The sequence below is a fragment of the Nocardia altamirensis NBRC 108246 genome (assembly GCF_001612685.1).
GTDB lineage: Bacteria > Actinomycetota > Actinomycetes > Mycobacteriales > Mycobacteriaceae > Nocardia > Nocardia altamirensis.
Genome location: NZ_BDAY01000024.1, coordinates 1 through 97253, shown reverse-complemented (window position 1 = coordinate 97253; position 97253 = coordinate 1). Strand labels below are relative to the sequence as shown.

At 67.1% G+C, this 97253-nt stretch carries 82 protein-coding genes; 49 read left to right on the top strand and 33 right to left on the bottom strand.

Annotated features, from left to right (window positions below; translation table 11 throughout):
* Positions 1 to 440: 440 nt before the first annotated feature.
* The 4 genes from NA11_RS15775 to NA11_RS15760 all read right to left on the bottom strand — a co-directional run bounded on the left by NA11_RS15775 (position 441) and on the right by NA11_RS15760 (position 9442).
* Positions 441 to 4625 (bottom strand): TIGR02680 family protein, encoded by a 4185-nt coding sequence (locus NA11_RS15775; protein WP_069162633.1) that lies wholly within the window; start codon positions 4623 to 4625, stop codon positions 441 to 443.
* Between the two features lie 4 nt (positions 4626 to 4629).
* The gene (locus tag NA11_RS15770; protein WP_069162651.1) at positions 4630 to 6048 is read right to left on the bottom strand and encodes a TIGR02678 family protein; all 1419 of its coding nucleotides are present in this window, start codon (positions 6046 to 6048) and stop codon (positions 4630 to 4632) included.
* The gene (locus tag NA11_RS15765; protein ID WP_439957077.1) at positions 6048 to 7952 is read right to left on the bottom strand and encodes a TIGR02677 family protein; all 1905 of its coding nucleotides are present in this window, start codon (positions 7950 to 7952) and stop codon (positions 6048 to 6050) included. The genes NA11_RS15770 and NA11_RS15765 overlap by 1 nt, the downstream gene beginning before the upstream one ends.
* A gap of 350 nt (positions 7953 to 8302) precedes the next feature.
* Entirely contained in the window at positions 8303 to 9442 is a 1140-nt protein-coding gene (locus tag NA11_RS15760) for an NsdA family TPR-like regulatory protein (RefSeq protein WP_069162650.1), read from the bottom strand.
* A 408-nt stretch (positions 9443 to 9850) separates the two neighbouring features.
* Between NA11_RS15760 and NA11_RS15755 the strand changes: the two genes are divergently transcribed.
* Positions 9851 to 10156: a hypothetical protein gene (locus NA11_RS15755; RefSeq protein ID WP_069162632.1), complete on the top strand. Its 306-nt coding sequence runs from the start codon at positions 9851 to 9853 to the stop codon at positions 10154 to 10156.
* Between the two features lie 1711 nt (positions 10157 to 11867).
* Here NA11_RS15755 and NA11_RS15750 read toward each other — a convergent pair.
* Positions 11868 to 12752, bottom strand: coding sequence for a PAC2 family protein (locus NA11_RS15750; protein ID WP_069162631.1), 885 nt, complete (start codon positions 12750 to 12752; stop codon positions 11868 to 11870).
* 149 nt (positions 12753 to 12901) lie between these two features.
* On the opposite strand from NA11_RS15750, the gene metH reads away from it, so the two are divergent.
* From metH to NA11_RS15720, 6 genes are all read left to right on the top strand, one after another.
* Positions 12902 to 16498, top strand: coding sequence for a methionine synthase (gene metH, locus NA11_RS15745; protein ID WP_069162630.1), 3597 nt, complete (start codon positions 12902 to 12904; stop codon positions 16496 to 16498).
* Between the two features lie 403 nt (positions 16499 to 16901).
* A complete protein-coding gene (locus NA11_RS15740; RefSeq protein ID WP_069162629.1) occupies positions 16902 to 18650 on the top strand; it encodes a serine/threonine-protein kinase in 1749 nt (582 codons plus the stop codon).
* Between the two features lie 93 nt (positions 18651 to 18743).
* Positions 18744 to 19415, top strand: coding sequence for an HAD family hydrolase (locus NA11_RS15735; protein ID WP_245745898.1), 672 nt, complete (start codon positions 18744 to 18746; stop codon positions 19413 to 19415).
* 147 nt (positions 19416 to 19562) lie between these two features.
* Positions 19563 to 20426 carry a HalD/BesD family halogenase gene (locus NA11_RS15730; RefSeq protein WP_069162649.1) on the top strand — a complete coding sequence of 288 codons (864 nt, stop codon included), beginning with the start codon at positions 19563 to 19565 and terminating at the stop codon, positions 20424 to 20426.
* Positions 20427 to 20486: 60 nt separating this feature from the next.
* Entirely contained in the window at positions 20487 to 21323 is an 837-nt protein-coding gene (locus NA11_RS15725; protein ID WP_069162627.1) for a class I SAM-dependent methyltransferase, read from the top strand.
* Positions 21320 to 23128 carry a choline/carnitine O-acyltransferase gene (locus tag NA11_RS15720; protein ID WP_069162626.1) on the top strand — a complete coding sequence of 603 codons (1809 nt, stop codon included), beginning with the start codon at positions 21320 to 21322 and terminating at the stop codon, positions 23126 to 23128. The genes NA11_RS15725 and NA11_RS15720 overlap by 4 nt, the downstream gene beginning before the upstream one ends.
* A 5-nt stretch (positions 23129 to 23133) precedes the next feature.
* Here NA11_RS15720 and NA11_RS15715 read toward each other — a convergent pair whose 3' ends face one another.
* A complete protein-coding gene (locus tag NA11_RS15715; RefSeq protein ID WP_069162625.1) occupies positions 23134 to 24111 on the bottom strand; it encodes an NAD(P)H-dependent flavin oxidoreductase in 978 nt (325 codons plus the stop codon).
* 85 nt (positions 24112 to 24196) lie between these two features.
* On the opposite strand from NA11_RS15715, the gene NA11_RS15710 reads away from it, so the two are divergent.
* Complete coding sequence (locus NA11_RS15710) at positions 24197 to 24478, top strand: phosphoribosyl-ATP diphosphatase (protein ID WP_501193643.1); 282 nt, start codon at positions 24197 to 24199, stop codon at positions 24476 to 24478.
* Positions 24479 to 24523: 45 nt separating this feature from the next.
* Positions 24524 to 25375: an ATP phosphoribosyltransferase gene (hisG, locus tag NA11_RS15705; protein ID WP_069162623.1), complete on the top strand. Its 852-nt coding sequence runs from the start codon at positions 24524 to 24526 to the stop codon at positions 25373 to 25375.
* Between the two features lie 24 nt (positions 25376 to 25399).
* On the opposite strand, the gene NA11_RS15700 is transcribed toward hisG, so the two are convergent.
* Positions 25400 to 25831 (bottom strand): TetR family transcriptional regulator C-terminal domain-containing protein, encoded by a 432-nt coding sequence (locus tag NA11_RS15700; protein ID WP_069162622.1) that lies wholly within the window; start codon positions 25829 to 25831, stop codon positions 25400 to 25402.
* Positions 25832 to 25905: 74 nt separating this feature from the next.
* On the opposite strand from NA11_RS15700, the gene NA11_RS15695 reads away from it, so the two are divergent.
* The 4 genes from NA11_RS15695 (at position 25906) to NA11_RS15685 (ending at position 29936) form a co-directional block, all read left to right on the top strand.
* Positions 25906 to 27954, top strand: coding sequence for a CocE/NonD family hydrolase (locus NA11_RS15695; protein ID WP_084654648.1), 2049 nt, complete (start codon positions 25906 to 25908; stop codon positions 27952 to 27954).
* Positions 27955 to 28186: 232 nt separating this feature from the next.
* Entirely contained in the window at positions 28187 to 28321 is a 135-nt protein-coding gene (locus tag NA11_RS47050; protein WP_281196907.1) for a hypothetical protein, read from the top strand.
* The gene (locus NA11_RS15690) at positions 28321 to 29562 is read left to right on the top strand and encodes a YeiH family protein (protein ID WP_245745897.1); all 1242 of its coding nucleotides are present in this window, start codon (positions 28321 to 28323) and stop codon (positions 29560 to 29562) included. The genes NA11_RS47050 and NA11_RS15690 overlap by 1 nt, the downstream gene beginning before the upstream one ends.
* 137 nt (positions 29563 to 29699) lie before the next feature.
* A complete protein-coding gene (locus NA11_RS15685; protein ID WP_069162620.1) occupies positions 29700 to 29936 on the top strand; it encodes a hypothetical protein in 237 nt (78 codons plus the stop codon).
* A gap of 116 nt (positions 29937 to 30052) precedes the next feature.
* Here NA11_RS15685 and NA11_RS15680 read toward each other — a convergent pair whose 3' ends face one another.
* Positions 30053 to 30964: a RecB family exonuclease gene (locus NA11_RS15680; RefSeq protein WP_084654650.1), complete on the bottom strand. Its 912-nt coding sequence runs from the start codon at positions 30962 to 30964 to the stop codon at positions 30053 to 30055.
* A 113-nt stretch (positions 30965 to 31077) separates the two neighbouring features.
* Between NA11_RS15680 and NA11_RS15675 the strand changes: the two genes are divergently transcribed.
* A complete protein-coding gene (locus NA11_RS15675) occupies positions 31078 to 31911 on the top strand; it encodes a tRNA (adenine-N1)-methyltransferase (RefSeq protein WP_069162618.1) in 834 nt (277 codons plus the stop codon).
* Between the two features lie 57 nt (positions 31912 to 31968).
* Here the strand turns inward: NA11_RS15675 and NA11_RS15670 are convergent, their stop codons facing one another.
* Positions 31969 to 32490, bottom strand: coding sequence for a WKL family lipoprotein (locus NA11_RS15670; protein WP_069162617.1), 522 nt, complete (start codon positions 32488 to 32490; stop codon positions 31969 to 31971).
* 179 nt (positions 32491 to 32669) lie between these two features.
* Between NA11_RS15670 and arc the strand changes: the two genes are divergently transcribed.
* From arc to NA11_RS15650, 4 genes are all read left to right on the top strand, one after another.
* Positions 32670 to 34430 (top strand): proteasome ATPase, encoded by a 1761-nt coding sequence (gene arc, locus NA11_RS15665; RefSeq protein ID WP_069162647.1) that lies wholly within the window; start codon positions 32670 to 32672, stop codon positions 34428 to 34430.
* Between the two features lie 137 nt (positions 34431 to 34567).
* Positions 34568 to 35776 (top strand): Fic family protein, encoded by a 1209-nt coding sequence (locus NA11_RS15660; protein WP_069162616.1) that lies wholly within the window; start codon positions 34568 to 34570, stop codon positions 35774 to 35776.
* 116 nt (positions 35777 to 35892) lie between these two features.
* The gene (locus NA11_RS15655; protein ID WP_069162615.1) at positions 35893 to 36531 is read left to right on the top strand and encodes a TetR/AcrR family transcriptional regulator; all 639 of its coding nucleotides are present in this window, start codon (positions 35893 to 35895) and stop codon (positions 36529 to 36531) included.
* On the top strand, positions 36524 to 38041 hold the full coding sequence (locus NA11_RS15650) for a glycosyltransferase family 39 protein (RefSeq protein ID WP_218023309.1): 1518 nt from the start codon (positions 36524 to 36526) through the stop codon (positions 38039 to 38041). The genes NA11_RS15655 and NA11_RS15650 overlap by 8 nt, the downstream gene beginning before the upstream one ends.
* A 112-nt stretch (positions 38042 to 38153) precedes the next feature.
* Here the strand turns inward: NA11_RS15650 and arsM are convergent, their stop codons facing one another.
* Positions 38154 to 38966 carry an arsenite methyltransferase gene (gene arsM / locus NA11_RS15645; RefSeq protein WP_069162614.1) on the bottom strand — a complete coding sequence of 271 codons (813 nt, stop codon included), beginning with the start codon at positions 38964 to 38966 and terminating at the stop codon, positions 38154 to 38156.
* Positions 38967 to 39073: 107 nt separating this feature from the next.
* On the opposite strand from arsM, the gene NA11_RS15640 reads away from it, so the two are divergent.
* From NA11_RS15640 to NA11_RS15625, 4 genes are all read left to right on the top strand, one after another.
* Entirely contained in the window at positions 39074 to 39451 is a 378-nt protein-coding gene (locus tag NA11_RS15640; RefSeq protein WP_069162613.1) for a metalloregulator ArsR/SmtB family transcription factor, read from the top strand.
* A gap of 107 nt (positions 39452 to 39558) precedes the next feature.
* Entirely contained in the window at positions 39559 to 40293 is a 735-nt protein-coding gene (locus NA11_RS15635) for a class I SAM-dependent methyltransferase (RefSeq protein ID WP_069162645.1), read from the top strand.
* A gap of 67 nt (positions 40294 to 40360) precedes the next feature.
* Positions 40361 to 41470 (top strand): ThiF family adenylyltransferase, encoded by a 1110-nt coding sequence (locus NA11_RS15630; RefSeq protein ID WP_069162612.1) that lies wholly within the window; start codon positions 40361 to 40363, stop codon positions 41468 to 41470.
* A gap of 232 nt (positions 41471 to 41702) precedes the next feature.
* Positions 41703 to 43640, top strand: coding sequence for a CocE/NonD family hydrolase (locus NA11_RS15625; RefSeq protein ID WP_084654647.1), 1938 nt, complete (start codon positions 41703 to 41705; stop codon positions 43638 to 43640).
* Positions 43641 to 43760: 120 nt separating this feature from the next.
* On the opposite strand, the gene NA11_RS15620 is transcribed toward NA11_RS15625, so the two are convergent.
* Both NA11_RS15620 and NA11_RS15615 read right to left on the bottom strand, forming a co-directional pair.
* Positions 43761 to 44489 carry a peptidylprolyl isomerase gene (locus tag NA11_RS15620; protein ID WP_245745895.1) on the bottom strand — a complete coding sequence of 243 codons (729 nt, stop codon included), beginning with the start codon at positions 44487 to 44489 and terminating at the stop codon, positions 43761 to 43763.
* A 298-nt stretch (positions 44490 to 44787) separates the two neighbouring features.
* Entirely contained in the window at positions 44788 to 46185 is a 1398-nt protein-coding gene (locus NA11_RS15615; protein ID WP_069162611.1) for an aminotransferase-like domain-containing protein, read from the bottom strand.
* A 209-nt stretch (positions 46186 to 46394) separates the two neighbouring features.
* Here NA11_RS15615 and NA11_RS15610 point away from each other — a divergent pair, with 209 nt between their 5' ends.
* The 7 genes from NA11_RS15610 to NA11_RS15580 all read left to right on the top strand — a co-directional run bounded on the left by NA11_RS15610 (position 46395) and on the right by NA11_RS15580 (position 53769).
* Complete coding sequence (locus tag NA11_RS15610) at positions 46395 to 47231, top strand: nitrilase-related carbon-nitrogen hydrolase (protein ID WP_069162610.1); 837 nt, start codon at positions 46395 to 46397, stop codon at positions 47229 to 47231.
* A 17-nt stretch (positions 47232 to 47248) separates the two neighbouring features.
* Positions 47249 to 48670: a dihydropyrimidinase gene (hydA, locus tag NA11_RS15605; RefSeq protein ID WP_069162609.1), complete on the top strand. Its 1422-nt coding sequence runs from the start codon at positions 47249 to 47251 to the stop codon at positions 48668 to 48670.
* Positions 48671 to 48708: 38 nt separating this feature from the next.
* Positions 48709 to 49743, top strand: a complete 1035-nt coding sequence (locus tag NA11_RS15600) for a TIGR03842 family LLM class F420-dependent oxidoreductase (RefSeq protein ID WP_069162608.1) — start codon at positions 48709 to 48711, stop codon at positions 49741 to 49743.
* 247 nt (positions 49744 to 49990) lie between these two features.
* Positions 49991 to 50869: an ABC transporter permease gene (locus NA11_RS15595; protein ID WP_069162642.1), complete on the top strand. Its 879-nt coding sequence runs from the start codon at positions 49991 to 49993 to the stop codon at positions 50867 to 50869.
* Between the two features lie 85 nt (positions 50870 to 50954).
* Entirely contained in the window at positions 50955 to 51863 is a 909-nt protein-coding gene (locus tag NA11_RS15590; protein WP_245745894.1) for an ABC transporter ATP-binding protein, read from the top strand.
* Entirely contained in the window at positions 51860 to 52633 is a 774-nt protein-coding gene (locus tag NA11_RS15585) for an ABC transporter permease (RefSeq protein WP_069162607.1), read from the top strand. The genes NA11_RS15590 and NA11_RS15585 overlap by 4 nt, the downstream gene beginning before the upstream one ends.
* Positions 52630 to 53769 carry an ABC transporter substrate-binding protein gene (locus NA11_RS15580; protein ID WP_069162606.1) on the top strand — a complete coding sequence of 380 codons (1140 nt, stop codon included), beginning with the start codon at positions 52630 to 52632 and terminating at the stop codon, positions 53767 to 53769. The genes NA11_RS15585 and NA11_RS15580 overlap by 4 nt, the downstream gene beginning before the upstream one ends.
* An 18-nt stretch (positions 53770 to 53787) precedes the next feature.
* Here the strand turns inward: NA11_RS15580 and NA11_RS15575 are convergent, their stop codons facing one another.
* Positions 53788 to 54294 (bottom strand): nitroreductase/quinone reductase family protein, encoded by a 507-nt coding sequence (locus NA11_RS15575; protein WP_141717602.1) that lies wholly within the window; start codon positions 54292 to 54294, stop codon positions 53788 to 53790.
* Positions 54295 to 54428: 134 nt separating this feature from the next.
* Here NA11_RS15575 and NA11_RS15570 point away from each other — a divergent pair, with 134 nt between their 5' ends.
* Entirely contained in the window at positions 54429 to 55964 is a 1536-nt protein-coding gene (locus NA11_RS15570) for a glycosyltransferase family 39 protein (RefSeq protein ID WP_069162605.1), read from the top strand.
* Positions 55965 to 55980: 16 nt separating this feature from the next.
* Here NA11_RS15570 and NA11_RS15565 read toward each other — a convergent pair whose 3' ends face one another.
* Entirely contained in the window at positions 55981 to 57447 is a 1467-nt protein-coding gene (locus tag NA11_RS15565; protein WP_069162604.1) for a bifunctional phosphatase PAP2/diacylglycerol kinase family protein, read from the bottom strand.
* A gap of 110 nt (positions 57448 to 57557) precedes the next feature.
* Between NA11_RS15565 and NA11_RS15560 the strand changes: the two genes are divergently transcribed.
* Both NA11_RS15560 and NA11_RS15555 read left to right on the top strand, forming a co-directional pair.
* Positions 57558 to 57926 carry an arsenate reductase family protein gene (locus NA11_RS15560; protein ID WP_069162603.1) on the top strand — a complete coding sequence of 123 codons (369 nt, stop codon included), beginning with the start codon at positions 57558 to 57560 and terminating at the stop codon, positions 57924 to 57926.
* Between the two features lie 93 nt (positions 57927 to 58019).
* Positions 58020 to 58700 carry a TIGR00266 family protein gene (locus NA11_RS15555; protein ID WP_069162602.1) on the top strand — a complete coding sequence of 227 codons (681 nt, stop codon included), beginning with the start codon at positions 58020 to 58022 and terminating at the stop codon, positions 58698 to 58700.
* A 180-nt stretch (positions 58701 to 58880) separates the two neighbouring features.
* Here NA11_RS15555 and NA11_RS15550 read toward each other — a convergent pair whose 3' ends face one another.
* Positions 58881 to 59390: an NUDIX hydrolase gene (locus NA11_RS15550; protein ID WP_069162639.1), complete on the bottom strand. Its 510-nt coding sequence runs from the start codon at positions 59388 to 59390 to the stop codon at positions 58881 to 58883.
* A gap of 73 nt (positions 59391 to 59463) precedes the next feature.
* Between NA11_RS15550 and NA11_RS15545 the strand changes: the two genes are divergently transcribed.
* Complete coding sequence (locus tag NA11_RS15545) at positions 59464 to 59847, top strand: nitroreductase family deazaflavin-dependent oxidoreductase (protein ID WP_069162601.1); 384 nt, start codon at positions 59464 to 59466, stop codon at positions 59845 to 59847.
* 75 nt (positions 59848 to 59922) lie between these two features.
* On the top strand, positions 59923 to 60834 hold the full coding sequence (locus tag NA11_RS15540) for an RNA polymerase sigma-70 factor (protein ID WP_069162600.1): 912 nt from the start codon (positions 59923 to 59925) through the stop codon (positions 60832 to 60834).
* Between the two features lie 6 nt (positions 60835 to 60840).
* Here NA11_RS15540 and yidC read toward each other — a convergent pair whose 3' ends face one another.
* The 12 genes from yidC to NA11_RS15480 all read right to left on the bottom strand — a co-directional run bounded on the left by yidC (position 60841) and on the right by NA11_RS15480 (position 76885).
* Entirely contained in the window at positions 60841 to 61725 is an 885-nt protein-coding gene (yidC, locus tag NA11_RS15535; RefSeq protein WP_069162599.1) for a membrane protein insertase YidC, read from the bottom strand.
* 90 nt (positions 61726 to 61815) lie between these two features.
* Positions 61816 to 62115 (bottom strand): DUF6412 domain-containing protein, encoded by a 300-nt coding sequence (locus tag NA11_RS15530; protein ID WP_069162598.1) that lies wholly within the window; start codon positions 62113 to 62115, stop codon positions 61816 to 61818.
* 61 nt (positions 62116 to 62176) lie between these two features.
* Positions 62177 to 62959 carry an AraC family transcriptional regulator gene (locus NA11_RS15525; RefSeq protein ID WP_369691131.1) on the bottom strand — a complete coding sequence of 261 codons (783 nt, stop codon included), beginning with the start codon at positions 62957 to 62959 and terminating at the stop codon, positions 62177 to 62179.
* 118 nt (positions 62960 to 63077) lie between these two features.
* Positions 63078 to 64457 (bottom strand): condensation domain-containing protein, encoded by a 1380-nt coding sequence (locus NA11_RS15520; RefSeq protein WP_069162597.1) that lies wholly within the window; start codon positions 64455 to 64457, stop codon positions 63078 to 63080.
* Positions 64457 to 65911 carry a condensation domain-containing protein gene (locus NA11_RS15515; RefSeq protein WP_084654645.1) on the bottom strand — a complete coding sequence of 485 codons (1455 nt, stop codon included), beginning with the start codon at positions 65909 to 65911 and terminating at the stop codon, positions 64457 to 64459. Before NA11_RS15515 ends, NA11_RS15520 begins: the two co-directional genes overlap by 1 nt.
* Complete coding sequence (locus tag NA11_RS15510; protein WP_069162595.1) at positions 65905 to 67353, bottom strand: condensation domain-containing protein; 1449 nt, start codon at positions 67351 to 67353, stop codon at positions 65905 to 65907. The genes NA11_RS15515 and NA11_RS15510 overlap by 7 nt, the downstream gene beginning before the upstream one ends.
* Before the next feature lie 438 nt (positions 67354 to 67791).
* Positions 67792 to 69843: a CocE/NonD family hydrolase gene (locus NA11_RS15505; RefSeq protein WP_084654644.1), complete on the bottom strand. Its 2052-nt coding sequence runs from the start codon at positions 69841 to 69843 to the stop codon at positions 67792 to 67794.
* 250 nt (positions 69844 to 70093) lie between these two features.
* Entirely contained in the window at positions 70094 to 71266 is a 1173-nt protein-coding gene (locus tag NA11_RS15500) for a PucR family transcriptional regulator (RefSeq protein ID WP_069162593.1), read from the bottom strand.
* 19 nt (positions 71267 to 71285) lie between these two features.
* The gene (locus NA11_RS15495) at positions 71286 to 73091 is read right to left on the bottom strand and encodes an AMP-dependent synthetase/ligase (protein ID WP_069162592.1); all 1806 of its coding nucleotides are present in this window, start codon (positions 73089 to 73091) and stop codon (positions 71286 to 71288) included.
* A 164-nt stretch (positions 73092 to 73255) separates the two neighbouring features.
* The gene (locus tag NA11_RS15490) at positions 73256 to 74878 is read right to left on the bottom strand and encodes a hypothetical protein (protein WP_141717601.1); all 1623 of its coding nucleotides are present in this window, start codon (positions 74876 to 74878) and stop codon (positions 73256 to 73258) included.
* Between the two features lie 169 nt (positions 74879 to 75047).
* On the bottom strand, positions 75048 to 75989 hold the full coding sequence (locus tag NA11_RS43860) for a DUF4873 domain-containing protein (protein ID WP_084654643.1): 942 nt from the start codon (positions 75987 to 75989) through the stop codon (positions 75048 to 75050).
* Positions 75986 to 76885, bottom strand: coding sequence for an AurF N-oxygenase family protein (locus NA11_RS15480; RefSeq protein WP_069162590.1), 900 nt, complete (start codon positions 76883 to 76885; stop codon positions 75986 to 75988). Before NA11_RS15480 ends, NA11_RS43860 begins: the two co-directional genes overlap by 4 nt.
* Before the next feature lie 100 nt (positions 76886 to 76985).
* Between NA11_RS15480 and NA11_RS15475 the strand changes: the two genes are divergently transcribed.
* On the top strand, positions 76986 to 77696 hold the full coding sequence (locus NA11_RS15475; RefSeq protein WP_069162589.1) for a TetR/AcrR family transcriptional regulator: 711 nt from the start codon (positions 76986 to 76988) through the stop codon (positions 77694 to 77696).
* 15 nt (positions 77697 to 77711) lie between these two features.
* On the opposite strand, the gene NA11_RS15470 is transcribed toward NA11_RS15475, so the two are convergent.
* Complete coding sequence (locus tag NA11_RS15470; RefSeq protein WP_218023308.1) at positions 77712 to 78266, bottom strand: NUDIX hydrolase; 555 nt, start codon at positions 78264 to 78266, stop codon at positions 77712 to 77714.
* A gap of 64 nt (positions 78267 to 78330) precedes the next feature.
* Here NA11_RS15470 and NA11_RS15465 point away from each other — a divergent pair, with 64 nt between their 5' ends.
* Positions 78331 to 79110, top strand: coding sequence for a DUF6882 domain-containing protein (locus tag NA11_RS15465; RefSeq protein WP_069162588.1), 780 nt, complete (start codon positions 78331 to 78333; stop codon positions 79108 to 79110).
* A gap of 3 nt (positions 79111 to 79113) precedes the next feature.
* Here NA11_RS15465 and NA11_RS15460 read toward each other — a convergent pair whose 3' ends face one another.
* Positions 79114 to 80361, bottom strand: coding sequence for a DUF418 domain-containing protein (locus tag NA11_RS15460; RefSeq protein ID WP_084654642.1), 1248 nt, complete (start codon positions 80359 to 80361; stop codon positions 79114 to 79116).
* Between the two features lie 156 nt (positions 80362 to 80517).
* Between NA11_RS15460 and dop the strand changes: the two genes are divergently transcribed.
* From dop to pafA, 5 genes are all read left to right on the top strand, one after another.
* On the top strand, positions 80518 to 82017 hold the full coding sequence (dop, locus tag NA11_RS15455) for a depupylase/deamidase Dop (protein ID WP_069162587.1): 1500 nt from the start codon (positions 80518 to 80520) through the stop codon (positions 82015 to 82017).
* Between the two features lie 162 nt (positions 82018 to 82179).
* Entirely contained in the window at positions 82180 to 82374 is a 195-nt protein-coding gene (locus NA11_RS15450) for a ubiquitin-like protein Pup (RefSeq protein WP_014986166.1), read from the top strand.
* The gene (prcB, locus tag NA11_RS15445) at positions 82371 to 83231 is read left to right on the top strand and encodes a proteasome subunit beta (RefSeq protein WP_069162586.1); all 861 of its coding nucleotides are present in this window, start codon (positions 82371 to 82373) and stop codon (positions 83229 to 83231) included. Before NA11_RS15450 ends, prcB begins: the two co-directional genes overlap by 4 nt.
* Before the next feature lie 73 nt (positions 83232 to 83304).
* Positions 83305 to 84072: a proteasome subunit alpha gene (prcA, locus tag NA11_RS15440; RefSeq protein WP_069162585.1), complete on the top strand. Its 768-nt coding sequence runs from the start codon at positions 83305 to 83307 to the stop codon at positions 84070 to 84072.
* 199 nt (positions 84073 to 84271) lie between these two features.
* A complete protein-coding gene (gene pafA / locus NA11_RS15435; RefSeq protein ID WP_218023307.1) occupies positions 84272 to 85630 on the top strand; it encodes a Pup--protein ligase in 1359 nt (452 codons plus the stop codon).
* Positions 85631 to 85967: 337 nt separating this feature from the next.
* On the opposite strand, the gene NA11_RS15430 is transcribed toward pafA, so the two are convergent.
* Positions 85968 to 86261: an MTH1187 family thiamine-binding protein gene (locus NA11_RS15430; protein WP_069162583.1), complete on the bottom strand. Its 294-nt coding sequence runs from the start codon at positions 86259 to 86261 to the stop codon at positions 85968 to 85970.
* Positions 86262 to 86373: 112 nt separating this feature from the next.
* On the opposite strand from NA11_RS15430, the gene NA11_RS15425 reads away from it, so the two are divergent.
* The 7 genes from NA11_RS15425 (at position 86374) to NA11_RS15395 (ending at position 94653) form a co-directional block, all read left to right on the top strand.
* Entirely contained in the window at positions 86374 to 87369 is a 996-nt protein-coding gene (locus NA11_RS15425) for a helix-turn-helix transcriptional regulator (RefSeq protein ID WP_084654641.1), read from the top strand.
* A complete protein-coding gene (locus tag NA11_RS15420) occupies positions 87366 to 88340 on the top strand; it encodes a helix-turn-helix transcriptional regulator (RefSeq protein ID WP_069162582.1) in 975 nt (324 codons plus the stop codon). The genes NA11_RS15425 and NA11_RS15420 overlap by 4 nt, the downstream gene beginning before the upstream one ends.
* Before the next feature lie 31 nt (positions 88341 to 88371).
* A complete protein-coding gene (locus tag NA11_RS15415) occupies positions 88372 to 89397 on the top strand; it encodes a 2-dehydropantoate 2-reductase (protein ID WP_069162581.1) in 1026 nt (341 codons plus the stop codon).
* 111 nt (positions 89398 to 89508) lie between these two features.
* Positions 89509 to 89781, top strand: coding sequence for a Sec-independent protein translocase subunit TatA (tatA, locus tag NA11_RS15410; protein ID WP_069162580.1), 273 nt, complete (start codon positions 89509 to 89511; stop codon positions 89779 to 89781).
* A 131-nt stretch (positions 89782 to 89912) separates the two neighbouring features.
* Positions 89913 to 90866: a twin-arginine translocase subunit TatC gene (gene tatC, locus NA11_RS15405; protein WP_069162579.1), complete on the top strand. Its 954-nt coding sequence runs from the start codon at positions 89913 to 89915 to the stop codon at positions 90864 to 90866.
* 2 nt (positions 90867 to 90868) lie between these two features.
* Complete coding sequence (locus NA11_RS15400) at positions 90869 to 93571, top strand: DEAD/DEAH box helicase (protein WP_141717600.1); 2703 nt, start codon at positions 90869 to 90871, stop codon at positions 93569 to 93571.
* 425 nt (positions 93572 to 93996) lie between these two features.
* Positions 93997 to 94653, top strand: a complete 657-nt coding sequence (locus NA11_RS15395; protein ID WP_069162577.1) for a DUF4333 domain-containing protein — start codon at positions 93997 to 93999, stop codon at positions 94651 to 94653.
* 391 nt (positions 94654 to 95044) lie between these two features.
* Here the strand turns inward: NA11_RS15395 and NA11_RS15390 are convergent, their stop codons facing one another.
* Positions 95045 to 95704 carry a GNAT family N-acetyltransferase gene (locus tag NA11_RS15390; RefSeq protein WP_245745893.1) on the bottom strand — a complete coding sequence of 220 codons (660 nt, stop codon included), beginning with the start codon at positions 95702 to 95704 and terminating at the stop codon, positions 95045 to 95047.
* 147 nt (positions 95705 to 95851) lie between these two features.
* Between NA11_RS15390 and NA11_RS15385 the strand changes: the two genes are divergently transcribed.
* The gene (locus NA11_RS15385; protein ID WP_069162575.1) at positions 95852 to 96298 is read left to right on the top strand and encodes a hypothetical protein; all 447 of its coding nucleotides are present in this window, start codon (positions 95852 to 95854) and stop codon (positions 96296 to 96298) included.
* A 64-nt stretch (positions 96299 to 96362) separates the two neighbouring features.
* Here the strand turns inward: NA11_RS15385 and NA11_RS15380 are convergent, their stop codons facing one another.
* On the bottom strand, positions 96363 to 96692 hold the full coding sequence (locus NA11_RS15380; RefSeq protein WP_069162574.1) for a transposase: 330 nt from the start codon (positions 96690 to 96692) through the stop codon (positions 96363 to 96365).
* A 367-nt stretch (positions 96693 to 97059) separates the two neighbouring features.
* A partial coding sequence (locus tag NA11_RS46310; protein WP_218023306.1) for a hypothetical protein occupies positions 97060 to 97253 on the bottom strand: 194 nt, incomplete at its 5' end.

Sequence of the window (97253 nt, the reverse complement as noted above, 5' to 3'; positions counted from 1 at the left end):
CGCCGCTTCTCGCGGGCGCACCGGGATCCCGCAAACCTTCCATACGGTTCGCAGAGGCTCTGGGCTCTGGGCTCTGTGAACCGTATGGAACCTGTGTGGGATCCCCAGAAGGGGTGCGGATTTCGGGGTTTGGGCGGGCTGGCTGTGTTCGCTGGTCTCAGAAGTACCCGCGATCCCGGTATGTGGGATCCAGGGGGTGGTTTCGTGCCGAGGGGGTAATGGTGCAGGTGGCTTCTCGGGCGATGCCTACACCAGTACCTCGTGATCAATTGACCAACTCCGGGAGGACGTCCTCTGCGCGCGAGTACACCGTTATATGCACCCCCTCCGTGGATCCGCACCGGTTCTGGGGCCCCGAACGAGTGCGGATCGACTGAAGGGGTGCGGATCTACAGAACCGGTGCGGATTCGCAGGTCTGCTGCGGGGGCGAGGGGCGGGATCAGCCGACCCGGGTGAGTTCGATACCGCCTTCGATGGTGGTTGGGACGCGGCGGCGGTTGGGGGAGCCGAGGGCTGCGGTCAAGTCGGTGCCGTCGTGTTCGGCGAGCAGGTCGCCGCTGTCCCACACCAGCAGGGTTGCGCTGACGGTGTTTTCGGCGGCGGCGTGCGCGAGATCGTAGTGCGCGCAGCCTGGCACGTGCGCGTAGGTGATCCACAGGTCGTAGCCGGTCATGAACAGGTCGAGGTCGAATTGCACGCTGAGGCCGAGCAGTTCGCTGCGGCCGTTGTCGTCGACGCCTGCGAAAGCCTCGTCCAGGGCGAGCAGGCGTGGTGCCTGCGGGTCCGCCGAATCCAGCATCACGTGCGCGGCCGCGAAGAGCGGCAGGTGCAGCGACACCGACTGCTCGCCGCCGGAGAGCGCGCTGTGCCTGGCGACGGTGAGCTTGTCCTCGCTGCCGTCGGCGGAGATGAGGGTGAACGAGAACACCCGCCAGGTGCGGTAATCCAAGGTGGCCGCGAGGATCTCGGGATAGGAGCGTTCCGGGTGCGCGGCCCGCGCCGCCCTGATCTCGGCCGCGAAATGCGCGCGGATGGTGGCGAGTTCGTCCGCGCCGAGTGCCGACGCGTCCCGGTCGAGCAGTTTGCACATCGCGCGGGCCGCGTCGGAGAGCGTGTCCGCCAGCACCCAGTGCACGCCGATGGTGTTGCCGGAGGACATCCGCCGCTGCTTCATCTCCGCGCCCATCCTGGCGATGAGATCGCGGGCGTCGCTGGTGCGTTCGTAGATCTGCTGGGCGAGCCCGGTCAGCAGCGCGTCCTCCAGGATGCGGCGCTCCGCGTCGGTGAGCAGGAGTTCTTGATCCTTGCGCGCACCGTCGATGCGGGTGGCGAAGTCGGCGAGTGCCGACATCCCGTCGTCGTCCTGCACCTGCACCACGGTGAGTCCGTCGGCGGCGTCCCACTGCAGGCGGTAGTCGCGGCCGGAGCCGGCGAGCGCGGCATCGAACTCCTGTAGTGCCGCCGTCACCGCGCTGCGGGTCGACTTGCGGGTCGCCTCACTGGCGCGCACCGACGCCGTTGCGGTGCTGAGACTTTCGAAGAGCTCGGCGACCTCCTCGGGCAGCACCTGCGGCGCCACCTCCGGACCCGCGCTTGCGATCCGGTACAGCAGTTGTTCTGGCGTCGACCAGGCGGCGTCGCTGCTTGGCCAGCGGCCGTCAGCAGGCGCGCCGAGCAGCCGGAGCAGGTCCGGGCGGGCATACGGGGCAAGGGCTTTCACGTCGGCGAGCACCTCGGTGAGTGCGGTGCCCAAGGATTCGTGCGCGGTGCGGTAGGCGGCCTCCGCGTCGCCGATGGCCTCGATCGCCTCGTTGGCGGCCTTGCGTGCCGCCTTCTGCTCGGCCTTGGTCGCCTCGATCTTCGTGCGGGCCCGCTCGAGTTCCTGATCGATGTCGGCAGCGCCCGCTCCCAGTGCCTCGCGCAGGGTTTCGAGCTTGCGCAGCTGCTCCTGGTAGCCGGTGGCGGCGGCCTCGGCCTCCTCGGCGAACGCCTCGGCCAGATCCTTGGCCTCGGCGTACCGATCCTCGCCCTCCCTTTCCCGTTCGCGTTCCCGCTCGTGCTCGGTGCGCAGGCGGAGCAGTCCGGTGCCGGTGTTCTCGAAATGCCGGATGGCGGCGGCCAATGCGTCGAGCTCGCGGGGCTCGCGTGGGGTGCGGTGCTTCGTCGCGGCGGCCCTGAGCTTCTTCTCGACCGCGGTGACCTCGCCGACAGCCTGGTCGAGGTCGCGCTCGGCCTGGGTGGCGGCCTCGGAGCGCGACCGCATCATGCCCGCCGTCTCCGAGACGGCGCGCAATGCCGAGGTGACCGCGGTGGTCCGCGGCAATGCCTTGGCGGCGGCCGAGATTCGGGCCAGTTCCGCGGTGGCTTCGGCCTCTTGGTCCTGTGCGCCCCGCTGTGCTTCCGCGGCCGCCTCGAGGGCGGCGGCGAGTTCGGTGAGCCTGAGCTCGCGGCGGCGGGCCCGCGCGGTGGCGCCGATGAACTCGGCGTCGGCCTTCTGATGCTTGCCCACCTGGATGCCCTGCCGGAAGCCGCCCGCGGTGCCCACCGCGATCCCGGCGGGCAGCGCGCCCTTACCCTCGTGCAGGGCGATGGACGCGAGTACGTCGGCGACGGCCTGTTTCGGCACCGTAAGCGCGTCCGAATCCTCCTCGACGACAAGGACATCGGCGAGGGTCCTGCCCTTCGGGCGCTCCTTGGCGGGGAGCGGGACGAGGAACTGGTCGGAGTCGTACTTCGACGGCACCTCGGCGCAGATCCAGCCGTCGAGCAGATCGGCGGCCTGCAACGCCGCCTCGATGCCCGCCGCCGCTTGCGGTGTCACGTCGTCGGCGAAGCGGACCAGCCGCCACAGCGGCGCGCCGGGGCGCTCGTCTGTCGTCCTGGTTCGTGCGGCGAAAGCCGGTGGTGCGTCGTCGCTCTGGGCGGCCACGCGGTCGCGTTCGGCGGTCAGCTCGGCGATGTGCGCCGTTGCCGTCGCCGCCCGGCCGCGGGCTTCCTGGCGCTCGTTGCGGATATCGTCGAGCAGCGACTCGGTGCGCTCGGCGAGCACTTCCGCGATCGTCGCCTCCTCCGAACCCGCCTGGGCGAGTGCGGTATCCAGCGCTTCGAACAGGCCGTCCCGGATGGGGGAGTAGACGTCGCGGTGCTCGTCCCACCAACCACGCAGTGCGCCAGCGGCTTCGGTGCGGGCCAGCACGACAGCGGCCTCCGCGTGCGCCACCTCGGCGGCGGCCGCCTCACTCAGCTCGCGGGCGCGTTCGGCGAGCCGCTCGGCCCTGGTGCGTTCGGCGGCCGCGGTCTCCATGAGCCCGAGTGCCTTGCGGACCGCGCGCACGTCGGCATCGCGTTCCTCGGCGTGACTACGCACCGCGGTGGTGAGTTGCTCGGCGCGCGCGGCCTCGGCCAGCGGCGTCCAGGAAATCCCGGCTTCCTCGGCGGCGGAACGTAATTCGTCCTCGCCACGGGACAGCGCGGCTGAGGCTGTGCGGACCGCAGTGCGTGCCCGCTCGGCCTCCTGGGCCCGTTGATCGAGGGTCTGGCGGGCCTTGAGTGACTTGTCGCCGTGCACGCCCGCCGACGTCTCCAGCCTGCGGACCGCGTCGGCGAGGTCGTCGAGTTGCTGTTTGCCCTCGTAAGCGCTGGAGCGCTGGAGGTTCTCCCGGTCGCCGAGTGCCTGCTCATAGGCGCGGTCGGCGTCCTCGGCGCGGGCCTCGGCGGTGGCGCGCTCGGCCTCCCGACGCTCGCGCAGCGCGGTCGCGGCGAACAGTGCGGTGCTGGCATGGGTGACCGCGTCGAGTCGGGTCCGCAACTGGTCGACATCCGTTTTTGCCTGCACCGCAAGGTATTTGCGGTAGACGTCGACGAAGGCCCTGGTGGCGCTGTCCGCGTGCACCAGGCCCTCCAACGTGCGGCCGACCTCCTCCATATCGCTGAACGAGCGGGCCGCATCCAGAATCAGCTGCTCGTCGAGCGGGCGCAGACCGTCGGTGAGCGCCTGGGAAAGTCCGCGTGGGTCCAGGTTTTTCGCCAGCTGCGGGCGGCGCAGCGTGAGGATCAGGTTGATCAGCTGGTCGTAGCGTTGCGTGCCGAGCCCGAACATCCTGGCGTCGATGGCATTCCGGTATTCCACTGGCCGGTCCATGATGGCGTCGGTGCCGATCTGCTCGGCCAGCTGCTTGCGGGTGAACGGCCGGTCGTCCGGGCCGATCAGCGAGAAGTCGACGCCGACCCGGCCGTCGGCGACGAAGTACCAGCGGGTCACCTTGTCCGAGGAACGGGTGGCGCGCATGCCGATGCCGACGGTGACCGCCTCCGGATCGTCCCACCGGCCGCGCGCGAACTCCATCCAGACATAGGAGTAGGCCGATTCCTGCTTGCGGTACAACAGGTTCGACTTCATGGTGCGCTCTTCACCCGCGAACGGATTGAGCCTGCGCGGCTCGATCCGCCCGTCGAGCACGAACGGGAACAGCACCTCGAGCGCCTTGGTCTTGCCCGACCCGTTGGGGCCGCGCAGCACCAATCGGCCGTCGCCGAAGCAGAACTCCTGGTCGCGGTAGTCCCACAGGTTGACGATTCCGGCGCGGGTCGGGATGAACCGCACTCCGCCATGAATGAGCGACATCGACTCAGTTCCCTTCCGTGCCGGTGCGGTCGGACCCGTAGGTGTCGGCCGCGGTGACGAACAGTTCCTCGGTGCGCTTGGCCCGTACCGTGACGACAGCGCCGCGATACCGCGCAAGGGCTGGCAGCACAAGCAGACCGTCCTCGACCGTATGGACGAGGCGCAGGCGTTCCAGCAGCGCAACCACTTCGGTGGTCAGGCCAGGCACGTCCGCTTGCCACTGCGCGGCGAAGGTGGCGCCGTACCGATCGGCGAGCGCCTGCACGGTCTCGCGCACCCAAGTCGTTTCGATGAGCGGGTAGGTCACCTCGAGCGGTTCTTCCTCGTCCGCATCCGCATCGACCGGCGAATCATCCGATGTCAGTGCGTCATCGAGCAGGCGGAGATCCGCGAGCGGGGCGAAGACTGTCGATTCCGGGATCGCGCTGTCCAGGTGCGCCGCGAGCGCCTCACCCGAATCGGCCACGCTCGGCCGCTGTGCCAGCGGATTGTCGAGGTCGAGCACGCGGTCGGCGATCTCGCCCGCCAGCAGCAGCCCGACCTGCGCCAGGGTGCCGGTGCTCGGAAACCTGATGTCGGACAGCCGCCCCGACGTGTCGATCAGCGCGACCCCCTCGGCGCGGCGCTCGGCACGCAGGCCGGTGAACAGTTCGACGTCGGCGATGATCCGGTCCTGGCCGAGCAGCGGCCGTTCCGAGGGCGCGAGGTCCTCGAGGTAGACGACAGGCCGTTCGACCAGGTTCCGTCGGACCCGGCGGGCCAGATCGGCGGCGGTCGAGGTGGGAGTCGTTGCGGCCGAACCTTCTTCGGCGAGCAGCCCGCGCACGCTGTGCAGGTGCTGCAATGCCCGCGGCGGTCGGAACAGCGCGAACACCACCGGGCGGTCGATGTCGTAGAGCGCCTCGCCTGCCTCGGGATCGCTGGCCCAGCCGCCCGCGTCGCCGTCGGCGAGGGTGAGCGCGCCGCGATGGGTCAGCCAGCCGACCGCGTCGACGAACGCGTCCCGGTCCGCCGCGCGATCGGTGGACAGCTCCAATCCCTCCACCCGGCCCGCGTATGCGGCGACCTGATCGGCCAACTCCGACAGGGTGGTCTGATCGCCCGCCCGGCCGAGCGCGGCCAGAGACAGCGCGAGATAGGCGTAGCGCCGTCGATCGAAGAGGCGATCGGCGGGCGTCCGCGCCGGCTTGCCCGCATCCAGCCGATCGATGATCGGGAACACCCTGGCAGTGGTCTCGGTGACCTCCAGCCGATAGCCGAACAGCTCGGCGAGGTCCTCGCGCAACTCGGTGGCCCAGCGGCGGATCAGCGGCAGCGCGATCCGATCCGGATAGGTCCTGGTGACAAGGTGATTCGCGAGGATGACCCGCGCCGCACGCTGGTAGTTGTCCAGCGCGAGCGAATCAATCTTGCGCCCGTGCATCATTCGCGCTCCTCGCTATCGGCGAGGGCCGCTCCCTGTGGCGCGCTCTCCAGCCCAGCGGCAGGGTCGGCCTCAGATGCCTGCGCTGTTCGCAACGCCGTATCTGTCTTGGGCCGCTTCGCCGTTCGGCGGTCAGTGTCCGTGCGAGCGGCCGAATCTGGTCCGGACCCCTGAGCTGTTCGGGTGGCGCCCGAGTGTGGAGCGTCCTTCGGTCCGGATCCTCTTGCCGTCCGGGGCGCGTCTACGCGAGACGGTGTGCCACGCGGTCGGGTCCTGGTCGTCTCGCGCACTTCGAGCCTGCGGTTGTTCAGGTGTAGCAGCCCGTGGGCGGTGCGGACTACCGTCGAACCGTCGTGCTCGGAGACGGTGAGCGTGACACCGCTGTCGGAGCCCGTGGTGCCAGCGACCCTGCCGCTCACCGGAACCCACGCGGTGGATGCCGCGTCGAGCAGGCGCAGCAGCACCTCGGTCTCCCGATCGTCGAGCACGCGCTCATGCACGTCGGCGGCGGCCAGGGACTTGGCGGCGTCGGCGCGGGCGCGCTGCGCGTCCAGCTGGGCCTCGCGCAGTCGTCGAATTCCCGCGTCGTTGCGATGGATTCGGGCGGGCGCACCGGCCGATGGCGGCCTTCCGGTCTCGGCCAGCGTGCGGGAGATCTCCAAAGGTGGTGCCTCCCACCAGGATCGCAGCGCCGGGATGACGTCCGCGTCGGGGTGCTCCATCGCCAGGTGCCGCGGTCTGCCGAGGCCGAACACCACGTCGAACAGCGCGTGTGCGCTGTCCGCGGACGGCGCGGCGGTGAACCAGCCCGCCAGATGCCGCAGCGCCGACTCTCTGCTCACCCCGCCGCGGCGCGTCTCGGTGACCCGCCGCAGCAGCGAAAGCACCGCGGCGATCGCGCTCATGGTGGCCTCGCGCAGCCGCTCCGCCTCGGTGGTTCCGGCATGCTCACCGGTGCCGGTCGGGACGAACCAGGTGCGCAGCCCGTCCCAGCGGGCATGCCAATCTGCTTGGCGCTCAGCGAAACTCAGCAGCACTCGCTCGTCGCAGCCTGCGGCGCGCTCGATCAACTCCTGGACGCCGGTCTCCTCGATCTCGGCGATCGCGCCGGCCAGCCGCGGGGTGAATCGGGCCAGGTCGAGGCTGAACTCGCGCATGTGCGCGAGCAGCGCGTCCTTGTGCGCCAGAAACGATTCGGGGGTGATCTCGGTGGTCCGCACCAGATCGCCGAGCGAGAGATAGAAGTGTGCCGCCCGCGCCGCCATGTCGGTCAAGGCGGCGTCGAGGCGGCGCAGCGTGCGGTAGACGCGTTCGGCGTCGCCGTCGCGATTGGCCGCGGCCAGGGTGTGCAGATCGGCGAGCAGCTCCGGCAGCACCAGCCGCGACAGCGAGGCCTCGTCGAGCCTGGCGTTGAGCACGCCCGCCACCGCGCGGAAGGCCTGGAACCCGGCCTGCGAGAACTGGTAGACGAAGTGCCGGTTGCGGTATTCGGCCAGGGTGGCGGCGCGGGTGCCGTCGTAACTGCGCTCCAGGACACCCCATTGGTGCAGTTGATCGAGTAGCGGGCCGATCTCGGCGGCGGTGAGCCGCGGCGCGTTCGGGCGGGCGCCGCGTTCGGTCGACCAGGCGGCCGCGCTGGCCGGCCCCGCATCCTGCTGCGATTTTTCGGACGAGAAAGTGTCCGAGTTGTCCTCAATCGGTTGCTGGCTCTCGACGTCAGAGGCAGGTGCGGACACGTCGACCAGGTCTGGCGTCCGCAGGTTGTGTCCGTTGCGTTCGATCCACTCCGCCACATCGTCGGCGTGCAGCAGCACCACGTATGCCGCCCGCGCGCTGTCGAAGGCGCGCAGCACCCACAGATAGTCGGCGCGGCGTTCGGCGGTGGCGAAGGAGAACAGCCGCAGCCGGTCGTCCCACAGGACGGCGTCGGCGCTCGCGGGGTCGTCGGCGGAGTCGGTCACCGGGAACAGGGTAGTAGCGGGCTGGTCGCCGACAACGCGAACGGGGCGGTTCGGCGTGGCCGTGTCCTGTTTGCCGGATGTTCGCCGTTGAATCGGGCTGTGCCGCTGTTGAAAACAGGCCGTGTCAGACGTGGTGGCAGCCGACGAAGTCCGCCGTGGGTGAGCGCAGGGGATCGCAGCCGAGGAGTCAGCGAGACGTGGGTGAGGGCAGGCAGGCGGTCGGCCGTGGAGTCGGCGGGGTGAGTGGGGATAGCGTGCCAGCCGCCGAAGGTGTTGGCAGGGGTGGGTACTGGTCACTCGCTCGAGAGTGCGCGCAGCTGATCGAAATACACGCGCGTGCGCGGATCACCCGGGTAGCGGGCGATGATTTCGCGCGCGGCCTCGCCCGCGATCCACATCAACGAGGGCAGCGAACGGCGCTTGCCCGCGAACGCGCGCAGCCCTTCGTCGACCGCGAGTTCCAGATCGCGGTTGCGCACCGCGACCACCGCGAGGGTCAGGTGCGCCTCCGACACGCGCATCGGGTTGCGCACCGTGCCGTCTGCGCGTGTCGAGTTGCGGATGACCTCGTTGGCGTAGGTCTCGGCGAGCCGATCCTCGCCAGCGACCCGGCAGCAGTCCATCGCGTAGAAGTCGAATTTCTGTGGGTCGACGACGAAGTGGTTGTCCAGGTTGATCGGATGGTCGAGTCGCTCCAAAATTGCTCGACCCTCGCCGAGGGCCGCCTCGACCTCCTGGCGGTCGCCGAGCCTGGCCCATGCCTTGGCCCGCTGCGCTGCGAGTTGGACGCCGACTCCGAGGTGCTGGCTAGCTTCCAGCGCCTGATCGACCGCGTCGATCGCGCCGCGGTTGTTGCCCTGGGTCAGTGCGAACCAAGCGGCCATTTCCGCACTCCAGCCGGTGATTTCGGCGTTCTCGGCCTCCTGGCCCAGCGAATAGGCCGCGCGCCGGGTCGCCTCCGCGGCGGTGCGGCGGCCGAGATCGTAGTCAACGCAACCGACTAGCAACGCAACCCAGCCTGCGAGCACGAGAATGTCGCGATGCTGTGCCAGAGTAAGGCGGCCGTCCAGTAGCGAGGTGATCCGCCGCAACCAGCCAGTGCCCTCGGCGTGCAGCTCGTGCGGATCAGCATAGGAGTACTCGCAACACAGCCGTTCTGCGGTGATGCGGATGGCGTCGAGGGTGGCGGGGGAGACGTCCGACATGCGGAGCCTGCCGATGAATTCGAGTGTGTCCATGCCGGTTGCCGAGAGCACTTCGTCGTCCCGATTCGGCCTGGCTTTGGGGAAGAACGCCGCCGTCACGGTGTCGAAGGCGGCGGCGATGATAGGGGCGTAGAAATCATCCGGCCGCGACTCGCCCGATTCCCAGCGGCGCCAGTTACGCAGCAGTGTACTGTCTGTCGGCAGGTTGTGGGATGACTTGGCGCGCATCACGCGGACGGCGTCTGCTTGTGACCACCCCCGCGCATCGCGTTCGGAGCGCATCCTGACAGCCCAGACGGGTCGATCGTCTCCAGCGGCCACGTCGTTAGTATCGCACCAGTTAACGCCCGGTGGCCGAGATAGGGCATATGGATGTCAGTGGGTTGACATCTGCATTCGCAGTTTGGCGTTGTGCATGCTGGACATGGGAGCGGAAAGTTTGCCGGACCCATCGAGCTTCAGCCAGATGCAATTGCATCTGTTCTTGCAAGGTTGAGTGCCCCACAATGAGATGATCCTGAGGAGAACGACTCGCTCGAGCCAGATGCAATTGCATCTGTCCTTGCAAGGCGCAGTACCCCACAATGGGGTGATCCACAGAAGAGAACAGCGGTACCCAATCCAACGGAGGTTCGGGTGGAAGCGTTGATCTATGGATACTTGCGTGACGATTTGGCCGATGGCCATAGCGAAGAGCTAGAGGATGCGATGAGCACCCTCGCCCGCGAAGAGGGGCTCTGCTTCGCCGCAACGTTCCATGAATCGACTTCCGGTGACGGCACGGCATTCGTCGAGCTGACCCAGGAGCTCAAGCGAGCAGACGCGCACCACGTGGTGGTTCCGTCGCTCGATCACCTTGCCGGCCAGACCATCCCGCGCGACATCCTGCTCGCGAAGTTGGCGCACGAGGCCGCGGCACAGGTCTGGACCATCGAGAGCTGACTCTTCGACACTGATCGTTCGAAGACTTCGCGCAACGACGCAGGTTCACGCGCGCCGGGCACCACCCGGCCTCGGATCCGACCGCCGCCGCGCACCCGCCAGCCCCTCGACGCGGCCACACCGGCCAGCAGCGAGGCGAGCCCCACCGCAACATGGTGGTGCCCAACCGGCGGAAACACCTGCAACCGCAGGAGATAACCGAACAACGAGCTGCAGGCCGCCACCGCCGCAGCACCCACGACAGTCCCTCGCGCCGCCGGATCAGCAGGAGCAGCCGGGCAATCACCCAGGCGTTCCCGATCGGGCGAGCCGAAACAGCGAGGTACACAAGCGAACAAGGCAGGCGCCCACGAGCAGCCGTTGCCGGCGTGTCCTCGCCGCGGCAACGGCGTCCCGTCGGAACGCCGAAATTGCCGGGCACGCAAGCCAACTGGTCGGCATGGCCAGCGCTCCCTGTCGGCGTGTTCGCTGCGGCAATGCCATCGAGGCAGGTCTTCAGTACCACTGGACCGGCGCCGAAATGGCCGGGCACGCGAGCCAACTGGCCGGTATGGCTGACGGTAGCCGTGAGTCCGGCTGCGCTGCGGCAACAGTCATTACGGCCAGACGAAATAGCCGTATTCGCTTGCCAACTGGTCGGCACCGCCGACGGTCGTTGCTGGGTGTGCTCGCTGGGCAGGCAACCCGACTGGACAGCACGGCCGACGCTCACTGCAGCGCGTGGTCGCCGCGGCGATAGTCGTCATGCGCCGCTGGATCGCGTCTGCGCCGCGGCGACGGCTATCGTGGCGGTCCGAGGAACCACCATCGAACGGGGCATCACGTAGGCGTTCCCGATCGGGCGGGCTGAATTATCGCGGCACACCGCAACCGGGGTGGGCGCTCGCGAGGAGTTGCTGCGTACGATTCGCGGTGCCAACGGCTGCCGATGCGGACTCTATCCGCGGCGTGCTGAAATTGCTGGTCGCGCAAGCCAACTGGTCGGCACGGCGGACGGTCGTCGCCGGATTCCCTTTCGCTGCGCGGCAACAGGCATCACGGTGTACCGAAAGGCCTCGGTGCGCAAGCCAACTGGTCGGGTCTGATCGACCTGCGCTGTCACCACAGGCCGTCTCCTCGTCAAGAACTGCACTCGCAGCCGGGCCAGACCTTGTTGCGCAGCAATGTGTTTGCCAGCAGAGGCGGTCCAGTGAGCAGCAATGCCTCCGCAACCAATTCGACCGTTCAGGGTGCCGATCAAACGGGCCGTATACAGCATCCACCGCAACCATTCGGCACTCGACACCCCGTCTGGAGTTGGTCAATTGATCACGGGGTACTGGTGTAGGCATCGCCCGAGAAGTCACCTGCACCAGTACCCCCTCGGCACGAAACCGCCCCTTGGGTCCCACATGGCGGGATCGCCGACGGGGCTACGGCTCTCAATCGCTTGGTGGACAAAACCATTCGGCAGCTTTGATCTTGGAGGCTCTCGGAAGGTCGCCACAGTCAGATGGCCCCGCTGCCAGGTGTGCATTGTCGCGTTCCGGGCGGGTCGTCTGGCTGTGGTCTGGTTCAAAGATCCTGAAAGAAATCGACGGTAGTCAAATGGTGCGTGTCGCAGGGCGTGGTGCAACCATATGACTACCGTCGATGGTGGTCGGCGACCATTCGACTGTCGTCGATCGACTACCGCCCCTCCGGAACCGGATGGAACTGCGGGGCAACGAGTTCAGAGTCCGAAGCTGCCTGGGCCGCGCCTGCGCAGGTACTTTTCGAACTCTGCGGCGATCGCGTCGCCGTCGATCTTGGCCATGGCTTCGTTGACGTCGACTGCGGCGTCGCCGCGTTCTTCCAGCGAGCGCACGTACTCGCTGACTTCGTCGTCGCCCGCGGTCATTTCGTTGACCGCGGTCTCCCAGTCTTCGGCTTGTTTGGGTAGTTCGCCGAGGGGCACCTCGATGTCGAGCACGTCCTCGACTCGGTGCAGGAGTGCGATGGTGGCTTTCGGGTTCGGTGGTTGGGACACGTAATGCGGCACGGCGGCCCAGAACGACACTGCGGGCACACCCGCTTTCACGCACTGGTCCTGCAGCACACCGGTGATGCCGGTGGGTCCTTCGTATCGGGTCTGCTCGAGGTTGAAGCGTTCGGCCGCTTCCTTGCTATATGCGGAGCCGGTGACCGGAACGGGACGAGTGTGCGGGGTATCGGCGAGCAGGGCGCCGAGGATGACGACGGTCCGCACCCCGAGTTGTTCGATGAACTCCAGCAGGTCCTCGCAGAAGCTGCGCCAGCGCATGTTGGGTTCGATGCCGCGCAGCAGCACGATGTCGCGCTCACTTCCCGGCGGCGAGCACACCGAGAGCATGGTGGATGGCCACTGGATTTCCCTGGTCACGCCGTCAACCTGCCGGACCGTCGGCCGGTTGACCTGATAGTCGTAGTAGTCCTCGGAGTCGAGTTCGGCTAGCGGCTCGGCGTCCCAGATCAATTCCAGATGCTCTACGGCGCCACTTGCGGCGTCGCCTGCGTCGTTCCAGCCCTCGAAGGCCGCGACCAGCACCGGTTCCCGCAATGTCGGCAGTTCCGGATCGGGAGTTTCACTGGGGTTCACTCGGTCAGCCTAATGTGTGAGACGAACTGGCGTGTCGTATGCCGTGGCCGGGCCCGGCGTGTTCGACGACCGCGTTCCAGTAGGGGTGTGTCCGTGCACACGCGACGCGGCGAGCAGCAGTGTCCTACCCGACCATTACGCTTGATCTCATGTCTGCGTCCACCCCCGCCGAGTTCGACACCACGCTACTCGACACGTTGCGCCGTCGTGTCGTGATCGGCGACGGTGCGATGGGCACGATGTTGCAAGCGGCGGACCTGACGCTCGACGACTTCCGCGGTCTCGAGGGCTGCAACGAAATCCTCAACGACACCAGGCCGGATGTGCTGCGCCATATTCATCGCGCGTACTTCGAGGCCGGTGCGGACGCGGTGGAAACCAACACCTTCGGCTGCAACCTGCCGAACCTCGCCGATTACGACATTTCGGACCGCATTCGCGATTTGTCCGAGCGCGGCACCCGGCTGGCTCGCGAGGTAGCCGACGAGATGGGCCCGTCCGCGGACGGGACTCCGCGCTATGTGCTCGGCTCGATGGGCCCCGGCACCAAGCTGCCAACCCTCGGCCATGCTCCTTATACCTTGCTGCGCGATGCCTACACCGAGTCGGCGCTCGGCATGCTCGAGGGCGGCGCCGACGCCATCCTCATCGAAACCTGCCAGGACTTGCTGCAGGTCAAGGCGGCGGTGACCGGAAGCCAGGCCGCGATGCGGCTGATTGGCCGTCGCATTCCGATCATCACGCACGTCACCGTGGAGACCACCGGCACCATGCTGGTCGGCAGTGAGATCGGCGCCGCGCTCACCGCGCTGGAACCGCTCGGCATCGACATGATCGGGTTGAACTGCGCGACCGGTCCTGCCGAAATGAGCGAGCACCTGCGCCATCTGTCCAGGCACGCCCAGATTCCGGTGTCGGTGATGCCGAACGCGGGACTGCCGGTGCTCGGTGCGAACGGCGCCGAGTACCCGCTGACACCGGAGGAGCTGGCGATCGCGCTGCGCGGCTTCGTCACTGAGTTCGGGCTCGCACTGGTCGGTGGCTGCTGCGGCACGACGCCCGAGCACATCCGGCAGGTGACCGAGGCGGTGCGCGAGATCGAGCCGACGCTGCCGCCGATCGAGCAGCGCCGCACGCCGTCCCACGAGCCGAGCGTGTCCAGCATGTACACGGCGGTGCCGTTCGAGCAGGACGCCTCGATCATGATGATCGGCGAGCGCACGAATGCCAACGGCTCCAAGGCCTTCCGCGACGCGATGCTGGCCGAGGATTGGCAGAAGTGCCTCGACATCGCCAAGGACCAGACTCGCGACGGCGCGCACATGCTCGACCTGTGCGTCGACTACGTCGGCCGCGACGGCACCAAGGACATGGAGGCCCTCGCCTCGCGCCTGGCGACCTCCTCGACGCTGCCGATCATGCTCGACTCCACCGAAACCCCGGTGTTGCAGGCCGGTTTGGAGCACCTCGGCGGGCGCTGCGCGGTCAACTCGGTGAACTACGAGGACGGCGACGGCCCGGAATCCCGGTTCCAGCAGACGATGAAGCTGGTCGCCGAGCACGGCGCCGCGGTCGTTGCGCTGACGATCGATGAGGAGGGCCAGGCCCGCACGGCCCTCAAGAAGGTGGAGATCGCCGAGCGGCTCATCGCCGATATCACCGGCAACTGGGGTGTGCTCGAGAGCGACATCATCATCGACACCTTGACCTTCACCCTCGGCACGGGTCAGGAGGAGTCGCGCAAGGACGGCATCGAGACCATCGAGGCGATCCGGCTGCTCAAGCAGCGGCATCCCGAGGTGCAGACCACGCTCGGCCTGTCCAATATCTCCTTCGGTTTGAACCCGGCCGCGCGCCAGGTGCTGAACTCGGTGTTCATGCACGAATGTGTCCAGGCCGGACTGGATTCCGCGATCGTGCACGCGTCGAAGATCCTGCCGATGGCCCGCATCCCCGACGAACAGCGGGAGACGGCACTGGATCTGGTGTACGACCGCCGCGGCGAGGATTACGACCCGCTGCAGAAGCTGATGAGCCTGTTCGAGGGCGTCTCGACGTCCTCGTCGCGTGCCTCGCGTGCCGAGGAATTGGCGGCCTTGCCGCTGTTCGAGCGGCTGGCGCGGCGCATCGTCGACGGCGAGAAGGCGGGCATGGAGGCCGACCTCGACGAGGCGATGGGCCAGGTGCCGCCGCTGCAGATCATCAACGAGACGCTGCTGTCCGGCATGAAGACCGTCGGTGAGCTGTTCGGCTCCGGGCAGATGCAGCTGCCGTTCGTGTTGCAGTCGGCCGAGGTGATGAAGTCCGCCGTCGCCTACCTGGAACCGCATATGGAGGCCACCGACGACAGCGGCAAGGGCCGCATCGTGCTGGCCACCGTCAAGGGCGACGTGCACGACATCGGCAAGAACCTGGTCGACATCATCCTGTCCAACAACGGGTACGAGGTGGTGAACCTCGGCATCAAGCAGCCGATCGCGACCATTCTCGATGCGGCCGTTGACAAGAAGGCCGATGTCATCGGCATGTCCGGGTTGCTGGTGAAGTCGACCGTCGTCATGAAGGAGAACCTGCAGGAGCTCAACTCCAAGGGTGTCGCCGAACAGTTCCCGGTTCTGCTCGGCGGCGCGGCGCTGACCCGCGGGTATGTCGAGAACGATCTCACCGAGGTGTACGAGGGCGATGTGCATTACGCGCGCGACGCCTTCGAGGGCCTGCGGTTGATGGACGACATCATGACCCGCAAGCGGGGCGGCGGACCGGATCCGGACAGCCCGGAGGCCATCGCCGAGCGGGAGAAGGCGGCCGAACGCAAGGCGCGCCACGAGCGGTCCAAGCGGATCGCCGAGCAGCGCAAGGCGGTGGAGGTGCCGATCGAGGTGCCCGCGCGTTCCGATGTCGCCGCCGACGTTCCGGTGCCGGTGCCGCCGTTCTGGGGCACCAGGGTGGTGAAAGGCCTGGCACTGCACGAGTATTCGGGGCTGCTCGACGAGCGGGCGCTGTTCCTCGGGCAGTGGGGGCTGCGCGGCCAGCGCGGCGGTGAGGGCCCGAGCTACGAGGAGCTGGTGGAGACCGAGGGCAAGCCGCGGCTGCGCGCCTGGCTCGATCGGTTGAGCACCGAGAACGTGCTGCAGCACGCGGCGGTGGTCTACGGCTACTTCCCCGCGGTGTCCGAGGGCGACGACGTGATCGTGCTCAGCGAGCCCGATCCTGGTGCGGCCGAACGGTATCGGTTCACCTTCCCGCGCCAGCAGCGCGACCGTTTCCTCTGCATCGCCGACTTCATCCGTTCCCGCGAGCGGGCGCAGGAGACCGGCCAGGTGGACGTGCTGCCGTTCCAGCTGGTCACCATGGGTCAGCCGATCGCCGACTTCGCGAACGAGCTTTTCGCGGGCGACAACTATCGCGACTATCTCGAGGTACACGGCATCGGCGTGCAGCTCACCGAAGCGCTTGCCGAGTACTGGCATCGGCGTGTCCGCGAGGAACTGACCTTGGACGGTCACGCGGTCGCCGATTCCGACCCGACCGACGTGCTCGACTACTTCAAGCTCGGCTATCGGGGCGCCCGCTACTCCTTCGGTTACGGCGCCTGCCCGGATCTGGACGATCGTGCCAAACTGGTCGATCTGCTCGAGGCGGACCGGATCGGCGTCGTGCTGTCCGAGGAACTGCAGTTGCACCCGGAGCAGTCCACCGACGCGTTCGTCTTGCTGCATCCGGAGGCGAAGTACTTCAACGTCTGACAGTGGGCTACCCCGGACATTTCGGGGGGAGTTATGCGATCAGTCGTTCCGCTGTGACGGTGTTCACGTTGGCGCGGAACAATGTTCGCGTCGGGCCAGGGCCTTCCTTACCTGCTCATATGATGTGATTCGGGTAAATTGCGACGCGCCGAGCGGATTTCGCACTTCGGCGTGGCGGGTCGCTGACCTGGGCTATCGCGTAGGCGAAATTGGTGAGGTGGATGTGGGTCGGGTGGGTATGTCATTGTCGGAAGCGTTGCAACTGCATCCGGAGCAGTCGGCGGATGCGTCGCCATCGCTGCTTACGGTGCAAAGTACTTCGGCGCGTAGCGATTTCGGGACCTCCCGGTGTCGCGCGTCACTGCAAGACCAGCTCGGCGCGTAAGCAGGAAGGCACAACATCATGACCTCGGACCGATTGATCGCGGGACGCTATCGACTCACGGATCCGATCGGCACAGGTGCAATGGGCGTTGTGTGGCGCGGGACGGATGTCCGATTGCGGCGCACCGTCGCGGTGAAGCAACTGATCCTCGCGCCCGGATTGTCGCGGTCGGCGGCGTTGGAGGCGAAGCTGCGCGCCATGCGCGAGGGACGCATCGCGGCGCGACTGCATCACCCGAACGCGATCACGGTCTTCGATGTCGCCGAGGAAGACGGCCAGCCGTGGCTGGTCATGGAATACATGGACGCGCCGAGTCTCGCGGCCAAACTGTCCGGCAAGCGCACCCTCGCCCCGGCGGAGGTCGCCAAGATCGGTGCGCAGGCCGCGGGCGCGTTGGCCGCCGCGCACGACGCGGGCATCATGCACCGCGATGTGAAGCCGGCGAACCTGCTCGTCGGTGACGACGGGACCGTGAAGATCACCGACTTCGGCATCTCCCGCGCCGTCGGCGATGTCACCGTCACCGCAACCGGATTCCTCGCAGGCACGCCCGCCTATCTGGCGCCCGAGGTGGCGCGCGGTGAGAATCCGGAACCGGCCTCCGACGTATTCGCTTTGGGCTCAACGCTGTACGCCGCCGTCGAAGGGTTGCCGCCGTTCGGTGAGGGCGACAATCCGCTCGCCCTGCTGCATGCTGTCGCGCGAGGTGAGATACCGGAGCCGAAGGGCGCTGGTGCGCTCGCGCCGGTGCTGATGCGGCTGCTCGCGCCGACCATCGACGCCCGCCCGTCCATGCGGGAAGCGCAGAAGGCGCTGGAAGCTGTTGCGGAGGGCCGGAATCCGGCGATGGGCGCACCCTCGCTGACCAAGGCGTTGCCTGCGCCCGGCGCCGACAACGCGACGACCGTGCTCCCGCAACCCGGCGCCGACGCGACGAATGCAGGCGACGCGACAACGGTGGTGCCGACCTCGATCCTGTCGAAACCCGCTGCCACCAAAAGCATTTCCGCACAACCGTCGATCCCGGCGTTCTCCGCTGAGGCACCGACCATGGCCGGCGGCGGAACGCAGCGCGCCGGTGCGACCGGAACGCAGCGCACGCTCGGTGAGGACCGCAACCGGGCCATCGTCGTCGCGACGTCCGCGTTCGTCGCGGTGCTCGTGATGATCGGACTCGTCGCCGTGCTGGTCAACAACAACCGCAAGGGCGGTGACACCGCGCCGACGCCGCAGGCCTCGGTGCCTTCCTCGGTGGTGGGGCCGCCTGCCTCGGCCGATGCGGGCACCTCGGCCCCGCAGGAGCCTGCGGCACCCGCCGCGACCTCCGCGCCTGGCCAGCCGACACCGAGCCCGACGCCCGCGCCGTCATCCGCGCCGTCCACACCGCCCTCATCGGCACCGCCTTCGTCCGCGCCCCCGACGACTCCGCCGCCGACCGTCAGCGCGACCCCCTTCGGCCCGCCGACGCCGGAGAAGGTTTCCCAGTTCGTCTCGGGTTACTACGGCATGCTCCCCGGCAATCCGAGTGCCGCATGGTCCCAGCTTTCGCCTGCCTATCAGGGCCAGGCGGGCGGCTACAACGAGTACGTCCGCTGGTGGGGCACGATCAATTCGATCACCGTCCGCTCGGTGACCCCGAACGGGGACAATCGCGCGGTCGCGTCGCTCACCTATGTGAAGAAGTCCGGCGAGACGGTGAACGAGACCCGCTGGTTCCAGGTCGCCTCGGAGAACGGCCGGATGTTGATCACCGCATCGGGAACGTAAGCAGGGCCACATCTGCACAACTGGCCACGGTGGTGCACCTGGCTCGGCGGTTATCGTGGCTACGGCCTGATCGGTAATCGAACGAGGAGACGCGTGACCGCACGACCAGCTGCTGTTTTGTGGGATATGGACGGCACGCTCCTGGATTCGGAGAAGCTCTGGGATATCGCGATGCGCGAGCTCGCCGCCAGGCACGACCGTGTGCTGACCGCCGAGATCCGGCACACGTTCATCGGTGCGTCCGGGCCGGACTCGCTGCGGATGCTGTTCGCCGGGATCGGCGTCGAGCCGACGCCCGAGGCGCTGCGCGCCGCGGCGGAGTTCATCGAGTACCGGGTGACCGAGCTGATGGCCGGATCCATCCCGTGGCGGCCCGGCGCGAAGGATGCGCTGGGGTTGGTGCAGGCGGCGGGGCTGAAGTCGGCGCTCGTTACCAATACCAAGCGGTCGCTCGCCGAATTCGGACTCGACACGTTGGGCCGCGACTTCTTCGACGTGTCGGTGTGCGGTGACGAAGTGGCACAAGGCAAGCCGGCGCCGGATGTGTACCTGCGGGCCGCCGAGCTGCTCGGCGTCGATCCGCGGGCCTGTGTGGCCGTGGAGGATTCGCCGACCGGCACCCGTGCTGCGCACGCCGCAGGCTGCGCGGTGATCGTGATTCCGTGCGAGATGCCGGTGCCCGCCGGGCCAGGACGGACCTTCCGTGATTCGCTGATCGGGTTGACCGTTGCAGACCTGGAACATGCACTGACACAACGCGACTGAGCGACACCGGCCGACACTCCCGACCGCGTCTACTGAGAGTTACTGTGCCGCAATGGGAGTGCGTGCAGCTGGCGGGTGTGATCGTGATCACCGGCAATCTCGGCGAATCTCGGGCGTGTCGGCAACGTGCTCTACCAGAATGTCGCCATGGCAGCCTTGGGTGTCCTCGACGAGATCGTTGATACCGCACGGTATCCCCTCGCGGATCCGGACGACTCCGGCAGGCGCGCCGCGGTGGACCTGGCCGGCACGGAGTTGGCCGCGGTCGGCTGCACCGTGTTGCGTGGTTTCATCCGGCCGGAACTGACCGAAACGCTGCGGGCGCAGGGCGAAGCGATGGCGCCGCACGCCTACTACGAGGTCGAGCGGGTCAACGCCTACAACATCCCGCTGGATACCGAACTGCCCGAGGATCATCCCGGTCGGATCGTGCTGGAGCGCGGCAACGCGTTCGTGCCGCGCGACCGCATCCCCGGTGACGCGCTGATCCACCAGCTCTATGTCGACGAACGCTTCCAGCGCTTCGTCGCCGACTGCTTCGGACTGTCCGAACTGCACGAATTCGCCGACCCGCTGGCCGGGCTCTGCCTCAACGTCGTTGCGCCGGGCATGTCGCACCCGTGGCATTTCGACACCAACGAATTCACCGTCAGCATGCTCACCCAGCCCGCGGAGACGGGCGGAATCTTCGAGTACTGCCCCAACATTCGCACGCCGCACGCGGAGAACCTCGACGATGTCGGCGCGGTGCTCACCGGCAGCGGCGAACGCCTGATCCAGCGGCTCGACCTGCGCCCCGGTGACCTGCAACTGTTCCGCGGCCGCTACTCGCTGCACCGGGTGTCGCCCGTCGACGGTGCCACCCAACGGCATTCGGCGATCTTCGCCTACACCGACCGGCCCGGCGTCATCGGCACGGTCGAACGCACGAGGCAACTCTTCGGCCGCGTACTACCCGACCATCTGGCCGCCGCGGCCGACGTTGTCCGCGGCGACCGTTTGCTCGACTGAGCCGAACGGCCCGATCGGATCCTGCGATCGGGAACACCGCTCGACCCGAGAGGAACGACTGTGGCAGTGCCGTTACACACGACCGGGAAAGCCTCCTTCGACGACATCTACGACCGTCCCGATCCGCGCGACTACTACGCCAGAATGTCCGACCTCGACTACCGGATCCCGGAGCTGGCGAAACCGGTCTTCCAGCAACAGATTCGGGAATACCGCGCCTCGGCGCGGGTCGACACCCCGACGGTGCTCGACCTCGGCTGCTCCTACGGCGTCAACGCGGCGTTGCTGCGGTTGGACGCCACCATGTCCGAACTCGCCGAGCACTACAGCACGGCGAAGGACGACCGGACGGCGCTCGTCGCCGCCGACCGTGCGCTCCTCGGCACCAGGGACACGCTGCCCGACGTGCGCTTCCTCGGCATGGACGCCTCCGCGCCCGCGCTCGCCTACGCACGGGAAACCGGGCTGCTGCACGACACGGTGCACGCCGATCTCGAGTCCGGTGAACCGACCGACGAGCAGCGCGCTATCCTCGCCTCCGCCGACATCGTCATCTCCACCGGCTGCGTCGGCTATGTCACCGAGAAGACCCTGGCTCGGGTCGCCACCGCACACCCGCGGCGGCGGCCGTGGATGGCACACTTCGTGCTGCGCATGTTCGACTTCATGCCGATCGCCGCGGAACTCGCTGCGCTCGGCTACCGCACCGAACGGGCGCCAGGACTGTTCGAACAGCGCAGGTTCGCCTCCGCCGCCGAGCAGACCCAGGTGCTGAACACCCTGTCCGCCAATGGAATAGACACAACCGATCGGGAAACCGAAGGCTGGCTCTACGCTGGTCTCTATCTCTCCCGACCGTTGCCGAAGCCGCACGCCGACACCGAGGATCAGCATTGACCGAACGCACCTTCGCCGCTGAAGACCACCTGCCCCGGGTGCCGCTGCCGACGCTGGAGGCCAGCTGCGACCGGTTTCTAGAGTGGTGCGCGCCGCTGCTCAGCGCCGAACAACTCGCCGAGACCGAGGCGGCGGTCGCCGACCTGCTGCGCGCGGACGGGCCTGGCCGCACACTGCACGCGGCGCTGGCCGAATACGACGCAACCCCGGGGGTCGGCAGCTGGCTCGACCAGTTCTGGCCGTCGCGCTATCTGGGCAGGCGGGACCGGATCGCGTTGAACGCCAACTTCTTCTTCCTCTTCCGCGACGACACCCCGCTTGCCGCGTCCACGGGGGCGACGCAGGTGGATCGCGCGGCCGGAATCATCTCGGCGGCAGTGGATTACAAGCTGGCGCTGGACGTCGAGGCGATTCCGCCGGTGACCCAGCGTGGGCAGCAGCTCTCGATGTGGCAGAACAAGTACCTGTTCTCGGAGACCCGCATTCCCGGCGACCCGCAGGACGGGGTCCGGGTGCCTTACACCGACGAATGGCCGGGGCCGTCGCAAGCCCGGCACGTCGTGGTGTTCTTCCGCGGCAGCATCTTCCGGATGGATGTGCTCGGTCCCGATGGCGCGCCGTACTCCCTCGACGATCTCACCTGCGGGCTGCGCGAGGTGCTGAAGGCCGGTGCGCGCACGAACCGAACCGATTCCGCGGTGGGACATCTCACCACCAAGGCGCGCGCCGAATGGGCGGCCAACCGGCAGGAGCTGCTCGCCGATCCGGTCAACGCGGCCGCGCTCGACACGATCGAGACCGCGCTGTTCTGTGTCTGTCTGGAGGATTTCGCGCCGCGCGACGAACAGCACGCGTGTGATCAGCTGCTGCACGGCGACAGCGGCAACCGCTGGTTCGACAAGTCGGTGTCGTTCATCGTCTTCGAGGACGGTCAGGCCGGCATCAACGTCGAGCACTGCGGGCTGGACGGCACCACCATCCTGTCCTTCGTGGATACGCTGCTCGAGACGCCCGCGGCCGAGCACGCCGCACGCTCCGGAGCACAGGCCCAGGGGCTGCCTGCGGTCGAGCTGATCGACTTCTTCCTCGATGCCGCCCAGCGCGACGACATTGCCGCCGCCGGTGCGGATTTCGCCAGGTATGCCGCCGACAATGCCACGCAGACAGTGTCTTTCGCCGACTTCGGGACCGGCCGCGCCAAGCAGCTCGGCATCTCACCGGATGCGTTCGCGCAGTTGAGTTATCAGCTGGCCCACCGGCGCAGCAAGGGAATCACCGGCGCCACCTACGAATCCATCGCCACCCGTCAGTACCGCAACGGGCGCACCGAGGCGATGCGGGTGGTCACCCCGGAGATGGTGGCCTTCGTCGACGCGATGCAGGATCCGTCGGTCGATCAGGAGACCAAGCTCGCCGCCGCACGCGGCGCGGCCACCGCGCACGTCAGCCGGGCCAAGCAGTGCCAAGCGGGTGACGCACCCGAGCAGCACCTGTGGGAGCTGCAGTGGATCCAGCGCCGCCGGGGCGCGGAACTCGGTGTCACCGAACCGATTCCGCTGTACGATAGCCCAGGCTGGCTGATCATGCGCGACGACTACCTGAGCACCAGCTCGGCGCCGTCGGTCAACATCCGCTACTTCGGTTTCGGCTCGACCAGTCCGACCTGCATCGGCGTCGCCTACGTCCTGCTCCCGGACCGCTGGAACCTCTACCTCGCCACCCCGACCACGGTCGCCGACCAGATGCACGAGTTCGCGGTGCACCTCCGCACGGCAGTCGCCGACCTGGAGGCGCTGCTCTCCTAAACGGCTCAGCCTTCGATGTGGCGTTGCAGGCTGGCGCGGGCCAGGGCGCTGTCGGCCTCGGCGATGATGCGGGTGACGAGGTCGGCGGCGTTGTCGATCGTGGTGATGAAATCGACGCCCTCGCCTGCCCAGACCGGGAGCGCCGCCGGGTCGCCGTGTTCGACCTCGGCCATGAAGCGCTGTTGGGCCGCAGTGTCGGCGCGCAGATCGTCTTCGCGATCGTGCCAGCGATCGAAGAACGAATTGCGCAGCATGCGTGCGGTGTAGCGGGCCGGCCACGGGGAGTGCCGTGCGATGTCGTACACCCGGTTGCGGGTGGTGTCGTCGCCGCTGGCGGCGACGATCGCCTTCGCTTCCTCGGGCGCGACCAGCGCCTCGTGCGTCGCCTGGAATCGGGTGCCGATCAGCGCGCCCGCCGCACCGAGCGTGATCGCGGCCGCCAGCCCACGCCCGTCGGCGATGCCGCCCGCCGCAAGCACCGGCGTCGTCGGCGCGAGATCGGCCACCGCGGGCACCATCGTCATGGTCGACCGGCCGCCGCCGCCGTGACCGCCTGCCTCGCCGCCCTGCGCGACGATCACCTCCGCGCCGACGTCGACTGCCCTGCGCGCTTCCTCGAGGTCGGTGACCTGAACCATGAGGGTTGCTCCGGCGGTGCGGACCGCCTCGACGAAGGGGCTCGGGTCGCCGAACGACAGCAGAATCGCGCTCGGCCGGTACCTGTCGAGCACCCATTCGACCGTCTCGAGTTCCACCGCCCAGGACAGGAATCCGACGCCCCACGGGGCCCGCGCGGTCGCCGAGAGGATCGACAACTGCGGCGTCAGCCACTCGCGATCGCCGCCGCCTGCGCCGAGGAAACCGAGCCCACCGGCGTTCGACACGGCGGCGGCGAGCGCACCACCGGCCACACCACCCATGGGGGCCAACGCAATCGGATGACGCAATGAGAACAATTCGGTCAACGCTGTGCGGAAAGGCATGGCACCATCATGCTCCCGCCGCGGCGGGCGGCCGAGGGGCCGCCGCGCCCCCGATCGGGCCGGAGCAACGGTCCCGCACACCGGTCTGAAACAATGGTTCATCGTGAAGAACTTCGAAACCCTGTTCGCTGAGCTGCAGGATCGTGCGGTGACCCGCCCCGAGGGGTCAGGAACCGTGGCCGCGCTGGACGCCGGCGTGCATTTCCAGGGTAAGAAGGTGCTCGAGGAGGCCGGCGAGATTTGGCTGGCCGCCGAGCACGAGAGCGACGAGGCGCTCGCCGAGGAGATCTCGCAGCTGCTGTACTGGGTTCAGGTGCTGATGGTGGGTCGTGGGCTGAAGCTCGAAGACGTGTACCGGCATCTGTGACGGCCGTCTTACTCCGCAGTTTCTCCTCGTGAAAGGAACCACCCCATGCTGCGCGTCGCAGTTCCCAACAAAGGCGCCCTGTCCGAAGCCGCCACCTCCATCCTGGCCGAGGCGGGCTATCGCAAGCGCACCGACGCCCGCGATCTGACCGTCCTCGATCCGGCCAACCAGGTCGAGTTCTTCTTCCTGCGGCCCAAGGACATCGCCATCTACGTCGGGTCCGGTGAGCTCGACCTCGGCATCACCGGCCGCGATCTCGCGCTCGATTCCGGTGCGCCGGTGAGCGAGCGTCTCGGTCTCGGCTTCGGCCGCTCCACCTTCCGCTATGCCGCCCCGGCCGGGCAGGACTGGAAGGTCGACGACCTCTACGACAAGCGCATCGCCACCTCCTACCCGAACCTGGTGCTCAGCGATTTGCAGCGCCGCGGCATCGAGGCGGAGGTGATTCGCCTGGACGGTGCGGTCGAGATCTCCATTCAGCTCGGCGTCGCCGACGCGATCGCCGATGTGGTCGGCTCCGGGCGCACCCTGCGCCAGCACAATCTGGTGGCCTTCGGCGAATCGCTGTGTGATTCGGAGGGCGTGCTGATCGAACGCACCGGCTCCGATCAGCACGAGCGGACCCGCAACCAACTCATCGCGCGCATCCAGGGCGTCGTGTTCGGCCAGCAGTACATCATGCTGGACTACGACTGCCCGAAGGAGCTGCTGCAGCAGGCGGTGGCGATCACGCCGGGCCTGGAGTCGCCGACGATCTCCCCGCTGGCCGACGACAACTGGGTCGCGATCCGCGCGATGGTGCCGCGCAAGCAGGGCAACGAGGTGATGGACCAGCTCGCCGAGCTCGGCGCCAAGGCCATCCTGGCCTTCGACATTCGCTCCTGCCGCGCGTTCTGAGCCGGGCTGCCGCCACCGCGCCCGTCAGTCGCGGCGCGGTGGCGGATCAGCCGACTCGATCTCGGTCGAGAACGAAAGAACCACGCGCAGAAAGAGATCGGTGCGACGTTCCCGATTCGCCGGGTTGTCGGGTTCCATCACGCATTGGGTCATCGTGCCGTCGTGGATCGCGGCGATGGCCCGCCCGAGCGCGTCGCGATCGGTCACCTGCCGACCGGCACGCGCGAGCATGACCTCGATCATCGGCAGCAACGCGTCGGCGATGTCCTGCTCCCTGGCGACCATGATCTGGCGCAACTCCGGCTTGCGCACCGCGTACGCGGTGAACTCCAGGCTGATGCCGAACCACTTGTCGTCCAACGGAACCGCGCTCAGCAGGCGGTCGACCGCCTGGCGGATGTCGCTGATCTCCTCGACGAGTTCGTGTTCGAGGATCGAGGTCACCTCGGCGAGCATCTGGGCCGATCGTTCGCCGTCACGTTCTGGGACAGTCGTGACTGCGCTCACTACATCCAGGTGGAGGGGATTCTGTGGCGAGGAACGGATTACGCCGCTGGCTGCGCTGCGTGCAACTGGTGTTACATGTCGTGGTTGTCGCGGGACTGGTGACAGCGCCGGTCGCACCCGCGGCGCCCGATGGCGGCGCCCGCGGCGCGCAGTGGCTGGCCGACTACGAGTCGGCACCGAAATATCCTGCGGTACACATTGATTGGGATGTGCCCATCACGATGAGCGATGGCACCGTGCTGAAAGGCAACGTCTATCGCCCGGCCGACGGCAACGGCCCGATCACCGAACAGCTGCCGACCATCGTCAACATCACCCCGTACACCAAGCTGATGCAGAACTTGGTCGACTCCGCGATCGCCATGCCGGTGCTGTACGACGTGCTCACCCAGCTGGCGCGGATGATCGACCTGACGGCGTTCGGATTCGGCACACTGTCTGATGCGCTGCAGACCGTTCCCGCCGGGATGGGCCGCATCTTCGCAGGCGTCGATCGCAAACTCATTCAGAGCGGCTACACCATGGTGGTGGTCGACGCCAGGGGAACCGGCTTCTCCCAAGGCACTTGGGATGTGTTCGGCCCGCAGGAGCAGCAGGATGCCCGCGAGATCACCGAGTGGGCTGGCAGCCAGCCGTGGTCGACCGGCAAGGTCGGCATGACCGGTGTCTCGTACTCCGGGATCAACCAGTTGCATGCGGCGCAGCAGGGTTCGTCGAAGTTGGCGGCGATCGTGCCGGTCGATCCTGGCAACGACTTGGCCCGCGACATCATCGACACCGGTGGTGCCTTCGGTCTCGGCTTCCTCGCGCCGTGGCTCGTCGCGGTCAACGCCGCAAAGTTCGTTCCCGACCTGGTCTCGATCTTTTCCGGCAAGTTCGACTGGAAGTGGTTGCAGGACCGGGTGGACAGCCCGCTGGTCATGGCGGACGTGCTGTTCGGCTATCTGTTCAGCTTGAAGCCCGAGCTGATTCCGCCGGTCACCAAAGACATGCTCGACCCGGCCAAGGCGCGGTTCCAGGCGTGGTCGGGTGGCGTCGACAACATCAAGACGCCGACGCTCATGGTCGGCAGCTGGTACGACCTGTTCGCCAATTCGGAAGTCAAGGCGTTCAACAAGATTCCGCTGCCGCCCGAGCAGAAGAAGCTGATCATGGGCAACGGCTACCATGCCACGCCGCTCGGCCGCAACGGCGAGCCGGGCAAGCCGCCGCGGCTGGATGTGCTGCAGCGCGCCTGGTTCGACAAGTGGCTCAAGGGCATCGACAACGGCATCGACGAGTACGACCCGTACACGCTTTGGCAGCAGGGCGGCGGCTGGACCAGCACCGATCAGTTCCCGCGCCGGGAGGCCGAGTACCGGAGGATGTATCTGTCCGCGGCGCCGAGCGGGACCACCGCGCCGGTCCCGGTCGCGCACGATGGCAGCCTGACCTCGCAGGTGCCGGGGGACACCCAGCGGCTCACCGTCGCCCCCGGCCTCGCCACGCTGTGTTCCCGTGACGCGGCCCAGATCACCGCGGGTGCGGTGGCCATGCTCGAACTCTGTGGGAGTGACAGCCGGGTCGCCGAGATCAGCGCACTCACCTTCACGAGTACTCCGGTGACCGAACCGACGCTGATCTCGGGTCCGATCGCGATGCACCTGAACACGGTGCACGAGACCAGGGACGGGTACTGGAACGTGTCGGTGAACGACGTTGCGCCCGACGGTCGTTCGACGGCGATCAGTTCCGGGCAGCTGGTGTCGTCGTTCCGCACGGTCGACGAGTCGCGGGCGACGCGTTCGGCCAACGGCGACTACACCGATCCGTATCTGACGCTGTCCCTTGCGGATCGGCTGCCGACCGTGCCCGGGGAGCCGACCACGTTGGACATCAGCATGCTCGCCACCGACGCGGTACTGCAGCCGGGGCATCGGTTGCGGGTCGACATCTACGCGAGCAACTTCCCGCGTGGCATGCCGATGGGCATCAGCCTGGCCGACGGGCAGCTCGCACCCCAGCACCTGCAGCTCGATCCCAACGCGCCGAGCTGGGTGAACATCCCGGTGGGTGGAAACCCGCGCTGGTAGCCACCGGGCGAGGCTCGGCGTGCCAACGGCCGAAGGGGGTGGCACGCCGAGCCGTCCGGGTAATCGACGAAGGGCGTTCGTCATGACCTACGAAAGGCGTTGGTCGTGACCGATGATCGCCGTCTGGTTTGTCGTGTATGCGTGAATAATTCACGCTGAATACAACCGGTGTGCTGGTGACCGGGCGTTGCTACCGTGCGGCCTCTGGATGAGGAACGCAAGGAGCACGCCCGTGTCACAGACATCGCCCGACGAACGGTCGGGGAGCATATTCGCCTGGAACGAGGACTGGCTGGCGGCGATCGTCGGGCTCGCGCTGATCGCCTTGGTTCTGGTCGGCGCGATCCCGGATTGGCTGGTGCCGTGATGCCGGACACCGAAGATCGGAACGGCACCGCGCCAACGGAATCCGACGCGGACGGCGGGGTGGTCACCGCGGCGAAGGCTGAACCGGGCACCGATGCAGCCAGCGGAATCATTACGCCTGAAACCGCAGTCACCTCGGAAACGGCGGCGCTGCAAGCGGTCTCGCGTCCGACGGTGGGCGCGATCGTGGCCGGTATCGCGGTGGTCCTCGTGCTCGGCGCGTTGACCCGCTACTTCGATACCCATGTGCCGCAATGGGCGAAGGGCACCCCGTTCCAGCGGGTGGCCAAGTCGATCGAATTCCCGGTGTACGCCATCGCGATCGGCTTGATCGGCAACGTCGTCCTCGCCAAACTGTCGCTGCGCGACCGGCTCTCGGCCGGATTCCGCACCGAGTTCTTCATCAAGACCGGCGTGGTGCTGCTCGGCGCATCGATCAACCTGAAGATCCTGGTGACCGCGGCAGGTCCGTCGATCCTGCAGGCGCTGCTGCTGATCACCGCGGTGTTCGGCTTCACCTGGTGGCTCGGCGGGCGGCTCGGGCTCGACGACAAACTGCGGGCACTGCTGTCGTCTGCGGTGTCCATCTGCGGCGTCAGCGCGGCCATCGCGGCGGCAGGCGCGGTGCAGGCGCGGCGCGAGCAGATCGCCTACGCGGCCTCGCTGGTGATCATCTTCGCGCTGCCGTCGATCTTCGTCTTGCCTTGGCTCGCCGAGGCTTTCGGGCTGTCCGACGCGGTCGCGGGCGCCTGGATCGGCGGCAACATCGACACCACGGCGGCGGTCGCGGCGTCCGGTGCGATCGCGGGGGAGAAGGCACTGCAGATTGCGACCATCGTGAAGACCACGCAGAACGCGTTGATCGGCATCGTCGCGATCGCGCTCACCGCGTACTTCACCGTGAAGGTGGAACGCAGCAAGGGTGCGGCGCTGCCGTCGCTGCGACAGCTCTGGGAGCGGTTCCCGAAGTTCGTCCTCGGCTTCATCGCGGCCTCGGTGATCGGCACGCTGTATCTGCAGTCGGCCGACAAGAAGTCCGGCGCCGCGCACATCGCGATCGTCAACGACCTGCGTACCTGGTTCCTGATCCTCGCGTTCGTCTCGATCGGGCTGGAATTCTCGTTGCGCGGGCTGCGGGAGGCCGGGTGGCGGCCGATCGTGGTGTTCGGCTCGGCCGTGGTGGTGAACCTGGTTGTCGGGCTTGGCCTTTCGGTCCTGCTGTTCCGCAACTTCACCGTCTGACGGGGTGCGCACGGAATCGGCGACGATTCCGTGCGCACGTCCTGACCTGGGGTTTGTGTGATATGCCCACCGTCGGAAGCCGCCAATTCAGCGCGTCTTCATGAAAACTTCACGATGGATCCGCAACACTGTGCGGTGTGTCGGGCGAAGTACACAACGAGAACGTCGAGGCCGAGCTGTTGGCCTCGACACTGACGTACGGGAGGACGTCGATGCAGACGAAGGCCGAACGAGCAGACCTATGGCCCCGCTTCAGGAACGTGCTGCTGGTGGCGGGTGACGTACTCGGGGTCGTGGTGCTGATCGTGGTGGTCGCCCTCATCGGCACCCATGGCACGTCATTGGACTTCTTGACGGCGATGATCGGACGCTGAGCGGGTCGCCGACTGTCGGCATCCGTGCCGTCGCTCGAATCGGTGGCAGTGCCCGACGATCGGGCTCGACCTACTCCGCGCCTGCGTCGGGCCAGCGTCTCAACAATCGGGCTTGCCTACTCGGCGACCGCGTCGGCCAGCGTCTCGTCCGGCGATTCCCCGATGCCGCCGTCCGGCCAGCCGGGATACGGCGGTGGCGTGCCGCCGAATTCCGGGCACAGGTGCTGGTAGTCGCAGTACGCGCAGAGCCAGCTTCGGCTCGGCTGGAATTCACCGGTGCGGCCTGCCTCCATGATGGCCTGCCACAGCGCGGACAACGTGCGTTCGAAGCGGAGCAGTTCCTCCTCGTCCGGCGCGTAGGTGAGGATCTGCTCGTCGGCCAGATAGATCAGCCGCAGCTGGGCAGGGACGATGCCGCGGGTGCGCAGCACGACGAGCGCATAGAACTTGAGCTGGAACAGCGCCCTGGTCTCCTGGGTGGGTCCGGGAGCGCGGCCGGTCTTGTAGTCGACAACGCGCAACTGCCCGGTGGGCGCCACATCGATCCGATCGACGAAGCCGCGCAACAGAACTCCGCCGTCCAGCTCGACCTCCACCCGCGCCTCGCGCGACTCCGGTTCGAAGCGCGTCGGATCCTCCAGCCGGTAATACGCCTCGACCAGCGTGCGCACCTCGCCGAGGAAGCCGTCGAGCTCCGCGTCGGTGATCAGCTCGGTCACCTCGGGGCGCTCGCCCGACACCCTGGCCCAGGCGGGCAGCACCAGAGTCTGTGCCCGCTCCGGCTGCCGCTCGGCCGCAGGCAGTCCGTACAGGTCTTCCAGCACCGCGTGCACCACCGTGCCGCGCACCGCGATCCGGGTCGGCGCCTCCGGAATCCGATCGATCGCCCGATATCGGTACTTGAGTGGGCACTGCTTGAAATCCATTGCCCGCGAAGGGGACAACGCCGGCCTCGACCGGCTCGCCACCGCATCGGGATCGGGCGGCGGCGAGCCGTCGGCAGGGGGCGTGGACACGGGCGAGGACATACCTGGCAGGCTATCCGGCGGCACCGACACGCCGATGCGCAACCGACCCGCGGTATCGAGCAGGCGCGGCGCCCCTATCACTCGAGCATTGCTCTACCAGCGAACGGAGATTCATGACGGCCAGGCGGACCGGTCCATTCACCCTCGGTGACCGGGTACAGCTGACCGATGCCAAAGGGCGCCTGTACACGGTGGTCTTGGAGGAGGGCAAGGAGTTCCACACGCATCGCGGCGGGATCAAACACGACAGTTTGATCGGCGCCGACGAAGGCAGCGTGGTGCAGTCCACCAACGGCACGCCCTATTTGGCCTTGCGCCCGTTGCTGATCGACTATGTGCTGTCGATGCCGCGCGGCGCAGCGGTGATCTACCCGAAGGATGCCGCGCAGATCGTGCACGAGGGTGACATGTTCCCCGGCGCGCGGGTGCTGGAGGCAGGCGCGGGGTCCGGCGCGCTGACGTGTTCACTGTTGCGTGCCGTCGGGCCGCAAGGCGAGGTCGTTTCGTACGAAATTCGCGAGGATCATGCCGAACACGCGATTCGGAATGTCGAGACGTTCTATGGCGAACGGCCGGCAAACTGGTCGCTGACGGTCGGCGATGTGGCCGACTACGCAGGCGAGCCGGTCGACCGTGCGGTGCTGGACATGCTCGCGCCGTGGGATGCGCTCCCCGCGGTGGCGAAGGCGCTGGTCCCCGGCGGCGTGCTCATCGTGTATGTGGCGACGGTCACGCAGTTGTCGAAAGTCGTGGAGGCGCTGCGGGAACAGGAATGCTGGACCGAGCCGCGCTCCTGGGAGTCGATGGTGCGTGGGTGGCACGTGGTCGGTCTCGCGGTGCGTCCCGAGCACCGGATGCAAGGCCATACGGCCTTCCTGGTGAGCGCACGGCGGCTGGCCGAGGGCACGGTGACCCCCAAGCCGCAGCGGCGGCCGTCGAAGGGCTGACAGCCAGGCCGAGGGTGCCCGCAACCACCCTCGGCCACCGCCTGGATCAGCCTGGCATCAGGCGGGCAGGCAAGGCGCCTGCGCGAAGCCGAGCAGTGCGCAGCCGCTCAGGTCCGAGAGCTTCCAGGTGCCGCCGACGTTCTCCCAGGTGAGCGGGATGGCAGGGGAGGTGCCGTGCGGGGAGGTGATGGTCACCTGTGCGCTGGCCGATGTGCCCTGTGTTGTGATGTCGGCCACTCCGTAGGTCAGGGTGCCGTAGCCTGCCAATGCCTTGTTCATCTGATCGATGTTCGCGGTGCGCTTTTCACCGTCGACGATGAGCTTGGTCTTCTCCGCGGTGGGTACTGCGGGGTCGGACAATTTGACCAAGACGGACTGCAGTGCCTCGGCGGTCGGCGCGCCCGCTGTGGCGCTCGCGCTGGTGGTCGGTGCGGCACTCGAGGTCGTCACGCTGGAGGAAGAGACCTTGGCGTCGGATTTGTTGTCATCGGAGCTACAGCCGGCGAGGCCTACGGTAACGGTGAGGGCGGCGGCAGCGGTAGCCAGGGAAACGCGGAGAATTCTGGCGGGAAGGAGCATAGTCAGCAACCTTTCGGCTCGGTCGGCGAGCTGGCTCACCGAGTGCGGGTTAGGGCAGGCTAACATGGTCACCCGGCGGTCGATCGCAGCCCAGATGTGATCACGACGAAACCATGTCGGAAAGCGAGAACGGTTCGCGCCCGGTAGCGTTGATAGACCGGGACTGGGAGGAGCAGCACATGAGCCCCATCGAGAATTCGGATTCGGCGGCCTGGAGAGAGCTCGAGGCAGTACGCGCCGAGGCGGCTGCACTCCGAAGGCAACTCGCCGATTCGCCGGATCGCGCACGGGAATTGGAAGCCCGCATCGATTCGCTGACCATTCGCAACACGAAGCTGATGGACACACTCAAGGAAGCGCGGCAGCAGCTGGTCGCCTTGCGCGAGGAAGTCGATCGGCTCGGTCAGCCACCGAGCGGATACGGGATTCTGATCGGTGTCTACGACGATCAGACGGTCGACGTGTTCACATCGGGTCGCAAGATGCGGTTGACGTGTTCGCCGAACATCGAGACCTCGACCCTCGAATACGGCCAGACCGTCCGCCTCAACGAGGCGCTCACGGTGGTCGAGGCAGGCGTCTACGACGCCGTCGGTGAGATCGGCACGCTGCGCGAGATCCTCGACGACGGTCGCCGGGCGTTGGTCGTCGGTCACGCCGACGAGGAACGCGTCGTCTGGTTGGCAGGCCCGCTGGCCAAGGTCGCCGAATACGACGACATGGAGGACCCCGACTCCCCGATTCGCAAGCTGCGTCCCGGCGATTCGCTGCTGGTGGACACCAAGGCCGGTTTCGCGTTCGAGCGGATCCCCAAGGCCGAGGTCGAAGACCTTGTGCTGGAAGAGGTTCCGGACGTCGACTACACCGATATCGGTGGCCTCGGCAGGCAGATCGAGCAGATCAGGGACGCGGTGGAACTGCCGTTCCTGCACAAGGATCTGTTCCGCGAGTACGCGCTGCGCCCACCCAAGGGTGTGCTGCTGTACGGCCCGCCCGGCTGCGGTAAGACGCTCATCGCCAAGGCGGTGGCGAACTCGCTGGCCAAGAAGATCGCCGAAGCGCGTGGTGAGGATGCCAAGGAAGCCAAGTCGTTCTTCCTGAACATCAAAGGCCCCGAGCTGCTCAACAAGTTCGTCGGTGAGACCGAGCGCCACATTCGGATCATCTTCCAGCGGGCTCGGGAGAAGGCGTCCGAGGGCACCCCGGTGATCGTGTTCTTCGACGAGATGGATTCCATCTTCCGCACCCGTGGTTCGGGCGTGTCCTCCGACGTGGAGACCACGGTCGTGCCGCAGCTGCTTTCGGAGATCGACGGTGTCGAGGGACTCGAGAACGTCATCGTGATCGGTGCGTCCAACCGCGAGGACATGATCGACCCCGCGATCCTGCGGCCGGGCCGCCTGGACGTGAAGATCAAGATCGAGCGGCCCGACGCGGAATCGGCACAGGACATCTTCTCGAAGTACCTGGTCGACACCCTGCCGCTGCATGCCGACGACGTCGCCGAGTTCGGTGGCGACAAGGCGGCCTGCATCCGCGCGATGATCGAACGGGTCGTCGACCGGATGTACGCCGAGAGCGAGGACAACCGCTTCCTGGAGGTCACCTATGCCAACGGTGACAAGGAAGTCCTGTACTTCAAGGACTTCAACTCCGGCGCCATGATCCAGAACATCGTGGACCGCTCCAAGAAGTACGCCATCAAGGCCGTCCTCGACACCGGCAACCCCGGCCTGCGCATCCAGCATCTCTACGATTCGATCGTTGACGAGTTCTCCGAGAACGAGGACCTGCCCAACACCACGAATCCCGATGACTGGGCTCGCATCTCGGGCAAGAAGGGCGAACGGATCGTCTACATCCGCACCCTGGTCACCGGCAAGAACGCCAGCGCAAGCCGGGCGATCGACACCGAGTCGAACACGGGTCAGTACCTGTAAGTTCACCCGAAAAGGGCCGCGCTTTCTTCGAGAGCGCGGCCTTTCGCTATCCACACCGAGGGCGCCGACCGAAATAAGGTTAAGTAAGCCCGCCCCTTACTCAACTTTAAGGCCCTAAGGTTTGTTAGCCTCCGGGGATGGGCAACGATCAGGTGAGTTCCCGGTGGCCGGCCGTCGAGTACGAGGAGCGCCCGTGGTCCGTCCGCGAGGCTTACTCGTCGCGGACGCAGTTGCGCAAGCATTCCGGGCCCTACCGGGCCGCGGTGTTGCCGTCGATCGCCGAGATCTCGGTCCCGCTGCCGGTGGACCTGTTGACCGAGGTCGAGGAAGCCGGGCGTGGGCTTGCCCGTTTCGACGCTCACGTGTCGAGTGAACTGGGCTGCGAGCTAGGGCCAATGAGTGCCATATTGCTGCGCACGGAGAGTGCGGCGTCGTCCCAGATCGAGAATCTCACTGTTGGCGCCAAGCAGTTGGCACTTGCGGAACTCGGCGAACATGCGAACCGCAACGCCGTGATCGTCACTGGAAATGTGCGGTCCATGGAAGCCGCAGTCGACCTGAGCCGTGCCGTCGATGGGCAGACGCTGCTGGCCATGCATCGCGAGTTGCTCGCTGAATCGGATCCGGAGCACGCGGGTCGGTGGCGGGAGGAACAGGTGTGGATCGGGGGTCGCGACATCGGACCGCACCTCGCCGAGTTCGTTCCGCCGCACCATGCTCGGGTTCCGGCCGCGATCGATGACCTGATCGGATTCGTGCGCAGAGATGACATTCCGGCACTTGCACACATCGCGATCGCGCACGCCCAATTCGAGACCATCCACCCGTTCACCGATGGGAACGGCCGCACCGGACGCGCGCTCGTCCACGCGATGTTGAGCGGAAAGGGACTGACCCAGCACGTGACGGTTCCGATCTCGGCGGGCCTCCTGGTGCGCACGAACCGCTACTTCGACGCATTGACCAGGTACCGGGCGGGAGATGTGGAGGCGATCGTCCGGCAGTTCGTCGACGCGACGTTCTACGCCATCGACAGTGGGTCGAAGCTAGTTGCGCAACTGCGTGCCGTGCGCGAGTCGTATCGCGAAAAAACCAGTGCGCGTAGCGATTCTGTGGTCTGGCGGATCATCGATGCACTGGTCGCGCAGCCGGTCGTCAACACGGCCTTCGTGACCGGGAAGTTCGACATCAGTGGTGTAGCAGCGCAGCGGGCCATCGATCGCCTGGTGGATAGTGGCGTCCTGCGCGACGCGTCGAAGCGATCGCGCAACCGGGTGTGGCAGGCCGACGAGATTCTGGGCGTGCTCGATGATTTCGCGGGTGGGATTCGTCGAGTACGTGGGTGAGCAGGTATCAGCCGATTAGCGGCCGCGCTTCCGTTGGGAGCGCGGCCTTTTTGCTGTTCACGCACCTGGGACTGGGCGAACCGGGCTTGGTTGGCTGGGTGTGTTAATATTTGGCCGTGCGGTCAGGAAATGGTCTGGATGGTCAGCGGGGGTCGTTTATCGAGCAGGCGCGGCGGCGGCAGATCATCGGGGCTGCGGTGGAGGTGATCTCCGAGGTCGGGTATGGGAGTGCGTCGTTGGCGCGGATTGCCGAGCGGGCCGGGATCTCGAAGGGGGTGATCTCGTATCACTTTGCGGGCAAGGACGACCTGATGGAGCAGGTGGTGATCCAGCTGTATGTGATGGGGGCCGAGCAGATCGGGCCTGCGGTGGCGGCCGCTGACGGAGCGCGAGACATGTTGCTGGCCTACATCGGATCGAACCTGGACTTCATCGCGGCGAACACGAAGCACATCGCCGCGCTCACCGATGTGGTGCTGAATCTGCGGGGCGCGGACGGTAAGCATCGGTTCGCCACCGCGGAGGGCGAGCAGGAGATCATGGCGCCGCTGATCGAGATCATGTGCGCGGGACAGGATTCCGGCGAATTCGGCGACGAGTTCGATCCGGTGTCGATGGCGAAGACCATTCGCGACGTGATCGACGGCGCTGCCGGGCGGGCGACCCGGGAACGGGATTTCGATATGGATGGCTACTCGGCGCACGTGCGCCGAGTGATCGACGTGGCGACACGCAAGGTGGGGAACGATGACTGATCTGATGAAAACGCAAGTACCGCAAGAGGATATCTCGGAGCGACCGCCGTTCGCGGTCGTCGGAGTAGGCGTCGTCGCGGTTCTTTCGGCGATCGCGCTGTTGGCCTCGGTGGGGCGCTACGGATTCTTCGGCGATGAAATGTATTTCGTCGCCGCGGGACGCAGGCTCGCCGTCAGCTATGCCGATCAGGGGCCGGTGCTGCCTGCGATCGCCCGGCTGATGGATCTGCTTGCCCCGGGATCCATGGTCGCTCTGCGGATTCCGGCGGTGCTGGTCACGGTGGCCGCGGTGGTGATCAGCGCGCAGATCGCCAGGGAGTTCGGCGGGTCGCGCCGCGCGCAGGTGCTCACCGCCATCGCCTACGCGACGTCCCCGTTCCTGCTGGTGCAGGGAGTTCTGTTGGCCACCAACACGATCGACACCGCGCTGTGGGTGCTGATCAGCTGGTTGCTCATCCGCTGGGTGCGGACCCGCAACGATCTGCTGCTACTCGGCGCTGCGCTGGCTACGGCGGTGGACATGCAGGTCAAATGGCTGATCCCGTTCTTCTGGATCGCGGTCGCGATCGGCGTGCTGTGCTTCGGGCCGCGAGAGTTGTTGCGCCGCCCCGCATTGTGGGCCGGTGCCGCGCTGGTCTTCCTGGTGACCCTGCCGAGCCTGATCTGGCAGGCGAGCCACGACTGGCCGCAGCTGCGGCTCGGCGCGGTGGTCGCGGAGGAGCAGGCGCTCATCGGCGGTCGCTACACCTGGCTGCCCCTGGCCATCATCCTCGCCGGGCTGCTCGGCGGCGCACTGCTGATCTACGGAATCGTGACGCTGTTCCGCTGGGAACCTTTGCGCCCCTACCGGTTTCTCGCTCCGCTTCCGTTGTTGCTCGCCGTGGCCTTCCTCGTCACCGACGGCAGGCCGTACTACGCGGCGGGCTGCTACGCCGCGATCATGGCGGCGGGCGCCGTACGCTGGACCGACGCGTCGGTGCGCTGGCGCACCTATCTCACGATCCCGGTGATCGTGCTTTCGGTGGCGATCGTGCTGTTCTCGCTGCCGTGGCGCCCCGAATCCGACATCGCTCCCGCCAAGGACGAGAACGAGGTCGGCTTGGCCCTCGACGTCTACGGCAAGTTCGGCTGGCCTGAGCTCGCCGAATCCACCGCGACCGCCTACCGGGCGATTCCGGAATCCGAGCGGGCCGGCGTCGTCATCGTCGCCGACTCCTATTGGCAGGCAGGCGCACTCGACATGTTCCGCGAAAAGTACGGCCTGCCCGCCGTTTACAGCCCGAACCGCGGCTTCGGTTACTTCGGCGCCCCGCCCGACTCCGCAACCACTGTGCTGTGGGTAGGCGGCAAGGAGTCCGACGTCCGACCGCTCTTCGGTTCGATGACCCCCATCGGCCGAGCCGACGCCACCCTCGGCTTCCCCGGCGTCACCCGAGACGTCACCATCTGGCGTTGCGACCGACCCGTCAACCCCTGGTCGACAACCTGGTCGTCCTTGTTGCGCTTGTGAACTCGACCGAACTGGAGAAGCGACCGAGTGGGACGTGGCGATGAGTGGGGCCCGGCGTCGAGTGAGGCCCGGTGACGAGGGCGATTCGGCGCCGGGTGATCCGAGTCCGGTCCTACGCGCAGCAAGCCGGTCCGCTACGCGGAGTCGCGGTGTCCTCGGCGCTGCGCTGCTCGACCGGCTTGACGGCCTGCACGATCGCCGAGTGCATCCCGTCGGCCACCGAATGGGTCGGCGTGATCTCGATATCGGTGAATCCGGCTGCGGTCAGTCCCGCCCGATATTCGGCGAACGACAGTGCGCCCGCGATACACCCGACGTAGTCGCCGCGCTCGCCGCGCTGCTCAGCGGACAGGGTGTCCTCGGCGACGACGTCGGAGATCCCGATGCGCCCGCCGGGGACCAGTACGCGGGCCATCTCGGCGAACACGGCCGGCTTGTCGACCGACAGGTTGATCACGCAGTTCGAGATGACAACGTCGATGCTGTTGGCGGGCAACGGGATCGACTCGATCGTGCCCTTCAGGAATTCCACGTTCGTCGCTTCGGCTTTGGCGGCGTTCGCCTGTGCCAGTGCCAGCATTTCGTCGGTCATGTCGACCCCGAATGCCTTGCCGGTCGGCCCTACTCGGCGCGCGGACAGCAGCACGTCGATGCCGCCTCCTGAACCAAGGTCGAGCACTCGTTCACCTTCACGGAGTTCTGCGACAGCGGTCGGATTGCCGCAGCCGAGCGAAGCGGCAGTGGCCGCGATCGGGAGCTGGTCACGGTCGGCGGTGCGGTACAGGCTCGCACCGAAGTTCGCGTCGATCGCGACAGCCCCGCTGCCGCAGCAATCGTTCGCGACGCCACCGTCGGCGACGGCGGTCGCGGCCTGGGCATACCGGGCTCGCACGGTCTCCCTGAGTTCGCTCTGCTGATCTGTCATGACACACCCCTAGCTGAATATCCGGTCCGGCGATGCCCCGACCGGGTTGTATCGATGAATGTCGATACAGCTTGCGCCGTTGAATCGACATCTGTCAATATAGATAAGTGTCGAAACACGAACTGCCGGTGGTCGCGTCCACGAACGCCTGCTGCGCACCGACGCTGACCGCGCCGCTGAGCCACGATGCCGCGGTCGAGCTGGCCGCCGCGTTCAAGGCGCTGGCCGACCCGGTCCGGTTGCGGCTGCTGTCGCTGATCGCCTCCCGTCCGGGGGAGGAGGTCTGCGTGTGCGAACTGACCCCGCAGTTCGAGCAGTCCCAGCCCACCATCTCCCACCACCTCAAGGTGCTGCGCGAAGCGGGCCTCATCGACTGCGAACGCCGCGGCACCTGGGTCTACTACTGGGCGATACCGCAAGTCCTGCACCAACTTTCCGCAGCCATGGGCCCCGCGGGCGCCGAATCTGTCAGCGCGCAGGTATGAGCCGCCGCTGACGCGGCCGATGCATCCAGCGAATGCTTATCGCTACCAACACGATCGGGCTGGAAAATCGGTCGCGGTCGGACGATCGCCGCTGCCATGCTTCGATCATGGTCGACAAGCTGTTCACCGATTTCCGGCTCGCCGCGTGGTACGACCGCTTGCATCCGTGGGACGCGCGTAGCGATTTCGAGTTCTACCTGCCGATGGTGCTTGCCGCGGAATCGGTGCTCGACGTGGGGTGCGGGACGGGTGCGCTGCTGCACCGGGCCAGGGAGTCCGGCCACGTCGGCCGCCTATGCGGACTGGATCCGGCCCCGGGGATGCTCGAGGTGGCGCGGGCCCGTGACGACATCGAGTGGGTACTGGGCGACGCCAGTGCCGCGCGGGGGCAGTTCGATCTCGTGGTCATGACCGGACATGCGTTTCAGGTTCTGGTCGAGGACGACGAGCTGCGGGCCGCGTTGGCGGCGATCGCGGCGACGCTGACCGCGACCGGTCGCTTCGTCTTCGAGACCCGCAATCCGCTTGTGCGGGAATGGGAGACGTGGGATCGGCGGTACTCGGGGGAGGTGACGGATGAGACTGGCGCGGTGGTGCGCAGCGTCTGCGAGGTCGCAGAGCCGGTCCGCGGTGATCTGGTGTCGTTCACGCACACGTTCACCAGCGCTGGCTGGGAACCGGAGGTCAGTCATTCGACGCTGCGGTTCCTTGGGACGGGGGCATTGTCTGCCTTTCTGTCCGAGGCGGGATTGGTCGTCGCGGAACAGTTCGGGAACTGGGATCGCACGCCGTTAACGGATGCCAGTCCGGAGATCATCACCAGTGCGCGGCGCTCTGGATGAGATTCGCCCCCGCTTGCGGCAGGTTCGCCGTTATCATTGACTGAGTCAACGATTGGCGGGAGCTGGTATGGCCTCGTTTCAGAGTGGTCGGGTGGCGCGGCGAAACCCGGTGGACTTGGCGGGTTTTCGCGCAGCGTTGGACGCGCCGCCGGGGTGGGCGGCCGTGCTTGTCGCGGTAGCGGATGGTGCCGAGTTCGCCGAGATGTGCCGGGAGCACCGCGTCGAGGTGTTGGACACCGTGGCGGGGCAGGTCGCTGAGCTGGCGCGGATTCGGCTCCCAGGGGAGGGGCAGGAGCAGTTCATCGCCGAGACGCTGGCCGGCGCTGGGGATTTGGCGACCTATGGGTGTTGGGCGTACCTGCCGTGGGCGCGGCGGGTGGTGCACGTGTTGGGGGCGGACGACTTCTTCGACGTGCTCACAGATCGCAATCAAGACAAGATCACTCGGGCTGAGCAACAGGTCCTGCGCGGGAAATGCGTTGGGGTGCTCGGGCTGTCGGTGGGCGGGGAAGCCGCGGTGACGTTGGCGCAGGAACATTTGTGCGGGCACATCGTGCTGGCGGATTTCGATGAGCTGGATCTGTCGAATCTCAATCGGCTCAACGCGAGTGTGGCCGATCTCGGGGTGCCGAAGGTGTGGATCGTGGCGCGGCGGATCGCTGAGATCGATCCGTATCTGCGCGTGACCGTCTTCGATCACGGGGTGACGGCGGAGAATGCCGACGCGTTTCTCGAAGGGCTCGATCTGCTTGTCGAGGAGTGCGACGATCTGCCGACCAAGTACGACATGCGGACGCGGGCCAAGGCGCGCGGGCTCGATGTCGTGTACGCGGCTGACGAGCGCGGGTTTCTGAGCGTGGAACCGTATCGGACCGAGCCGGCGTTGCCGGTCTTTCACGGGCTGGTCGACGGGCGTCCGGCGCGGCGGGCCGAGTTCGCCTCGACGGCAGAGTTTTTGCGGTCGCTCACCGAATGGCTCGGCGGCTGGGGGAGCGTTTCGAGTCGTTCGCGGCAGTCTGTCGAGCGAGTCGGCCGGTCACTGTCCGGCTATCCGCAGCTGGCCAGCGAGGCACGGTTCGCGGCGGGGCAGGTGGGGCACGTGGCGCGGCGATTGCTGCTCGGCGAGCGGGTCGCGCCGTTCCACGATCATGTCGACTTGGCCGAGTTGGTCCCGTAGCGGATCTCGGCACCGCACGGCGCAGAGCCGCCCCTATTGTGTCGGAATCACGGGAACTGTTGCAGTGCAACGCTATTCGTGCCGGTAGAATTGCGGACCAACTCTGCGAAATTCATCGGATCTCTGATCTTGCACTGGTAAGATCAGCGCGACGGAGGCGTTCTCGAAGCTGTGCACTCCGAATCCCTGGTTGCGCCTCTGCGGGAGGTGGATCACCTTGTCCGGATATCGCATGGGTGTCGGGCGTTTGCTCACCGCGGCGTTGTGCGTCGGGATTCTGGTCGGGGGATGTACCTCCGGAACCGACACCGACAAGACCGCGAGCACGCAGACCGCCGCACCGACGGAGACGGGCCAATGGCCACCGACGTCCGGGCGGGGTAAGTGTGCCGTCGACAAGGAAACCGACGTCCCAGGGACGATGCGGGACGGGACGATCCTGCGCGCCGACGTCTATCGCCCGAAGACCAGTGATCCGGTGCCGGTGATCCTGATGCGCACGCAATACGGGAAATCCGCTGCGCAGGTACAACCCTCGCGCTACCAGACACCGGACTGGTTCGCCTCCCAGTGCTACCTGGTGGTGATCCAGGATATTCGCGGCGTCGGCCGGTCGGAGGGCACCTTCACCGAGTTCGACAACGACCTGAAGGACGGCTACGACTCGGTCGAGTGGGCGGCCCAATTGCCGGGCACCAACGGCAAAGTGGGCATGTACGGCTCGTCGTACATCGGCGCCACCCAGTGGCTCGCCGCCGTCGAGACCCCGCCGCACCTGACCACCATCGTGCCCGCCAACACCTCCTCGGACTACTACGACGGCTGGACCTATGAGGGCGGCGCGTTCCGGCTCGGTTTCGTCGAACCATGGGCGGTCAGCACCATCGCGCTCGAAGCGGCCAAGCAGCGCAACGACACCGCCACGGTCGACCAGATCAAGGCGGCGATGGCGAACTTCACCTCGTGGATGAATTTCCGTCCGTACAAAGACTTTCCGCCGCTGCAGCCAGGCAACCCTGCGGTCGCACCCTGGTACTTCGACTGGATCCGCAACTCCACCTACAACGACTACTGGAAGCGATGGAGCATCCGCGAGCGCTATCAGGACGTGAAGGTACCGGTGCTCGACATGCAGGGCTGGTACGACGCGTTCCTCGCGGGCGGCATCGAGAACTTCACCGGCATGGTCGACAAGGGCGGCACACCGGAGGCACGGCAGAACCAGCGGCTGGTGCTCGGCCCGTGGGACCACCTCGCCTGGGGTAGACCGACTTCGACGATCGCCCCGCTCCTCGACAAACTCGGGCCGGTCGGCGACAGCCCGATCAACGAGCTGATGCTGGCCTGGTATGACCACTTCCTCAAGGGCGTCGACAACGGCGTCGCGGGTGGCAAGCCGCGCGTCGACTACTACGTGATGGGCGCCAACCGGTGGAAGACCGCACCGAGTTGGCCGCTGCCGCAAACCCAGTGGAAGACATACTATTTCAACGGAAACGGGACCAATGGCGGGACCGGCCGCACCGGCAAGCTCGTCGAGCAGGCGCCGACCGGACCGGCCGATGTCGACCGCTACCTCTACGACCCCGAGGATCCGGCGCCGAGCGCGGGCGGCCACTCCTGCTGCGGCGTCGGCTCGACACCGCAGGGGCCGTTCGATCAGGCCGCGGTGGAACAAAGGTCGGACGTACTGACCTACGACACCGCACCTTTCACCACCGACACCGAACTCACCGGCCCGATCACGGTGCAGCTCTGGGCATCGTCGTCCGCCGTGGACACCGACTTCGTCGCGCGACTGGAAGTGCTCGGCCAGGACGGTTCGGCGATCAACCTCAACAACGGCATCATCCGGGCCGCCTTCCGTGATTCGCTCACCAACCCAACACATCTCGTGCCTGGTCAGCCCTACAAGTTCACCATCAAGATCTGGCCGACCAGCTACCTGTTCAAGGCAGGCGATCGCGTCCGCCTCGCCGTCTCCAGCAGCGACTACCCGCAGTACGCGCCGAACCCCAACACCGGAGAACCCTTCGGCGACAACGCCCGAACCCAACCCGCGACCCAAACCATCTACAAAGACGCGGAACACCCCTCCTCGGTGATCCTGCCCATCATCCCCTCCGGCGACACCGGCTCGACCACCTTCGACCTCACCCCGCACAAGTAGTGGTCGACGAGTGGCACACCACGGAGGGGCGCTCTCGGCGTTTGCCGCAGCCATGTGCCACTCGTGCGCCGGACACGACTGTGGCGGCGTCCACGGACGCCGCCACAGAGGGGATGAGTGTTAGTTGCGTGCGGTGGTGACTGCGTTGAGGACGACGTCGGCGGCGGGGGCGCCGTCGGAGCCACCGCCCTGCACGCCTGCGCTGCCGATCGAATCGAGGACGTCCTGGCCCGAGGTGACCTTGCCGAATGGTGTGTAGCTCGGCGGCAGCGGGCTGTCCTTGTAGACGAGGAAGAACTGGCTGCCGTTGGTGTTCGGGCCCGCGTTGGCCATCGCGACGGTGCCCGCAGGGTAGGTGGCGCCTGCGAGGTTCTCGTCGGGGATCTGGTAGCCGGGCCCGCCCGTGCCGGTCGCCGTTGGGTCACCGCACTGCAGGACGAAGATGCCCTGGGTGGTGACGCGGTGGCACTTGGTCAGGTCGAAGTAGTGCTTTTCGCTCAGGAAGACGAACGAGTTGACGGTTTCCGGCGCCCTGGAATCCAGGTTGATGGCGACCGCGCCGCAGTTGGTTTCGAGCGTCGCGGTGTATTGGGCGTTCGGGTCGGCGACGCGGTCCGGCGCAGGCCACGATTCGGTGGATGCCGTCTTCGCGGGCGCCTTCGGTGCGCCGCACTGTGCGGGCGCCTGCGTCCGCACGCTCCAGGTGTTCGCCGAGACGCCGCCGCTCGCGAACGCCGCCAGCGCCGCGGCAACCGCCGCCACGCCGACCACGCGTAGCACCCCACGCGGCACCCCGAGCCGCCAACCACGCCTGATGTCGAATTGCCGCCCTTGCACTTCGCTGCTCACCGCTAGGAATCTCCTTCACTCGGATTGCGCACCGGACGATGCCGTCGCGAATAATGCCATCTCGGCGGCCGAAGCGGGCCAGGACGGTGCGGATCGTACGAAAAACCAACGGGTGCGCCCGTTCGTCAGGACGCCAGCAGTCGCTCGCCGTACGCGCGTTGACATCCGCTCGCGGTGTGAGATGCGGTGAGTCGGTGTCTCGACTGACCGCACATCGCTGACACTCCGGCGACAGACCATCGTCGACGTTGATCAGCCGATCGGTGTGCGCGGACTCAGGCGGCAGTCGGTCGAACAGTCAGCCGCGTCGGATGCGGCGGTAGGTCGGAGCGGCGGTGGTCGCGGCGGCGAGTTCTGTGGTGAGCCAGTCGAGGTCCGCATCGGTCAGCGGGGAAATGGTGATCCGGAGATGGTCGGTCGGCGGATAGTCGCCGACCACGAACGGCCCGCCGGGCGCGGCCTTGATGCCTGCCGCCGCGAGGGAGATCATCGCGGCGTTCTCGTCGGCGACCGGCAGCCACAGATTGATGCCGTCGCCGCGCGCGACGGTGATGCCGCGCATCGCCAGTGCACGGCGGAGTTCGGCTGAGCGCCTGCGGTATTCGGCGCGAGCCGTGGTGACGGCGTGCACGGCGGTCTCGTCGTCGAGCATGCTCAGCAGGACGCGCTGGAGGAGTCTGCTGGTCCAGCCTGCGCCGAGCATGCGGCGTTCGATGACCGGATCGAGCAACTCGGCCGGGCCGCCGACGACGGCGAGCCGCAGATCGGCGCCGTGCGATTTGGAGTAGGAGCGGATGTGGACGGTGCGCCCGGGTAGTCGGCTGCCAAGGGAACGCAGTGGGGCGGCGGCGATTCCGGCGGAGTGGTCGTCCTCGATGATGAGCGTGTCGGCGCCGTGCAGCACATCGGACAGTTCCCGGATGCGCCGCGCAGTGAGCGAGACACCGGTGGGATTCTGGGCGCGTGGTTGCAGGATCAGGCAGCTGGCTTCGTGTTCGGTGACCGCGCGCGCGAGTTCCTCGGGCAGTAGCCCGGATTCGTCCATGCGCACCGGAACCGGGCGGGCGCCGAGCCGGGCCAGCAGGTCGAGAAACGGTGGGAAACACGGATCTTCGACGGCCACCGCATCGCCGAGCCGCACATGCGCGGACAGCATCCGGTCGACGGCGTCCAGCGCACCGTCGAGCACCGCGAGGCGTTCGGCACGAAACGGCCAGTCGACGCGCACTTTCGCGGCAAGCTCGGGCAGCACCGCCTCGCCGAGGTAGTCGGCGGCGAGGTCGTTCGCCTGGTTCCTGGTGAGGTCGCGCAGCGCGGCGCCGAGGTCGGGAAGCAGCTCAGGATCGGGCGTGCCGCGGGAGAGATCGATTCGAAAAGTGCTGCAGGACGGTGGATGCAGTCGCTGGTATCGACCGACGGCGGTAGTCGCCGGTGCGCCGACGAAGGTTCCCGCCCGCCCCCGCGCCACGATCGCACCGGCGGCGGCCAACGCCCGCCACGCCTGGTTCACCGTCGCAGGCGACACCTTCAATTCCCTGGCGACTTCGCGCACCGTTGGCAGCCGAGCCCCAGGCGCCAACGCCCCGGTACGAATCTGCCGACTGACCGCCGCGGCAATCCCCGCCGACGTCCGGTCCGCCAGGTCCGCGATGAACCACCCACCCGTAGCCTCTGCCCGCACCGGCTCGACGCTCACGCCCCCACCCCCAGCATCCGCACGTCTCCCCGGCCGGCGCACGGCTCCACTGTGTCCGTGGGGTCCACCGCGGTTCGCTCGCTCACAACTGTCATTCTGCGTCGGGCGGGACACCGGAACTACGGCGAATCCCAGGATTTACGGCTACGAAACTGTTTCCGCATTCTTGTAACACAACCGAATTGGTTCGGAGTGAAGTATAACAAAGCATGGGAATCGTTCGAGCGGCGCTCGTCCAGACGAACTGGACCGGCGACAAAGAGTCCATGATCAAAGCCCACGAGGATTACGCACGTCAGGCCGCCGCGCAGGGCGCGAAGGTGATCTGTTTCCAGGAGCTGTTCTACGGCCCGTACTTCTGCCAGTTGCAGGACACCAAGTTCTACGACTACGCCGAATCGGTGCCTGGCCCGACGACGGATCGATTCGCCGCGCTGGCAAAGGAATTAGGCATGGTGATGGTCCTGCCGGTGTACGAGCAGGAGCAGCCGGGCCTGCTGTACAACACCGCGGCCGTGATCGACGCCGACGGCAGTTACCTCGGCAAATATCGTAAGCACCATATTCCGCACGTCAACGGGTTCTGGGAGAAGTTCTACTTCCGTCCGGGCAACCTCGGCTGGCCGGTGTTCGACACCGCGGTCGGCAAGGTCGGCGTCTATATCTGTTACGACCGCCATTTCCCGGAGGGCTGGCGCGCCCTCGGCCTGGCGGGCGCCGAAATCGTGTTCAACCCGTCCGCCACCTCGCGTGGCCTGTCCGGCTACCTGTGGAAACTGGAGCAGCCGGCCTCCGCGGTGGCCAACGAGTACTACATCGGCGCGATCAACCGCGTCGGCATCGAAGAGTACGGCGACGACGACTTCTACGGCACCAGCTACTTCGTCGATCCGGAGGGCAAGTTCGTCGGCGAGGTCGCCTCCGACACCGACCCCGAACTGGTGATCCGCGATCTGGACCTGGACCTGATCAAGGTGGTCCGCGACCGCTGGGCCTTCTATCGTGACCGCCGTCCGGACGCCTATGGACCGCTGGTGGCTCCGTAAGGGCGGGTGACACACAGATGACGAGGACATTCATCCACGGCGGCACGGTGGTCTCGGCCACCGGATCGCAACTGCTCGACGTGCTGGTCGACGACGAAACCATCGTCGCAGTCCTGCAACCCGGCGCCACCGCGCTCGGCGCCGACCTGACCGCCACCGCCGACGTCGTCATCGACGCCACCGGTAAATACGTGATTCCCGGTGGCGTGGACGGACATACGCACATGCAGATGCCGTTCGGCGGCACCGAGGCGTCCGACACCTTCGAGACCGGCACCCGCGCGGCTGCCTGGGGCGGGACGACGACGATCGTCGACTTCGTGGTCCAGACTCCGGGGGAGCGGCTGCAGGACACCCTCGGCGCCTGGCATCAGAAGGCCGACGGCAAGTGCGCGATCGATTACGGCTTCCACCAGATCATCGGCGAGGTGAACGACGAATCCCTCAAGGGGATGAGCGAATTGGTGTCCGAAGGGGTCACCAGCTTCAAGTTGTTCATGGCCTACCCCGGCGTCTTCTACTCCACCGACGGCCAGATCCTGCGGGCCATGCAGTCGGCGGGCGATCTCGGCGCGCTGCTGATGATGCACGCGGAGAACGGGATCGCCATCGATGTGCTCGTCGAGCAGTCCATCGCCCGCGGTGACACCGCGCCCTACTTCCACGGCACCAGCCGCCCGTGGCAGATGGAGGAGGAGGCGACCCATCGCGCGATCATGCTGGCGCAGTTGACCGGTGCACCGCTGTACATCGTGCACGTGTCGGCGAAGCAGGCGCTGGAGCAGATCGCCACCGCACGCGGCAACGGCCAGAACGTCTTCGGCGAAACCTGCCCGCAGTATCTGTATCTCTCGCTCGAAGAACAGTTGGGTGCACCGGGTTTCGAGGGCGCCAAGTGGGTGTGCTCGACTCCGCTGCGCGCCAGGGCCGATGGTCATCAGGACGAGCTGTGGCGTTACCTGCGCACCGGCGACGTGACGACGGTCAGCACCGACCACTGCCCGTTCTGCATGAAGGACCAGAAGGAGATGGGCATCGGCGATTTCAGCAAGATCCCGAACGGGATCGGCGGCGTCGAGCACCGGATGGATCTGATGTTCCAGGGCGTCAAGAGCGGGCGCATCTCGCTGGAACGCTGGGTCGAGGTCTGCTGCACCACGCCTGCTCGAATGTTCGGCATGTATCCACGCAAGGGCGTGATCAGTCCCGGCGCGGACGCCGACATCGTGATCTACGACCCGAACGGGCACACCAGCATCGGCCTCGGCAAGACCCACCACATGAACATGGACTACTCGGCCTACGAGGGTTTCGAGATCGATGGTCACGTCGACACCGTGCTGTCACGAGGGCGCGTGATCATCGATGGCGGTGCCTATCTCGGCAGCGCCGGACACGGCCGCTTCGTCAAACGCGCGCTGTCGCAGAACCTGATCTGACCCCTTAGCCGTATCCGACTTCGAACGGAGAGTGCCGCATGGACATCGGTGTGGTGCTGCAATGCACACCCCCCGCCTCGCGAGTGGTCGAACTGGCCAGACAGGCCGAAACCCATGGTTTCTCGCATGTCTGGACCTTCGACTCGCACCTGCTGTGGCAAGAGCCGTACGTGATCTACAGCCAGATTCTGGCCGCCACCCGCAAGGTGGTGGTCGGCCCGATGGTGACCAACCCCGCCACCCGCGACTGGACGGTCACCGCGTCGACCTTCGCCACGCTGAACGACATGTTCGGCAACCGCACCATCTGCGGTATCGGCCGGGGTGATTCGGCGGTGCGCACGCTCGGTGGCAAGCCGACCACGCTGGCGACGCTGCGCGAGTCCATCGAGGTGATCCGCGAACTCGGCAACGGGCGCAGCGCCAGGGTAGGGGACACCATCGTGCGGTTCCCGTGGGCCGCCGGATCTCAGCTCGAGGTGTGGATGGCCGGATACGGGCCGCGCGCACTGGATCTCACCGGCGAGGTCGCCGACGGCTTCATCTTGCAGCTGGCCGACCCGGACATCACCGCGTGGACCATCGCCAGGGTGCGGTCCGCCGCCGAACGGGCAGGCCGCGATCCCGGCGCGGTGCGGATCTGTGTCGCCGCACCGGCATACGTCACCGACGGCTCCGATGCCGCGTTGGCGCACGCCCGCGAACAATGCCGCTGGTTCGGCGGCATGGTCGGCAACCACGTCGCCGACATCGTCGCGAAATACGGGACGGGCAGCGACGTTCCGGCCGCGCTGACCGAATACATCGCGGGCAGGCAGGGATACGACTACAACCAGCACGGTCGCGCGGGCAACACGCACGCCGACTTCGTCCCCGACGCCATCGTCGACCGCTTCTGCCTGCTCGGCACCCCCGATGATCAGCTGGCGCGGCTGCGTGAGCTGGAAAAGCTCGGAGTCGACCAGTTCGCGGTGTACCTGCAGCACGACGCGAAGACCGCGACGCTGGAGGCATATGGCGAGTCCGTGCTGCCTCGGCTGGCGCACCCGGTGACCGCCACGGAGGGCGCTTGATGGCGGCGCCCGCCCGCCGCCCTGGCCGGTTCGCTGACCGGTCCGCGCGCTACCTGGCCGGCGGTGGTTCGGGTAGGAGTTCAGTGCCGGGCTGTGTCGTCGTGCTCGGCGGCGCATCCGGCCAGGGCAACCCGGCGGTACGAATGGGAGGCCTGGTGACAGCGCGCGCATTCTCGGTGCCGACGAGTGTAGGCATTCGACCGACCAGGTCGATCGGGCGCGCTCGGCGGCAGAGGTGGGAGGTTCGGTGACAGCGCGGGTGCGGTTGGCGCGGGTCGGGTACGCGGTGGCGGTGCTGATGCTGCTGCTCGCAGCCTGGGAACTGGTGAAGTCGGTGGTGCCGGAACGCGGTGTGAGCATCGGTGACCAACGGATCCTGCCGCGCACCGGCGATGCCGCGTTGCCGCACGTGTGGTCGGTGGTGACAGTGCTCGGTGAGCGGGACGGCGCCGGGACGGTCGGCGGAACACTGGTGCGGACAGCGGGATTCACGCTCGGGCTCGCGCTGCTTGCGCTGGTGATCGGCACGGTCGTTGGTGTCGCGCTTGCGGTGGTGATGCAGCGCTTTGCGTGGGTGGAGCGCGGACTGTTCCCGTATATCGTGGTGTCGCAGACGGTTCCGCTGATCGCGCTGGCTCCGCTGGTTGCCGGTTGGGGCGGAAAGATCGTGATCGCGGGGGAGCCGTGGCGGCCGTGGATGAGCATCGCGGTGATCGCGTCTTATCTGGCGTTCTTCCCGGTCGCGGTCGGCATGCTGCGCGGCTTGCATGCGCCGCCGAAGGCTTCGGTGGAACTTCTCTACAGCTATTCGGCTGGTTGGTGGGACACCTTGGTGCACTTGCGGTTTCCCGCTGCTGTCCCGCATCTGCTGCCCGCGCTGCGGCTGGCCGCGGCGGCGTCGGTGATCGGCGCGGTGGTTGCCGAGATCTCCACCGGCACTGCGGGCGGCATCGGTCGCCAGATCATCGTCTTCTCGCAGCAGGCCACCGGTAACGCCGCCCGCCTCTACGCGGCCGTCCTGGCCGCCGCCCTGCTCGGTGTCGTGATCACCGCCATCGTCGGCCTCGCCGAAGTCGCTCTGCGTCGTTATAACCGCCCCGCGGGTGCGGCGGGCGGCGGCCGGTGATCGGCCGCACCATGGCCACCCGGCCACCGTCGATTTTGCATCACCACCGCCGCACAAGCTGCGGCAGCTCATCAGGAGGTACCCGTTGACCGCCAAAGCACGACCGGCCGTCGCCGGGCCGGATACACCAGGGCGACATCCGGATTCGCCGGACGAACAGGGGGTGATCGAGGTCGTTATCGACACCGGGTCGGTGGAGAATGATGTCTCCGCGGTCGAACTCACCGGGGTGGAGAAGATCTACGCGGCCGGGTCGGTGCACGCGCTGTCCGAGGTGACGCTCACCGTCGCCGCCGGCGAATTCGTCTCGCTGATCGGCCCTTCCGGGTGTGGCAAGTCCACGCTGCTTCGCATCATCGCCGATCTCGAACAGCCGACCGGTGGCACCGTGACGGTGCACGGCAAGTCCGCAAGGCAGGCGCGCATCGATCAGGACTACGGCATCGCCTTCCAACAGGCGGGCCTGCTCGACTGGCGCACGGTGCAGGCGAACGTGGAGCTTCCCCTGGAACTGCACAAGGTGGGTAAGGGTGAACGCCGCACGCGCAGTGCGGAATTGCTGGAGATGGCGGGCCTGACCGACTTCGCCAAGCGGTACCCGGCCGAGCTGTCCGGCGGCATGCAGCAACGCGTCGCCATCGCGCGCGCCTTGGCGCCGAAACCGTCATTGCTGTTGATGGACGAACCATTCGGCGCACTCGACGAGATGACCCGCGAACGGATGCAAGGCGAACTGCTCCGAATAGCCGGAGAAACCGAGGCCGCCGTGGTTTTCGTGACGCACTCGATCCCGGAGGCAGTGTTCCTTTCCGACCGGGTGGTGGTGATGTCGCCACGGCCGGGCCGGATCACCGAGATCGTGCCCACCGGCGACTGGGGCCGGGATCCAGTGCTCGACGGTGACGATGTGCGTTCCAGCGCACCCTTTTTCGAGGCGGTAGCGGCGGTGCGCGAGGCACTGCACCGCGGGCACGCCGGGGACCTCCCCCGATGAGGCTGCCCTGGCGGACTGTGGTGCCGCCGTTGGCTTTCGGCATCGGCGGCCTCGCGCTGTGGCAGGTGCTGACCGTCGTCGCGGGCGTCCCGTCCTTCCTGCTCCCAGCACCCACCGCCATCGCGAGCGAATTCACCGGAAATGTCGACCGCATCCTCGAGGCTTCGCTGGCGACCGGAACCAACGCCCTGCTCGGCCTGCTGGTCGGCGGCGTTCTCGGCATCATCGCCGCGATGCTCGCCGTCCGCTTTCACTTCGTCGAGGGCCTGCTCACCCCGCTGGCCGCCGCGGCAGCCGCCGTGCCGATCGTCGCCCTTGCGCCCCTGTTGAATTCGATGTACTCGACCACGACGGACACCCCGCGCCGCATGGTCGTCGCCATCGTGGTGTTCTTCCCGATGTTCATCAGCACGGCAAGGGGACTGCGTCAGGTGCCGCAGGTCCACACGGATCTGATGACCTCGTACGCGGCGGGCGGCTGGCAGGTCACCCGCACCGTCCGCCTCCCCGCGGCACTGCCGCACCTGTTCACCGGCCTGCGCATCGCCGCGCCCGGCGCGGTGATCGCCGCCATCATCGCCGAATACTTCGGCGGCCTGCAGAACGGCCTCGGCAGCCGAATCACCTCCGCCGCAGCCAATACCGCCTACCCGAGGGCGTGGGCGTACGTCACCGGTTCGATGCTGGTCGGCCTGCTGTTCCTGGCCGCCGTGCTGCTCCTCGAAGTCCTCACCCGTAGACCCCGCACCACCCTCTGGAGAACACGATGAAGAAGACCACCCGTTTGCGCGCCGTGCTGGCGCTGGTCGCGGTGGCCGCCGCCACGTTGACCGGCTGCAGCACCACCGACAGCACCTCGACCACCACGGCCGACGGACTGACCAAGGTCCGCCTGCAGTTGCAGTGGTTCAAGCAGGGCCAGTTCGCGGGCTACCTGGCCGCGGTCGACCAGGGGTTCTACAAAGAGCAGGGCCTATCCGTCGAAATCCTGGACGGCGGAACGGATATCGTCCCGCAGACGGTGCTCGCGCAGGGCCAGGCCGACTACGCCATCGCCTGGGTGCCGAAGGCGCTCGCGTCCCGCGAGGCGGGTGCAGGCATCACCGACGTGGCACAGATCTTCCAGCGCTCGGGCACCAAGCAGGTGTCGTTCAAGTCGGAGAACATCGCGGGACCGGCCGCGCTGCGCGGCAAGACGGTCGGAAACTGGGGCTACGGCAACGAATTCGAACTCTTCGCCGGGATGACCAAGGCCGGTATCGATCCCGCGCGCGACGTCAAGCTCGTGCAGCAGCAGTTCGACATGAACGCCTTCCTCGCCAAGGACATCGCGGCCGCGCAGGCCATGTCCTACAACGAGTACGCCCAGCTGCTGGAGACGAAGAATCCGGCCACTGGAAAGCTCTACACCGCTGAGGATTTCGCCACCATCGACTGGAACGACGAAGGTGTCGCGATGTTGCAGGACGCGATCTGGGCCAACACCGAGAAGCTGAACGACGCCAAATATCAAGAGCAGACGGTGAAATTCATCGCGGCCTCGCTCAAGGGCTGGGTGTTCTGCCGCACCAATGTCGACAGGTGCCGCGATATCACCGTCGCCGCGGGCAGCACGCTCGGCGCGTCGCATCAGCAGTGGCAGATCAACGAGGTGAACAAGCTGATCTGGCCGTCGCCCGCCGGGATCGGCATGATCGACAAGGCAGGGTGGGATCGCACCGTGCGGATCGCCAAGGAGACCAAGAACCAAGAGGGCGTCACCGTCCTGAAGAAGGACCCGGACGCCAGCGCCTACACGAACGAATACGTCACCAAGGCACTGGATCTGCTGAAAGCCGGCGGCACCGAGGTGACCGGCGCAGGCTTCACGCCGAGCCAGGTCACCCTCCTCGAAGGCGGTAAGTGAGCTGGCGGATCAGGAGATTCAGGCCTGTGGCGTCAGCTCGATGACGACTCCGCCCAGCTGCCAGGTCTGATACAGATCGGCCTTGTTCGGCGCGCCGTCGGCGGTGAAGCCGATCCCGTTGAACTTCGCGTTGGTCTTGTTGTCCGCCGCGATGATCGCGTACAGCCGCATGACGTCCTGCTCGGCCGTGTGTACCACCGGAACGAACATCTCCGGCTTACGGCCGCGCGATACCTGAACCGGGTCCCCGGCCTGCAGGTTCTTGACCCACGGCCGCAGGGCGGTACCGATCAGCAGGCTGCCGTCGTGTTTGGTGTAGGCCACCGGCACGTCGTACCGCTTGCCGGACTTGCGCCCGACGATGTGCAGCGTCATCAGATAGTTGCCGACGACACGGGAGATCCCCGGCACGCGAAGCAGCGATCGCACGATCTTGTTGGTCCTGGCCTGCGACTTTCCGATCGGCTCCGGCCCGGTGGTGGACGGTGTGCCGTAAGGGTTTTCGGTTGTTGGTCGGTCACTCATGAGCCAAGTATCGTCCTCGAATCCGGCCGGGCGCACCCAAAATGACGCGGACGCGCCCGGCCGGTGCCAGAGCAACACGGCGATTTCCCGCTACATTCGAGCGGTCCCGTCCCGGAAAACCTCCAGGAGCTGGCGTGACCGAGACCGAACTACGGCAGGATCCAGTCGCGGCAGCCGATGTCCGCCCGCCGCTCGCGACGAAGGGCCTCGCCGTGATCGCGGCGGTCGCGGCGGGGGTACTGCTGTTCTCGGTCAGCCGCTACGACTACTTCGGCGACGAGCTCTACTTCCTCGCCGCCGGGCGGCATCCCGCGTTCGGCTACGCCGACCAGGGCCCGGTACTTCCGTTGCTCGCCAGGCTGATGGACCTCATCGCGCCGGGATCGTTCTTCGTGCTTCGGCTGCCGGTGGTGCTGCTGACGGTGGTGGCCATCGTGCTCACCGCAGGCATCGCCCGCGAGCTCGGCGGCGGCCGGGCCGCCCAACTCGGGGCCGCCATCGCGTACGCGACCTCACCGTTCCTGCTGCTGCAGGGCAAGATGCTGACGACCAACGCCGTGGACACGGTGCTCTGGGTGATCATCACCTGGCTCGTGGTGCGCTGGGTGCGCACCCGCCGCGACGGGCTGCTGCTGTGCGCGGCGCTGGTGACCGCGGTCGACATGCAGGTGAAGTGGCTGATCCCGTTCTTCTGGATCGGGGTCGCGCTGACCTCGCTCGTGTTCGGTCCGCGGGAGCTGGTGCGCAGGCCACTGTTGTGGCTCGGCGCTGCGATCGTGCTGCTGGTGAGCGTCCCGATGCTGCTCTGGCAGGCCGAACACGACTGGCCGCAGCTGGCGATGGGCGAGGTGATCAGCGGCGAGCAGGGCATTCTCGGCGGCAGGGCGATGTTCGTTCCGCTCGCGGTGCTGACCGCCGGATACCTCGGCGCGGTGGTGCTGCTGTACGGCGTGTGGGCGCTGCTGCGCAACCCGTCGCTGCGGCCGTACCGGTTCCTCGGCGCGACGCTGCTCGTCCTGGTCGCGATCTTCCTGGTGATCGGCGGGCGGATCTACTACGTGGCAGGCATGTTCGGTGTGGTGCTTGCGGCGGGCGCGGTCGGCCTCGCGGAATTGGCCAGCGGATGGCGTGACACCCCGCGGCGGTTGCTGACCGGCGCCGGCGCGGTGTTGGCGCTCGCCGCGACGATGTTCGTGCTGTGGTCGACGCCGTGGCGGCCTGCGTCGGAGATCTCGCCGCCCGCCGATGACGCGGAGGCCACCATCAACATCGGGGTCTACGGCGAGTTCGGCTGGCACGAGTTGGCCGACGAGGTCCGCCGCGTCGCCGACGAGCTGCCGCCTGCGGAGCGAGCGGGCGCCGTGATCATCACCGACACCTACTGGCAGTCAAGCGCTTTGGATCAGCTGGCGCGCGATGAGCTGCCGCCGATCTACAGTCCGAGTCGCGGCTACGGCTACTTCGGCACCCCGCCCGATGCCGCGCCGGTGGTGCTCGCCGTCGCCATGAACGAGGCGTTCCTGCGGTGGGATTTCGAGCACGTGACACCCGTCGGCAAGGTGAACTCGCGCCTCGGCTATCCCGGCAACACCCAGGACGTGGTCATCTGGAAATGCAGCGGGCAGCGCCACCCGTGGTCGCAGGTGTGGCCAGCGCTGATGCACCTGTAGCGGCGTCGGTTGCCGGTTACTGCGCGCGGAACACGGCAAGTGCGGCAGGCCGGCTGGCGAAGTCCAATCGCATTGCGCGGTGGCCGACTTCGCCGTCGGTGGCCAGCGACACCGGGGCGCCGTCGACGCTGACGTCGAGCTGTGCGACCCGCCGATGCACGTAGGTCGCCGAGCGATCCAGCGTTCCGGTGAACGTCGCCCAGATCAGGCGGGTCCGAGACAGGGTGAGATCGGCACGGAGATAACGGATGTCGAGTGTCCCGTCGTGCAGTCGCGGGCGCGACATCGGGATCTGATCCGCCGGATGGTAGGCCCCGTTGCCGACGAACAACATCCAGAGTGCGCTGCGCCTGCCGTCGACGTCGGCGTGCAGCGGCGCTGCGCGAAACAGCACGCGCAGCATCGAGAATCCCGCCGCGGGCCACTTGCCGACCCGCTTCTCCCAGCGTTCCCGCAAGCGCACGAAGTCGGGGTATCCGCCGAGGCTCGCCGTGTTGACGAACACCTGCTCCGCGGCGCCGTCCAACCGGACGCGGGCGGTGTCGATGAGCACGAGCTGACCCGATTCGAGGGCAGCGAAGGTGGTCTCGGGATCCTCGACACCGATATCCCTTGCGAAATGATTGAGCGTCCCGCCCGCGAACACCGCAAGCGGAATGCCGTGTCGCACAGCGGCTTCGGCGACCGCGGACACCGTTCCGTCGCCGCCGACCACGCCGAGGGCCGCGATGCCGCCGCCGCGCACCCTGCGGTCGAGCTCTGTGCTGAGGTCTGTGTCGCCGTCGAGCTCGAGCAGCTGAGCCTCGGGCAGTCGCGCGTTCAGCATGGCGAGTTGTTCGCCGCCGTCACTGCTGCCCGAGGCCGGGTTGACGACGAGCAGCAGCCCGTGCCCGCCGGGCAGCGGATCGGTGCGCTTGGTGTCGCCGAGGTCGGCGGGCTCGTCGTCACGCACTGCCCACCAGCGCCGGGTGGCCAGTGCGACACCGGAACCCAGTGCGGCACCGGCCAGCACATCGGTGGGCCAGTGCACGCCGACGTGCACGCGCGAATAGGCGACCGCCGCCGCGACGGGCGCGAGCACCGCGGCCGTCTTCGGGGCTTCGAGCGCCACCGCGGTGACGAAGGCCGCCGCCGAGGCGGCATGGCCGGACGGAAACGAGGACGACTGAGGCGGTTTGACGAGCCGCCGCTGCAGCGGCACCGCTTCGACCGGCGGGCGGCGGCGCGGGAACAGCGGTTTGCCGACACCGTTGGCCATGCCGCTGGCCAGGCTCACCGCGACGAGCCCGCGCACGGCGGCGCGTCGCTGCGCGCGGCCGCCCGCGACGAAGAGTCCGGCGGCGATCGCCATCCAGAGGCGGCTGTGATTGGCGCTGATGGTCAGGGTGCGCAGGGATCGGTCGGCGGGCGTGGAGCGCCAGCGCGCGGTGCGCTCCACAAGCCGATGATCGAGCGTGTTGATCGGGCGAAGTTGGTAACGCATCGAATCGAGTCTAGTGGGCGCCGCGCACCCGGGTCCGGGACGTGACCGCGGATCGTCCGCGTCAGGCGGCGATTCCTCGGCGAGTCAGCCGTGCTCGGTACGCTTTCCACATGACATCTGGGCAGACAGAGATCTGGCACAACCCGCGGTGCACCAAGAGCCGCAACGCGACCGCGCACCTGGACGCGGTGGGTGTCGAGTACACGGTGCGCCGCTACCTCGACGAGCCGCCGACCACCGCGGAACTCGCGGCCGTGCTGCAGCGACTCGGCGCCGAGCCGTGGGACATCACCCGCACCGGCGAGCAGATCGCGAAGGATCTCGGCATGTCGACCTGGGGCCGCACGCCCGCCGACCGGGACCGCTGGCTCGCCGCGCTGGCCGAGCACCCGAAGCTCATCCAGCGCCCGATCGTGCTGACCGCCGACGGCGGCGCGGTCGTCGCCCGCGACGACGACACGCTGCGCTCGCTCGGCTGAGTACTCGGTGGTCGGGCCCGGATTCGATACCCCCGATACTGGGGTCGGTGTGGGCACCCGCGTGGCGCGAATCAGGCGGTAGGGTCGGCGGATATGAAGGTACAACTGCGCCACAACCCTGCCTCGACCATCGCGCGGTGCTTCCTCGCGAGCGGCGAGCCGATGCGGGTCGAGAGCGGCGCCATGGTTGCCCACTCGGCGGGAGTCACATTGCAGGCCAAGGCCGAAGGCGGCATCTTGGCCGGGCTCAAGCGGTCGGTGCTTGCGGGGGAGTCGTTCTTCGTCTCCACGTTCACCGCGCCCGCCCAGGGCGGCTGGGTGGATGTGGCGCCCGCCTTGCCAGGCGACATGCTGAACCTGCAGATCACCCCGGACCGCCCGTTCTTCATCAGCCGCGGCGGCTGGATCGCGAATTCCCATGGGGTGCAGGTGGAAAGCAAGTGGGGCGGGTTCGCGAACCTGTTCGGCGGCGAGGGCGGCTTCGGGTTGCGCGCGCACGGTGACGGCGAGATCGTGGTCGGCGTCTTCGGCGCGATCGACGTGATCGACCTGCAAGCGGGCGAGCCGATCACCATCGACACCGGACATGTTGTGGCATACGACTTGTCGATGAACTTCACCATCCGGCGCGCGGTGTCCGGCCGATCGATCCAGTCGCTGAAGTCCGGCGAGGGCTTCGTCTTCGACTTCGTCGGACCGGGCCGGGTGCTGTTGCAAACGCGCAACCCCGGCGCTTTCGCCGCGTGGGCCAGTTCGGTAGCCTCCTCCGGGTAAATGGAGCGCGGCGACCGTGTGTTCGCTCTGAGTTCAGGCGGAAGTCATGTCCGTCGTCAAAGCTCCGGTGCCCCACCGATATCTCTAGCAACGGAGAAAAATGGAAATCCTCAGCGTGTTCACCAACATCCTCACCACCCTCCTGCAGCAGGGCAGCGGCAGCGCATCCTGACCGCTTGATCAGGTGAGCAGATCGTCGACGAACACCCGGGTGTCCGGCACGAACGGCCACTCCGGATCGCTGAGGTGGGCGCGCAATTGCGCATCGGTCCACCACCAGCCATCGGCGATCTCTTCGGGCTGATGACGGATGGGTCCGTCATAACGCAGCTCATAGGCGAAAAGGTGGCAGCGCATGGGTCTGCCCTGCCACCTGCCGTCCCAGGAAACGCGGGCCAGCGGCCGCGGCGCCGCGCCTGCCGCCAACACCGTGATGCCGAGCTCCTCGGCGAGCTCCCTGACCGCGGTATTCGCCGGAGATTCCCCCGGTTCGACCACGCCGCCCGCCAAACAATCGTGCATCCCCGCGAACACCATCTTGGTGTCGGTGCGCCGATGCACGTAGATCCGTTCGCCGTCGCCCGAGCGCACCAGCACGCCTGCACTGGCGTGCCAGCGGCCCTCGCGATAGACCGTTGCGCGGTCGGCGGACCCGACCGGGTGGCCATCGGCGTCGTAAACCGCGATCATTTCGGTGTTCTGCACTGACACCGGTCGAGGGTAACGTGGGCGGCGCACGACCCCTCCAGAGAGGACCGCGCCGATGGTGCTTCCCCGCACGCTGGCGAAATTCAACCGATATGCCACCAACCCCGCCGCGGGGCTGTTCGCGGGCCGCGCGCCCGGCTTCGCCCTGGTGACGCACAAGGGCCGAAAATCGGGTCGCGCCTATCGAACTCCGGTCTCGGTGTTCCATCGTGACGGGGTCTATCGCATCGCGCTGACCTACGGTCGTGACGTCGACTGGCTCAAGAATATCTGCGCCGCAGGCGATTTCAGCCTCCAGGTGCGTGGCAAAGAGATCGAGCTGACCGACCCGGTCGTCCATCAGGACCCCAAGATGAGCTGGGCGCCCGCCGCCGTCCGCGCCTGGTTGCGGACGCTCGCGGTGCGGTACTACGTCGAGGCGAGTCCCGCGAAGGACTAGGTTTTCGCCATCAGGTGTCACAAACGGTTCCCGGCCGGTGTCTTAGTGTCGGAACCGAACGCACCTGGAGGACATATGGCAAGCCGGACCCGGAGTGTGGCGGCCGGCGCCGCCACCGAGCCGTTCGTCGCGCACCGTAGCCTGCTGTTCACCGTCGCCTACGAGATGCTCGGCTCGGCCGCCGATGCCGAGGACGTCGTGCAGGAAACCTGGCTGCGCTGGGCCGATATCGGCGACCCCGCGCGCGCTGAGGTGCGCGACCCGCGCGCCTACCTGGTCAGAATGGTCACCAGGCAGGCGCTCAACCGGCTGCGGACGCTGGCGCGCCAGCGCGAGGACTATGTCGGCGAATGGCTGCCCGAGCCGCTGCTGACCAGTCCCGACGTGGCCGAGGATGTCGAGCTCGCCGAGAGCGTCTCGATCGCGATGCTCACCGTGCTGGAAACGCTCGGTCCGGCCGAGCGCGCGGTCTTCGTGCTGCGCGAGGTGTTCGAGGTGCCGTATGACGAAATCGCCGAGGCCGTCGGCAAATCCGAAGCCGCCGTCCGGCAGATCGCGAACCGGGCGCGCAAGCATGTGGCCGCTCGGCGTCCGCGCATGGCGGTGAGCCAGCGCGAACAGCACGAGGTGGTCGCCCGGTTCATCGCGGCGATGAACACGGGCGACGTGCAGGCCCTGCTCGACGTGCTCGCCCCGGATGTCGTCCTGGTCTCCGACGGTGGCGGCATTGTGCAGTCGGTCCTGCGGCCGATCGCGGGCCACCAGCGCGTTGCCGCACTGCTGTCCCGCTTTCCGCAGTTCGCGCCCGGCATGGCGCTCAGCACGATTGCGGTCAACGGCGCGGTCGGGGCCAGGCTCGATCCTTGGGGCACGCTCGACGCCGCGGTCACCTTTGTGATCGAGGACGGCCGGATCGCCCGCATCAACGTGATCCGCAACCCGCACAAGCTCGAACGGCTGACCGCGCCGTTCGAGCTGCGCCGATGACGAACGTCATTTGCGCCGAACGGGTTTGGCCCCCGGCTTCGGTGCGGTCGCGGCGCGCGCCGCGGCGACGCGCTGTGTCTCGGCGGCCGCCTCGGCGTCGAGCCGACGGTAGACGAAGTGCTGCTGGGCCAGGGTCCACGCGTTGTTGGTGACGAAGTAGAGCAGGATCGCCACCGGAAGCACCGCCCCGCCGATCATGGCTCCCGCGGGGAAGACCCACAGTGTCAGCGGACGCATCAGGGCGAGCTGCGCCGGGGTCTCCTGCCGCGCGAACGACACGCGACCGGTGAAATGCGTTGCGACGGCGGCGATCACCATGAGCGGGACGGCGATCGCCGCCACGGTTGCCAGCAGCTCGCCCGCACCGAAGAGTGTCGCCGACAACGGCGCGCCGAATATCTTTGCCTGCAGGAAGGATCGGACGTCCGCGGCGCCGAAGACGTAATTGGGTGTCATCGCGTTCGCTTCCGGCGTCATCGGTGTCGCGATGGCCTGGAACGGTAGGTGACCGACCGCGGCGGTGCGATCGAACGAGCGCAGCACGTGGAACAGCCCGATGAATATCAATATCTGCCCGATCATCGGAATCAATGTCGCAAAGGTATTGATGCCGTTGGCCTTATACAGTTTCTGTATTTCGGTCGCCTGCTGCCTGCGATCGTTGGCGTACTTTTTCTTCAGGCCGTCGACCTTCGGCTGCAATTTCTTGACCATCGCCTGGGTGCGGGCCTGCCGCAGAAAAGGCAGGAACAGCACGGCGCGGAGGGTGAGGACGAGAAAGATGACCGAAAGCACCCAGGCGAGCGCGCTCGCGGGTCCGAGGGCGGCGCCGAAGACGTAGTGCCACAACCAGAGAATGGCGGACACCGGGTAGTAAACGAAGTCGAGCATGAGAGCACCTGACTGTGGGCGTGCGTGTGCGCACGAGAACGGAAGGGTCGACGAGAACGCCGACGCCACCCCGCGACTGCGGAGTCGGCGTCAGGCGATCGCGAACCCTGGTGCTCGTGGGCGCGGACGACCCGCGGTGTCGGGATTGCTCTGGCGCAGGAAGGAGCCGCGCCTGCGCCGCTGCGCGGACGGCGGCGGCCCGGAACGGACCGGCGCGAGCGGCAGGCTGCCTGCCGGGTGCACGGTCGCGAAGGCGACGATCAGCGACGCCGCGACGAAACCGACGACGGCCACCGAACCCGGCTCGCTCGCCGGTGCCGTGAACAGCACGAGGGCAGGCAGGACGAATGCGAGAACCGCATACGCCATCAGCTGTGCCCGGGTGACCATGGCTAGAGCATACCGAGTGCGGGCAAGTGCCTTGTTCGGGAACTCCGCCACGAACGACGCGTCAGAGGCTGATATCCCAGTCGACGTGCGTGCCCATCATCGACGGCGGCAGCCCGAAGGTCCGCCTGCAAGTGCGGATCAGGTGGGCGTCGTCGGTGAACCCGGCCGCGTAGGACGCCGTGCTGAGGTCGTCGCCTGCCAGCACCCTGGTCATCGCGATGTGCAGGCGCAGCCACAGAATGTAGCGGCGCAACGGAATACCGACCTGTTCGGTGAACAGATGGGTGAGCCTGGTCGCCGAAATCCCCAGCTGCCGTGCCACATCCGAGCCGCGCACCGAGCCGTCCTGCACCATCTCCGGCAGCAGTTGCAGCGCCGCGGTCACCACACCGTGCCGGTCGCCCTGGCCTGCCTGCGGGTCGTCGCGCAGCAGATCCGCGAGGAGGTCGGTCACGTGGTCGGTGAGCTGGCCATGGGCGGGATCGACCGCGAGAGAGTGCACCCACCCGTGTAGATGCGCCCGCCGATCAGCGGCCGCGCCTGCGACGGTCTCCGGGTCGAGATAGACCGCGATGCCATGCGCGGCACCTTCGGCGACCCGATGCGGCGCGTCGGTGGGCACCACGATGTGCGTGCCGTTCCTGCGCACCCCACCGCCGTCGACGACGACGATCGGGGTATCGGCGGCAACGATCTGCACCGCATGATGGGCGTGGATCTCGGTGGGCCACACCGGCCCTTCGAAGGCGAGGACGCCGGGCCGCAGTAGTGCACGGCCCTGCCAACGCGTTGCGTCGGCGTCCGATGACGTCGAGAAGTCGTTGGTGACCAGAGCCTTCATCATCGGACGCTCCCGGCTGACACGAGCACACTCTCGGTGGATCCACCGCTGAGACTATCGGGTCGGGCTACTCGAACGTTGTGGTTTGTGGATCGCTGGCGCAGGCTGCGCGGCCGCATGCTCATACCCGTACCGAGATCGCGGCGGACAGGGTTGCGGTGACCCGGTCGAGGAATTCGCCGAGCAGTGCACCCGCGGTGGGTGTCGCAGGATATCTGGTGCGCAACGCGAGCCCCTCATCGGTGCGGGTGAACCACATCTGCACGTCGTCGAGCGGCGCGCTGCGGCTGAACTGGGCCGGATTTCGCGGCACCGTGCGGCTGGTGTCGCTGCGCGAGCCGCCAGGCAGCCACCGATAGTCGGTGTAGGAGACGCTGAACAGATCATGTCTGGTCCGGTGCAGGTCGGCGCCCATCGCGGCGAGCACCCGGTTCGCGGGAACCTGGGCCAGCCGCTGGCCGGACCGGATCGCCTCTTCCGCGCCGCGGGCGGTGGCGCAGAAGTCATGCGCCACCGGGATATGCGCAGGCCCGTTGGAGACCAGCCAGCCGAAGGTGTTGTGGTGTCGCGGTTCCCGGCGGGTGTGCACCGGGAACACCAGATCGGTCCCGGTGCGCCCGCCGAGGTCGGCCGCGGCCAGTGCCACCGCAGCGAGCAGCGCCGCGAACATGGAGTACCCGTCCGCACGCGACTTGCGGTGCAGCGCATCGGTTGCCGTCGCGCCGAGCAGCGGGCGCGCGTCGCAGCCGAACGGCGCGAGCGAGCCTGCCTGCAGGCCGAGATCGAGTGGGAAATGCGGCAGATCGTTGCCTGCGGCGTGCAGGAAGTCGCGCCACGCGCGGATCAGCGGCCCGGTGGCGGCGGCGGGCACCGCGGCCTCGCGGGTCGAATAGGACAGGAAACTCCCGGGTTCCGGCAGTCGGTCGGCGGCGGCTTCGGCACCGTCGACCCCGTCCTCGCAGGCGGCGCGGTAGAGCAGGTCCAGCTCGGCGACCGCGATCGTGATCGACCATGCGTCGCACACCGCGTGATCGAATCCGCAGACAACGGTGGAGGTTTCGTCCCTGGTGACGGCGCCGAGGAAGTACGGCGCGAAGCTGTACGGCGAGCACGCCTCGTCGAGCCTGGCGCCGAGCACCGCACGCAGTTCCTCGGTGCTCGAGGTGCACACGGCCTGCCGCGGCACCAGCCGAATATCGGTGTCGTGCACCACGTGTACCGCTGCGGGGCGGTCCTTGCTCGGCGGCTCGAAGCAGCAGTGCAGGGCGTCGTGGCGCGGCAGCCACACCGAAAACGCGGTGTGCAAGGCGGATTCGTCGATCGGACCCGCGACATCGAAGGTGGCGGCGAGCCAGGTGGTCGGGCCGCCGGCGGCGAGATGGATGGATTGGTTGGAGGTGGCCGGCGTGGCGTCCGGCGTCGGTCCTGGTTCGGCGAGCGCGGTCCACTCGAGCAGGGTTCCCGGTGGCGCGCTCGAGTGTTCGAGAAAGAGCAGCTGCATTATGGCCTCACGAGAGCAGGTCCGGTGGCCGCGAAGTCACCGGTGTGCGCGATGGCGCGCAGGGTGGTGCGAATCTGTCCGAGGTAGTCCGCGGCCGATTTGTGCGCGATCGCGGTGTCGGGGTACATCATCGTGACGTGCAGGCGTTCCAGCTCACGGTTGAACCAGATCGGCGAGGTCTGCCCGATCCGGCTGCGCGAGCCGAGCCCATGGATTTCGGAGATACCTGGTAGAGCGTTTTCCAATGCCGCACCGGACATCGCGCGCATGTCCAGGTAAGACACCCACGGCCAGTCGGTGGTGACCGGCAGCGGTGCCCCGGTGAGCTGGGCGGCCCGTTCCAGTGCGGCATGGATCGGGACATTCGACAGCGGCTTGGCCCAGTCCAAGGCGACGCCTGCCCGGCCGATCACCTCGGTGAACCGGTGTGCGCCTTCGAGATCGAACGCGATCGGGATCAGGTTGATGAACCAGCCCTGGGCGAGCTGATACTGCGGCGCGCTCCTGGTTCCGACCACGTTCATGCCGAGATAGCTTGTCCGGCCCGCGAATTCGAGCTCGGCCAGGGCCACGGCGGCGTAGAGCCCCGCGGAGAACGAACCGCCCGCCGCCTTGCATGCGTCGGCGAACGCGTCGATCTCGGCCGCGTCGAGCATGTCGACCTTGGTGCCGAAGCTGTCGGCGAGCTCGCCGGGCGCCAGGCCGAGCTCGATCGGCAGCGGGCGGACCCGCTGCGCGTTCTCGGCGAGCAGCTCGGCCAGTCGCGCCAACTCCGCAGGCTGTGCGGCCACCGCGGCGCGCTCGGCCTTCGCGAACTCGACGTAACTGCCGACCGGCGGGAGCGCAGGCTCCTGGCCGGTGCTGAACGCGGCGTACAGCGCGTGGAACTCGAGCAGGGACGTGAGCACCGACATGCCGTCGGTGAACGCGTGGTCGGCGCTGTAGACCACCGTGAAGCCGTCCGCGCCGTGATCGATCGCGCAGCAGACGATCGCGGGCCAGCGCGTCGGATCGGCGTTGGCCTTGAACTTCGCGACCAGGGCGTCGCGGAGGTCGCCGCTGTCGGTGAAGGTGGCGACGGTATGGGTTTCCAGATCGACCGCCGCCGGGTCGAGCAGGTACCTGGTCAGCGCGAACCTGCCGTCGGTCTCGTCGATCCGGAACCACGAGCGCAGGGTCTCGTGGCGCTGCAGGAACGCGATGTAGGTGCGGCGCAACGCCTCTGCGTCGAACGGGCGCGCGACGGTGAAGCAGAACGAGAGCTCGGAGGCGAGCGGGTCCTCGGTCTGCCTGCGCGCCGACCAGCGGCGGATATGGGATTCCTGCAGGTAGGTCGCGGGAACATCGGAGGGAGCCGTGGTTGCGGTGGCCGCTTTGCTCGCGGCGGTGGTGGTGAACTCGACGAGCACGCCCGGCTTCGGCTGCCAATCTTCGGTGAGGGTCATCTCTACCATGACAGCGGCGCTCCTTCGATCGGGCGGATTCGTGCGTCCCCGTAGCGGGTGAACTCGGCAAGCAGATCCCGCATGCGCAGCACATGCCGGTGGATATCGCGGGTCGCCTTGGTGGTGCCCGGATACCGCATGTTGAGCGTCACGCCCATCGGCGTGCGCACGAACCAGAAGAAGAATTCGGTGGGGGAGACGTTGCGGCTGCGCAGCCAGCGGGTGTCGGTGTCGAGCCAGGTCGACGCGGACGGCGCGGAGCGAATGTCCATGTAGGACACCATGAACGAGATGCGCGGCCAGGTGCCGAGCAACTCGCACACCCTGGCGAACGGCACCGTCGCCGCGCTGCGGGTGCGCCGCAGTTCCTGGCCTGCCGGGGTGATCAGTTCCGAAAGATTGCGGGCGACACCGCAATCGAGCTGGAACGGAGCGAGCCCGACGAACCAGCCGAGCGTTTCCGCCCACTGCGGATCGGTGCGGGTGTGCAGCGGGATCACCGTGCGGAAGTCGCGGCCCGCACCGAGTTCGGTGGTGGTCACCGCGAAGGCGGCGAGTAGCGCGGCGAACAGGCCCTGGCCTTGTTCGCGTGCGACGGCCGCCGCGGCGTCGGCGGCGTCGGCGTCGAGCACCTCGACCGACAGGTTGCGCTGCGAGACGCGGCGCGGTGCCGCCTCGGCGGGATCTGTGGTTTCGATCGGTGCCGCGGCGACCTTGCTGAGCGTGCCGCAGGGGAGGGTGTTTTCGGTGTGCTCAGGGAAGAACATGCGCCAGGTGTCGACCGCGGGGTCCGCGGCCGTCGTGCTGATGGCGCGGGTGCGCTCGTCCTGGCTGAAGTCGACGTAGCTGCCGGTCTCGAGCAGCCGCGCGGTTTCTCCCGTGCGGGCAGCAATGTAGAGCGCGTGCAGCTCGCCGCCGGTCGAGACGGTCGAGTAGCCGTCCATGATCGAGTGGTCGGCGCCGAAGACGACGGTGAAGCCGTCTCGGTTCGCGATGGTCACGCAGACGTAGGACGGCCAGCGCAGCGGCGAGGTTCCGTCGTCGAGCAGACCCTGGACCAGGCGATAGGTCGCCATCGTCGAGGTCGGTGCGCCCGCGTCGGACGGCTGGACCCGGATTTCACCGGGCGGCAAGGTGTATCTGGCCGGTCGGCCGCCCTCGATGGTGACGTGCGTGCGCAATCCTTCGTGCCGGTCGATCCAGGTGTCGAGCGCGGTGCGCCATGCTTGTGGATCGAGCGGTTCGTCGATCTGGAAGACGTGGCCGAGCCAGTAGTGCCGATGATCTCGTATTCGGCTGTGCTCCACCGCATCTCGAAGATGATGCTCGTGATTATAGGAAACGGCGCGAGTATCTCGCGGCCAATCGGCCCAGTGCGATGTGGCTGTCGGGAGCCACTCGATCACCCGGCCGCTCGGCAACGGATAGTCGGCCAGTTCGATGAATTCCATGACACACCTTCAGCTGCCCATCGGCAATACCCATGCGCGGTAGGGCAATTGCCGATCCGAAATGGTGACAAGAATTTCGGCCTGCATCCGAGAACTTTGTCCGATCGTGTCCAGGGACGTCATCGTCGGACCGGGACAGGGAAACTTTAGAAGAAATTTGATCAGAATGTGACGGTGAGCTGGATCACCGATATTTGCCGCAGAAACGCGGACAACGACGTTGCGGGCGGCGCAATACGCGAATATACCGCCGCTGCCAGCGCGGATGTGAAACGCTTAATGTTCAGGTAGCTGATAGCTTGCTGGATAATGTGTCTCAATGCACCTGGTATTCATCCCAGGTTTCCATGATCTTTACAGGTCCCGGTGTTGATCGGGGCTTAAACGTGACTTGCAACCCACCCCCGGGCCGGGGTATTCCGGCCCGGGGTGCGCGCCTCAGCCGCCGAATGCGGACGCCGGTGCCAGCGGAACGATGAGACTCGATGGACGAGCAGCGTCTCGGTGGATCTGCTGGGACGAGCCGACCAGCCTGGGCAGGTCCGTCGGGATGGGCATGGTCGACGGGAAGGTGCCGCTCGTAATCCGAAGGCGCAGTGCGTGTCCCGGCTCCAGTCGGTAGAAGGTCGGGCGGAGTTTGACCTCCAGCCTGGCCACCTCGCCCGGCGTCAGGAGCTGCTCGGTGTCCTTGCGGACCACGTGCTCCGGCGCGTAGACGGTGCCATCGGCCGCACGCCAGGTCTTCTCGTCGTTCAGGGTGCGCTGGCTGGCCAGCTGCGAGCCGCCGGTGATGTTCACCGCCGTCCCGTCCGGCGCCACGTCGTCAAGCCACACTTGAAACGCGGCATCGGTACTGGTCGAGGATGCATGCAGGATGACGCTGCTCGGACCGGCCAGCACGGTCGGCTCGGCCACCGGGTCCATCGTGTAGCGACGGCCTGCGACAGGCTCCTGCACCCATTCCGTGCACGGGTTGTAGGCAGTGAACAGCCGGAACAGGAAATCGAACAGGCCTGCGCTGTACTGGCCGAGGCTCTGTCGGTTGCAGAGGGTGTCGATGCCGCTGTAGTCGAGCCGATCGGCGGCATTGTCGATCGACGGCGGCTGCGCGACCAGACGGTCGCCGTCGAAGTACCGCTGGTGAATGCTCGCCTGCTCGAACGGGTATCGCGAGGTAGCGACGGCCATATTGTTCGGGTCGATCACGTGCAGCGGATTGTCTGTTTTGTCAATTCCATTCGGAATGTCTTTAAGCCATCGATCGAACCACGCCAGGGTGATCATGTCGGTGTCCATCCTCGAACCTGGCCCGAAACCGAGACCGACGTGGTACCACGGGCCCATCAGCAGCTGGAACCGGCCGTCGGCAGCCTGGTCTTTCGCCATCGGCGCGAACTGATCCCGGCCCGCCGCGATGTTCTGCAGCTGGGAGTAGTTGCGCCACGGGCCTTCCTGGTACAGATCCCAGAGGCCGCCGACCTGGTACATGGCGATGCCGTTGTCGACCACCTTGCGCAGATCGGTCTCGAAACGCCGGTCCTGCCACCACTGACCGTCGTAGGCCAGCGGGCCGCCGCCGTACGCCTCGAACAGCAGCTTGATCGTGCTGTCGGAGGACACCGCCGCCTGCAGATGGTCGCCGAGGGATTTGAGGAACAGCTGCGGCGAGACCGCCGCGGTCAGGAACGGGCCGATCAGGCTGAGGTAGGGCACCAGCACCGAGATGGCGGTGAGCAGGATCGGGCTCATCATGCCGTCGTGCCCGAGCACCTCGTTGAAGATGTTGTTGGGCATGGCCATCGGCACGATCGCCTTCAACGGCGAACCGGGCGCGACCGATTGGGCCGTGCGCAACGCCGACAGCGCGGGGAACGAGTACCCGTACATGCCGACCTTGCCGTTGGCGCCGGGCAGCTTCGCCGCCCAGTCGACCAGCTGCGCGCCGTCGAGGCCGTCCTGCTGCGAGGCCGGATTCCACGCGCCGGTCGAGCCGCCGGTGCCGCGCACGTCGGCGATCACCTCGATGTAGCCGCGGCGCACCAGCATGTCCTGAGCGCTGGTGGCCTGGTTGATGATTCGGCGCGCATCCTTCAGGTGGTCGGGCAGCGGGATGTGCAGCGTGTCCACCACGCCGGTGACCGCAGCGGCGAGCGCGCTCGACACCGCACCGTAGGTGGTGAAGTTGACGACGACCGGGAACTCGCCCGCCGCGCGCTGCCCGGTGGCCGGGTCGGTCGGATAGCGCACCTCGGTCTGCAGCTGGGTGCCGTCGGAGAGCGGGACGATATTGCCGAGTTCGTAGGCGATGCCGTAGCGCTCCGGCGTCGGCTGATAGTCGGCGGGCACGCCGAAGTTGGCTGGCGCGTTGGGAACCGGACCCGAGGTCGGGACCGCCTGCGCGGCGGGAGCGAGCTGGATGAGCAAGCCGACGGCCGTGAGGGCGGCGATCGTCACGGTGCGCGAGGGCCGCGCCCGGGAAACAATTCTCAACTACCTGAACCTTTGCTGGCGAGGGTGGAAGCCGGGCCGCGAGCTACCCGTCCGCCGGTCGATACCGCGGATCGAGTGCCGAAACGGGCGCACTCGGGTCCGGATTGTGTCCGGACGTGCGAGGGCAACGCCTGACTTCGTTGTCGTCATTCAGCACAACGCATAGCCGGGGTGCCGCGACACGGGCAATCCGCCAGCCGGAACGACGATCGATTGGGAAAGTAACTAAAAGGTGTTGGCTACGTGAGGGTTACGGGGCGAAGGAGGCAGATTCGAGGCGCCTGGCCAGCCGTGCGGCGGACAAGGTCATCGCGTCGGCGGGGCGGTGCGGGTCGAGCCCGGTCAGCTCGTGCACGCGAGAAAGCCGGTAGGTCACCGTGTTTCGGTGCACGTTGAGCTGCCTGGCCGTCGCCAGCTGGTTGAAGCCGCTGTCGACGAACACCTCGAGCGTCTCGGCGAGCATCGGCTGCGCGTCGAGCGGCGCGAGCACCGACGCCAGGCCAGGCCTGGCCGCGTCGCTCACCGCCACCGTGTACTCGAACTGCAGATCCTGTCTGCGGCACAGTATTTCGCGCCGGACCAGGCATCGGCCGAGCTCGGCGAGCACCCGCGCCTCGGCGTTCATGACCGGGATCGCATCCTTGCTGCGCGCCGCGCCGACGCCGACCCAGTACGGTGGCGGCTCGCTCGGCTCCTGCGCGGGCAGTCGCGCGGTGAGCGCGGACAGCGTGGCCGAGCCGTCGTCGCCGGGTTGCAGCGGGATGAGGGCGGTCCAGCCGCCCGCGTCCAGCCGCAGGAACACCCCGGGAATCGCCTCGACCCGGTGCCGCAGCGCCGAGGCGGGGCCGCCACGGGTGCCGCACAGGCGGAACACCGCGACAAGGAAGGCATCCGCCACCGGAATCACCGGATCGTTCGCCCACTCCACCGGGTCGCGCCCGGTGAGCAGCGCGTCGGCGATCCCGCGCCTGCGCTCGAGCAGCTCCCAGCGGGGGTCGTGCACCCGCTGGGTGGCCGCGGTGGCGATCCGGGAGGTGACCAGCGTGACGTACTGCAGCAGCAGCAACGACGCATCGAACAGCAGCTCACGCTCGGCCGGGGTGGCCGAGGCGCGTAACCGCTCCCAGATGAACGTCGCGCCGAATCGATAACGTTCGAGCACCTCGGGCAGCGGGGTGCCGTCGCGCAGTCGATCCATCGCGAGCTCGACGAGTTCCCTGGTGTCTTCCTCCGAAGGTTCCTCGCCGCGGCGCAGGTATTCGAAGAACAGGTCGACGTTGAGCTTGGTGCCGCGGGCGAAATCGGTCTCCACGAGGGATTGCGGCAGCCGCTGGTACGGCGGCAGCGCGGCGTAGAACCCGTCTAGCATCGACGCGGTCCGCCGGTGCAGATCGTCGAACACCCGTGTCCGCGATGGCATCATGCTGGTCTTCTTCCCGGACTTATGTCGAGTACAGAGCTTCGATGGTATCCGTGTAATGGCTGGCTATGGGCTTGCGCTTGAGTTTGCCGGTGGCGGTCAGGTAGTCGCTGCCGTTCTCCCAGACTTCGGGAAGCACGATGTACTTCTTGATCTGTTCGACTCTGGACAGCTTGTTGTTCGCGGCCGCGACGCCCTCTTCGATCGCGGCCAGGATCACCGGGTCCTCGGACAGCTCGGCGACCGTGGTGCCCGCCAGGTTGTGCCGCGTGGCGAACGCGGCAGCCAGGTCGGGGTCGAGCACGATCAGCGCCGTGTTGTAGGAGCGCTGCTCGCCGATCGCGACCACTGCGCCGATCAGGGAGCAGTTGTCGGTGATCGTATTCTCGATGTTGGCGGGCGACATGTTCTTGCCCGCCGCGTTGATGATGAGCTCCTTCTTCCTGTCGATGATCGACAGGTAGCCATCCTCATCAATGGTGCCGATATCGCCGGTGTGCAGCCACCCGTCGCTATCGATCGCCTCCGCGGTCTTGGCCGGATCGCCACGATAGCCGCGCATCACCATCTTGCCCCGGATCAGCACCTCGCCGTCGTCGGCCAGGCTGACCTCGGCGCCGGGCAGCGGGGTGCCGACCGTACCGATCTTGATCCGCTCGGGTCCGTTGAGGGTGGCGCCCGCGGTGCACTCGCTCATGCCGTAGCCCTCACACAGCGGCAGCCCGAGCCCGATGAAGAACTCGTGCACCTCCGGCGGGATGGCGATCGAGCCGGTGACCGCGACCCGGACCTTGTCCAAGCCGAGGCGCTCCAGGATGGACGCGAGCACCAGGCGTACGGCGAGCCGATGCTGGAGCTTGTCGAACGCGCCGAGGGCGACACCGTCGGAGTCGGCCCGCGCCTTCTTACGCCCGACACCGATCGCCCAGTGGATCAGGCGGCGCTTGACCGGGCTCTCGGCGGCGAACCGTTCCTCCAGTGCGCCTTTGACTTTCACCCACACCCGGGGCACGCCGAGGAACACGCTCGGATGCACCTCGGCCAAAGCCGCTGCGACCTGCTTGAAGTCGGGGACGGTGGTGATCTGGCAGCCCTCGAGCATGGTCAGGTAATGCGCGAACCAGCGGTTCGCGGCGTGCGCGTCGGGGAGGTAGGAGATCACCCGGTCCTCGGGGCCGCCGCCGCCGAATTGTTCGAGGACGCGGGCGTTTTCGATGAAGTTGGTGTGGGTGAGCTCGACACCCTTCGGCGGGCCGGTGGTGCCGGAGGTGTAGACGATGGTGAGCAGGTCCTCGGGCTTGACGGCCTGCCAGGTTGCGTCGAAATCGAAATCCTCCGACGCGCCCTGTTCGACATCGGGCAGCGCGATCGTGCCCTCGGGCGCCTCGTCCACGCAGATCACGTGCTCGACGTGGCAGCCGTTCGCGGCCGCCTTCGCCACCGCCTCCAAGACGCGAGGCACGAACTGGCGCTCGCAGATCACGACCTTGTTCCCCGCGTTGCCGAACTGATAGACGAGCAGCTCGACCGGATTGGTGTTGTAGACCGAGAACGGTGTCGCGCCTGCGTGCAGGACGGCGGTGTCGCAGAGGTGGAATTCGGGGCGGTTGGTCAGCATCAGCGCCACCGTGTCGCCGGAACCGACGCCGAGCGCGGCGAGGCCGGTGGCGATGGCACGCACCCGGTCGCCGTACTGGCGCCAAGTGATCGAGATGTCCCCGCCGAGCGTGCGCAGCGCGACCGCGTCGGGGTATTTCGCGACATTTGACTGGAACGCCGCACATAACGTCTCCGGGCGGGCCTGCGCCGGGACTGTCGATGAAACCAAGACCTGAACCTCTGCTTGTGAAGGGCTGAGGTCAAACGGGTCCGGGTGGGGACGCGGATGACCTCATCGTCGCCTTTAAGCACAACGCATGAGTCGGTGCGCGCGCTAGCGGCAAACGCGCAGAGTGTGTCGCAGGACATTGTGCATCTGACCAAATTCGCCTCTCAGTTGCAGGCCGGCCACGAACCCGGGGTGTCGAGTGGTAGCGGGGGCGCGGCCATGGTGGTCGCGGTCACCGGAGTGAAGCAGTTCTGGCCTGCGCTGCCGAGGCGGCCGCCGCCGAAATCGAGGACCGAATCGGGGCCGAGGGTGCCGCCGGACCGGCCGAGGGTGATCGGCCCTGCGAAGCGTGAGCGTTCGATCTTGCCGGTCAGCCCGGCCAGGTCGCCGACGGTGCGGACGTGCAGGTCGGCGACGGCGGTCTCGGCGACGGAGGTATCCGCAATGTCCACTTTCATGGTGTGTTTTGCAGGCGCTGGGCCGTCGGGCGAATAGGCGTAGACGCCGATGCCGTCGGCGCTGCAACGGTTCAACCTGGCGTTGCGCAAGGTGAGCGCCGTGGTGTTGTCGCGGCCGAAGCTGGCCGAGAACAGGCAGGTGCCGAGGTTGCCTGGGACCATCGGGTTCAGTGCTGCTGCAGGGAAGCTGGAGCCCGAGGCGGTCAATCCGTCGATGGTCATCACGTGGCGCGCGCCCTCGGCGCTGAGGTTCAGGTTCTCCACGATGTCGCCGGGCACATCGAGGAACTCGCTGTTGGTGAGCGTGACCTCGCTGTCCGGCGTGCCGTTGCTGGTGACGAATTCGATGCCGTTGGCGGAGAAGTGGCCGCCGCCGTGTCGATAGCTGTTGCGGTCGATGGTGATTCGCATGCGGGACCGCTCGGCGGCGTTGATGAACAGGCCCTCGCTGTCGGCGGCGGCATTGAGGTGGTCGTTGTCCGGCAGCGCGATGTTGCGCTGGGTGTTGCCGCGCACGGTGGCGGTGAGCGAGGAGGTTCCGGTGCTCTGCATGCCCATGGCGAGCACCGAGAGTTTGGCGAGGCCCTGGTTGATGTTCTCGGTCAGGTTGTCGGCGAGGGTGGCCGTCACCCGGGCGGTGCCGGTGGTGCGGACGTCGATGCCGTCGCCGCAGGGGGTGTCGCGCACCGTGTTTCGCTCGATGGTGAGGGCGCCTGCACCGATATCGGAGTCGATCATGATGCCTGCCCAGCCGTTGTTCAGCCCGACCAGATTCGGGGCCACCGGGAGCGACATGCCGAACGGAACGCCGAGCATCGGCGGGAAGGGTTGCACGATGAAGCCGTCGTGGCAGGCGCGGTTCGTTGCGGTGACGGTGTTGCCCGAGACCACCGTCGTTCCGACGTTGCGGCCGTAGATGCCGCCGCGCTGGGCGCTGGTGACGGTGAGATCGCGGACCTCGGTGTCCGGCGCGAGGCGCACGGCATCGCCGTCGTTGGCCGGGGTGGTATTCGCAATGGCCGCAACGCTTCCCGGTGCCACCCGGCCGACCAGTCGCTGGCCTTGTTTGAGGGCGATGCCGCCGTCCAGGGGTGGCGTGCCGAGCGGTGCGGGGAGCACCACGATCGTGTCGCCTGCGCCCGAGGCCTGCTGTACTGCCTGCAGGGTGTTGAAAGGAGCTGTCTCCGTGCCATTTCCGCCTGCCTGCGCCGCTGCGGTCACGTACCAGGTCTGCCCGGGAGCTGCGGCGGCGTACGTCGGAGCGGTGGCGACGATGAGCGCGCAGCACAGCACGCTCACCGCGGTACACCGCGGCGGAGACAATCTCATGGGGGCCTTCCGGATCATGCGGTGCCGTGCACCTGCGTGTGATCCAGCCCACCCCATCGGCCGACTGCGCGGTATCGGCAGAATGCCGAACGTGGTGGCGAATGTTTGTGCCGATGCCCGGATCGCGCGGTGCGAATCGCGGAATCGCGTTCGCCCCGCCACGATTCGCTCAGTGCGCTGGCACAGACTCCAGCGGGAACGGTGGAGCGCCGATGCCGACGATGCGGACGTTGCCCCATGGGTCGCGTTCTTGGAGTCGGCCCGCCGTCGGGTGGTGGCCCGGCAAGGTGAGCAGCACCTCGGCGCGGCCGGGATCGGGTAGCGCGGCGCCGTCGTCCGTGCTGATCCGGCCGTACCAGTGATAGCGGCCGTCGATCGGATCGGCGTGCCCGCTCAGCGTGACGGTGACCGGCAACAGTGAGCCGGGGGCGTCGAGCATGGCCGGGCCCGAATACTCGTGGGCCGGTTCGCGATCCGCGGCGACGGTGAGGTCGTAGTGGCCCGGGTCGGGCTTGCGTATCGCGCGGCGGTAGGAGATCCGCGCGCCGGGCAGGCGCAGGCGGCGGTGGAACTCGTGCTGCACGGCGGCGCGGGCCTCGATCCTGGTGCTCGAGGTCCGGCGCAGCAGCTCGATGCACTGACGGACATAGCGAGCCTGTGCCTTGACCAGGAAGGCGATCGAGTGGTGTTCGCCGCCGGAGTCCTGGCCGAGCATCGAGAACATGTTGGGGCAGCCGTGCGTGGCGACGCCGAGAAACGCCGCGGTGTCGTTCCGCCATTCGTGCTGCAGCGTAAGGCCGTTGGCGGCAAGCAGGACCACCCGCGGTCGCAGGCGCTTACCGTCGGCGAGCCCGACAGTCCAGCGATCGTCCGCGTCGTCGAAGTCCAGCGTGACCACCTCAGCCCGCAGCCGCAGGTGCTGGTGCAGCCGGTGTTTGTCGATGGTGCGGCGCGGATCGTCTGCGGTGTCGGCCTTCTCGACAATGACGAAGTCGTCGATGCTTGCCGTGCGCAGCTCGACGGCCAGCTCGAGGCCGGCGAAACCGGCACCGACAATGACGATTTCGGGCGTGCCCACGGCAATCGTCGTCTGTTCGTTGCGCCGGCTCATGCCAGCAGTCCGCGCTTGCGCCAGATCCACTCGCCGATCGGCCCGATCAGGCCCTGCTTCTGCAGGAACACACCGAGATTCACGGCGCCGGAGCCCAGTACCCGCTTCGCCTCCGGGTTGTGCACGGCAATGCGCCTGGCCTCGCGGCCGTCCAGACCGGCGCGGGTGTACATGTGCCGGTTGGTGAGCAGATAGACGAACAGCGGTGCGGCGATCGCGACACACAGCCTGGTGTAAGCCAATTCGGCCCGGGACATGGTCGGCACCATGCGGGCGAGCGCGTCCCTGGCGAAGCCGATGTGGCGCGCCTCCTCGGTGACGTGGATGCGCATCGCGCGCGACACCAAGGGCTGCAGTTCGGGATCGTCGAGGGTGCGGCGCTGCACCGCGTCGAAGATCTCCTCGCCGACCAGCGCGCCGACCCAGGTCATGGCGCCGCGCAGGAAAAGCGGCAACACGCCGATGGCCAGCCTGCCCGCCGGGCGCGGCCAGTACGGGCGCGCCTCGATGCGGTCGATCAGCTTGCCGAACATCATCATGTGCCTGCACTCGTCGCCCATTTCGATGAGCGTGTAGTGCGAGTGCCTGGTGGTGGGGTCGTCAGCGAGCAGTTCGCGCAGCAGCAGCCGATTGAGCAGGTTCTCGAACCAGATGCCGACCGAGAGCACGTTCGCCAGTTCCTGGCGGGACAGTTCGCGGCGCTGCTGCGGGGTCATCGAATCCCAGAGCGCCGTGCCGTACAGCGAAACCACTTCCGCGGGGAGGAAGAGTTTGTCCGGGTCAAGCGGTGCGTCCCAGTCCATATCGACCACGGGGTCATAGGACTTCTTCACCGACCCGGTCAATAGGCGCTGTGCGAACGATTCTTCGGGGATCAGTGCGGCCTCGTTGCCCATGACTGCTCTCCAACTCCGTCGTGTAACCGATACAAGCCGTCACACTCAGATTAGTGAGACAATGTGTAGCAGTCAACCGTCCTGCGGGTATCGTGATTCTGTGACAACGACCAGCGGAAACCCCGAGCATCCCGTCGCCGACGGTCGCGCCACCCGCTGGCATGGGCACAAGGCCCGCCGCCGGGCCGACGTGATCGATGCGGCCATCACCGTCATCGAGGAACACGGCGACGACGTGTCCGTCCAGCAGATCGCCGACCGCCTGAACCTGCCGAGGCCGGTCGTCTACCGCCACTTCGACGGGCGCACCGATCTGGACGAGCAGATCCGCCGCCAGATCCTGGACTCGTTGCTTGCGCAGATCATGCCGACGCTGCACCCCGACGGCACCGTGGCGGACGCGGTGCGCGGCGCCGTCGGCACCTATGTCCGCTGGGTGGAACGGCACCCGAACCTGCACCGCTTCATCAGTGGTCCGGTGCCGCAGGGCGATTCATCGCTGGCAGGCGCCCGCGACCAGATCGGCAGCAGGCTCGCCGACCTGTTCGCGATCTGGTTGTCCCGCTTCGGTATCGACCAGGGCCGGGCCCGTCCGATGGCGTTCGGGATCATCGGATTCGTCGACGGCGTCGTCAACAGCTGGCGCGCCGACTCCGCAAGCACCCTCGCCTCGGACCAGGTCGAGGGCATTCTCACCGAATCGGTGCTCGCCCTCTTCGAGGGCAACGCCCGCAGCCTCGGCGTGCCGCTGGAGCGCGACGCGGTCGTCGGAGATCTGCTCGCGCGCCCGGAAGCGTTGCGCACCGAGTAATTCAGGCCGAGTCTTTCATTCGCCCGGCCGGCCTGCGTTGTCCGCCGGACGATGCAGTTCGACTGCGAGAGCGATCAACTCGGCCATATGATCTCCGTCGGTGCGGGCGAGGCGTAAGGCCTCGCTCAGGGGATGTGCGCGAACCTCGACAATGTGTTCCGCGTCGTCGGGGTTCGTAGGGGCGGAATCGAGCACGACATCGACGGCACACCAGAGCCAGGCCTTGTGCGGGTGCGGTTGCCAATCGCGAAAGGGGGCAGCGAGATTGCTGGTGGCGTAATGCGCGCCGAGCCAGCGGACCGGACCGGTGGGCCGAGCGCCCGCTTCCTCGCGCAGTTCACGGCGCAGGCATTCGTCGATGGATTCACCCTTTTCGCGGGTCCCGCCGGGCAGCATCCAGACGTCGCGGTCGTCGCGACACAGCACGACGGCGTCGCCGGCGAAGCAGACGGCGTGGATGTTGGTGACCAGCTCGTCGGGCGGTGGGTCGGTGGAGAACTGGACGTCCATGTCGCCCCAGTCCCAGTGGGTGGGGGTGTGCAGCAACGGATATCGGTCGGCGAACGTCACCTTACGAAGGTAGTGGCACCGGACGATACATACGAGGGGGAGCGCATTGACTACGCTGTTGCCGGTGTCCGAACCTGTGCCCTTGACGCGGCTGCTCGACGACGCGAGTTTGCTGTCGCTCGAGCACCGGCTACACGTCGAGGAATTGCTCGGCGCGCACCGGTGGCAGGCCGACATGGAGGCACGGCGGCTCGAATTCATCGGCGCTGACAGCACTTTCGTCTGCACCGACTTTCACCTAGTCGGCACCGCCGACGGCGATACCTGGTTGTGGGCATGGGCGAATCCGTGGGGCTTCGCGCCGCCGCTGATCGCGGTCGCGAAAATGGTGCGCGAGTTCGGCGCCCGCTACGGCGTCGCCGAATTGACCGCCGCGGAAATGCCGATCGCGCTCGGCAAGGCCGCGCCCGAGCCGCATCAGGTTGCCACGCTGCTCGCCGACGCCGCGAAAGTGATTTCCGGACACTGGAGTTCCTACTGCGGGGTCACCGACGACACCTGCGTGGCGTTCCTGGTCGAACACCCCGAGTTCGAGCTGCCCGCGCCGACCGCGGAGGGTCTCGCACGGGTGCTCGCCCACGGTGTCAACGCCTTACCGCTGACCGACTATCGCCGCGCGATACAGAGCTATCTGAGCAGACGCGGCCTGGTCACCGAGTTCCTGGAGAACTACCGGCTGCTCGAATTCACCGGCGCGGGCATGACGGGGACGGTCGAGTTCGACGTCGCCGGTCACGTCGCCAACCTGGAGGTCGGGGTGAGCACCGACGACTTCGCACTACTGGCCGAACAGGAGTCCGTCCACCCCGTCGACTGCCGCCCCGAGTCCGCGAATTCGCACTGAGCGTCACGCTTTTCCGCCGGTCAGCAGCTGGAAGCTGCGGTTCCACAGCAACTCGACCGGGCCGCGATCGAAGCGGCGCAACCACAGGTGCGCGCCGGCGATGATGATCAGGGACACCAGCAGGTAGATACCGACGGTGAACGGGACCTTGGCGTCGGGGGAGACGCGGGCGGCCAGGCCGAGACCCCAGCCGTAGCAGAAGAACGACGCCACCAGGTTCTGCAGGATGTAGCAGCTCAACGCGGTGCGCCCGACCTCGGTGAGCCGACGCCCGACGAAGCCGACATGTGGTCGGCGCAAGTAGAACTCGGCAACCAGCGCGAGGATGCCGAGTGCGACGAACGGCGCGGTGCCGTAGCGGGTGAAGAGGAAGAAGTTGCCGTCGCCCGCGACCCCCGCGATCAGGTCGATCGGCAAGGCGATGCCGAAACCGATGAGCAGCAACCGCTTCCGGGTCCGCGCGCCCTCCGGCTGGAAGATGCCTCCGCGGTACAGGCGGGCGCCGAGCAGGAACAACGCGATCGACATAGCGAACACGAAGATCGTCTCGACGCGGAAGTGCGCCGCGTTCTGCAGGCGGAATACGACGAGGTCCCAGAAGGACCCGTCCGCGTACACCGTGGTGTCCTGCGGCCCTGTGCTCCTTGTCGACGCGCTGCCCGAGTCTGCCACCATGGCGACCGCGAGGAGGGTGAGCATCGCGACATGGATGCTCGCCTGGACGATCAGCCAACGACGTTGCGCCCGTTCGCTTGTCACGAGAATGTAGGCGACGATCAGACCGGTGATCGCGTAGCCCATCAGCACGTCGAACTCCGCGAGGAACACGAAGTTCAGCACGCCGTCCAGGAACAACAGCCCGGCGCGGATCGGATACTTGCCTGGCCAGCGTCGCCCTGCGCGCTGCGCCGACGTCTGCTGGATGGCGAGCCCGATGCCGAACATGATGGTGAGCAGCCCGAGGAACTTGCCCTGTGTCAGCTGTTGCAGCACCCGCTCGGCCCAGATCCAGCCGGTCGCGGGCTCGGTCAGTTCGTCGAGGTAGCCGAGGAGGCCCTCGCGGTCGGTCATGATCCAGATGTTGGTGCCGAGGGTGCCGAGGATCGCGATACCGCGCAGCACGTCGAGCGCGACCACCCGGCCGCGGCCGGACCCAGTGGTTTTCGTGGTCGATGCGGGTTTCGATGGTGGCGCGGCAGCCGAATGCCGCGCCGTGGTTTCGGCCTGCGGATCGGCCAGAGATTCGGACATGGGTCGACTATCGCCTCTCCCCGAGGCCGGACAGGTCCTCCGGAAGTACCACCGGCGGTATGAATTCGAAAGCCCAAAGGTATGAATGCCACCCCGCGCCGCGCGCGGCGCAGGCTGCCGACGGACACCGTTCGAGGTGACCGATAGGCTCGACCCATGCAGCGCATCATCGGAATCGAGGTCGAGTACGGCATTTCGACCCCAACCGAGCCGTCGGCCAACCCGATCCTCACCTCAACGCAGGCCGTGCTCGCCTACGCCGCGGCGGAGGGTGTGCCGCGGGCGAAACGCACTCGCTGGGATTACGAGGTGGAGTCGCCGCTGCGCGACGCGCGCGGCTTCGATCTGAGCCGGATGAACGGGCCTGCCCCGGTGATCGACGCCGACGAGGTCGGCGCGGCGAACATGATCCTGACCAACGGCGCCCGCCTCTACGTCGACCACGCGCACCCCGAGTACTCCGCACCGGAGGTCACCGACCCGCTGGACGCGGTCATCTGGGACAAGGCGGGCGAGCGGGTGATGGAGGCCGCCGCGCGGCACGCGTCGAGCGTGCCAGGCGCCCCGCGTCTGCAGCTGTACAAGAACAACGTCGACGGCAAGGGCGCCTCCTACGGCACCCACGAGAACTACCTGATGAGCCGCGACACCCCGTTCAACCAGATCATCCTCGGCCTGACGCCGTTCTTCGTTTCGCGTCAGGTGATCACCGGGTCCGGCCGGGTCGGCATCGGCCAGTCCGGTGACCACGCGGGTTTCCAGCTGTCCCAGCGTGCCGACTACATCGAGGTCGAGGTCGGCCTGGAGACCACGCTGAAGCGCGGCATCATCAACACCCGCGACGAGCCGCACGCCGACGCGGACAAGTACCGCAGGCTGCACGTCATCATCGGCGACGCCAACCTCGCCGAGATGTCCACCTACCTCAAGGTCGGCACGACCGCGCTGGTGCTCGACCTGATCGAGGCCGGCGAAGATCTGTCCGATCTGCAGCTGGCCCGCCCGGTCACCGCCGTGCACACGATCAGTCACGACCCGACCCTGCGTGCCACCGTCGCGCTCACCGACGGCCGCGAGCTCACCGGGCTTGCCCTGCAACGGGTCTACCTGGATCGGGTGATCAAGTTCGTCGACCGCACCGGCAACGACGACAAGCGGGTCCAGGACATCATCGAGAACTGGGCGATGGTGCTCGATCTGCTCGAGCGCGACCCGATGGAATGCGCGAGCCTGCTCGACTGGCCTGCCAAGCTGCGCCTGCTCGAGGGCATGCGCCAGCGCGAGGGCCTCGGCTGGGCGGCGCCGAAGCTGCACCTGATGGATCTGCAGTACTCCGACGTGCGGCTGGACAAGGGCCTCTACAACCGCCTGGTGGCCCGTGGCTCGATGAAGCGGCTGGTCACCGAGCAGCAGGTGCTCGACGCGATGACCAACCCGCCCACCGACACCAGGGCCTATTTCCGTGGCGAATGCCTGCGCCGGTTCGGCGCCGATATCGCGGCGGCGAGCTGGGATTCGGTGATCTTCGACCTCGGCGGCGATTCGCTGGTGCGCATCCCGACGCTCGAGCCGAGGCGCGGCACAAAGGCGCATGTCGGCAAGTTGCTCGACGGTGTGACCACCGCCGCAGACCTTGTGGAACAGCTCACAACCTGATCAACTGCCCGGTACCGACTCGATTCCATATCCGTACGGAATACGACATGGTGTCGGGGAGGCTGGGTAGTGTTGAAGGACGGGCACGGACATTGCTCATGATCGGAGCCGTGCTCGAAAATTGAGCTCCGGTCATGATGAGGACAGAGGAGGTCGGCTGCCATGGCACAAGAGCAGACCAAGCGCGCCGGGGGCGGCGACGAGGATGAGGGCCCGGACGGTGTAGACGCCGCCGGTCAGGAGCGCCGCGAGAAGCTTGCGGAGGAAACCGACGACCTGCTCGACGAGATCGATGATGTGCTCGAGGAGAACGCCGAAGACTTCGTCCGTGCGTATGTTCAGAAAGGCGGCCAGTGACAGTAGGTGACCCCTCGCGTCTCCACCTGGGGTACGCCCTCTCGTCCTTCTCCGAATACCTCCGTATGCACGCACCGGACATGTTGCCAGGCAACAAGTTCGGCACGATCGACGGCGCAGGGCTCGGTGCGACGTCCGCGAAGGACATCGCACCGCACGGCACCACGATCGTCGCGGTGAGCTACCGCGGTGGTGTGCTCATCGCGGGTGACCGGCGGGCCACGCAGGGAAACCTGTTGGCCAGCAGGGACATCGAGAAGGTCTACATCACCGACAGCTACTCCGCGGCGGGCATCGCAGGCACCGCGGGCATGGCTGTCGAGATGGTGCGGATCTTCGCGGTAGAGCTGGAGCATTACGAGAAGCTCGAGGGCGTGCCCCTGACTTTCGACGGCAAGGCCAACAAGCTGTCGAAGATGGTGCGCGAGAACTTGCCCGCGGCCCTGCAGGGCCTGGCGGTGGTGCCGATGCTGGTCGGTTTCGACCCGAACGCCACCGATCAGGACAAAGTGGGCCGCATCGTGTCGTTCGATGTGGTGGGTGGACGCAGCGAGGAGCGGTTCGGTTACGCCGCGGTGGGATCGGGTTCGGTCTTCGCCAAGTCCGCGCTGAAGAAGTTGTATGCCAAGGGAATTGATCAGGAGCGCGCGTTGCGCATCGCCGTCGAGTCGCTGGTCGACGCGGCCGACGACGACACCGCCACCGGCGGTCCCGATCTGCTGCGCGGGATCTACCCGACGGCGATCACCATCGACGCCGAAGGCGCGGTCGAGGTGACCGACGACCGGCTGGAGGCGATCGCCCGTGGGATCGTCGCGGACCGCCAGGCGGCTGAGGAAGGGAGTGCCACCGCATGACCGGGTCAGGGCCCGGAGGAGGCAGCCTGCGTAACCACGTAGGGCCCCTCGGGCATGCGAAGAGGGGCACAGCATGACACTGCCGTATTACGCGTCGGCCGAGCAGATCATGCGCGACAAGACCGAGCTCGCCCGCAAGGGCATCGCTCGGGGTCGCAGCGTTGTGGTGCTGGTGTACGACAAGGGTGTGCTGTTCGTTGCGGAGAACCCGTCCGCGACGCTGCACAAGGTGAGTGAGCTCTACGACCGGGTCGGTTTCGCCGCGGTCGGCAAATACAACGAGTTCGAGAATCTGCGCCGCAGCGGCATTCTGCAGGCCGACATTCGCGGCTATCAGTACGACCGCCGCGATGTGACCGGTCGGGCATTGGCCAACGCCTACGCCCAGGTGCTCGGCTCGATCTTCACCGATCAGCTCAAGCCCTACGAGGTGGAGATCTGTGTGGCGGAGGTGGGCTACCCGGAGCAGACGCCGACGTCGGTGCTGTACCGGATCACCTTCGACGGCTCGATCGTCGACGAGCGCGAGTACGTGGTGATGGGCGGCACGACCGAGCCGATCCTCACCGCGTTGAAGGCCTCCTACAAGCCCGGTCTCGATCTCGCAGGCGCACTGCGGGTCGCGGTGCAGGCGCTGCAGGCAGGCGTTCCCGAGGGTGCGGAGAAGGAAAAGCGGGTGCTCGGCGTGAGTTCGCTCGAGGTCGCCGCGCTGGAGCAGGCGCGGCCACGGCGGGCGTTCCGCCGGGTCACCAATTCCGCGCTGGAACAGCTGCTCAACCCGGTCAAGAAGGGCAAGGCCAAGGCGGAGGAACCCGCCGCGGAGACTCCGGAAGCGGAGTAGCCAACCGGCAGCAAAGTATCGGGCCCGGGTAGGGGCGTTGCGCAAGTTGCGGACGCCTGGACCCGGGCCCGAACTGCGCCTGCGACGAGGCGATTCATCCCGCATGTCCGGTATGCCGGACCGAATCGTTGTGAAGACGTATGCGTTCGTGTTGTCAGCAGCCCACGCAAGCGCATGACATGGCTGTAATGTCGATAGTGTGCAGCGACGAATCATGGGGATCGAGACCGAGTTCGGTGTGACATGCACCTTCCACGGTCACCGTCGGCTGTCCCCCGACGAGGTAGCCCGGTACCTGTTTCGCCGGGTGGTGTCCTGGGGCCGTAGCTCGAACGTGTTCCTCCGCAACGGTGCTCGGCTCTACCTCGATGTCGGGTCGCACCCGGAGTACGCGACTGCCGAATGCGACAGCCTGCACCAACTGGTGACCCACGACCGCGCGGGCGAGCGGGTCCTCGAAGAGTTGCTGATCGACGCCGAGCAGCGTCTCGCCGAAGAAGGCATCGGCGGCGACATCTACCTGTTCAAGAACAACACCGACTCCGCGGGCAACTCCTACGGCTGCCACGAGAACTTCCTCGTCGTGCGCGCAGGGGAGTTCTCCAGGATCTCCGATGTGCTGCTGCCGTTCCTGGTCACCCGCCAGTTGATCTGCGGTGCCGGCAAGATCCTGCAGACGCCGAAGGCGGCCACGTTCTGCCTGTCGCAGCGGGCCGAGCACATCTGGGAGGGTGTCTCGTCCGCGACCACGCGCTCGCGGCCGATCATCAACACCCGCGACGAGCCGCACGCGGACGCGGAGAAGTACCGTCGCCTGCACGTCATCGTCGGCGACTCGAACATGTCCGAGACCACCACCATGCTCAAGGTCGGCACCGCAGCCCTGGTGCTGGAGATGATCGAGGCTGGTGTCTCGTTCCGTGATTTCGCGCTGGACAACCCGATTCGGGCCATCCGCGAGGTCAGCCACGATCTGACCGGTCGCAGGCCGGTCCGCCTGGCAGGCGGACGGCAGGCCAGCGCGCTCGACATCCAGCGTGAGTACTACGCACGCGCGGTCGAGCACCTGCGTAACCGGGACCGGGATCCGCAGATCGACCAGGTCGTCGACCTGTGGGGCCGCACCCTCGACGCGGTCGAGGCGCAGGACTTCGCCAAGGTCGACACCGAGATCGACTGGGTGATCAAGCGCAAGCTGTTCCAGCGCTACCAGGACCGCTACGGCATGGAGCTGTCCGACCCGAAGATCGCCCAGCTCGACCTGGCCTACCACGACATCAAGCGCGGCCGCGGCGTCTTCGACCTGCTGCAGCGCAAGGGCCTGGCCAAGCGGATCACCGAGGACGAGGCCGTCGACGCCGCCGTCGACACCCCGCCCCAAACCACCCGCGCCAAACTCCGCGGCGACTTCATCACCGCCGCCCAGGAGGCAGGCCGCGACTTCACCGTCGACTGGGTCCACCTGAAGCTGAACGACCAGGCCCAACGCACGGTCCTCTGCAAGGACCCGTTCCGTTCCGTCGATGAGCGCGTGGATCGACTCATCGCCTCGATGTAGGAAACGCTGTCCCGGTTCCGGATATAGCTGTTAGATATCGCTGATGGTTACTTTCCGGATCCGGGATATCCCGGACGAAGACGTAGTGATTCTGCGCCGTTGCGCGGCTGAGGCAGGCAGGTCCTTGTCCGACTACCTGCGGCAACACTTCATAGAGCTCGCGCGGCGGCCGGTCGCGGAGCCCGGACGCCGAAATCCGCACCCCTTCAGTTGATCTCACAGAGTGTCTGTACGGTTCACAAACCCTGCAACCTTTGTGAACCGTATGAACCCTCTGTGGTTCCGCCGAAACGCTGCCACTGTGAGCGCCTGGCCGAGGCCGGTTGCCGAGTAGAGCTCACTCGGCGAGGTAGCGTTCGACGGTTTCGACTTTCGAGGTCATGGCGTCGGTGACGCCGGGGCGGATGTCGGCCTTCAGGACGAGGCTGCAGCGGGGGGCGACTGCGAGGATCGCGTCGGTGGCTTGCTTGACGACGGCCATGACCTCATCCCATTCGCCCTCGAGGGTGGTGAACATGGCGTCGGTGCGATTCGGCAGGCCGCTGGCGCGCACCACCCGGACGGCTTCGGCGACAGCGCGTCCGACATCGACGCCGGTGCCGAGCGGGGACACGGAGAAAGCGATGATCATGGTGCCAATTCTGCCGTGACGGGCCTGCGTGACAGGGTGGGCACGCACATATGGTCGAGTGAAACGCGCGCCGACGCGCACGGGGGGTGCGCGGCCGATTACCCTCTATCGGGTGGCGATATCCAAGGTCGAGCGGCTGATGAATCTGGTCATCGCGCTGCTGTCGACCCGGCAGTTCCTGACCGCGGAGCGGATCCGGGACAGCGTCGCGGGGTACGAGGAGTCCGCCAGCGACGAGGCATTCAGCCGGATGTTCGAGCGAGACAAGAACGAGCTGCGCGACCTGGGCATTCCCCTGGAGATCGGGCCGGTGAGCCGGTACTCGACGGTCGAGGGTTATCGGATCAACCGGGACGCCTACGAGCTGCCCGAGATCGATTTGAGTGACGAGGAGGCGGCCGCCGTCGCGGTCGCCGTACAGATGTGGGAGTCGCCGGAGCTGGCCGCGGCCGCGGAGGGTGCGCTGCTCAAGTTGCGCGCGGCGGGCATTCACGTGGAAACCGATGCCGCTGTCGCGTCGGTGCCTGCGGTGCCTGCGCGTACCCGCGGCTCGGAGCCGGTGCTCGGCAAGCTGCTCGCCGCGATCGACGCGGGGCAGGCGGTGCGGTTCGAGCATCGCGGCGCGATCAATGCCCCCTATCTGATGCGCGATGTGGAGCCGTGGGGTGTGGTGACGCATCACGGCCGCTGGTATCTGGTCGGGCACGACCGGGATCGCGACGCGGTGCGCAGCTTCCGGCTGTCCAGGATCGGCGACGACGTCACCCCGTATGGACCCGAGAACGCGGTGAGTAAACCGGACGGTGTCGACGTGCGCGCGATCGTCGATCGGGTCACCAGCTCGGCGCCGGTCAGCGGCAGCGCCACCGTGTGGGTGGCCGACGGCCGCGGGCGTGAGCTGCGCCGGATCGGCCAGGTCACCGGCGAGCGCACCATCGGCGGCCGCGCCGGTTCGATCATCGAGCTGCCGGTCCGTTCCCGCGACTGGGTGGCGCGGCTGATCACCGGGCTCGGCCCCGACGCGGTCGTACTCGCCCCGGACGAGCTGCGCACCGATGTGGTCGCCCGATTACGCTCGGTCTTCGACCGCACGGAGGTCACCGCGTGAATTCTCGGCTTTCCGTTCGGCTTTCGCGGCTGCTCAACATGATTCCGTACTTCATCGCACATCCGGGTATCAGCGCCGTCGAGGCCGCCGCCGATCTCGGCGTCACCTCCAAACAGTTGATGAGCGATTTGAATCAGCTCTGGATGTGCGGCCTGCCCGGCTATGGGCCGGGCGATCTGATCGACCTGTCGTTCTCCGAGGAGAGCATCGAGGTCACCTTCTCCGCGGGCATCGATCGTCCGCTGCGGCTGACCTCCACCGAGGCGACCGCGCTGCTGGTTGCGCTGCGGTCGATCGTCGACATGCCGGGCATGGTCGACCCGACCGCGGCGCACGCGGCGATCGCCAAGATCGAATCGGCCATCGCCGGTGGGTCGGTGCCCGAGCCGAACGGTGCGCGGACGCCGCCGGTCGAGGCGCCCGCCGTCGCCACGGTCCGCTCGGCGCTGGCCAGGCAGCGTGCGTTGCGGTTGGTCTACTACTCGGCGAGCCGCGACGTCGTCTCGGAGCGGGTGGTCGATCCGATTCGAATTGTCTTGGTGGACAACAACAGTTACCTACAGGCGTGGTGCAGGCAAGCCGAGGGCGTTCGGCTGTTCCGGTTCGACCGGATCGAGGGCGCGACCGAGCTCGACGAACCGGCCAGGGCGCCGAGCCATGCTCGCGAGGAGTCGGCCGCGCTCGACCTGTTCCAGGACGACCCTGCGGTTCCCTTGGCCCGCTTGCGAATTCGCGCCGACTACGCTTGGGTACTCGATCAGTACCCAATGCATCGGCTCGCGGTGCACCCGGACGGCAGCCTGGAGGCGACGATGCGGTTCGCCACCATGGACTGGATGGCGCGACTGCTGCTCGGCTTCGGCTCCGGCGTCACCGTGCTCGGCCCGCCCGAGCTGGTCGCCGCGGTGCGCGAGCGTTCCAACGCTGCGCTCGCCGCGTACGCCGAAGCCGGATTCGAGGAGGCTCGATGATCATTCGCCGACGGCCGCAAGCAGGCCGGACGTGACCAGCCGCGTGCTGGTGGTCGGTGCGGGCAGCATCGGCCTCTTCGTCGGCGGCAAGCTCGGCGTGGCAGGCGCACACGTCACGTTCGTCGGCAGGCGCCGAATGCTCGACGAGGTCACCGAGTTCGGACTGCGGCTCACCGACCTCGACGGCGGGGACGACGCGCTGCCGAGCGCGCGCTGCCACGTGGCCACCGAGCCGGACGACGTCGGCTCGGCCGACCTGGTGCTGGTCACGGTGAAATCGGCGGCCACCGCCGACGCCGTGCGCGAGCTGACCGGCAAGATCCGGCCTGGCACCGTGGTGCTGAGTCTGCAGAACGGCATCGGCAACGACACGGTGATCCGGGAGATCCTGCCGCACTGCGTGGTGCTTGCGGGCATGGTCATGTTCAACGTGGTGCACCACGAAGGCGGCCGATTCCATCGCGGCACCGACGGTGGGCTCGCGGTGCAGGACGATCCTGGGCTCGAGCCGTTCCTCGGTGTCTTCCAGCAGGCCGGGCTCGCGCTGCGTCGCCACCCCGACCTGCGGCCCGTGCAGTGGGCCAAGCTGCTGCTGAACCTGAACAATCCCATCAACGCGCTGTCGGGGCGGCCGCTGCGCGAGGAGCTCGCCGACCGCAACTATCGTCGCTGCCTGGCGCTGGCCCAGGGGGAAGCGCTCGCGGTCATGCAGCGGGCGCGCATCACGCCCGCTCGATTGACGCCGTTACCGCCCAAACTGGTCACGGCGCTGCTGCCCGTGCCCGACGGTGTGTTCCGGCGGGTGTTCGGGCGGGTGCTCGCCGTCGATCCGATGGCGCGCTCCTCGATGGCCGATGATCTCGCGCTCGGCCGGAAGACCGAAATCTCTTGGCTCTGCGGCGAAATCGTCGGACTCGGCGCGATGGTCGGCATGCCGACACCGGTGAATCAGCGGCTCATCGAACTGATCGTCGCGGCTGAACAGGGCGACCGGCGCACCTGGACCGGCGCGGAACTACTCGACGAGCTGCGGGCCGCCGACGCGGCCCGGCATTGAGACAGCGACATCGGTTCGGCAAACACCGGGCCAACAGCGCGGACGGTGGCGTTGACGCATGTCACCCTCCGGTAGCATCAGAACCATCACCAGTCTTGGGAGGTAACAATCATGGGCAGTCTGAGCATCTGGCACTGGCTGATCATTGCGGTCGTTTTCGTGATGTTCTTCGGTGCCAAGCGGATGCCCGACGCGGCCCGCAGCTTGGGCCGGTCGTTGCGCATCTTCAAGAGCGAGGTCAGCCAGATGCAGAGCGAGGGCAAGGACGCCGACGCGCCTGCTCCCGCCCCGCAGCCCGCGCAGCCGCAGCAGCAGTTGCCTGCTGCGCAGCAGGTGACCCCCTCGGTCGCCCCGCAGCCCCAGGCCGAGCCGAAGTCGCTCTGAGTCGTTCGATCGAGTAAGGCGGAGCGGGGCCGCTGACGGGCCCGCTCATGGCGGAGTGCGGAAACTCACTCCGGGCATAGTGCTGTTGCCGAGCTGAGCGAGGCACTCCGACCCAGGGGCAATCACCGACAATGCGAATCCCGTTCGATCCCCGGCGCAGCAAGCGCAGGACCAACCCTGACGGCACCATGTCGTTGGTCGAGCATCTCCAAGAGCTGCGCTACCGGCTGCTGGTGTCGATCGCCGCGGTCATCGCCACCACGGTGCTGGGATTCATCTGGTACGAGTACGGCTTCCTCGGCATCTCCAGCCTCGGCGACATTCTCCGCGGGCCGTACTGTTCGCTGCCCGCCTCGTCGCGCGCATCGATCAGCCCGGACGGTGCGTGCCGCTTGCTGGCCACCGCACCGTTCGAACAGTTCACGCTGCGCTTGAAGGTCGGCATGACCGCGGGCATCGTGCTCGCCGCGCCGGTGTGGCTGTACCAGGTATGGGCGTTCATCACGCCGGGCCTGTACGCGAAGGAACGCAAGTACGCGGTCGGCTTCGTGTCGTCGGGCACCGTCCTGTTCGTGACCGGCGCCGCGCTCGCCTATATCGTTGTCGCCCATGCGTTGAGCTTCCTGCTCTCGATCGGCAGCAACGTGCAGATCACCGCGCTGAGCGGTTCGCAGTACTTCGGCTTCATCATCCAGCTGCTCGTCATCTTCGGCGTCAGCTTCGAAACTCCGCTGCTGATCATCGGTTTGAACCTCATCGGGGTGCTCACGTATGCGCGACTGAAGGCGTGGCGACGCGGAATCACCTTCGGGCTCTTCGTTTTCGCGGCGATCATCACCCCGCAGGATCCGTTCTCCATGCTTGCGCTCGCGCTGGCGCTGACGGTCCTGTTCGAGGTCGCGATCCAGTTCTCCCGGATCAATGACATGCGCAAGGCCCGCAAGGAAGCCGAGCATCTTGCCGCGCTCTCCGATGAGGAAGCGTCCTCGATCAGCGGTCCCGATCCGATCGCGCCCGCCGAAACGATCGTGACACCCCGGGAGAAAACTACGGGCTCGACGTCGGACTACTCCGATACCCTCTGACGGTGACACATCACCGGTCGCACACGGGCGAACTAACGAAGTTTTCCGCCGAGCTGAAGTTCAGCTTGGATCCCTTCCAGCGCACCGCCTGTGCGGCACTCGAAGAAGGGCACGGCGTCCTCGTCTGCGCGCCCACCGGGGCAGGGAAGACCGTCGTCGGCGAATTCGCGGTCCATCTCGCGCTCGCCGCCGGCGGCAAATGCTTCTACACGACGCCGATCAAGGCGCTGTCCAACCAGAAGTTCGCCGATCTCACCGAGCGGTACGGCCGCGAGAGCGTCGGGCTGCTCACCGGCGACCAGTCGATCAACCCGGACGCGCCGGTGGTCGTGATGACCACCGAGGTGCTGCGCAACATGCTGTACGCGTCCTCGGATGCGCTGCGCGGGTTGTCGTTCGTGGTGATGGACGAGGTGCACTACCTCGCCGACCGGTTCCGCGGCGCGGTGTGGGAGGAAGTGATCCTGCACCTGCCGCCCGATGTGCGGCTGGTCAGCCTGTCCGCGACGGTCAGCAACGCCGAGGAGTTCGGCGCGTGGATGGAGACCGTGCGCGGCGATACCTCGGTAGTGGTCGACGAGACCAGGCCGGTGCCGCTGTGGCAGCACGTGATGGTGGGTCGGCGGATGTTCGACCTGTTCGACACCGAGTCCACCGAGCAAAAGGTGCTCGTCGACGGCGATCTGGTGCGGTTCATCAAGCAGCGCGAGCTCGCGGATCGGGCGAACAGCTGGAATGGTCCGCGTAACGGTCGCGGTGGGCCGCGCCGGGACTTCCGGCCGTTACCGCGTCCCGAGGTGCTGGCCAAGTTGGACGAAGAGGGCTTACTACCCGCGATCACGTTCATCTTCAGCCGAGCAGGCTGCGATGGGGCGTTGGCGCAGTGCTTGCGGTCTCGGCTGGATCTGAGTCGGGACGGTGAGCGCGACGAGGTCGACGCGATCATCGAGAAGCACACCGGCGACCTGCCCAAGGCGGATCTCGAGGTGCTCGGTTACTGGGAGTGGCGTGAGTCGCTGCACCGCGGGCTGGCCGCGCATCACGCAGGCATGCTGCCCGCATTCCGGCACACGGTCGAAGAACTGTTCGTCAAGGGCCTGGTGCGGGCCGTATTCGCTACGGAGACACTGGCTCTCGGCATCAACATGCCTGCCCGCACGGTGGTGCTGGAGCGGCTGGTCAAGTTCAACGGCGAATCGCACGCCGAGCTCACGCCCGGCGAATACACGCAGCTGACCGGTCGTGCCGGGCGGCGCGGCATCGACGTCGAAGGTCACGCGGTGGTGCTGTGGCAGCCCGAGGTCGACACCAGCGCGGTCGCCGGCCTCGCGTCGACACGGACCTATCCGCTGCGCAGCTCGTTCCGGCCCGGCTACAACATGTCGATCAACCTGATCGACCGGATGGGCGCCGCCGAATCGCGTGCCCTCCTGGAACGTTCGTTCGCGCAGTTCCAAGCCGACCGCTCAGTTGTCGGGCTGGTACGCGGTATCGAACGCAACGAGGGGGCGCTGCGCAAGCTGCGCGATCAGCTCGGCGGCGCGGATGGTGGGTTCCTGGAATACATTTCGCTGCGCGAGCGGATCAAGCAGCGGGAACGGCAGCTCGAACAGCAGGGGCGGTCCGACCGCCGCGGTGCGGCGGTCAACGCGTTGACGGCGTTGCGACGCGGTGACGTGGTGGCGATTCCGTCCGGGCGGCGGGCCGGGCTCGCGGTGATCCTCGAACCCGATGCGACGCCGGGAGACCCGCGGCCGTTGGTGCTCACCATCGACAAGTGGGCAGGACGGGTGTCGGTGGCCGACTTCCCGGTGCCCGCCGAACCGTTGGGGCATATGCGGCTGCCGCGGCGAGTCGATCACCGCACCGCACAGGCGCGCCGCGATCTGGCTTCCGCATTGCGCAGCACCGGAATTTCGGCGCCGGGCAGGCCGCGGCGCGGCAAGCGTTCCTCGGCGGCCGACGATCGGGAACTGGCCACCCTGCGGCGTAGTTTGCGGTCGCATCCGGTGCACACCCGCGCGGACCGGGAGCAGATGGCGCGGGTCGGCGAGCGGTACAACCGGCTGCTTCGGGAAACCGAGTCGATGCGCCAGCAGGTTGCCGCGACGACCAACTCGCTGGCGCGGACCTTCGATCGGATCCTCGGATTGCTGGAGGAACGCGGGTTCGTGCAGGACGCCGAGGTCACCGCGGACGGGCGCAGGCTCGCCAGGATCTACTCGGAAAGCGATCTGCTCGTTGCCGAATGCCTGCGGCAAGGGCTGTGGCGTGGGCTCGGGCCCGCCGAATTGGCCGGCGTTGTCTCGGTGCTCGTGTTCGAATCCCGCCAGGACGGTGGGTATCTCGGCCCGACCGGCCCGACCGAGCCGATCCGGCGGGCTGTCGGTGCGACCATCAAGGTGTGGTCCGAGCTGCGGTCCGACGAAGCGCGGCACAAGCTTCCGCCGACCAGGGAACCCGACCTCGGTTTCATCACCGGTGTGCACAAATGGGCCCGCGGCGACGGGTTGGCCGAGTCGTTGCTCGCCAGCGGCGACCAGGCCGCACCCCTGTCGGCAGGCGATTTCGTCCGCTGGTGCAGGCAGGTGATCGATCTGCTCGATCAGATCCACGGCAGCGCCGACGATCCGGAGGTCGCCGCGACAGCGGCGAAGGCGGTCCGCGCGATCCGGCGCGGTGTGGTCGCGATCGACGCGGCGTAGGTCGCTGTTTGCTCTCGGCGGGGTGCGGGTCTGCCGGGCGTCGGTTTGTGGCGTGGGTTTGGCGCGTGCCGGCACGTGGTGGAGGCGGATTGTGGGGGAGTTTTGAAAGGCGAATGCCGCCGACGAATTCGGCGAGTGAGGGCGTGCGTACGCAGATCGGCTGATGCGGGGTGGAGTCTGTCTCTAGACTGCGCATGGCCGACGTGAAGGCGGAGGTACGCGTTGCGGATTCGATTGTGATTTGATTTCTTTCGCGTACCGACCGTGGCGAGGAATCGCGAACAATCAACACAGCTGAGCGAAGTAGCGATACACCGTGTTGTGGGCATGCTGGAACCGAGCGGAGGCAAGGCGATGGTATGTGCGCGACGAGTCCCACGCGGGGGGCTACCGTATGTACAACGAATGCGAGTGGAGGCAACCAGATGAGCGGCCCGTTTGGACCCAACGAACCCGGGGAGGGGCGCAACGATCCCACCCAGCAGTGGGGTGGACAGCAGACACCCGGCGGTCAGCAGTGGGGTCAACCGCAGACGCCTGCGTCGGCGCAGCCGACCCAGCACTGGGGCGACCAGCAGCCGCAGCAGCAGTGGGGACAGCAGCCCGCGCAGCCCTGGGGACAGCAGCCGAACACCCAGTGGCAGCCGCCGGGTCAGCAGGGTCAGCAGCCACAGTGGGGTCAGCAGCCGCAGGACTGGCAGCAGGGTCAGCAGCCGCAATGGGGTCAGCAGCCGCAGTGGAGTGGTCAGCAGCCGGCCCAACAGCCGGGCGGTAAAGGAAAAGGCCTGCTCATCGGCCTTGGAGTGCTCGGCGTCGTGGTGCTCGGCGCGATCGTCGCGCTGGTGCTGGTGCTGACCGCCAAGGACAAGCTGGATCAGTCCGCCGTCCAGGACGGCGTCAAGAAGGTGCTCACCGACTCCTACGGTATTCAGGACGTCAGCGACGTCTCCTGCCCGTCGGGTCAAGAAGTCAAGGTGGACGCCACCTTCGACTGCAACCTGAAGGTCAGCGGTGAAGCCAAGAAGGTGAGCATCAAGATCACCAAGGATGACGGTACCTACGAGGTCGGTCGCCCGAACTAGCCCTTGCCGCAGGCATACCCGGTCGGGTGTGGCTGGCGCGTATCCAGTTGACCCCGTGTGGTTCGTGCAGATCCGGGTTGGCCCGTCTGATTCGCGCCTACGCGGCTTGACCCGGTGTGGTCGGCACGCACACCCGATTTGGCCTGTGTAATTGGCGCGCCTATCCGGCGGTCCGTGTGGTTCGCGCGTATGTGGTTGGCCCGTGTGGTTGCACCCATCTGGTCGGTCGGTTGTGGTTCGACCGGGTGCTAGGCGTCTCCACTCCGTGTGCTGACTCTGCTTGTCGTCGGTGCGCGCGAAATCCGTTGCGAGGAGCCCGTTGCCGGTAGCGGTGTGGGACTGTACGTCGATGCTGGTGTCGTCGTGGTGAAAGGGAATGTCGAGCGAGCGTTCAGTTCCGCGTATCGAGCACCAGCACGATGTGTTCGTCCTCGCCGTCCCAGTCCGAGCCGGTTCGGCGAAAACCGTGCTTCTCCAACAGTTTCACCGAACCGGCATTGCCCGCGAACGGGTCAGCCCAGAGCGGGCGCGTGGTCTCAACGCCCAAGTACAGCGCCAACGCCTCGGTCGCAACGCCACGGCCCCAATACTTTCGGCCGAACCAGTAGCCGAGATACCGTCGATCACCTTTCCACCAGGACACCAGATTCCCTGCGGGCTCCCCGTCCACCACGACCGTGCGAACCAGCACAGCAGGATCACCGAGAATGGTGTTCTTCCAGTGCGCAATGAAGGGCTCCCGATCGCGTGCCGCAAAGCGCGACCGCCGAAGCGCCTCCGGATCCTGCTCGTACTCGAAGAACAAGTCCAGATCTGCCAGCTCAACATCCCGAAGCTGAACGATTTCGCCCATAGTCACCGAGTCTTCCACCGACCACTGACAATTCAGTACGCATCCGGATGCCGAAGTAGTGAGCGGTCGAATGCCGGCGGCCCACCACTCAACCTGCAGGGTGTCCACGCCCAGACCTGCAAGGTGTCCACGCCCCAGAGCGGCAAACGTCGAAAGGCGCCCCGGTTGGCCGCCGACCTGGCACCGCCACGTCGACACCGACCCGATCGGGCTCGCGCCGCACCGGTTCCGGCTTCCTCTCCCGGAGCCCCGGTCGCCGATCTCAGGGCGCATCTGAAACTCGTTGTGCCCATGGGGGAGACGAGTGTTGTGGCCCCTGTCGGTTCTGGATGCGAGGATCACGGCATGGTGATGTGTGACTACTTCTCCGCCGCCGATGACGACACGGCCGTCCGCGTGCTCGATGAGCCCGGCGGGCCGGAGTCCTCGATGTTTGATGTGGTGTCGCTGAAGGGGATCGATCCCGTGATCGCGATGGCTCAGCTCGAGGCGATCCTGACCGGCTGTAGCTATGAGGAGGCATCGGAGCGGCCGCGTGCGGGGCAGTTGCTCTCGTCTCCGGAGGCCGAGAGCGCCTTCGTCGTCAGCGTGTCGGACACCTTGCAGGAGGCGTTGGCATCGGCCGGGCATTCTCTGCTGGTGGGCGCCGCCGGGGAGTGGGCGGATATCGATGAGTTGCGAGACTGGGGAATAACGGCCGACACTGCGCTCGAGGTGCTACTTCTGTTGTCGGGGTTGGCCGGCCGCGCACGATCAACGGGTCTGCGATTGTTCTGCTGGTGGGCGTTGTGAATCCCGGAGCCATAGCGCCTCGGCGCTAGCCGATGCCTAGAGCCCGGCGTGGGCATTGGTGAATTCAGTGGGTGGCACTGATGGTGTCGGCGCCACGCAGGGTCTGCGAATCGATTGCCGCCGCGGACGGGCGTGCATCACGTTCGGCACGGACCCGTGCGCGGTCACGCAGTGCGTAGTGAATACGTTGCCACGCAACGGCTTTCGTCCACCGCCGGTAGATGTCGTAAACGGTCTTCACCGTCGTGAAGTCGTGCGGAAGCTGCGCCAAGGCGATCCCGCCACGACATGGATAGAAGATCGCATCGCGTACCAGCCGCCGCCACTTCTCCGGTCGACCCCCGTGAGCTGCGGTGGCGCCGGTGGCGGCAGCAGCGGTTCGAGCAGCGCCCACTTGGGGGCAGCGACGAGGTCGGTCAGAACTAGTACTTCAGCGACTCACTGTGAGCCGGGCACGACGAAAAAGTGACCCTGCCACAGGGACTCTCGGACCACGACAACCCGAAAGTGTCGGATGTCCTTGTCGGACAGCTGGTTATCGATCGAGCAAAGGGAATCTCTCGATGGAGTCCCGTTCGCGCTGGCCTTGGTCTGTGAACGGGACATGATCGAGGCGACACGCCGGATTCGGCTCGTTGATGTCCCCCTCGGGTCGGCCGAACCGAGTGCGCAAGCCACCGATGTGATCCGCTATCGGATTCGGCACACGACGCCCCCGCCCTGCCTGGTTTCAACGTTGCCCAGCCCGCCGTCCACCCCCGTCAGCCCGCCTGCCGTCCGCCCTGCCTGCGGCCCTGCCGTCCGCACTGGTTCTGGGGCGTCCAGAAGGGGTGCGGATTCACAGCAGGGGTGCAGATTTCAGGGTTGATACGGGGCTGGTCGCGCTCGCCGGTCTCGAGGGTGCCTGCGATCCCGGTATGTGGGATCAGGCGGGTGGTTTCGTGCCGAGTGGGAA

Excerpts from the sequence above, each read along its gene's own strand:
- NA11_RS15580 (WP_069162606.1), top strand. The coding sequence starts at position 52,630 with ATGAAGAAGACCACCCGTTTGCGCGCCGTGCTGGCGCTGGTCGCGGTG.
- NA11_RS15560 (WP_069162603.1), top strand. The coding sequence starts at position 57,558 with ATGACATCTGGGCAGACAGAGATCTGGCACAACCCGCGGTGCACCAAG.
- NA11_RS15540 (WP_069162600.1), top strand. The coding sequence starts at position 59,923 with ATGGCAAGCCGGACCCGGAGTGTGGCGGCCGGCGCCGCCACCGAGCCG.
- hydA (WP_069162609.1), top strand. The coding sequence starts at position 47,249 with ATGACGAGGACATTCATCCACGGCGGCACGGTGGTCTCGGCCACCGGA.
- NA11_RS15490 (WP_141717601.1), bottom strand. The coding sequence starts at position 74,878 with ATGAGATTGTCTCCGCCGCGGTGTACCGCGGTGAGCGTGCTGTGCTGC.
- NA11_RS15430 (WP_069162583.1), bottom strand. The coding sequence starts at position 86,261 with ATGATCATCGCTTTCTCCGTGTCCCCGCTCGGCACCGGCGTCGATGTC.
- NA11_RS15515 (WP_084654645.1), bottom strand. The coding sequence starts at position 65,911 with ATGGTAGAGATGACCCTCACCGAAGATTGGCAGCCGAAGCCGGGCGTG.
- NA11_RS15775 (WP_069162633.1), bottom strand. The coding sequence starts at position 4,625 with ATGTCGCTCATTCATGGCGGAGTGCGGTTCATCCCGACCCGCGCCGGA.
- NA11_RS15770 (WP_069162651.1), bottom strand. The coding sequence starts at position 6,048 with ATGCACGGGCGCAAGATTGATTCGCTCGCGCTGGACAACTACCAGCGT.
- metH (WP_069162630.1), top strand. The coding sequence starts at position 12,902 with ATGTCTGCGTCCACCCCCGCCGAGTTCGACACCACGCTACTCGACACG.
- NA11_RS15610 (WP_069162610.1), top strand. The coding sequence starts at position 46,395 with ATGGGAATCGTTCGAGCGGCGCTCGTCCAGACGAACTGGACCGGCGAC.
- NA11_RS15635 (WP_069162645.1), top strand. The coding sequence starts at position 39,559 with ATGGTCGACAAGCTGTTCACCGATTTCCGGCTCGCCGCGTGGTACGAC.
- NA11_RS15500 (WP_069162593.1), bottom strand. The coding sequence starts at position 71,266 with ATGATGCCATCGCGGACACGGGTGTTCGACGATCTGCACCGGCGGACC.
- NA11_RS15730 (WP_069162649.1), top strand. The coding sequence starts at position 19,563 with ATGGCAGCCTTGGGTGTCCTCGACGAGATCGTTGATACCGCACGGTAT.
- NA11_RS15565 (WP_069162604.1), bottom strand. The coding sequence starts at position 57,447 with ATGCGTTACCAACTTCGCCCGATCAACACGCTCGATCATCGGCTTGTG.
- NA11_RS15600 (WP_069162608.1), top strand. The coding sequence starts at position 48,709 with ATGGACATCGGTGTGGTGCTGCAATGCACACCCCCCGCCTCGCGAGTG.
- NA11_RS15760 (WP_069162650.1), bottom strand. The coding sequence starts at position 9,442 with ATGCGCGCCAAGTCATCCCACAACCTGCCGACAGACAGTACACTGCTG.
- NA11_RS15555 (WP_069162602.1), top strand. The coding sequence starts at position 58,020 with ATGAAGGTACAACTGCGCCACAACCCTGCCTCGACCATCGCGCGGTGC.
- NA11_RS15585 (WP_069162607.1), top strand. The coding sequence starts at position 51,860 with ATGAGGCTGCCCTGGCGGACTGTGGTGCCGCCGTTGGCTTTCGGCATC.
- NA11_RS15625 (WP_084654647.1), top strand. The coding sequence starts at position 41,703 with ATGGGTGTCGGGCGTTTGCTCACCGCGGCGTTGTGCGTCGGGATTCTG.
- NA11_RS15530 (WP_069162598.1), bottom strand. The coding sequence starts at position 62,115 with ATGGTCACCCGGGCACAGCTGATGGCGTATGCGGTTCTCGCATTCGTC.
- NA11_RS15740 (WP_069162629.1), top strand. The coding sequence starts at position 16,902 with ATGACCTCGGACCGATTGATCGCGGGACGCTATCGACTCACGGATCCG.
- NA11_RS15700 (WP_069162622.1), bottom strand. The coding sequence starts at position 25,831 with ATGCTCGCCGAGGTGACCTCGATCCTCGAACACGAACTCGTCGAGGAG.
- NA11_RS15460 (WP_084654642.1), bottom strand. The coding sequence starts at position 80,361 with ATGTCCGAATCTCTGGCCGATCCGCAGGCCGAAACCACGGCGCGGCAT.
- NA11_RS15670 (WP_069162617.1), bottom strand. The coding sequence starts at position 32,490 with ATGCTCCTTCCCGCCAGAATTCTCCGCGTTTCCCTGGCTACCGCTGCC.
- NA11_RS15630 (WP_069162612.1), top strand. The coding sequence starts at position 40,361 with ATGGCCTCGTTTCAGAGTGGTCGGGTGGCGCGGCGAAACCCGGTGGAC.
- yidC (WP_069162599.1), bottom strand. The coding sequence starts at position 61,725 with ATGCTCGACTTCGTTTACTACCCGGTGTCCGCCATTCTCTGGTTGTGG.
- NA11_RS15660 (WP_069162616.1), top strand. The coding sequence starts at position 34,568 with ATGGGCAACGATCAGGTGAGTTCCCGGTGGCCGGCCGTCGAGTACGAG.
- NA11_RS15575 (WP_141717602.1), bottom strand. The coding sequence starts at position 54,294 with ATGAGTGACCGACCAACAACCGAAAACCCTTACGGCACACCGTCCACC.
- dop (WP_069162587.1), top strand. The coding sequence starts at position 80,518 with ATGCAGCGCATCATCGGAATCGAGGTCGAGTACGGCATTTCGACCCCA.
- NA11_RS15385 (WP_069162575.1), top strand. The coding sequence starts at position 95,852 with ATGGTGATGTGTGACTACTTCTCCGCCGCCGATGACGACACGGCCGTC.
- hisG (WP_069162623.1), top strand. The coding sequence starts at position 24,524 with ATGCTGCGCGTCGCAGTTCCCAACAAAGGCGCCCTGTCCGAAGCCGCC.
- tatA (WP_069162580.1), top strand. The coding sequence starts at position 89,509 with ATGGGCAGTCTGAGCATCTGGCACTGGCTGATCATTGCGGTCGTTTTC.
- NA11_RS15525 (WP_369691131.1), bottom strand. The coding sequence starts at position 62,959 with ATGATGAAGGCTCTGGTCACCAACGACTTCTCGACGTCATCGGACGCC.
- NA11_RS15650 (WP_218023309.1), top strand. The coding sequence starts at position 36,524 with ATGACTGATCTGATGAAAACGCAAGTACCGCAAGAGGATATCTCGGAG.
- NA11_RS15680 (WP_084654650.1), bottom strand. The coding sequence starts at position 30,964 with ATGTCCTCGCCCGTGTCCACGCCCCCTGCCGACGGCTCGCCGCCGCCC.
- NA11_RS15510 (WP_069162595.1), bottom strand. The coding sequence starts at position 67,353 with ATGGAATTCATCGAACTGGCCGACTATCCGTTGCCGAGCGGCCGGGTG.
- NA11_RS15480 (WP_069162590.1), bottom strand. The coding sequence starts at position 76,885 with ATGGGCAACGAGGCCGCACTGATCCCCGAAGAATCGTTCGCACAGCGC.
- NA11_RS15675 (WP_069162618.1), top strand. The coding sequence starts at position 31,078 with ATGACGGCCAGGCGGACCGGTCCATTCACCCTCGGTGACCGGGTACAG.
- prcA (WP_069162585.1), top strand. The coding sequence starts at position 83,305 with ATGACACTGCCGTATTACGCGTCGGCCGAGCAGATCATGCGCGACAAG.
- tatC (WP_069162579.1), top strand. The coding sequence starts at position 89,913 with ATGCGAATCCCGTTCGATCCCCGGCGCAGCAAGCGCAGGACCAACCCT.
- NA11_RS15545 (WP_069162601.1), top strand. The coding sequence starts at position 59,464 with ATGGTGCTTCCCCGCACGCTGGCGAAATTCAACCGATATGCCACCAAC.
- NA11_RS15450 (WP_014986166.1), top strand. The coding sequence starts at position 82,180 with ATGGCACAAGAGCAGACCAAGCGCGCCGGGGGCGGCGACGAGGATGAG.
- NA11_RS15690 (WP_245745897.1), top strand. The coding sequence starts at position 28,321 with ATGCCGGACACCGAAGATCGGAACGGCACCGCGCCAACGGAATCCGAC.
- NA11_RS15520 (WP_069162597.1), bottom strand. The coding sequence starts at position 64,457 with ATGCAGCTGCTCTTTCTCGAACACTCGAGCGCGCCACCGGGAACCCTG.
- NA11_RS15715 (WP_069162625.1), bottom strand. The coding sequence starts at position 24,111 with ATGCCTTTCCGCACAGCGTTGACCGAATTGTTCTCATTGCGTCATCCG.
- arsM (WP_069162614.1), bottom strand. The coding sequence starts at position 38,966 with ATGACAGATCAGCAGAGCGAACTCAGGGAGACCGTGCGAGCCCGGTAT.
- NA11_RS43860 (WP_084654643.1), bottom strand. The coding sequence starts at position 75,989 with ATGAGCCGGCGCAACGAACAGACGACGATTGCCGTGGGCACGCCCGAA.
- arc (WP_069162647.1), top strand. The coding sequence starts at position 32,670 with ATGAGCCCCATCGAGAATTCGGATTCGGCGGCCTGGAGAGAGCTCGAG.
- NA11_RS15395 (WP_069162577.1), top strand. The coding sequence starts at position 93,997 with ATGAGCGGCCCGTTTGGACCCAACGAACCCGGGGAGGGGCGCAACGAT.
- NA11_RS15550 (WP_069162639.1), bottom strand. The coding sequence starts at position 59,390 with ATGATCGCGGTTTACGACGCCGATGGCCACCCGGTCGGGTCCGCCGAC.